This window comes from Cupriavidus oxalaticus (assembly GCF_004768545.1).
In the GTDB taxonomy this organism is placed as follows: domain Bacteria; phylum Pseudomonadota; class Gammaproteobacteria; order Burkholderiales; family Burkholderiaceae; genus Cupriavidus; species Cupriavidus oxalaticus_A.
This window is the reverse complement of record NZ_CP038634.1, coordinates 400,798-512,833: the sequence shown is the minus strand read 5'-3', so window position 1 is coordinate 512,833 and position 112,036 is coordinate 400,798. Positions and strand designations below refer to the sequence as shown.

The following is a 112,036-nucleotide window of genomic DNA, read 5'->3' as shown; positions in this document are numbered from 1 at the left end:
GATCGCCAGCAGGCCCGCCAGCGACAGCAGCAGCGCCTCGCGCAGGTAGCCGGCGTAGAGGCGGTCGGACTCGCCCTTGAGGTCAACGAACAGCGTATCGGGCACGTCGGCGCGGGCAACGGCGGCGCGCACCGCGGCACTGTCGACGCCGTCGCCGCTACCCTTGGCGGCATTTGCCATGGCCGGGGCGCGCAGCGGCAGCGTCGCGCTCCAGCGCCCGTCGCGATGCGTCAGCAGCGCATCGACCGCCAGCGCCATCGACGTGCCGCGCAGGTCTTCGCGCCGCAGCAGCGGGCCCGCGCGCGCTTGCTCGGCTTCGGCCAGGAACGGTGCGAACAGGTCGGCGCGCACCGGCTGGCCGGCGACGGCCGCGCGCAGCCGCTGCGCCAGCTCGGCGGGCGGCGGCAGGCTGGCCTGGCGCGCGCGCTGGGTCGCGTCGCTGGGCAGGTAGCGCGCGGGGCTTTCATAGCCGCCGATGAAGTTCTGCGCCACCAGCGGGTCGAGTTCGTGGGCCACGCGCTCCGCGCCCTGCAGCACGCTTTCCTGGTCGGGCCCGGACAGCACCACCAGGAAGCGCACGTCGGGCGCGCCCAGGTCGGCGCGCAGCGAGGCGTCGAGGGCCTGTTCGCTCGCGGGCACCGGGCTCAGCCCGGCCAGCTCGCGGCCCCACAGCGTGCCGCGATGCATCGCCAGCACGGTGCTTGCCGCGACCACCAGTACGAGCACCAGCCAGCGCAGCCGGTGGGCACGCTCGGCCAGCCATGCCAGGCGGCGTCCCAGCGGCGTCACGTCGCGCAGGTGCAGCGTGGCGGGCACCAGCTGCGGCAGCACGAAGCGCGTCACCAGCGCCGCCGTCGCGAGCCCTGCGATCGAATACAGCCCAAGCTGCGCCAGTCCCGGAAAGCCCGACAGCAGCAGCGAGGCAAAACCGCACACCGAGGTCAGCACGCCCAGCCGCACCGTGGGCCAGAACCCGCCCAGCCAGGCGCGGTTGTCGCGCTGGCCGTTGCGCGTGTATTGCGCCGACTGCACGAACAGGTAGATCGAATAGTCGACCGCCTCGCCGATCAGCGTGGTGCCGAAGCCCAGCGTCAGCCCGTGCACGGTGCCGCCAAAACCCAGGCTCACCGCCGCGATGCCGGCCAGCGCGCCGCTCAGTACCGGCACCAGCCCCAGCACCAGCAGCGGCACCGAACGGTAGACCGCCAGCAGCAGCGTGACGATGATGGCCACGCCGATGGTCGACAGGCGCTCGACGTCGTGCCGGATGGTGTCGCGCGACTTGACGGAGAAGACTCCGGGGCCGGTCATCGCGAGCTGATAGGGGCCGTTTGCCGCGGCCTTGGCAAAGGCATCGCGGATTGCGTCGATGGCCTGCGCCTGCGCGTCCGTATCCGAACCCGAGGCCGCGCTCTGCGCCAGCAGCACCGCGCGCTTGCCGTCGCGCGAGGTCCAGGCGCCGGCATGCAGCTGGGGGCGCTGGCCGGCGTCGAGCTGAGTCAGCAGCGCGGCGACCTCGCCGGTGGGGTCGCGGGGCAGCAGTGCCTTGGTGAAGAGGCCGGCCGACGAGGCCAGCAGCTCGAACGAATCGTTCACGGCATGCGCCAGGCCGTGCTCGCTGAAACGCTCCGGCGTGACTGTCGGGCTGAGCAGGTAGCGGTGTTCGTAGACGTATTTGCGGTCGGCGTCCTGGTTCAACGGCTCGCCGTTCTGGATCGCGGTGAAGCGCGGATCGCGCCGCAACTGCGCCGCCATCGCGCGCGAGACCGCCGCGCGGCCATCGGCGTCGCCGCCTTCGATGCCGACCAGGATCAGCCGCGAGACCAGCCCGTCGCGCAACTGGCTGACCAGCAACTGCTGCTCGGCGCTCGGCAGCCGCGGCAGGAAGGCGGACAGGTCGGCGGTGAAGCTGGTGCGGCTGACCACCGCCGCGCACGCCAGCAGCGCGACCAGCCACAGCGCCAGCGCCAGGCGCGCGCCGGGCAGCGTGAAGCGCCGCGGGGCCGAGGGGCGCGTGGGTGGCGTGGGGGACGAGGGGGGCATGCCGGAGGCTGCGCTCATGGGCGGCCGGCGGGCCGGATCGTCATGACGGAGCGGTCGCCGTCGGCCTGGCGGATCTCGACACGGTCCAGTGCGTCCTGGCTGCCGTCGATGCGCACCTGGCTGACGACTGCCGCCATGCGCGAGTCCGCCGGCGTCAGCGTCAGCGTCCAGCGGCTGGCGCGGCCTTCCAGGCCGAGCTTGTAGTAGCGTTCCAGCGTGTGGCGGTTGCCGGCGAGCGTGCCGCGGATGCTTTCGATAAAGGCCGCCAGCTCGGGGTAGTTCTGCAGCGGCATGGTAAAGCGCTTGCCGTCGCGCTCCACCGTCAGCATGTCGCCGTCGAGCACCATGTTTTCTGCCTTGGGCGATACGGTGCGCTTCTCCAGGTGGTCGGGCGCGGTGAAAAGCAGTTCGCCGGAAGACTGCACCGGCTTGGCCAGCATCGCCAGGTACTTGGTCTCGGTGAAGCGGACCCGGCCTGACTTGCGCTGCGCCAGCGTGGACATCAGCTGGTCGACGCCGAAGGCGGGCGCGGCCTGTGCTGCGGCAGGCGCGGGCGGTGCGGCTGCGCTGCCTGGCACCGCGATGCCGAACGCAACGCCTGCCAGCAGCAGCGGCAGCAACCGGCGGACAACGCGCCTGGCGGAACAGATCGGATCAGTGTCGAAGGCTTTCACAACGCTCGGGAGGTCATGGCTCATGGCTCGTTGCCCGGTGGCGGCTGCTCGGAGAGCGGCGGGCCGGCGTGCCAGAAGTCATAGAAGTTGAACCAGTTGTACGGCGCCTTGCGGCTGAATTTCTCCAGCAGCCGCACATAACCGTCCAGTGCCGACTGCACCGCGGCTTCGCGCTGGCCGCGCGCGGTCTGCGAGAAGTCCGCCAGCGGCACGAAATGGACATCGTAGCGGTTGCCGCCGCGATACAGCCCGGTGATGAAGAACACCGGCCGGCGCAGCATGGCGGCCATGCGCAACGGCCCGGTCGGGAACCCGGTGGGCGCGCCGAGGAAATCGCATTGCTGCACCGGATCGGTGGCACGCTGCGACAGGGTGCGGTCGGCCAGCATGCCGATCATGTAGCCGCGGTCGAGGTAGTCGCGCACGCGCAGCATGGTATCGAAGCGGCCCAGTGCGATCACGTCCTGGCGCATGGCGGGGTTGATCGACTGCAGCACGTCGTTGAGCTTGTGCGCGTTTTCCTCGTACATGGTGATGGCCACTTCCATGTCCGGATGCTGGCGGCCGAGCGCGCGCACGACCTCGAAGCTGCCCAGGTGCGCGCCCAGCAGGATCGCGCCGCGGCCGCGCGCCATGGCGGCTTCGAGCAGGTCTTCGCCGTGGAGGCGGATGTCGAACAGGTCGAAGCGGCCGTTGAGCAGGTAGATGCGGTCGTGGATGGTCGAGGCAAAGGTCAGCACATGCCGGTAGCCGTCGATCCAGTTGGCCTCGCGGCCCAGCGCGCGGTCCAGGTAGGCGCGCGAGGCATGGCGCGCCGCCGGCGAGAACAGCGTGAAATAGGCCGCGATCAGGCGCAGCACCACGCGCCCGGCCGGACGTCCCAGCGCCAGCGAGATCCACGTCATGACGCGCAGCAGCGGGATGTTGCTGCGCTCTTTGTGCCGGGACCAGTCGGCGGCCTCCACCGGCGCTTGCCGCTTCCACAGCCAGGTCAGCATGGCCCGCCCTCCGAAGTAGCGGCGCGCAGTTGCAGCGTGCCGCTGGCCACTTCGCGTCCCGCGCTGCGCAGCGTGATGCGCAAGCGTTCGCTGCCGTCCGTGGCCGGCTCGGCGTCGTGTTCGATTTCGACCCGTTCTCCGGGGCGCACGGGGCTGAGGAATTTGATCGTCCCGGCCTGCGTGGGCACCAGCGGCCGCTCAAGTGCGGACCCGAGCGCGAGCAAGGCGTGGTCGAGCAGCACTACGCCGGGCACGATCGGATTGCCGGGGAAATGGCCGGCCATGGCGGGGTGGCCGGCGTCGATGACAAAGGCGGACAGGGCCGCTGCGACATCCCGCGCGCGGGACAACTGCGCCACCAGCGCCGCCAGCGTGTCGCGCGGCAGCTTGCCGGCGGCATTGCGCGGCAGGCGTTCGGCGAACAGCAGCGGGCGCGGCAGGAAGGCGGGGTCGATGCGCTCGCGCAGCGCCTGCAGGATCGCCGCCGGGGTCACGCCCGGCGCCACGACGACTGCCACCAGCCGCACCACGTGTCCCTGTGCATCGCCTTCGTGGCTGTCGCCGGGCATGAAGAAGGCGCCGTCCTGCACGCCGTCGATGGCATTGAGCTGGTGGTCAAGGTAGGCCAGCGAGGTGCGCTTGCCGGCGATATTGAGCAGGTCGCCCTTGCGGCCGTGCAGCAGGAAGTGCCCCGCATCCAGCGGTTCGATGGCATCGCCGAGCGCCACCGGTTGCTCGATATGCCCGCCCTCGGCCCAGGTCATGGTGTCTGCTGCGCCGTCCGCCGTACGCGGCTGCAGCCGGACGCCGGGCACCAGCGTCCAGATGTCTTCCTGCGCGGTGCGGCGGGTGGCAAGCTGGCCGGTCTCGGTGCTGCCGTAGATTTCACGCAACGGGCCGTGGAACAGCGCTTCCGCAGCGGCAGCCAGATCGCGGCCGAGCGGGGCAGTGGCGCACAACAGCAGGTCGGCGGCGGGCATGGCCATGTCCGCGTGCACCAGCGTGCGCAGGTGTACCGGCGAGCTGACCAGCGCGCGCGGCGCGGGCACTCCGGCCAGTGCGTCGCGGACGTCGGCCGGGTAGAACGCCGGTGCCGACGCCAGAGCGGCGCCGCCCTGCAGTGCCAGCATGACGGTGGCCTCCAGGCCGAACATATGCTGCGGCGGCACCGTGCCGACCAGCGTCCATGCGCGCCCGTCGCACAGGCCCAGCCGTTGCGCGGCGGCGCGCGCTCCCCGGGCCATCGCGCCCCAGGTCTTGCGGTGTGGCACCGGGGTGCCGGTCGAACCGGAGGTGAAGACGTAGGCCAGCACGCGGTCGGCAGGAAACGACGGCACGTCGGTGAATTCGGCCGCATCCGGGGCCGCAGCGACGCCCTGGTGGTAGTCGAACACCGGCATTGCCATCGGCGCGGCCGGCTGGTCCTGCAGGCAGAAGGCATCGGGTGCGAATGCGCACAGCTGGCGCACCGTCTCGGGGGTTTGCGACGACGGCAGAAGTGTAGCCTTGCCCCGCAGCAGCGCCGCGCACAGCCCGACGGTGAAGCGATAGCGGTCGGTACAGGCGTTGAAGACATGGCCGCCGGCCGGCAGCGCGGCGGCAAGCTGCGCCACGTCGGCCAGGAACCTGCCTACGGTGACCGGCCGGCCCTGCACCCACGCGAGGGTGGCGGCAGGGGAGGCGTGCGCGACGAGCGGGATCGCAGTCATGGCGGATGCGATGCGGCGCGCGTCAGCGCGGCATGGCGGTGGCGGCCGGCGTCACTGCGCGCGCGGCCCGGGCTGCCCGGGCAGCCATCACGGCGCGGTAACCGTGCACCGCATCGAGCAGGCCTCCGTGGCGCATGCCAGGGAAGGCGATGCGGCGGCATGCCGCTTCGGCAGCGAACATCGCGGCGATCAGCAAAGGGGTGGCGAGGTTGGCGAAGTTCGACCACGCCGCCACTGGAGCCAGCACGAACAGCAGCGTGGAGGCGCCGGCCACGGCCGCGAAGAACAGGGTCCAGGCCTGCGTCACGCGCCGCGCATAGCGGGCGTGCGCCGGCGTCAGCTCGCCATGGAGGGCCGTGGCGATCTGTGCGCACAGCGGGGTGTGGCCGTCGCGCAAGGTCAGGCCGAACATCACGCCAAGCGCCACGTTGACGCCGGCGTGCTGCAACAGGTATGTCCAGCCAAAATGGTGCGACAGCGGCACTCGCCAGAGCCAGAGCGCCACGCATGCCGCGACCAGTGCGAACAGTGCCGGCTTGCGTCCGGCGGTGCGCAGCACGGCCAGGAAACCGAGCGCCAGGAACGGGAGGATCCCCAGGAGCAATGCGACGACTTCTGCTCCCGGCCGATGCGCGGCATAATGCAGCGCGCATTCATAGATCACGAACCCGGCGACCCCGACGAGCCATCCACGGCCGCCGCCGATGGCCGAGGCGTGCGGCGTACTCGCGGATTCGACCCGTGCGTCCTGGACGGGCCGGGCACGGGCGGGGAGGGAAGACGATTGGCTCGAGGACATCATTTGTGTCGTTATCATGTGTAGCAAGCGGCGCTTCAGGCTGAGGCCGAAAACCGGCGAAATCCAAAGTCCGCGAGTGTGCGCCAGACTGCGAAGCGAACGCTTTATACCTTAAAAGACCCCCTACGCGGTGCCAGGATTCCCCAAAGCCCTGTTGATGTTGTTACCAAACTTCTCTCGGCTAGCCCGCCATCGGGGCCTTTGGTAGCATCGGCTGGCCCCCACGGCGCGCCGGGACGATCCGGACCGGCTGCGTGCCGCGGCGGCCCCCTCTGCTTCAACATGACCGAACTTGAAACCGAACTCGCCCGCCTGATCATCGACGAACTCGACATCGCAGACCTGCGACTGGAAGAGGTCACCGCCGACACGCCGCTGTACGGCGAAGGCTTCGGGCTGGACTCCATCGACATCCTGGAGATTGCCCTGCTGGTGTCGCGCAAGTACGGGGTCGAACTGCGTTCGGACAACCCCGACAACAAGACCATTTTCGCGTCGCTCGGCAGCCTTGCCGGCTACGTCGCGGCGCAGCGCGCCAGCTAACCCCGCCACCCGGGAACCGGAGCGCGACATGCCCCAGCATGCCACGCCACTCCCTGCGCCCGCGCCGGGCGCCGACGCAGCGCACCGTTCCCACCTGGTGCTGATCCCCAGCTACAACCCCGGCACCCGCCTGCACGGCACGCTGCAGGCGGCGCGCGCGGCGTGGGCGCCGGTATGGGTCGTGGTCGACGGCAGTACCGATGGCAGCGAACGCTGGCTGCGGGCCGAAGCCGCCACCGACCCGGCGCTGCGCGTGCTGACGCTGCCCACCAACCAGGGCAAGGGCGCTGCTGTGCTGCACGGCATCGAAGCCGCGGCGGCCGAGGGCTTCACCCATGTGCTGGTCATGGATTCGGACGGCCAGCATCCGGCCCACCTGATTGCGGAGTTCATGGCCCTGTCGCAGCGCGAGCCGGACGCGATGGTGCTGGGCCGGCCGGTTTTCGACGCCAGCGCGCCCCGCGAACGGGTCTACTGGCGGCGCATGTCCAATTTCTGGGCCGATGTCGAGACCCTCTGGGCCGGGATCGGCGATTCCCTCTATGGCTTCCGCGTCTACCCGATCGCGCCGCTGCGCGCGGTGATGCGCGAGACGCGCTGGATGCGGCGCTTCGATTTCGATCCCGAAGCGGCGGTCCGCCTGTGCTGGCGCGGTGTGCGCCCTATCAATGTGGCGGCACCGGTGCGCTACTTTGCACGGGGCGAAGGCGGTGTCTCGCACTTCCGCTACCTGCGTGACAACCTGCTGCTGACCGGGATGCACCTGCGGCTGCTGGCGGGTTGCGCGGTGCGGCTGCCGGTGCTGCTGTGGCGGCGCTTGCGCCTTGCCGGCAAGGCGGCGCCCCGGCATCTGCGCTGAGCACGGCCGCCGGCCAATGGCCAAAGCAAAGAAGGCCGCGCAATGCGGCCTTCCTGCATTTCCGTTCCTGCGCGTGTCCGATCATCGATCCGCGCGAAACTGGCGACTATTACTTGCCCAGTTACTTGCCCAGTTCGTGCCCGATCACGCCGCCAACCACGGCACCGCCGATGGTACCGGCCGTGCTGCCGTCGGTCAGTTCATGGCCGGCCACGCCGCCGGCCACTGCGCCCGCTGCGGTACAACCAGCCAGCGCCATGCTTGCGCCTATCAGGAGTGCGCCTGCGAGTTTCCACATGATGGGTCTCCTGCATCATTGCCGGGCTGGCCCGGGTGGACCGGCCCATGCGTCCAGCTTAGGCACGGTCCGGCCGGCGGCCTTTCAGGCACGCGCCGAAATCGCTGTAGGAATCGGACGACGGCAGGTAGTGCTGGCGCTACCTCAGGCGTCCTTCGCGTGCTGGCGCAGGCGCTTGATCAGCGACGAGGTGTCGGCGCGGCCGCATCCCATCTGCTGCAGGTCGGCATAGAACTGGTCGACCAGCGCCGTCACCGGCAGCGCGGCGCCGTTGCGGCGCGACTCGTCCAGGCACAGGCCCAGGTCCTTGCGCATCCAGTCCACCGCGAAGCCGAAATCGAACTTGTTGTCGATCATGGTGGGGCCGCGGTTTTCCAGCTGCCAGGAGCCGGCGGCGCCCTTGCTGATGACATCCAGCACCAGCCGCATGTCCAGCCCGGCGCGCTCGCCGAAGGCGATGGCCTCCGACAGGCCCTGGATCAGGCCGGCAATGCTGATCTGGTTGACCATCTTGGCCAGTTGCCCGGCGCCGGCCTCGCCGATGCGGGTCACCGCGCGGGCATAGGCGGCGATGACCGGCTCGGCGCGCGCGTAGACGTCGGCATCGCCGCCGCACATGATGGTCAGGATGCCTTTTTCCGCGCCGACTTCGCCGCCCGAGACCGGGCCGTCGACAAAGTGCAGGCCGCGCTCGCCGGCCGCGGCATAGAGCTCGCGCGCGACATTGGCGCTGGCCGTGGTGTGGTCGACGAAAATGCAGCCGCTCGGCGCGCCGAAGAAGGCGCCATCGGGGCCGGTCAGCACCGCGCGCAGGTCGTCGTCATTGCCGACGCAGGAGCACACCACCTGTGCGTCGCGCACCGCCAGTGCCGGCGTCGCTGCCGCCTTGCCGCCGAACTTCCCGACCCAGGCCTGCGCCCTGGCGGCGGTGCGGTTGTAGACCGTGACCTCGTGCCCTTTGGCGGCGAGGTGGCCGGCCATGTGGAAACCCATGACGCCCAGGCCGAGAAATGCGACACGCATGCTGCTGCTCCGTTGCTTGATCTGTTTGTGGAATCGGTGAGGCGCGGGCTAGGGCCGCGCCCGGCCCCCAGAGTATACGGGCGGGAGCAGGCGGGGCACAGATACAGCAGGGCGGAATGCGGGGCATAACAGAGTGACGAGGGAGGCATTCATACCCATGTCACTGCTAACCCGGAAAAACCCATGTCCTGGGTATTCGGACTGCATCCAATGACTACTCCGGCTTCACCCCCGCCTCCCGGATCACCGTATTCCACTTGCCGACCTCGGCCTTGATCCGCGCACTCGCCTGCGCCGGCGTCGTCCACGTGGCAATCGCCCCTTGCTTGAGCAGCGTGGCCTGGACTTCCGGCTCTGCCAGGATCTTCTTCAGGTCGCCGCTGAGCCGGTCGATCACCGGCGCCGGCGTGCCCGCCGGAGCGACGATGCCGAACATCGAGCTGACTTCGAAGTCTTTCAGTCCGGCTTCGGTGGCGGTCGGCACGTCGGGCAGCGCACTGACGCGCTCGGACGAGGCCACCGCCAGGGCGCGGATCTTGCCGGTCTTGACGTAGGCCTGGGCCGCGGGAACGGTCTCGACCATGCTCAGCACCTGACCGCCGATCAGGTCGGTCATGGCCGGGCCGCTGCCCTTGTATGGCACGTGCAGCATCTCCACGCCGGCCATGCGCTTGAACATCTCGCCGGCCAGGTGCTGCGGAGAACCGTTGCCGGCCGAGGCGAAGGTGATGGCGCCGGGCCTGGATTTTGCCAGCGAGACCAGTTGCGGCAGGCTGCTGGCGCTGACCGACGGATTGACCACGAACACCAGCGGCACGGTGCCGACGATCGACACCGGCGCGAAGCTCTTCTCCAGGTCGTAAGGCACGCGGCTCTTGTACAGCGCGGCGTTGATGGCGTGGCTGGTGAGCGCGCCCAGCAGCAGGGTATAGCCGTCGGCGGGCGACTTGGCGACCAGCTCGGCGCCGATATTGCCCGCGGCGCCGGCGCGGTTGTCGACCACCACCTGCTGGCCGAGCGTGGTGGACAGGCGCTGGGCCAGCGTGCGGCCGATCACGTCGGTGGCGCCGCCGGGCGGGTAGGGCACGACCAGCCGGATCGGCTTGGCGGGATAGGCGTCCGCGGCCATGCCCCAAGCCGGGGCGAGCAGCATGCCGGCAAATGCGAGAGAAGCGACCAGGATGGAGCGGCGAGGGGTGCGGCGCGCCGCTGTGGTGGCGCGGGCGGCCGTGGGCGAAATGCCAGGCATGTGGGTCTCCTGTGCCGGGAAATCGTTGGAATGGGAATGGATCGGCGGGCGGCGGGTGGCCGCCGGCGGATGACGCCCGGCTCGTTATCGGGGCCAAGTGTAGGCCGGGCCGCTTGATTGATGAATCCGTATTTTTCTATCGACTGATCTCTGGATTGAATCAATTAATGCGGTGCGATGCCGGGCTTGCGCTACGCCAGCATTGGCCGCTAAGCTTCCGGCCATCGATTATCAATAATTTCATTGGAGATAGCCCTCATGTCCGCCAACGACCCCAGCAAGCCCGACGCCACCCGACCGCAAGGCCTGGCCAAGGGCCTGACCAACTACGGCGACACCGGCTTCTCGCTGTTCCTGCGCAAGGCCTTTATCAAGGGCGCCGGCTATACCGACGACGCGCTGTCGCGGCCGGTGATCGGCATCGTCAACACCGGCAGCAGCTACAACCCCTGCCACGGCAACGCGCCGCAGCTGATCGACGCGGTCCGGCGCGGCGTGATGCTGGCCGGCGGCCTGCCGGTGGATTTCCCGACCATCTCGGTGCACGAGAGCTTTTCCGCGCCGACCAGCATGTACCTGCGCAACCTGATGTCGATGGACACCGAGGAAATGATCCGCGCGCAGCCCATGGACGCGGTAGTGCTGATCGGCGGCTGCGACAAGACCGTGCCGGCGCAGTTGATGGGCGCGGCCTCGGCCGGGGTGCCGGCGATCCAGCTGGTAACCGGTTCGATGCTCACCGGCGCGCATCGTGGCGAGCGCGTGGGCGCCTGCACTGACTGCCGCCGCTACTGGGGCCGCTATCGTGCCGAAGAGATCGATGCCGCCGAGATCGCCGACGTCAACAACCAGCTGGTGGCCAGCGTCGGCAGCTGTTCGGTGATGGGCACGGCCAGCACCATGGCGTGCGTGACCGAGGCGCTTGGCATGATGGTGGCCGGCGGTGCCTCGGCGCCCGCGGTGACGGCCGACCGCATCCGCGTGGCCGAGCGCACCGGCACCACGGCGGTGGCGATGGCCAAGGCGCGCCTGACGCCGGACCGCATCCTGACCGGCAAGGCTTTCGAGAACGCACTGCGCGTGCTGCTGGCGATCGGCGGCTCGACCAACGGCATCGTGCACCTGACCGCCATTGCCGGCCGCCTCGGCATCGATATCGACCTGGCGGGCCTGGACCGCATGAGCCGCGAGACGCCGGTGCTGGTCGACCTCAAGCCCTCCGGCCAGCACTACATGGAGGACTTCCACAAGGCCGGCGGCATGACCATGCTGCTGCGCGAGCTGCGTCCGCTGCTGCACCTGGACACGCTGACCGTGTCCGGCCGCACGCTTGGCGAAGAGCTTGACGCCGCGCCGCCGCCGTTCGAGCAGGACGTGATCCGCAGAGCGGCCGACCCGATCTACCCGGCCGGCGGCCTGGCCGTGCTGCGCGGCAACCTGGCGCCGGGCGGCGCCATCATCAAGCAGTCCGCGGCCGATCCGGTGCTGATGGAGCACGAGGGCCGCGCCGTGGTATTCGAGAACGCCGAGGACATGGCGCTGCGCATCGACGACGAAGCGCTCGACGTCAAGGCCGACGATATCCTGGTGCTCAAGCGCATCGGACCCACCGGCGCGCCCGGCATGCCCGAAGCGGGCTACATGCCGATCCCGCGCAAGCTGGCGCGCGCCGGGGTCAAGGACATGGTGCGCATCTCGGACGGCCGCATGAGCGGCACCGCGGCAGGCACCATCGTGCTGCACGTGACGCCCGAAGCGGCCATCGGCGGTCCGCTGGCGCTGGTGCGCAGCGGCGACCGCATCCGCCTGTCGGTGCGCGAGCGCGACCTGACGCTGCTGGTCGACGACGCCGAACTGGCCCGCCGCGCCGCGGCGCAGCCGGTGGAGCGCCCGCGCGCCGAGCGCGGCTACCGCAAGCTGTTCCTCGAGACCGTGACGCAGGCCGACCAGGGCGTCGACTTCGACTTCCTGCGCGCGACGCAGACCGTCGATACCGTGCCGCACCAGCGCTGAGCCATGCCGGACATCACCCCACAGTCCGAAGCCGGCGCCATGCAGCAGGCCGTCGATACGCTGGAGGAGGACATCGTCTTCGGCCGCCTGCATCCGCGCGAGCGGCTGACCGAGGACGACCTGATGGCGCGCTTCGCCCTCAAGCGGCATGTGGTGCGGCAGGTGCTGGCGGGGCTGGAGGCGATCGGCGTGGTCGAGCGCAAGCGCAATGTCGGCGCGGTGGTGCGCGCGTTCTCCGCGCGCGAGGTGCTGGAACTGTACGCACTGCGCGAAGTGCTGGAATGCCATGCCGCCGGGCAGATCGACCTGCCGGTGCCGCCGGCGCGGCTGGCGCCGCTGGCCGCGGTGCAGAAGCAGCATGACGCCGCCGTGGCCGCTGGCGATGCGCGCGCGGTGTTCCGCATCAACCAGGCCTTTCACCGCGAGCTGTTCGCGCTGACCGGCAATGCCGTGCTGCAGCAGGCCATCGGCGACTATGCGCGCCGCACCCACCCGATCCGGTTCGGCACGCTGGCGGCCGCGGCCTATCGCGAGCGCGCTCGGCAGGAGCACTGGGCCATGATCGAGGCGCTGCAGCAGGGCAACCGCGAGGCGCTGGTGGAACTGTGCCGCCGCCACCTGCTGCCGTCGCGCGATGCCTATCTCGCCGCGGCGCAGGCCCGGGGCGCTGCCTGAACCCTGCGGACAGCCCCGGCGGGCCGCATTGCGGCCACCGCCCTGTGGCAGCGGCATCACAGCGAAGTCAGAACCCGCCTACGCCGCCGTCCGCCATCGTCCTATCCCTTGCGCGCGTGACGCTGCCTACATTGGAAGCAGCGTCACCACCGCAAGGAGCCGATTCATGTCATTCGCGCTATACATCATTGGCTTGCTGGTCCTGGTCGGCGGCATCGCCTGGGCGATGTCAACGGCCGGCCTCGCGACCGTTTATATCGGCATCGCCTGCCTGATCGTGCTCGGCGTCGGCATCATGATGGCCGTCTCGCGCACGCGTACCAAAGACCCTTCCTAAAGCCTGCGGGCCCGGCTCCGTGCCGGGCCTGTCCTGACGGCGGCGGCGGATCGGCAGCCCGAAGCGATCGGCCAGCGCGCGCCAGCGGCCGGTCGCGAGCCCGGCTCGATGCCGTGCGGGTAATGGTGCGCGGCATCGCGAGCTCCCACATCATGCGCAGGTGGCGCCAGTTCGGCGGGTTCAGGCGCGTCGGCCCGAGCGCGCTGGCCATAAGGCCGGCGCAGACCACCGCGACCACTGCACCACCGCGACGATGGCCGGCAGCGCGCCGGCCAGGATCAGGATATCGACGATGATGCTCATGCGCTGGCCTCCATGGCGCCGGCGCCGGCAGCGGCGGGATGCGCCAGCTGCGCGCGCACCGCCGCGGCAAGTTCGGCGGCGGCGGGGGACAGCGAGCGGTTGCGCGAGGTCACCAGCCCGATCGAGCGCTCGGTCACTGGCGCGGTCAGTAACCGCTCGACGATGCCGGCCTGGCGCACCGTGCCGGCCGCAATCTCTGGCAGCGCCGCCACGCCGAAGCCGCATTCGACCATGGCCGCGATGGTGGCCAGGTGCTCGGCCTCGAACACCGGCTGGAAGCGGATCTTGTTCTGCAGGAAGGCCCATTCGGCGTACTGGCGCACGCTGCTGGGATGCGTCATCGATACGTGCGGCGCGGTGGCGGTATCGGCCCAGCGCAACGGGCCGCTGCTGCGCGCCAGCGGGTGCGCCGAGGGGATCAGCAGCACGAAGCGGTCGGACAGCAGCGGCTCGTAATGCAGGTCGGCCTGCTGCGGATCGGCCGCCGTCAGCGCAAAGTCCACCTCGCCCGCGCGCACCAGGTCGAAGGCCGGGCCGGACAGCGTGTCGATCACCTTCAGCGCCACTTCCGGGCGCGCCCGGTGATAGGCCATCAGCACGCGCGGCAGCATGCGCGCCGCCAGCGACGGCAGCGCCGCCACGGCCACCTGGCCGCGCTCGGCGCTGGCAATGCCGGTAACGGCGTCGATGGCGCCGCGGAAGGCGGCCTGCAGCAGCGCGGCCTGCTGCATAAAGACCTGGCCCGCGGCGGTCAGGCGCACGGTGCGGGTGGTGCGATCGAACAGGCGCACGCCGAGCGATTCCTCGATGCGCAGGATCTGCGTGGACAGGGCGGACTGGGACAGGTGCAGCTGGGTGGCGGCCTGGCGGTAATTGAGCGTGCGGCCGAGCACCAGCGTGGTCTCGATGTCCCGCATCGACAGGTTGATTTTCATGGTCAGGCAGTGGCGGGCGCGGTGTGCGCCGCGGAAGACATGAGCGGCACGAGCGGTCGGATCGTGCGATTGATCTGATTTGTGGATCATTTTATCCAGAGAATCGACTTCATCAATCAAAGCGAGTTCTCTACACTGCCGGGATTCCGTTGCCCGGCGCGCCACTGCGGCCCCCGGGGCGGCACCAATCCCGCAGGACTTCCCCGGAGAACCTATGCCGAACCCGACCGAAGCGGTCACTGCCAGCCCACTGGGCCGTCCCGGCGCCGCCCATGCGGTGGTGGTGGGCGGCGGCACCATGGGCGCCGACGTCGCCGTGGTGCTGACTCGCGCCCTGTGCCGCACCACCGTGATCGAGCCTGACGCCACGCGCGGCGCCGCGCTGCCCGGGCGGGTGCGCGACAACCTGGCCGCCATCGGCCGCGCCGACGGCGCCGCATGCCTGTCCGTGGCCGCCACGCTGGACCAGGTGGAATGGGCCACCGTCGACCTGGTGATCGAATGCATCCCCGAGCGCCTGGAACTCAAGCAGCAATTGTTTGCCGACCTGGTCCGCCGCGCGCGGGCGGACACGGTGCTCGCCAGCAACAGCTCCAGCTTCCCGATCAGCGCGATCGGCGGCGGGCTGGAGTCGCGCGAGCGCATGCTGGGCCTGCATTTCTTCATGCCGGCGCACCTGGTGCCGCTGGTCGAAGTGGTGATGGGCGAAGACAGCGACGAAGGCAGCGCCGACGCGCTGATCGCGTTCATGCGCCGCTGCGCGATGGTGCCGGTGAAAGTGCGCAAGGACCTGCCCGGCTTCCTTGCGAACCGGCTGCAGCACGCGCTGTCGCGCGAGGCCTTCAACCTGATCGACCGCGGCATTGCCTCGCCCGAGGACGTGGATGCGGCGGTGCGCTTCGGCTTCGGCTTCCGCTTTCTGGCGGCTGGCCCGGTGCTGCAGCGCGACCATGCCGGCATCGACGTGCACGCCGCCGCCGGCGCCACCATGTACCCGAGCTTCTGCAACGACGACCATCCCGCGCGCTGCCTGGCCGAGCGCGCCGCCGACGGCCGCCACGGCATGAAGCGCGGCGAGGGCTTCTATGTCTGGAGCCCCGCAGCCATTGCCGCCGAGCGCGCGCGCTACGACCGCCTGCTGCGCGCCGGCCTCGACCTGATCGCTCCTGAATTGCCCGAGATCCAGCCATGACCCAAGCCAATCCGTCTGCCTCGACACAAGCCGCCGCGGCCCGCGCGGCGCTTGCCGATTCCCCGCTGATCGTCACGGTCGCGCCCAACGGCGCCTACAAGCAGGCTGCCGACCACCCCGCGGTGCCGCTGACCGCCGCGGCGCTGGCACAGGAAGCGCGCGCCTGCCTCGATGCCGGCGCCGCCATGATGCATATGCACGTGCGCGATGCGCAGGGCCGCCATTCGCTCGACGCGCAGGCCTACCGCGACGCGCTGGCCGCCGTGAAGCAGGCCGTCGGCGATTCGCTGCTGGTGCAGGTGACCAGCGAAGCCGCCGGCGTGTACAAGGCCCCCGCGCAGATGGCGATGGTGCGCGAGCTGCGGCCCGAAGCCGTGTCGGTGGGTTTGCGCGAGGTGGCCGTGCCGGAGATCCCGGAAAGCGAGCTGGCCGCGTTCTTCGCCTGGCTGGCGCGCGAACGCGTGATGACGCAGGTCATCCTGTACGACGCGGCCGACGTGCGCCGCTGGCATGCGCTGCGCGCGCGCGGACTGGTGCCGGCGGGTGCGTGGTCGCTGCTGTATGTGCTGGGGCGCTATTCGGCGGGGCAGGTCTCGTCGCCGCACGACCTGCTGCCGTTCCTGCAGGTGGCCGCGGAAAGCGACGATGCGCTGCCGTGGGCGATCTGCGCCTTTGGCCGCGAAGAGAATGCCTGCGTGACCGCGGCCGCCGCGTTCGGCGGCCATGTGCGGGTGGGCTTCGAGAACAACCTGCTGCTGCGCGACGGCAGCCGCGCGCCCGGCAACGCCGCGCTGGTGGCGCAGGCCGTGCAGGGCGGACTCACGCTGGGCCGGCCGATCGCCGACGCCGCGGATGCGCGCCGGATCTACGGCGCGGTGCGCTGATGCGGTCCCGCGTGCGCGCCGTGGTGGGCACAATGGTGGCCGCGCGGCGGGCGGCCGAGGTCAGGCGCCGTCGCTGAAGCTGTCGCGCGGACCGTTCGGGTTGTGTGCGCCGTCGGTGAAGGTGCTGCGGGTGCCGGTGGCGGTGTGTGCGCCATCGGTAAAGCTGCTGCGGGTACCGGTGGCCGTATGCGCGCCGTCGGTGAACGAGCTGCGCGTGCCGGTGACGCTGCGCGCGCCGTCGCTGAACGGATCGACGCTGCGCGGTGCTGCCTGCGCGGTGCCGACCGCGGCCGCAACCAGTGCGGTGGCGACAAAGACTTGCCTGAGTGCTTGCATGGATGCTTCTCCGTAAGAGTGCCAGCCCGGTACGGGTGGCGGTAGAGAGAAGTCTAGGCACTGGCCATCCACGCCAGCATGACGCCGACATGACATTGCCGTCATGCAGCATTTGCCCTGCGCGGCAAGCGCACGGCAAATGCAGGGAAATGCAAGGAAATGCGCCGCGCCGTCGCGCGCAAACGCCGGCAGCACCGGCAAAGGCTGTAGAATCATGGCTATCCGACCGGCCTGCGGTTCCATCGCCGGTCCTCATTGCCCGCGGAAATGCAGCGGGCCTCTCACGATAGTCATGTCCGAGTCTGATTCAGCCAAACTCGCTGCGGTGGCGTGGATCCACGAGCAAATGGACCGTCATGCGCTGACGCTTGACGACCTGGTCGCCGCGGGATGCTTCGACAAGGTCCCGGCGCGCGCTGTGGAACCCTCACGCAAGGCCGCGCCCGAGGCCGGCGCCGATGTTGCCAGCGCCAAATCCAATGGCGCACCGCGTCCGCTCTACCGCAATGCCCTGGGGCAAAGCTGGGACGGCGAGGGCGAATACCCCGACTGGCTGCAGCGCGCGGTCAATGCGGGGCAATCGATCGAGTTCTTCCGCGTCGAATAAGCCGCACGCGCAGCGCCAGCGGCTTGCGGCAATAAGCGGGTAGCAGTCAGGAACGCCGCCAGGCGCGGCGTTGCGCTTCAGCAGCGCGAGGCAAAAGGCAGCAGGTCGGGCAGCAGGTCGTTGAATACCGCCGGTGTCGCCATCGGGGCCGCATGCGCCCAGTGGGCCATCACCTCGGGCGGCAGTTCCGGCAGTTCGCCCGCGGCGGCGGCAGGTTGGCCCGGCAGCGTTGCGGTGTCGTCGTCCGACGGCTGCGGCGACCCGTCCTGCAGTTGCAGCGGCACGCCTTGTCCGCCGGGTTCCACCATGACCTGCACCGCGGCGCCGCGGCAGCTGCCTTCGCTGCCGCCACCCAGTGCGGCTTCGGCTTCCATCTTGGCCGCTGCGTGCCGTTCCGGCAGCGACAGCCCCGCGGCCTGCACCGCGCTGCATACGGTCGTCACGGCCGCCAGGGCACCGGATACCGGCGCGAGCAGTGCAAGCGACAGCAGCAGGGAGTTCGACAGGCGCGGCAGGCGTTTCATCAAGGCGGGCGAAGGCTAAGCGGACAGGTAATCGAAATCGCGCGGAGCGCGGGGGGAACCATCGGCCGGGCCGGCGGTCACCGCGCATTTTACTGGCATTTCCCCGCAGAAAGCCGTCTTTGCCATGACATTTCTGAAATCTTTGCCCATTTCCCGCCATCCTCGGCTAGCGTTACGCCATGGCGGCACTGGTGCCGCCGGAAAGTGACTGACACATGCGTATCCTGATTGTCGAGGACGAACCCAAGGCGGGCGACTACCTGCTCAAGGGCCTCACCGAATCCGGCTTCGTGGTGGACCTGGCGCGCGACGGTGTCGACGGCCTGGCCCACGCGCGCGAGCACCCCTACGACCTGATCGTGCTGGACGTGATGCTGCCCAACCTTGACGGCTGGCAGGTGCTGCGCGAGCTGCGCCGCGAGCGCGACACGCCCGTGCTGTTCCTGACCGCGCGTGACGAGCTGTCGGACCGCCTCAAGGGCCTGGAGCTTGGCGCCGACGACTACATGGTCAAGCCGTTCGCCTTCGCGGAGCTGGTGCTGCGCATCCGCACCATCCTGCGCCGCGGGCCGCTGCGCGAGAGCGAATTCATCGAAGTGGCCGACCTGCAGATCGATGCCATCCGCCGTCGCGTGGTGCGCGCCGGCCAGAAGATCGACCTGACCTCCAAGGAGTTTGCGCTGCTGTACCTGCTGGCGCGCCGCCGCGGCGAGGTGCTGTCGCGCTCGCTGATCGCGTCGCAGGTGTGGGACGTCAACTTCGACAGCAACACCAATGTGGTCGACGTATCGATCCGGCGCCTGCGCGCCAAGGTCGACGACCCGTTTGCGCGCAAGCTGATCCATACCCGGCGCGGCATGGGCTATGTGCTGGATGACGGCGAAGACAGCGATGGCTTCGGGCCCGGCGCGGCATGATGCGGCTGCCGTCGTCCCTGACCACGCGGCTGGCGCTGGCGTACGGGCTGGCCACGGCCGCGATCCTGGTCAGCGTGGCAGCCTACCTGTCCAGCGCGCTGTCGGCGCAGCTGCAGGGCCGCGACGAGAGCGAACTGGTCGGCGAAGTGCTGCTGGTGCGCCACCTGCTGCGCGAAGTGCGCAGCGAGGCTGAGATCCGCGCCGATACGCACCGGTTCGCCGATATCGCCATGGGCCATGAGGGGCTGATCCTGGTGGTGCGCTCGCGCCAGGGCGAGCCGCTGGTCACGCTCAATCCGCGCAACGAGTCCGTGCCGCCGCTGCGCGTGCTGCCGGCCGGCATGCAGCCGGAGAAAGACATGCTGCAGACCTGGTATCCGCGCAACGGCGTGCCTTCGCGCGGCATTGCCGCGCTCGGCCAGCTCGGGGATTCCGACAAGGCCGTCGAGATCGTGGTGCTGCGCGATGCCGGCTACCGCGTGGCGCTGATCCGCGAATACCGCTACCGGTTGCTGTGGGCGACGCTGTGCGGCGCGGCCGCGGCGGCCGGGCTCGGTTTCGTGCTGGCGCGGCGCGGTCTGCAGCCGCTGCGGCGCATGGCAACCGACGCGGCCGCGGTGACCACCAGCCGGCTTGCCACGCGGCTCGATGTGGGCAGTGCGCCCGCCGAGCTGCGCGAACTGGCGGCCGCGCTCAACGACATGCTGGCGCGGCTGCAGGACAGCTTCTCGCGGCTGTCCGAGTTCTCGGCCGACCTGGCGCACGATTTCCGCACCCCGATCAGCAACCTGATCGGCCAGACCCAGGTAACGCTGGCGCAAAGCCGCGGCGCGGCGGAATACGAGGCGCTGCTCGAATCGAACCTGGAAGAATACGAACGGCTGGCGCGCATGATCGAGAACATGCTGTTCCTCGCGCGCGCCGACCATGCGCAGGTGGCGCTGGGCGTGCGCACGCTGGATGCGCGTGAAGAGCTCGACAAGATGGCCGAGTATTTCGAGGCGGTCGCGGCCGACCGCGACGTCACGCTGGCGGTTGGCGGACACGCGCTGGTGCAGGCCGACCAGGCGCTGCTGCGGCGCGCGGTCACCAACCTGCTCGACAACGCGCTGCGCCACGCGCCCGAGGGAACCACGGTGCGGCTGGATGCCACGCGCGTTCCCGCGCCGGGTGGGGCGGCCAACACCTGCATCCGCGTCAGCAACGCGGGACCGGCGATCCCGCCGGACACCCTGCCGCATATCTTCGGCCGCTTCTACCGCGCGGACCCGTCGCGCCGCAATTCGGCCACTTCGACCGGCCTCGGGCTGGCAATCGTCGACACCATCATGCGGCTGCACGGCGGCAGCGTGACCGTGCGCAGCGCCGACGGCGAAACGGTGTTCTCGCTGCAATTCCCGGCCGAAACCTCGGCCGCGGCGACGCAGGCTCCCGCCACGGTGGCCTGAAGCGATCGGCAGCGGACCGCTGCGCTTGCATGTGCCCGGCACGCGCGCATAATGGCGCGCGTGCCGGCAAGGCAACTCCGGCCGGCGCATCCACACGCAACCAGGATCACAACCCACAAGGAGAGTGACATGCAGGTGCAACCCTATCTGGATTTTGGCGGCCGCTTCGACGAAGCCGTGGCGTTCTACGGCAAGGTGCTGGGCGCGCAGGTGACATTCGCGATGCGCTACAAGGAGGCGCCGCCGGACCAGGGCATGCAGATCCCGGAAGACTGGAAGGACAAGGTGATGCACGCCAATATCCAGTTCGGCGAGACCCAGCTGATGGCGTCCGATGGCCGCCCGGGCGAGCGGCCGGCCTTCAGCGGCTTCAGCCTGTCGGTCGGCGCGGTCGGCAAGGAAGAGGGTGAGCGCATTTTCAACGGACTGGCCGAAGGCGGGCAGGTGGTGGTGCCGTACCAGAAGACGTTCTGGGCCGAAGGCTTCGGCATGCTGGTGGATCGCTTCGGCATGTCGTGGATGGTCAATTGCGAGCACTAAGGGTCCGCTTGAAGCCTGCTTGACTCTGTAGCCGCTACAGGGTCTTCAATGTCATCAGGTCAAACCACGCGAACAACAAGAGATGGCTCGCACGTCACCTGAAGACGCACTGCCCCGGGACCATGCCGGCCCGGGGCACGATCACTCCGGACGCCGCCATGAACATGGCCACGATCACGTCCATGATCACGGTCCTGGCCATGCTCATGGCCACAATCACGGGCATGCACATTCGCAGGCCGCCCCGGACGCCACGGCGCCCTCTTGCTGTGGCGGTGGCTGCTCGTCAACGATTGCGCTGACGCCGGCCGCGCCCGTCGAGGTGCCGGCCGGAACCCGCACCGCCGCCTATCGCATCGACGCGATGGACTGCCCCACCGAGGAAACGCTGATCCGCAACAAGCTGGGCAATATGGCGGGCGTGGCGGCGCTGGAGTTCAACCTGATCCAGCGGGTGCTGACGCTCCACCATACGCTGCCGTCGCCGGAGCCGGTGGTCGCGGCCATCCGCAGCCTCGGCATGCAGGCGGTGCCGCTGGATGCCGAAGCCGCGCAGCAGGTCCTGCCCGAGACCACCGCACGCAAGCCGTGGTGGCCGCTGGTGCTGGCCGGCGTGGCCGCGGTCGGCGCGGAAGCGACCGAATGGCTGGCGCTCGGCCTGCCGTGGCTGCCGGCCGCGCTGGCGCTGGCGGCGGTGGCGCTGGGTGGCCTCACCACCTACCGCAAGGGCTGGATCGCGCTGCGCAACGGCAACCTGAATATCAATGCGTTGATGAGCATCGCCGTCACCGGCGCGCTGCTGCTGCGGCAATGGCCCGAAGCGGCGATGGTGATGGTGCTGTTCGCGCTGGCCGAGCGCATCGAGGCAGCGTCGCTCGACCGCGCCCGCAATGCCATCCGCGGGCTGATGGCGATGGCGCCGGAGCAGGCGACGGTGCGCCGCGACGACGGCAGCTGGGAAGCCGTGTCCGCGGCCAGCGTCGCCGTCGGCGCGCTGGTGCGGCTGCGCCCCGGCGAGCGCGTGGCGCTGGACGGCAAGGTCGTGCGCGGCCAGTCGGCGCTGGACCAGGCACCGATCACCGGTGAAAGCGTGCCGGTCGACAAGGCCGAAGGCGATCCGCTTTTCGCCGGCTCGATCAACCAGTCGGGCGAGATGGAATACACCGTGACCGCGCCCGCCGGCGACTCCACGCTGGCGCGCATCATCCACGCGGTGGAAGCCGCGCAGGGCAGCCGCGCGCCGACGCAACGCTTCGTCGACCAGTTCGCGCGCATCTACACTCCCACCGTGTTCGCCATTGCCGTGGCGGTGGCGGTGGTGCCGCCGCTGCTGGCTGGCGGTGGCTGGGCCGACTGGATCTACAAGGCGCTGGTGCTGCTGGTGATCGCCTGCCCGTGCGCGCTGGTGATTTCCACGCCGGTGACCATCGTCAGCGGCCTGGCCGCGGCCGCGCGCCGGGGCATCCTGGTCAAGGGCGGGGTCTACCTGGAGCAGGGCCGGCACCTGGCCTGGGTGGCGCTGGACAAGACCGGCACGATCACGCACGGCAAGCCGGTGCAAACCGACCATGCGCTGCTGGCCGACGCGCCGCCGCAGGTGCGCGCCATTGCCGCCAGCCTGGCCGCTCGCTCGGACCACCCGGTGTCGCGCGCGGTGGCCGCCGCCGCGGCGGGCGAAGGCATTGCGACGCTGCCGGTGGACGATTTCGAGGCGCTCGCGGGGAGCGGCACGCGTGGCACGGTGCAGGGCGTGGAATACCGGCTTGGCAATCACCGGCTGGTGCATGACCTGGGCGCCTGCTCGCCGGCGCTGGAGGCACGCCTGGAAGCGATCGAGCGCGAAGGCAAGACCGTGGTGCTGCTGGTGCGCGTCGAAGGCAACGGCGCCGCGACCGCGCTGGCGCTCTTTGCGGTGGCCGACACGGTACGCCAGACCAGCCGGCAGGCGATTGCCGGACTGCATGCGCTGGGCGTGAAGACGCTGATGCTGTCGGGCGACAACCCGCATACCGTGCAGGCCATCGCGGCCGAGGTCGGCATCGACGAGGCGCGTGGCAACCAGTTGCCGCAGGACAAGGCTGACGGCATCGCAGCGCTGGCCGACGCCGCGCATGCGCGCGGCGGCCGCATCGGCATGGTCGGCGATGGCATCAACGATGCGCCGGCGCTGGCGCGCGCCGATATCGGCTTCGCCATGGGCGCGGCCGGCACTGACGCCGCCATCGAAACCGCCGACGTGGCGCTGATGGACGACGACCTGCGCAAGATTCCGGAGTTCGTCCGGCTGTCGCGCCGCACCTCGCGCATCCTGGTGCAGAACATCACGCTGGCGCTGGGCATCAAGGCGGTGTTCCTGGCGCTGACTGTGATGGGGATGGGGACGATGTGGATGGCGGTGTTCGCCGATATGGGGGCGAGCCTGCTGGTGGTGTTTAATGGGCTGCGCGTGGGGGCAGCCAGCCGCAGGGACTGAGTATTGCCACGGGTTTGCTCCCCTCCCGCTTGCGGGAGAGGGGAGCCTGGTTCAGACGGCGTTGGCTGCGGCTCAGCGCGATAACACTTCGGGCTGCACAATCAATTCCCCGCTCCGCCCGGGAATCTCCCCCCACGTCACCGGCAACTGTGGCAGCCCGCTGCGCTCCAGCCCGCGATACCACGCCGCCATCGACACCAGCTCGTGCCCCTGCGCGCGCCATCCCGCCAGCAGCCGCTCGAACACCGGCGCCAGCTTGCCGCCTTCCAGTTCGGTATGCAGCGTAAAGACATGGTCCCCCGCGCCTTCGGTCAGCTTCAGCACCGCAGTATGGACATTGTCTTCGGTCAGCCCGCCGGTGCCGATCAGCTCGTCCAGCGTCGGCAGCGTGGTCGGCATCTGCACGTGCCGGCACGGCACGCCGTCGATGGTGGGGATATAGGGCGCCGTGCCGCGCCCGTCCGACGCATAGGCCATGCCCCAGTCGTCGATCTGGCGGAACGCATCCTCGTTCATCTGCCAGCCCGCTGCGCCATGCGTCGCCGGCGGTTCGCCGAAGACCTCGGTGTAGCGCGCAAACGCCTGCTGCATCTGGCGCCGGGTCCAGGCCGCATCGCGCTCGCGCACGTTGTCCTGCCAGTAGACGTGGTCCCAGGTGTGGATGCCGCACTCGTGGCCGGCGGCGCGGGCCGCGCGCATTTCCGCCGCGCCCTTGCGCCCGATATCCGGGCCCGGCAGCAGCACGCCGTACATCAGCGTGCGCAAGCCATAGTTGGATACCACCGAGGTGCGCGACACCTTCTTCAGGAAGCCCGGCCGGAAGACGCGCCGCAGCGCCCAGCCGGTATGGTCAGGCCCGAGGCTGAACAGGAAGGTGGCCTGTGCCTGCGCGGCGTCCAGCATCGACAGCAGCTTCGGCACGCCTTCGCGCGTGCCGCGCAGCGTGTCGACGTCGACCTTCAGGGCAATGCGTGCCATCTGCGGTGCGCGCTCAGTTGGCCGAGTCGACCAGCGTGCGGGCCTCGACCACCTTGCAGCGATACGCCTCGAAGATGCGGCGCAGCGACTGCTCCATCGTGACCTCGGGCTTCCAGCCCAGCTCTTCGACGGTGTTGTCGATCTTCGGCACGCGGTGCTGCACGTCCTGGTAGCCCTTGCCGTAGAAGTCGCCCGACGAGGTTTCGACGATCTGCGTCTTGCGCGCCTCCTCGGCGTATTCGGGGTAGTCCGCGGCCATCTTCAGCATCATCTCGGCCAGCTCGCGCACCGAATGGATGTTGGCCGGATTGCCGATATTGAAGATCTTGCCGCTGGCGATGCCGCTCGGGTTCTCGATGATGCGCATCAGCGCGCCGATGCCGTCCGAGATATCGGCAAACGCGCGCTTCTGCGCGCCGCCGTCGACCAGCCTGATCGGCTCGCCGCGCACGATATGGCCGAGGAACTGCGTCACCACGCGCGACGAGCCTTCCTTCGACTCGAAGATCGAGTCCAGGCCCGCGCCGATCCAGTTAAAGGGGCGGAACAGCGTGTAGTTCAGCCCTTGCTCCATGCCGTAGGCGTGGATCACGCGGTCCATCAGTTGCTTGGAGCAGGCATAGATCCAGCGCGGCTTGTTGATCGGGCCGTAGACCAGCGGCGAGGCTTCCGGGTCGAACTCCTCGTCGCTGCACATGCCGTAGACCTCCGAGGTCGACGGGAACACCAGGTGCTTGCCGTACTTGACCGCGGCGCGCACGATCGGCAGGTTGGCCTCGAAATCCAGCTCGAACACGCGCAGCGGCTGGCGCACGTAGGTGGCCGGCGTGGCGATGGCGACCAGCGGCAGCACCACGTCGCACTTGCGGATGTTGTACTCGATCCACTCCTTGTTGATGGTGATGTCACCTTCGAAGAAGTGCATGCGCGGGTGATCGACGAGGTCGCCCAGGCGGTCCGTGTTCATGTCCATGCCGTAGACCTCCCACGGCGTGGTTTCCAGGATGCGGCGCGTCAGGTGATGGCCGATGAAGCCGTTGACGCCGAGAATCAGGACCTTTTTCATCGGTTTTCCTCGTTGGTTTGTTTTCTGAGAATCTGGGAAAAGGTATCGGGCGTGACCAGCGCCCCGTCATGCGCCAGCAATTCGGTCACGAGCACCGCACCGCCATCGCCGCACAGGCCAAGCAGCCTGCCGGCCTGCACGTGCAGGCCGGGCGGCAAGCCGGCGGGTGCGCTGCCGGCCTGGAGGCGGCGCGCCCGCGCCACGATAAAGCGCTGTCCGGCCACCTCGGTGAATGCGCCGGGGTAGGGCGGCGCGACCGCGCGGATGAGGTTGTAGACGCTCGCAGCCGGCTGGCTCCAGTCGATGCGGCCGTCTTCCGGCCTGCGCCCGGAGAAATAGCTGCCTTCCGCAAGCCGGTTGGGCCGCTGCGGCGTCTGCCCGGCGATCATCGCCGGCAACGCGCGCCACAGGGTCTGTTCGGCGGCCACCGTGACCTTTTCGAAGACTTCGCCGGCGGTGTCGTCCGGCAGGATCGGCACGGCGGTCTGGTCGACGATATAGCCCGCATCCGGCCTCGCTTCCATTGCATGCAGCGTTGCGCCGGTTTCGGTCTCGCCGTGCAGCACCGCCCAGTTCACCGGCACGCGGCCGCGGTACTTCGGCAGCAGCGAGCCGTGCATGTTGAAGGCGCCGCCAGGAGCCAGCGCCAGCACTGCCGCCGGAATCATCGCGCGGTAGTAGAAGGAAAAGATCACGTCCGGGCGCGCGTCGCGCACTGCCTGCGCGATCGCGGGATCGGCAGGATCCTCGCCGTAGATAAAGGGAAGGCCTAGCTCCGCGGCGGTGTCCGCGACACGGCGGAACCAGATGTTCTCGTCGGGACGGTCGCGGTGCGTGATGACCAGCGCCACTTCCACGCCGCGCGCATGCAGCACGCGCAGGCAGCGGTCGCCGACATTGTGGTAGCCGAAGACGACAGCGCGCATCATGGCTCCCGGCCCTTGCGGCCCAGTGCGGCGTGCGCCGGGTCGGCCTTTTCCAGCACCGCCTGGATGCGGTAGCGCGGGCGGCCGCGCACTTCCTGGTAGATGCGGCCGACGTACTCGCCCAGCAGGCCCACGCCGAACAGCAGGATGCCGATCAGGAAGAAGTTCATGGCGAACAGCGTGAACACCCCCTGCACTTCCGAGCCGAGTACAAAGCGGCGCACCAGCAGCATCACGAACAGCACGCCGGAGAACAGCGACAGGATCGTGCCGATCGCCGAGAACCACTGCAGCGGCACGATCGAGAAGCCGGTCACCAGGTCGAAATTCAGGCGGATCAGCTGGTACAGCGAATATTTCGATTCACCCGCATGGCGCTGCTCGTGGCCGACCTCGATCTCGATGGGATTCGACGCGAAGGTGTAGGCCAGCGCGGGGATGAAGGTGTTGACCTCGCGGCACGCGTTGATGGTGTCGATCACGTTGCGGTCATAGGCGCGCAGCATGCAGCCCTGGTCCGTCATGCGGATCTTGGTGATGCGCTCGCGCAGCCGGTTCATCGCGCGCGACGCGTAGCGGCGGAATGCGGTGTCGTTGCGCTGGCGGCGGATGGTGCCGACGTAGTCATGGCCGGCGCGCATCGCTTCGACCAGGCGCGGGATTTCTTCCGGCGGGTTCTGCAGGTCGGCGTCGAGGGTGATCACGATCCTGCCGCGGGTATGCTCGAAGCCCGCCAGGATCGCCATATGCTGGCCGAAGTTGCCGTTGAACAGCACCACCCGGGTCACGTCCGGGCGCTTGTGGAACTGCGTGGCCAGCAGCGCCGCAGAGCGGTCGGTGCTGCCGTCGTTGATGAAGATGATCTCGTAAGAGTCGCCGAGGCCATCCAGCGCCGGATAGAGGCGGTCGAACAGGGCTTGCAGCCCGTCTTCTTCGTTGTAGACCGGAATGACTACCGAGACTTCGACCGGGCTCATGTGGAGAGACGTTTGCATGTTTCGCTGAGGGTTGCGCAGACCCGCTCGACGTCGGCGGCTTGCATCGCGGGGAACAGCGGCAGCGTGACGATGCCGCGCCCGATGCGTTCGGCATGCGGCAGCATGCCCTCGCGCCAGCCGAGCGAGCGGTAGTAGGTAAAAAGATGGATGGGCGGGTAGTGCACGCCGGTGCCGATGCCACGCTCGCGCAGGGCTTCCATGACCTGCCGGCGCGCCTGCGCCGGACCGCCCTGCAGGCGTTCGGTCGGCAGCACCACCTGGAACATGTGCCAGTTGGTGGTGGCGGCCTGGGCATCGAGCGGCTGCGGCAGCTCGATGCCCAGGTCGGCGAGGCCATGGTCGGCGGCGCAGCGGAAGTAGGCCTCGGCCAGTTCGGCGCGGCGTGCGGTAATGGTGTCGAGCTTTTCGAGCTGGGCCAGGCCGACGGCGGCATTGACGTCGGTCAGGTTGAACTTGCCGCCGGGTTCTTCCACGTCCATGCCGTCCATGCCGGTGCGGATCACGCCCTGCAGCCGCAGGCGCTCGGCGCGCACCGCTTCTTCCGGCGTGTTCATCACCAGGCAGCCGCCCTCGATGGTGGTGATGTTCTTGTTGGCCTGGAAGCTGAAGCTGACCAGGTCGCCGAACGCGCCGATGCGCTGGCCCCGCCAGCGCGAGTCGATCGCCTGGGCGGCGTCTTCGATCACGCGCAGGCCATGCTTCGATGCGATGGCGTAGAGGCGGTCCATGTCGACCGGCAGGCCCGACAGGTACACCGGCATGATCGCGCGCGTGCGCGGCGTGATGGCCGCCTCGACCGCGTCCAGGTCCAGGTTGCGCGTGCGCGGGTCGATGTCGACGAACACCGGGCGCGCGCCGACCGCGATCACCACGTTGGCGGTGGCGACCCAGGTGATCGGGGTAGTGATGACTTCATCGCCAGGGCCGATATCCGCAATGCGCAGCGCGATTTCCATCGTCGCCGAGCCGTTGGCGAAGGTGCGCACCGGGCGTCCGCCGAACAGGTCAGACAGCGCGGCCTCGAAGGCCTGCATCTTCGGCCCGGAGGTGATCCAGCCGGACGCCAGCACCCTGCCGACATCGGCAATGGCGGCGGCATCGATTTCAGGCCGGACAAAGGGCAGGAACTCGGAAGCGGGAGCAGTCATGGGCTAAAAAACGAAAAATCCGCGAAGAATCGGTTCCGGTCGGCAAGTCAGGCAGGCAAGTCCGGCCAGGCAAGCCAGGCCAGGCAAGCCAGGACAGCCCGGTCACGAACGGGCGATCAGGAAGACGCCAGCCAGTATCAGCAGGATGCCGGCCACGCGCAAGGGACCGATCATCTCGCCGAACAGCCACCAGGCGGCGAGCGCGTTGACCACGTAGCCGAGCGATAGCATCGGGTAGGCGACCGACACGTCCACGCGCGACAGCCCCACGATCCACACGCCGACGCTGACCACGTACAGCGTCAGGCCGGCCAGCACCGGCCATTGGGTCAGCACGCGCAGTGCCGTGACGAGCAGCGTGCCGCGATCCAGCGTGATCGCGCCGATGGTGTTGACGCCGGCCTTGAGCAGCAGTTGGGCGGCTGCGTTGAGCAGCACGCCGGTAACGATAAACAGGAAAGTCGAGAGCGTCATGGCGCCGGGTGGTGCAAAGTTACTGTCCTTGGGATGGCGCGTGCGGGCCTTCGCCCGGCAGGGCGAAGTTGGCGACCGCCACGCGCCGGCGATCGCCGCCGATCCGGTGCATCGGCACGCCGCGCGCCGCCAGCATCTTGTAGGTCTCGGGCATCATGATCGCCACGGCGCGCTGGCCGTCCTGCCAGCGCGAGATAAAGCCGTCGATGGTGGGGATCCACTTCTGCGGCTCCTGGCCGATGCCGAATTCCAGTTCGTCCTGATGCGCGACCATGATGGCAGTGCGGCGCAGGTAAAACGGCAGCGTATGGTCCAGCATGCCGACGCTGTACAGCGGCATCTGCGGCGTCAGCACTGCATTGATCGCCGGCGCCAGGTCCGCGCCGGAGCCGGGCCGCCCCATCGCCTCGTGGCCACGCAGCGCCACCGTGCAGCAGGCGAACATCGCCAGCGCGTACACCACAATGCTGGGAAATACGCCGCGCGTGCGCAGCAGCCGCCGCGCAGCGATGGCCCCGGCCAGCATGATGGCAAAGGCAATGGCGATCCACAGGGTGAATTCGCGGTACACGGCATTGGGCGTGCTTGGCTTGTCCAGCATGGCGACGAAGGGGCACGCCAGCAGCCCGATGACCGCCAGCGCAATCACGGCATTGACCTGCCAGCGCCACGCGCGTTCCGTGACCGTGTCCAGCGCCACGCCCGCCAGCAGCGCCAGCGCCGGGAAGATCGGCACGATATAGCCCGGCAGCTTGGAGCCGGACAGGCTGAAGAACACGAAGATCGCCGCGGCCCACAGCGCCGCCAGCAGCGCGGGCTGGAACGGCCGCGGCGTAGTGCCGCGCGCGACGCCGGCGCGCTCGCGCACCGCCTGCCACATCTGTGGCGCCAGCCCCAGCCAGGGCAGGAATCCGGCCAGCAGCAGCGGCACGAAGAACCAGATCTTGCCTTCGCGCTGGTGAACGTTCGAGGTGTAGCGCTGCCAGTGCTCGTGGATAAAGAAGAAATGCGGGAATTCAGGGTTGCGCACCGACACCAGCCAGAACCACGGCACGGTGACCGCGAGCAGCACCGCCATGCCGGCCAGCACATGGAGCCTGCGCCACAGGCCAAAATCGCGCGTGGCGACGGTATAGACCACCAGCACCAGGCCGGGCAGCGCCAGCCCGACCAGCCCCTTGACCAGCACCGCCACGCCCATGGCGGCCCAGCAAGCCAGCATCCAGTTGCGGCGCGCGGCGGGCGTGGCGTGCGGGTGCTGCGCAATCAGCATGCAGGCCAGCACGCACGCCATCGCTCCCGCCAGGGTCATGTCCAGCGAATTGAAATGCCCGGCGACATTCCACATCGGCGCCGCCACCAGCGCCAGCCCGGCCAGCAGCGCCACGCGCTGCCCATACCACCGCGCCGCGGCCAGCATGGTTGCGCCCAGGCCAAGCAGGCCGGACAACGCCACGCACAGGCGCGCCTGCCAGTCGCCGACGCCGAACAGCGTATAGGCCAGCGTGGTCACCCACAGGTGGAAGGGCGGCTTCTCGAAGTACTTGAGCTCGTGGTAGCGGATCGTCACCCAGTCGCCGGTGACAAACATTTCGCGCGCGATTTCGGCGTAGCGGCCCTCGTCCGAGCGCAGCAGGTGGCGCATGTCGAGCGTGCCGAACCAGACCAGCAGGATGGCGAGGCTGACCAGCACGACGGCACTGGTGGTGGTGGCACCTACTGACAGCCCGGCATACCGCGAGGTCGATGAACTACGCATGGAGCTCCTGGAAAAACGACGGATTGGGATGGTCTTGCGTGGGTGCACGACGACGGCAAGCCATCACAACGCATTGCGCGGTCCGTTGGTGGACAGGCGCTGGCGGCTTTTTCAGAACCAGCCGCAAGTCATGCGGGATGGCCGCGCCGATGCGGCTGCCAGGCGCATGGGAGGCCAAAGCCGCCGCGTGGGCACGCGCGGCGGGCAATGGTAGCACGGTGTCGGGGTGACCCGTCAGTCGCAAAGCCAGCGGCGGGCGGGCCGGTGGGCCCGCCGGATGGCGTTCAGGCCGCCTGGATGCCTGCCGCGGCAGGACGCGCGCGGCGCAGGCGGAACGCGACGCCGAGCAGCAGGACGCCGCACACGATGGCCCAGGCGCCGATCATCCACAGCACCGCCAGCGCCCCCGCCAGCGGCTGCCACAGCACCAGGAAGGCAAAGGCGATGCTGACCAGCCCGGTCAGGATCAGCCACCATTCGTTGGGAATCTCCTTGCGCAGCCGGATCGCCGCGACGATCTGCAGCACGCCGGTGGCCAGCGACCATACCGCGATATAGACCAGCAGCGACAGCGCGGTGATGGCCGGGCTGAACCACGTCAGCGCGCCCACGCCGAGACCGAGCAGGCCCTGCAGCGCAAGGATCCAGCGGTCGCTGGTCTCGCGGTCCTTGCCGGAGATGGCCATGACCAGCGCCATCAGCCCGTCGGCCGCGGCAAACGCGCCGAACACGATCACCAGCGCGGCCAGCGTGGCGATCGGCGCGAAGAACGCGCAGACGCCGAATACCAGCGCAAACAGGCCGCGCAGGGCGACCACCCACCATAGTTTCGCGTAGTACTGAAGCATGGAACCTCCTATGGGCCCGCGCGCGGGGGGCCGGTGCACGGAAACAGCCCGGCGATCGCGGACGGTGGTGCGGGCCGCCGATAAGTTATCAGCGAGATAGCCACTTGCACGAAAAACACGAATAATCTGAGTGACCAGGCGGTCGTCTGGCAGGCCGGGCGCTATCGGGGGCGCCAAGACATTCTAGACAGGGATTCATGTGAAGACAAAGGCGCAGCAATACCGGCTTGCAAATCTTGCCGCGCTGGCAGGCCTGTGTCTGGCCATGCCGGCGGCGGCACAGCCGGCCGCGCCCGCCGGCGCTGCCGCCGCGACCGCGGTCAGCGCCGCGGCGCAGGTGGCCGCCACGCAGATGGCCGCGTCGGCAGCGGCGGTGCTCTGCAACGCGCCCTGGTTCCGTTCCGGCTCGCATGTGCAGATGGAGGGCGACGGCGCCCTGCCGATGTCGATCCGCATGACGCTGCGCGACGTCGGCCGCAGCGCATCCGGATGCCGCGCGCAGCTGACGGTCAGCTCCAAGTCCGCGATGTCGGCGCTGATGGGGCCGCCGGTGATCATGGAGCAGGTGCATGAGGTCGTGATCGACCGGCGCACGCCGAATGACGAGACCAGCATCGAAAGCCAGCATGCCATCATCAACGCCCGGGCCCGCTATGCGCGCATGTACGGCGAAGCCTCGTTCCGGGGCAAGGGCGTCTTCAACTACGCCGGCCTGGAGTTGCGCGAAGGCAGCACGCTCGACGGCGAGACGTTCCAGTCCAGCGTATCGCTCAAGGTCTACCCGCTCGGCTCCGGCGAAGTGGTCAGCACCATGCGCGCGCTGCATGCGTCGATCCACATCGGCTCGCGCCAGGTTGGCCGCCGCCAGATGATCGAGACCGTCATGGGGCGCAAGGAGTGCCTGCCGATCACCTATGAGAAGCGCACGTCGCTGGGGCCTGTGCTGGTGGGCGAGGAAGTGGTGCAGGTCGAGCCTTCGGTGATGCATGTGACCGACTGGTACTGCCCGTCCGATGCCTTCGTGCTGCGCACCGAGGTGAGGCAGGATGGCAAGGTGCAGCGCATCGACGTCACCGCGCTGGAGCGCGACACGCAGATGCCTTGAACGGGCTTCGGAACGGCTTTGAGCAGGCTTTGGCCTGCGCAGGGCGCAAAAAAACCCGCCTCGGCGGGTTTTTTCGTCGGAGCCGTTGCGGTTCAGCTGGCAGCCTGCGCCGGAGCGGCCTTCTTCTTGGACGACTTCTTGGACGACTTCTTGGCCGGCTTCTGCTCGGTGGCCGGTGCGGCGGGGTTCAGGTCGCTGCGCGTGCTCTTGTTCGCGCCCTGGCTGTACGGGTCGAACTTGTCGCCGGACTTGGCACCCTGGGAGTACGGGTCGAACTTCTCGCCCGACTTGGCACCCTGGGAATACGGATCGAACTGCTTCTTGCCGGTACCCTGCGCGTGGACAGCCAGCGAGGCAGCGCCGAGGCAGAGCGCGATCGCGGTCGCGACAAACTTGTTCATGATTTCTCCTGAGAAATGCCGCCGTCGGGCGGTCGTGTATGTGGCCTGTCCCACACGGGGACGGCTCGGGCCAGTGTCGCCAACATCGTTCGTCGCTGTCAACTTGGGGCTTGCCCGGCGCGGCACTCTCATGGAAATCCTGAATTGCGGCCCCGGACCGGTTCCGGTTCCGGCTCTCCCGGTGTGAACCGGAGTTACTCGGTGACGGCGTCCGACGGGTGCTTCCACGCGGCGCGCACCTCGCCCGACGGCGCCAGCGCCAGGTTGATGCCGCGGCTGCCGATGGGCTGCTGGAACCAGCGTTTCTGCAGCGCGATCACGTCCTGGCCGGTGAAGGCCACGCCCAGGGTCTGGTCGACCAGGCGCTTCCATTCCGGGTCGGCCTTGGACAACATCAGCGCATTTTGCTCGATCGACAGGGACGGGCCCACGATCACGTACTGCGACGGATCCTTGGCGCGCGCGCGCAGGCCGGCCAGCAGCACGTCATCCATCACGAAGGCCTGGGCGCGGCCGGATTCCAGCAGCAGGAACGACTCGCCATGGTCCTTGGCGTAGACGTCGTGGTAGCCATACTGGCCCTTCAGCCGGCGCACGTGGCGGTCGCCGGTCGAGCCCGCGCTGGTGACCACGGTCTTGCCGCGCAGGTCGCCGAACGTGCGGATGCCAGAGTCGGCGCGGACCAGCATGCGCACGGTCGAGACATAGTGCGAGACGCTGAAGGCCACCTGCTTCTGACGTTCGAGCGAGTTGGTGTTGGGGGCGCAATCGAGGTCGACCAGGCCGTTGACCACCGCGGGGATGCGGTTTTGCGGCGTCAGCGGCATCCAGCGCACCTTCAGGTCTTTCAGGCCCAGCTTCTGGCGCGCGGCTTCGGCAGCGCGCAGGCACAGGTCGACCGCATAGCCGGCCGGCTGGCCCTTGTCGTCGGCAAAGGAAAAGGGCAGTGCCGATTCGCGATAGCCCAGCACGATGGTGCCGGAATCGCGGATCTTGTCGAGCACGGGGGTTTGCGGCTGGGCATGGGCCGCAGCCGGTGCTAGCGCGGTGACCATGACGCCGAAGACGAGCGCCGCCAGGGGGCGACGCGCATTAGACAAGCGGGCGAGCAGGGAAGACAGGGCAGGGACGGACATTCGAGCAAACCGGAGAGCTAACCGCAGGCGCGGCAAAAACGCTAGGGTATACCCGGGTCTTTGCTCGGCGAAGGATAAAGTCGTCATAAGCAAATGCTTCTCTGGTGAGACATGAATGGCGCGGCAAGCAATCGGAAACAATCGCTGCCAGTGTGTAACCAATCCGCAATTTGTGGACATGACGCCACATGTCAATCAGGGCAAACAGGTAGAATCCCGCCTTTCGTGCGCTTTGTCAGATTCCAAAGAACAATGAGCCCCCGTCCGTCACGCCTGCCCTGCATCGACGCGCTCAAGGCGGTCAGCTCTCAGCTGATCGTGCTGCACCATCTCGCTTTCTACGGCCCGATGTCCGACACCGCATACCGTCTCGCGCCGGGGCTGGTGGACTGGCTGTATGACTATGCCCGCATCGCGGTCCAGGTGTTCCTGGTGATCAGCGGCTTCCTCGCGGCGCGCAGCCTGGCGCCGCACGGCCGGCTGGAAATCCGCGAACACCCGCTGGCGATGCTGTGGCGCCGTTACCTGAAGCTGGTGGTGCCCTTCGCCGCGGCGCTGCTGCTGAGCATTGCCGGCGCCGCGCTGGCGCGGCAGTGGATGATCCATGAATCGATCCCGGCGCCAGCGCACCTGACGCAGTTCCTGGCGCACCTTACGCTGCTGCATAACGTGCTGGATGTCGAGGCCCTCTCGGCCGGAGTCTGGTACGTCGCGATCGACCTCCAGCTGTTCGGCCTGCTGCTGGTGGCGCTGTGGGCCGCGCGCGCCTTTGCGCCGCGCCAGGCGCAGGCGGGCGCCGCGGCCGGCATCGGCGTGGTGGCGCTGCTGGCGGTCGCGTCGCTGTTCTGGTTCAACCGCGATGCCGCCTGGGATATCTGGGCGGTGTACTTCTTCGGCGCCTATGGCATGGGCACGCTGGCATGGTGGGCCTCGAACCCGGGCCGATCGGCGATGCCGCTGCTGGTGCTCTGCGCGGTGGCGCTGGCGGCGCTGATCGTCGATTTCCGCCTGCGTATCGCCATAGCGCTGGCCACCGCGCTGCTGCTGGCGGTGGCCCGCCGCGGCGGCTGGATGGAGCGCTGGCCGCGCGGCCATGTGGTGGGTTTCTTTGGCCGCATTTCCTATTCGGTTTTCCTGGTGCACTTCCCGGTGTGCCTGCTGGTCAATGTGCTGGTGTCGAACCTTGCGCCGGGGCAGCCGGTGCTGAACGCGCTGGGTATGGCGGCTGCGTGGGCGCTGAGCAACGTTGCGGGCGCGCTGTTCCATCGCTACGTGGAAAGCGCAAGCCCCCTGGCAGCGCTGCGCGCGGCGAGGGCATGGCTGTCTGACTCGCGCGGCTCGGCGAGCCGTCCTACCGTGTAAGGCTTGCAACCCCTGCGCGTGCGGCAGGCTGCCTCCTGCTGGTGCGCGTGCACCGGCGGTGTCATGCTGCCGGCACTCCCTGCGTGCATGCCTGCGCTGCGCTTGCGTACGGCGCCATACAGAGCGCGGCAAAACTCGCGTAAACCGGCATTGGGCGATGGCATGAACGTTGCCTAGTATGGAATCGTAAACCTGACCATTTGGTCAGGATTCCATCGGGAACCGAGGGTGCCATGTCCGACCATATCGTCCTCACTTCGCACGCGCGCCGCGACAAGCCGGCCGAGCCGATCCACTGGGGTGCGCCCACCGCGGCCGAACGCGGACCGGTGATCGCCAGCCTGGCGAATCCCGCGCAGCGCAACGTGATCGGCACCCACGCCGGCGCCTATGCCATATACCGCGCGCTGGCGGTGGCCTCGGGGTCGCTGCAGCGCGACCATCGGCCAGACCTGACCGACACCGCCCCCGCGGAGTCGATCGGCCCGCACCCGCAATGGGCCGATCCGGAAAAGATCGTCTCGCTCGATCCCTGGGGCCACCTTGTTTCCTCCGTCTTCGCCGACCGCATCGCGGCGGGAGTGGACATCCGCCCGACCATTGCCATCACGCGCGCCCATATCAACATGCCCGAGCTGATCTCGGCGATTGCTGCCGGCCGGCTGACGCCCGACGGCAGCATCCTCTATGCCAATGGCGACGTGCGCGTGACCAAGGCGGCGGTCGATCCGGTCTGGTACCTGCCGGGGCTGGCGGCGCGCTTCGGCATCAAGGAAAGCGCGTTGCGGCGCGGCCTGTTCGAGCAGACCGGCGGCATGTTCCCGGAGCTGGTCACGCGGCCCGACCTGAAAGTGTTCCTGCCGCCTATCGGCGGCATGACGCTGTACTTTTTCGGCGACGTCAGTCAACTCGGCAAGCCAGAAACAAGAGTCGCCTGCCGCGTGCACGATGAATGCAACGGATCCGACGTGTTCGGGTCAGACATCTGTACCTGCCGGCCCTACCTGGCGCATGGCATCGAGGTGTGCATCGAGATGGCGCAGCAGGGCGGTGTCGGGCTGGTGGTTTACAACCGCAAGGAAGGCCGCGCGCTGGGCGAGGTGACCAAGTTTCTGGTCTATAACGCTCGCAAGCGGCAGGCGGGCGGCGACCGGGCCGAGACTTACTTTGCCCGCACCGAATGCGTGGCAGGCGTGCAGGACATGCGTTTCCAGGAGCTGATGCCGGATGTGTTCCACTGGCTGGGCATCCGCCGCATCGACCGCTGGGCGTCGATGAGCAACATGAAGCATGGCGCGCTGGTGGCGCAGGGCATCGAGGTGGTCGAGCAGGTGGCGATCCCCGAAGCCCTGATCCCGGCCGATGCCCGTGTCGAGATCGACGCCAAGGTGGCGGCGGGCTACTTTACGCACTACACGCCGCCGGATGCCGATGAACTGGCCCTGGCAAAGGGCAGGGGGTTGAACGAATGACAATGTATCCCGAAGAGGATCGTGGCGGCATGGAACGTCGGGGAGCAGGCGAGGAAATGCGTCCGGGCGCGGGCTGGCTCAGCCCGGTGCCGGAAGGGCACCCCGCTTCCGGGCTGCTGTGCGCGGAGGCGGTGCGCACGCATTGCGCGGCGGTCACCGAGCACGTGGCCGGCGGCGCGTCCGAGCTGTTCACCTGGCATCCCGACCGTGTCCACGCGATCGCCGATTACGTGGCCAGCACGATCCGGCAGCGCTATCCGGACCTGCAGGTGCCTTACCACAGCCGCTGGCGCCACTTCGAGAGCGGCGGCGTCGACCAGCGCGCGGACCGCTGGCAGGTGCTGTGCGAGCGCGCCGGCCTGAGCGGGCCCGAGCACCGCGAAGAGCGCGCGCGCATCGGTATCGACCTGGTGATCCCGAGCGTACTGCTCGACGCCGGCGCTGGCCCCGACTGGCGTTACCGCGATCCGGCCAGCGACCTGGTGCTGACACGTTCAGAGGGACTGGGCGTGGCCAGCTTCGACCTGTTCGCACGCGGCGGCTTCTCCGCGGCGCCCGGCGATCCGCTGCGCGCGGATGCCGAGCGGCTGCAGCGCATCGATGCCGACAGCATCGCCCACGCCTTCCAGGTGGCGCAGCACAACCCGCTGGTGGGGCTCGAAGGCCGCGCCGGGCTGCTGCGCCGGCTGGGCGAGGTGATGGAAGCGACGCCGGCGCTGTTCGGGCGGCCGGCGCGGCTGGGCAACCTGTTCGACTACCTGAAGGCGCATGCGGTCAACGACCGGCTCGATGCCAGCTTCCTGCTGCGTACGCTGCTGGTGGGGCTGGGGCCGGTGTGGCCGGGGCGGATCGTGATCGAGGGTGTGTCGCTGGGCGATTGCTGGCGCCATCCGGCCGCGCCCGGCGGGCTGGTGCCGTTCCACAAGCTCACGCAGTGGCTGACCTATTCGCTGCTGGAGCCGCTGGAGGACGCGGGCCTGACGGTCACCGGGCTGGATGCGCTGACCGGGCTGCCCGAATACCGCAATGGCGGCCTGCTGTTCGACTTCGAACTGATGGTGCCGCGCGATGCGTCCTTTGCCGCCGAGCCGCATGCGGTGGACGAGCCCGTGATCGTCGAATGGCGCGCGCTGACCGTGACTGGCCTGGACCTGGTGGCCGATGGCGTGCGCCAGGCGCTGGGGCTGGCGGAAGCCGGCTTCCCGCTGGCGCGCGTGCTGGAGGGCGGCACCTGGGCCGCGGGCCGGCGCATTGCCGCCAAGCGGCGCCCGGGCGGTGCACCGCCGTTCAGCATCATCAGCGACGGCACCGTGTTCTGAGCATGGCGGGCGCCCCGCGCGCCCGCCACCATTGCTTGCGCAATCGGCAAGGTTTGCGTTGGATAACGTGGCATCAAACATGGCATCAGGAGCGTCCCCATGAACGACATGTCCGCTGTACCAGCCGCTGTTCCCACCGCTGTTCCCACTGCAGCCACCCGCGACGACGACGCTGCCGGCGTGCCCGGCGTGCTGGTCGTCGACCACCCGCTCGTGCAGCACAAGGTCACGCTGGTGCGCAGCGAGGAAACCACCACCGACAATTTCCGGCGCCTGGTGCGCGAGATCAGCCAGTTGCTGACCTACGAGGCCACACGCGACCTGGCGATGGAGACCATCGCCATCCGCACCCCGATCGCGCCGACGCAGTCGCGCATACTGTCGGGCAAGAAGCTGTGCCTGGTGTCGATCCTGCGTGCCGGCAATGGCTTCATCGACGGCATGCTGGAGCTGCTGCCGGCGGCGCGCGTCGGCCATATCGGGCTATACCGCGACCCCGAGACGCTTGAGCCGATCGAGTACTACTTCAAGATGCCGGAAGATATACACGAGCGCATGGTCATCGTGGTCGATCCGATGCTGGCCACCGGCAACTCGGCCATAGCCGCGCTGAACCGGCTGAAGGAAGCGGGCGTCACCACCATGAAATACGTGTGCCTGATCGCCTCGCGTCCGGGTCTGCGCGCGCTGCGTGCCGCGCACCCCGAGGTCGGCATCGTCACCGCCGCGATCGACGACACGCTCAACGAGCACGGCTATATCGTGCCCGGCCTGGGCGATGCCGGCGACCGCCTCTACGGCACACGCTGATGGACCCGCGCGCCAGCGCTCCATCGCGCCGGCCGCTGTCGATGCGCGGCGCGCAGCTTGCGCACGAAAGTCCCGCCGGCCGCATCCGGCAGGAGAACCAGGCCATGATCATGCGCGCGGCCGAGCACGTGTTCGCGCGCGCGGGGTTTGCCGGCGCCACCATGGCCGAGATCGCGGCGCGCGCCGGCGTGCCCAAGTCGAACCTGCACTACTACTTCCGCACCAAGCAGGCGCTGTACCGCGCGGTGCTGGCCCACACGCTGCAGCTGTGGCTGTCGGAGACCGACATCATCCGCGCCGACCTTCCGCCGCAGGTGGCGCTGGAGCAGTACATTCGCGCCAAGATGCGGTTGTCCGCCAGCCATCCCGATGCCTCGCGCGTGTTTGCCAACGAGCTGCTGCACGGCGCGCCGGAGATCGGCGAGATCCTGCGCCATGCGCTGCGCGAACTGGTGGCGCGCAAGGCCGCGGTGGTGCAGCAATGGATCGACAGCGGCCAGATGGCGCCGGTGGACCCGCAGCACCTGTTCTTCACCATCTGGGCCGCAACGCAGACCTATGCCGATTTCGAGTCGCAGGTCTGCGCAGTGCTCGGCGTGAGCCGGCTGGGGCGGCAGGACTATGCGCAGGCGACCGAGCATCTGGTGGCGCTGCTGCTGCGCGGTTGCGGCCTCGCGCCCGAGGCCATGACCATGCAGGTGCTGGCTGACGGGCAGGGGTGAGCGCATCGTCCGTACCGTTCGCACGCGCTACCTGCGCCCCGCGGGGCCATGCGATCATGCGGCTGTGCTTTTTGTCCTAACCTTTCCCGTCAAGACACGCCATGCTCGACCTGATCCTGCGGCACTGCAACCTGCCCGACGGGCGCACCGGCATCGATATCGGCATTGCCGATGGCCGCATCGCCGCGGTGGAGCCCGCGCTGGCCGCGCGCGCTGCCGAGGAAATCGATGCCGCCGGCCAATTGGTGACGCCGCCATTCGTCGACGCGCATTTCCATATGGACTCGACGCTGTCGTACGGGCTGCCGCGCGTGAACCAGTCCGGCACGCTGCTAGAAGGGATTTCGCTGTGGGGCGAACTCAAGCCGATGCTGACGCAGGAGGCGCTGGTCGAACGCGCGCTGGCCTACTGCGACTGGGCCGTGGCGCGCGGGCTGCTGGCGATCCGCTCGCATGTCGACGTTTGCGATCCGCGGCTGCTCGCGGTGGAAGCGCTGCTGCACGTGCGCGAGCGCGTGCGTCCCTACCTCGACCTGCAACTGGTGGCGTTTCCGCAGGACGGCGTGCTGCGCGCCCCCGGCGCGATGCAGAACCTGACGCGCGCGCTCGACATGGGCGTCGACGTGGTCGGCGGCATCCCGCATTTCGAGCGCACCATGACGCAGGGCGCGGAGTCGGTGCGGCTGCTGTGCGAGCTTGCGGCCGAGCGCGGGCTGCGCGTCGACATGCATTGCGATGAAAGCGACGACCCGCTGTCGCGCCATATCGAGACGCTGGCGAGCGAGACGGTGCGCCTCGGCCTGCATGGCCGCGTGGCCGGCTCGCACCTGACCTCGATGCACTCGATGGACAACTACTACGTGTCCAAGCTGATCCCGCTGATGCGCGAGGCCGGCGTCGCGGCGATCGCCAACCCGCTGATCAACATCACGCTGCAGGGCCGGCACGACAGCTACCCCAGGCGCCGCGGCATGACGCGCGTGCCCGAATTGCTGGCGGCGGGCGTGCCGGTTGCCTTCGGCCACGACTGCGTGATGGACCCGTGGTACGGCCTGGGCTCGGGCGACATGCTCGAAGTCGCGCACATGGGCCTGCATGTGGCGCAGATGACCGGGCAGGAGGCGATGCGGGCCTGCTTTGCCGCGGTGACCGCGACGCCGGCGCAAATCGTTGGCCTGGACGGCTACGGCATCGCGCCAGGCTGCCGGGCCGACCTGGTGCTGCTGCAGGCGCGCGACCCGGTCGAGGCGATCCGGCTGCGCGCCACGCGGCTGCGCGTGCTGCGTGCCGGCAAGACCATCGCCTGCACGCCGCCGGCGACGGCGGCCCTGCAATTGCCCGGGCGGCCGGCGCAGGTGGATTTCATGCGGAGGGGTGGCGCACAATAGGTTTAGGCCGGGCTCATGCCGGCAGCATGCCTGCGAAGATTTTTGCTTGAAGCTGTTGACAGCGTCAGGTACGCGCGGCATAATTTCGTTCTTCGCATCGCAGCAGCAATGCAGCGAAACGAAGCCCAGATGGCGGAATTGGTAGACGCACTAGGTTCAGGTCCTAGCGGTGGCAACACTGTGGAGGTTCGAGTCCTCTTCTGGGCACCAATATTCGGAAAGGCTCGCGCAAGCGAGCCTTTCGTCGTTTACGGGTCCCTTACGGATCTCGACCCGCGTCTCGATCGCAGGTCCCGCCGATCGAATTCCCGCCGGCAAGCTCAGGCCGCCGGTACCCCTTCCTCGCTCTGCGCTTCGCGCACGCAATTGCGCCCCTCCGCCTTGGCCCGGTACATCGCCGCATCGGCCGCGGCGAACAGTTGCTGCCAGTGACGTGCCCCGCCGTGCCCGATCGCGACGCCGAAACTGGCCGTCACGTGCAGCGACTTGCCGCCGACGCAGGCCAGCACGCTGTCCGGCGGCACCAGCGCACGCATCAGCGTCGCCACCTCGCGCAATACTTCGTCGCCGGCCGCGTGGCCATGGGGTCGTTGATCTGCTTGAAGCGATCGACGTCGATCAGCACCAGGCCGGCACTGACCCGCTGAGCAGCCGCTCCAGCGGCTCCAGCGTGCGCATGTAGCGATTGGTCAGTTCCTCGGGTGTCATCGAGTAATGGCCCGACACGCGTCCTTGCGCGACCAAGCTGTCGATCAACGCCATCCCCTGTCCGAAAAACTGGTGATTCGTGTCGGCGCAGGAGTGCGATCAGCTGGCCGCGCACCCACTTGCAGAACGCGACATGGACGCGATCCGCCAGGCGATCGAAAGACCGCGGCGATTTGATCCGCGCTATCCGTGTCCAGGTGCGGCGTTGCCTGTCCGGCCGCGGTCGTCGTCCGGAACGCGGTCATTGCCACCGCGCGGACGCCAACATTCCCCGCTAACGCAAGCAGGCGGATTGACCTATGCTCAAGCTCATCGGGCAGGCTGATATAACGTCCGAAGGTGGTTGCCATGACTATGGTCTTGTCATCATCGAGAGAGAGGGAGGCGGGGATTTGCCCCGGTTGGCACCCGTGTGCCACGCATCCGGGTCCGATCCTGCACCACCTGCAATGCTGCAGCATCCTGGCCGTGCTGTTGTGTGCGCTGGCCCACGCGGATGATGCGGTTCCGGAAAGGGTAGCCGACAGCCAGGGCGTCTCCGGCTGGGACCAGCCGCTGCAGGCGCAGGCTGCGCCAGCGCCGGTCGCCCAGGCACCCGACACGCCGGTGGCCGGTGCCGACATGCCGGCCGGCGCGCCCGCATTCTTCAGTAGTGTCCCCGAACCAATCGCCATCGAGTACGCGACTCGGGCACCGGAGCCTTCGCCATCATTGCCGCCTGCGATGGGAGTGGGGCCGGACGACGACGCGCCGGGGCTGGCCGCCGTGGATCGCGATCTCGTCGCCGTGGTCGAGCGCCCGCGCCGCTTGACGCTGCACATGGACGATGTCACCAGCGCTGGCGGCTTTGTCGACAGCCACGTGCGCACCATGGCGCTGGCGGTCGATGCCGTGGTGCCGCGCGCCGGCGGACTGACGATCCAGCCGCGGCTGCAGCTGGCCTACCAGCCCGGCATGTCGCCGGTCAGCGGCGTGCAGGCGCAGGGCATGCCCGGCGATTCCAGTGCCACCGGCATCGGCGTACGGCTCTATGGCGCGCAGCCGACACGCCTGGCCGGCATCTATCCGTTCGTTGAAGCCGACTGGTGGCAGGACAGCCGCAAGCAAAGCATCAACATCAATGGCACGAAGATCGATGCCGACCTGCTGCGCGGGCTGTTCTCGTTCAATATCGGCGCGCACGGCAACACGGCAACCGGCGTGAAGCTGTGGTTCAAGGTGAGGGCGGGGCGCAATCCGGGCGGTACGGTCGGTGCGAGGTACCGCTGGTAGTTTCAGAGTGCCGGCGAGCGCTTGCGCACAGGGTCGGGCGCAACCTCGCCGCCATGAAAAAAGGGCTTCCGTTTCCGGAAGCCCTTTTCCCTTCTGCATAGGTGGCGCGGCTGGCAGGATTCGAACCCACGACCCCTTGGTTCGTAGCCAAGTACTCTATCCAACTGAGCTACAGCCGCACACGAGAGGCCGAATTGTAGCGGAATTTCGGGATTGCGCAAGGGGTCCGAGAAAAAAACTTTTGCGGTTGCCCATGCTGGCACCTCGCTCCGATCTTTACGCCGCCACCTCCGACCAGTTCCCGTCCGCTTCGCGCGCCTTGCCTTCATCCCGCAGCTTGAGCAAATGCGCCAGCAGCGAGCGCTGCGCGACCGGGTGCATGCGCGGCGGCACGTCGTCATAGACGCGCAGCACCAGCGCTTCGATTGGCGCGGGGCCCAGTCCGCGCAGCGCGGCCGCGACCTTGGCTTCACGCTGCAGCCGGTGGCGCACCAGCAGGCGGATCGCGTCCTGCGGCCGTGCGATCAGGAAGCCGTGCCCGGGGGCGAGCCATTCCAGGTCTTCTTCCTGCAAGGCGGCCAGCGAATCGAGGTAGGCGCGCATGTCTCCGTCAGGCGGTCCGATCACGACCGTCGAGCCCTGCATCACGTGGTCGCCGGTGAACAGCGTCTTTTCCTCTTCGAGCAGGTAGCACAGGTGGTTCGATGCGTGGCCCGGCGTATGGCAGACGCGCAGCGTGCAGCCGTCGCCGATGGCGATGCGCTCGCCGTGCGCGAGTTCGCGCTGCGGCGCGAAGCCCGCGTCCTGCCACTGGCCGGCGGGCGCGGCACGGCCCAGCACCGTTGCGCCGGTCGCAGCCTGCAGCGCGGCGGCCGCCGGCGAATGGTCGAGGTGCGTGTGCGTGGCGAAGATCCAGCGGACCGGGCCAGGCGCCGCGGCCAGGATGGCGCGCACGTGTTCGTCGTCATCGGGGCCGGGATCGATGACGGCCCATTCGTTGCGCGCGCCGCCGCCGACCAGGTAGGTGTTGGTGCCGGGGCCGGTCATCACGCTGCCGTTGTTCGCGGTCACGCGCCAGACGCGCTCGGATAGCTGCACCGGCAAGCCGGGCGACAGCTCGTAACGGCCATGCTGCCGGCCTTCGGGATCGATGCGGCCGATCTCGGCGTAGCACGCCTCGTTGGGCATCACCGGCCGCACGCCCGCGGCGCCGGTGGCCAGGCGCGGCATGATGCAGGCGATGCCGCGCAACTGCGCCGCATACGCGAAGCAGGCCTCGGCGTTCTCGAATTGCGCGATCGCCGCCAGCGTGCGGCGCGTGACGTGCATCATCGGCAGGCCGCTGGCGGGATCGGCGGCTTCGGCAGGGCGGATCCAGCGGTGTTCGACGATCTCGTTGCCATCGGCGATTACCTCCTGGCCTTCCGGCGCGATGGCGACGAAGAAGCGCGTATCGAAGCGCTTGGGCAGCCCCGGCGGCGTGAGCCAGTAGCTGTGGTAGGCCAGCCGGTCGGCTGCCAGCCGCAGCCCGAGCTGCTCGCATGCATGCGCCAGGCCCGGGCCGCCGCGCTGCACGGCGGCGCGCAACAGCGCCTGTTGTGCGGCGTCGAGGGCAGCGGGAGGCAGCAGGCGTCCGTCGCTGCCGCAGGCGAACAGCAGGCCGGCTTCTTCGAAGCATTCGCGTAGCGCGGCAACATAGAAGTCCAGGCCGCCAGCCGGCAGCCCCAGGCGCTCGCTCGCGGCGATATCGTCGAGCCCGTGGGCATGCGCATGCAGCGCCCTGTCTTGCACCGCGTCGAGCGTGCCGCCGGGGAACACGTAGGCGCCGCTGCTGCGGTCGTTGGCGCGCTCGACGCGGCGGACCAGCAGGACTTCCATGCCGGCGGGCGCGTCGCGCACGACCAGCAGGCTGGCGGCATTGCGCAGCAATGGCGTGGGAATGGCGGTGGTGGCAGGGCGTGCGCCGCTTGTCTCTGTGGTTGTCATTGTGTCGGCATGGTGGTGTCATGCGGCGCCGCGTGCTGCGCGCCGACGCCGGGAGCCGTTAGTGTAGCCGCGTTGAAAGATTCGCAATCCGGGGCAAATCCGGAGGCGGCAGGGGGGGTAGGGCGGCCCGGCTTTGGCTTTTCCGCCCGAAGGCAGTAATCTGATAGCTCCGCTTCACTTTTTGGAGGGGCGCCAGGTGCGCGCTTCCGCTGGGAGGAGGTCCGCGTGATCCGAGCTTCAATCCTGTGCCTGCCGCTGGCGTGCCTGCTGGCGGCCTGCGAGACGCCGCCGCAAATCGCGCCGCGCCCGGTCCCGCCCGCCACCACGCGCATCACGGTCGATGCCCAGACCGTGTCCAGGGCGGCTTCTGTCGCCTGCGAGCCGGCCGTCGCCGAGGCGCTCAAGCGCCGCTATCCGCAGCCGGGCAGCGTCATGCTGATGGCCGATCGCGAGCAGTACTACCAGCGCGCCAACGCGCAGACGTCGGTCAACGGTGAAGGCGTGTTCGAGCCCGACGACAGCTCGTCGGCGATCGGTTTTCACTATGCCTGCCTGTACAACGCGCGCACGGGCAAGGTCGACGATGTACAGATGCGGTATTGAGCAGTCGGTGTTGAGGGTTTGGTATCGAGGGGGATTCCGGTTTCCGATCGGGTGATTCCCTCGCGCTGTAGAGGTGCTTTATCATCCATGTTCCGCCGCCAGCCACCACCTTAAGTGTGATCGCCCTCGCTCCCTGCCTGCGAGGAATTGACACGGCGCAAGGGCAGGCACAATATGCGCAAACACATGCGCCTCCGGGACGACATGCCGGCAGTCATAGCCGCAATCCCAGGACAGGTCGCAAGAAAATTGGGAACGGGGTCATGAAGCCTTCACTTCGTCTTATGGCGAGCGCGGTCACGCTCGCCGTCATGCTGTCCGGCTGCGCCAGCGCGCCGGATTCAGCCACAGTCCAGGCCGCCATCGCGGAACAGCCGCCGTCCGACCAGGCCATGAAGGCCCTGTCGGCCGAGGTCTTCACCTATGCCTATCCGCTGGTGCTGATGGACGTGACGCGCGAGCTGATGACGCTGCGCACGCCGGTCAACTCCTTCAGCCACAAGCGCTCGTTCCCGGACGCCAGCTTCACCGACGTGGTCAGTCCCAATGCCGATACGCTGTATTCGTCGGCGTGGCTGGACCTGTCGCGCGAGCCGGTGATCCTGTCCGTGCCCGACACGCAAGGCCGCTATTACCTGATGCCGCTGATGGATGCGTGGACTAATGTCTTTGCATCGCCGGGCAAGCGCACCACCGGTACCCGCCGCGGCAATTTCGCCATCACCGGACCCGACTGGCGCGGCACGCTGCCCAAGGGCGTGCAGGAAATCCGCTCGCCGACGTCGATGGTCTGGCTGATCGGCCGTACCCAGGTCAACGGCAAGAAGGACCTCCCGGCCGTGCACCGGCTGCAGGACCAGTACCGGCTGACGCCGCTGTCCGCGTGGGGCGGCGGCCGCCGCGTGCCTGACCGGCCCGCGCCGCGCGCCGCCGCGGTCGACACGCAGAGTTCGCCGGTGGAGCAGGTCGCGGCGATGGACGCGCAGGCCTTCTTCACGCGCTTCGCCGCGCTGCTGCCGGCCAATCCGCCGGCAGCGGCCGACAGCGCCATGGTGGAGAAACTGCGCCGCATGGGCATCAGCCCCGGCGTGCCGTTCAAGACCACGGTGATGGAACCGTCGACCGCGCGCGCGGTGCAGGAGGGCGCGACCGCGGCGCTGGCGGCGATCGCGCAGGGCGCGCGCAAGGGAAATGCCGATGCGGGCAACGGCTGGGTCATGCACCGCGACCTCGGCAACTATGGCACCAACTACGCCCGCCGCGCGGTGACCGCGTGGGTGGGGCTGGGCGCCAACCTGCCGGAGGATGCGATCTACGCGTCGACACGCACCGATGCCAACGGCACGCCGCTGCAGGGCGGCGCGCGCTACGTGCTGCATTTCGACAAGGACCAGCTGCCGCCGGCGCGGGCGTTCTGGTCGCTGACGCTTTACAACGACCGGCAGGCGTTTATCCCCAACCCGATCCAGCGCTACGCCATCGGCAGCCGCGACCGGCTGCGCTACAACCGCGACGGCTCGCTCGACATCTATATCCAGCACGAACGCCCGGCGGGAGCCCGGGCCGCCAACTGGCTGCCGGCCCCGCCCGATGCACTGAACATGATGTTGCGCGCGTACTGGCCGGAGCAGGCGCTGCTCGACGGCAGCTGGATGCCGCCCGCGGTGACGCGGGTGAACTGACGCAGCGCTGCTTTGGCAAGGAACAAAGGCCGCATGCCTGGTGGGCATGCGGCCTTTAGGTTTTGGTTGCGCGGGTTGCGCGAGTTGCTCAGTGCGCGTGCGTCGCACACGCGGTGCAAGCGCTGCCGTCCGCAGGCGCCGCGGCGACATGGCCGGCCGGCTTGCCGACACGCTTCCACGCCATCGCGCCGCGGACGGACCAGCGCTCGCGCAGCGCGCGCGCCGCACTGACCATGTTGGACAGCGCTGCCTCGGTTTCTTCCCAGCCGCGCGTCTTCAGGCCGCAGTCAGGATTGACCCACAGTCGCTGCGGCGGCACCACCTCGCAGGCACGGTCGAGCAGCCGCTCCATCGCCTGCACCGACGGCACGCGCGGCGAGTGGATGTCGTAGACGCCGGGCCCGATCTCGTTCGGGTAGTCGAAGTCACCAAAGCCTTCCAGCAGTTCCATCGCCGAGCGCGAGGTCTCGATGGTGATCACGTCGGCATCCAGCGCTGCGATCGACGGCAGGATGTCGTTGAACTCGGCGTAGCACATATGCGTGTGGATCTGGGTCTGGTCCCTGACGCCGCTGGCCGACAGGCGGAAAGCCGTGACCGCCCAGTCCAGGTACGCGTCCCAGTCGCCGCGGCGCAGCGGCAGGCCTTCGCGCAGCGCCGGTTCGTCGATCTGGATCACGCGGATGCCGGCCTGTTCGAGGTCGCACACCTCGTCGCGGATGGCCAGCGCGAGCTGGCGTGCAGTGGTGGCGCGCGGCTGGTCGTCGCGCACGAACGACCATTGCAGCATGGTGATCGGACCGGTCAGCATGCCCTTCATCGGCCGCTCGGTCAGCGACTGCGCGTAGCGGGTGGTGTCTACCGTCATCGGCTCCGGACGGTACACGTCGCCGTAGATCACCGGCGGCTTGACGCAGCGCGAGCCATAGCTCTGCACCCAACCGTTCTCGGTAAAGCCATAGCCGCACAGCTGTTCGCCGAAATACTCGACCATGTCGTTGCGCTCGGCCTCGCCGTGGACCAGCACGTCCAGGCCCAGCTCTTCCTGCTTGCGCACGGCCAGCGCGATTTCGGTGCGGATGCGCTCCAGGTATTCAAGCGCGCCGATGTCGCCGCGCTTGAAGGCCGCACGGGTCTGGCGGATGGCCGCGGTCTGCGGGAACGAACCGATCGTGGTGGTGGGCAGCAACGGCAGCTGCAGCGCCTCGCGCTGGCGCTCGATGCGCTGTGCGAACGGGCTGGCGCGGTGGGCCATGCCGGCAGTCACGCCGGCCAGGCGTTGCTGCACGCGCGGGTTGACCACGCGGCGCGATTGCCGGCGCGAGGCCTGCACGGCGTCGGACGCGGCCAGCTGCGCGGCGACCGCGGCATCGCCTTCGTTGAGCGCGCGTGCCAGCAGCTGCAGTTCGCCGAGCTTCTCGGTGGCGAAGGCCAGCCATGACTTCAGCTCGGCATCGAGGCGCACTTCATGCGCCAGCGACACCGGCACATGCAGCAGCGAGCACGACGGCGCCAGCCACAGGCGGTCGCCGAGCGCCGCCTGCACGGGGCGCAGCGTGTCGAGCGCGCGGCGCAGGTCGGTGCGCCAGATATTGCGGCCGTCGATGACGCCGGCGGACAGCACGGCATGCGCCGGCAGCGCGGCCTGCCATGCGGCCAACTGGCCCGGTGCGCGCACCAGGTCGATATGGAAGCCGTCGACCGGCAGCGCGGCGGCGCGCGCGGCGTGGTCGGCGGCGGTGTCGAAGTACGTCGCCAGCAGCAGCTTCGGGCCCGCGTCGCGCAGGCCGTCGTAGGCGCTGTCGAAGGCGTCGAGCCAAGCGGGTTCCAGGTCCAGGCACAGCGCGGGCTCGTCGATCTGCACCCACTCGATGCCGCGCGCCTTCAGCTGGCCGAGGATGCGGCGGTAGGCCTGCACCAGCTTCGGCAGCAGCGAGAGGCGGTCGAAGCCGGCCACGTGGCTCTTGGACAGCCACAGGTAGGTGACCGGGCCCACCAGCACCGGGCGCGCGCGCAGGCCCTGCGCCAGCGCTTCGTCGGCTTCCTCGAAGAACCACGCCGGGCCGCCGTCGAAGGTGGTGTCGGCGTCCAGCTCGGGGACCAGGTAGTGGTAGTTGGTGTCGAACCACTTGGTCATTTCCATTGCCGGCTGTTCGCGGTTGCCGCGCGCCAGCTCGAAATACTGCGTCAGCGTCAGCTGCGCCGGGTCGAAGCCGAAGCGGCGCGGCAAGGCGCCCAGCAGCGCGGTCAGGCTGAGCATCTGGTCGTACCAGGCGAAGTCGCCGGTGGCGACGGTGTCCAGGCCGCGCTCGGCCTGCAGTTGCCAGTGGCGGCGGCGCAGTTGCGCGGCCACTTCATGCAGCGCGGCTTCGCTGCTTTCACCGCGCCAGAAGGCCTCCTGCGCGAATTTCAGTTCGCGGCGTTCGCCGATGCGGGGAAAGCCGAGGATATGGGTGCGTGCCATGGGGAACTTGCTCCGGAAGATGATGACTGGCGCACAGTGTCGGTTTCCCCATAAAATGAATCAAGCGACAAGTTTTAAACAACATATGAATAGATTTCATACGACATCTCATACGACAACGGGGCGGGCCCGCGCGCCGGACTGCGCATGATCGAGGTCCGCCATTTCCGCTCGCTGGTTGCCATTGCCGAATCCGGCAAGCTCGCCACCGCGGCCGAGCGCGTGCATGTCAGCCAGTCGGCGCTGTCACACCAGATCAAGGCGATCGAGGCGCACTACGGCCTGCCGCTGTTCGACCGGACCCGCCAGGGGCTGCGCTTCACGCCGGCGGGCGAACGCCTGCTGGCTCTGGCGCGCGAGGTGCTGGCCGCGGTCAGCGCGGCCGACCGCGATATCGAACGGCTCAAGGGCGACACTCGCGGCGAATTGCGCGTGGTGCTGGAGTGCCATACCTGCTTCGACTGGCTGATGCCGGTGATGGATGAATTCCGCCGCCGCTGGCCCGAGGTGGAGGTGGACCTGGTGGCGGGCTTCCATGCCGACCCGATCTCGCTGCTCAGCGAGGGCCGCGCCGACATGGTGATCGGCTCGCAGCCTGCGGTGCGGCGCGGGCTCGACGTGGCGCCGCTGTTCCGCTTCGAGATCCTTGCGGTCATCGCCAACGAGCACCGGCTGCGCAACAAGCGCCGCATCGAAGCCGCCGACCTGGCGGGCGAGACGCTGATCACCTATCCGGTGCCGGACCAGCGCATCGACCTGATCCGCGAGGTGCTGGAACCCGCCGGTATCCGGCTGCAGCGCCGCACCGCGGAGCTGACGGTGGCCGTGCTGCAACTGGTGGCGAGCCGGCGCGGCGTGGCGGCATTGCCCAACTGGGGCGTGAAGAACTACGTCGACCACGACTACGTGCTGGCCAAGCGGATCGGTGCCAAAGGGCTGTGGAGCGAGCTCTATGCCACGGTGCCGGCGCCGCTGGCGCGCCGGCCTTATGTGGCGGACTTTGTCGCGATCGTGCGGGATACGTGCGCGGCGCAGCTCGATGGGATCGAGCTGCTGCCGGCATAGCGTGGGTGGCTAGGCCGGAAGCGCCAATCCTGCGTCACTGCGGGCCTGCGGGGCAACGGCGCGCGGAGCGGGAGCCGGCTCGCCTTGCGCCTCGCTGTCCGGATCGTCGACGTCAGCGCCCAGCACGGCCATGTCGATGCCACTTTCCAGACGGCGCAGGAACAGCCACAGCAGGCTGGCATCGGCGGCGGTCAAGGTCGCGTGGAGCACTGGCTGACTAACGGATTCGAAGCGGGTCGAGTCGAAGCGCAACTGCTCAGGCGCCAGGCCGGTGCGGCGGGCGCTGGCAAACACCCACTCCATCGCACCGAACGGGTCGGTTCCGTCGAGTTGCAGGGAAAGGCGCAGGGTGGGAAGGACGGTGGCTGGCATGTGGTGTTTCCGGCAGGTCTTCTGATGTAGTCAATGTACCAGCCGGGATGCAAAATGAGCTTCTTAATTTTCTCCAAGATTAGTGGAATTGAAAAAGAAGCATCTTCTTATGGCAAAATTTTCAGAAGTTTCTTCCAAAGATTTCAGGGGCCATGGTGCAACCTCCCAAGCTCGATGACACCGACCGCCGCATCCTGCGCGAACTCCGCCGCGACGGCCGCCTGTCCAATGCCAAGCTGGCCGAGCAGGTCGGCCTGTCCGCCACACCCTGCTGGAACCGGGTGCGCGCACTCGAGGAAAGTGGCGTCATCGAAGGCTACGCCGCGCTGCTGAACCAGAAGGCGCTGGGCTTGCCGGATACGGTCCTGATCGAGGTCACGCTCGAGCGTCACGACGACGACATGCTGTACCGCTTCGGCCAGGCGCTGGCCGAGTTGCCGGAAGTGATGGAGGCCTATCTGCTCACCGGCGACTACGACTACCTGATCAAGGTCGCGGTGGCCGGCACACAGGGCTATGAGGAGTTCCTGCGGCACAAGTTGTACAAGCTGCCCGGACTGCGCCACAGCCGCTCGACCTTTGTGCTGCGCACGCTGAAGCGCGAGCCCTCCGTCGAACCCTGAGCCGCCGGCCGGCGCAGCCAGAGTATCATGCCTTGTACATCACTTCGGTGGTGGTGTCAGTAAACCAGCCGGCGCCTTGCGGGAGGAATATGCCGGCGACCCGCAACGGTGCGTTCCATTGCCGAATCAAGCGCGAACGCGCAATTCCGCTCATAATGTCGCCGGTGCCGGGCCGCCCCGCGCCCATTGAAAAGAATTCCGGTATGAACGACACAGAAATTGAGCTGATCGATTCGGCACGCCTGCCGACGCGATTTGGCGACTTCACGGCACACGCCTTCAAGGGCGCCCACTCGGGTATTGAGCATCTGGCCCTGAGCGTGGGCGAAGTGGCAGGCGAGGACGTGCTGATCCGCATGCATTCCGAATGCCTGACCGGGGATGTCTTCGGTTCCTGCCGCTGCGATTGCGGCCCGCAGCTCGAGCTGGCGATGGAAAAGATCGCTGCCGAAGGCCGCGGCATCCTGCTGTACCTGCGCGGCCACGAAGGCCGCGGCATCGGCCTGGCGGAGAAGATCCGCGCCTACCGCCTGCAGGATGGCGGGCTCGATACCGTCGACGCCAACCTGGCGCTGGGCCAGGCCATCGACGCGCGCAACTACGCCTTTGCGGCCGACCTGCTGCACCAATGGGGCGTCACGTCGGTGCGGCTGATGAGCAATAACCCGCTCAAGGCCGCCGCGCTGGAAAAGGCCGGCATCAAGGTCAACGAGCAACTGCGGCACATCGTGCCGTCCAACGCCGAGAACGAGAAATACCTGGCGACCAAGCGCACGCGCATGGGGCACCTGCTCGACTGACGGCGGCTGGCTGGGTGGCCTGCCGGGTAACTGCCCGGCCACCCACGGGCTCGTCATGACCAGGTGCGCGGGCTTGTTCCTCACATGATCCAGGATTGATCCGCAAGCGGGCAGCGCGCAGGAGATGTTGCGCCTGATTGGTTGCTAATGGCAACTATTGCCATTAGAATCTATCGGCCGTCCGCAAGTTTTTTGTCCTGATGCCCGACTCCGCCGCCAACACCACCGGTTCGATCCTGGAATACCTGACATTCCGGCTGAACCGTCTTTGCGAAATGACCAGGGAGTCTGCCTCCGGCTTCTATGAGCGGGAATTCGGCATCGGCCTGAGGGAATTGCGCGTATTGCGTTTTGCCGGACTGGAGCCCGGCCTGACGCTGACGCGCCTGATCGAACTGGTGCTGCTTGAGAAGACGGTGACGTCCAAGCTCGTCACCGCGCTGGCGAAGCGGGGCTTGCTGCGCCGCGAGGTAGGCGCGGCCGATGCCCGGCAACTGAACCTGTTCCTGACCCAGGCCGGCGCGGCACTGGTCGCGCAGACCTACCAGCGCGGCGATGTCCTGGAAAAGATGTTCCTGTCGGTCCTGTCCGAAGCCGAAGTCCAGACGCTGGACCGGTGCATCGGCAAGCTGACCGCGGCGCTCGAGGCGCATCAGCTCGGTATCGAGCCGCCGGCAGGGTAGCAGGGCGCTGAGCGCAAAACGGCACGACCACATAACAACGAGGAGACGACATGCCAGCCAACCACACCCGGACGCGCCGCCAATGGCGCGCCATTGCATGCGGCGCCCTGTGCGCCGCCACCTTGCCGGCCTGGAGCCAGGACGCGGGCCGCGCCATCGCACCCACTGCGCCCGCGGCGCCGGCGCTGGTCGCCGCGCTGGAAAGCGACCCGATCCGGCTCGGCTGGATGCAAGGCTTTCCGCCGCCGCCCGAGAAGCAGATCACCCACGTGCCGGGCGCCGAGAAATTCCCGCGCAATCGCTGGCTGTTCTCGCATATCCGCGAACTGGTGCCGACCGCGTCGGTCTGGCGCGGCAACGGCCCGCCCAGCCCGCTGCCGCGCGCGGAGCGCGATATCGGCTCGGTGCCCTTCAGCGATGCGGACGGCACCCGCCGGACCTTCGAAGAGATGCTGGCGCTGACCTATACCGACGGCATCCTGGTCATGCACAAGGGCAAGGTCGTCTATGAGCGCTACTTTGGCGTACTGGACGGCCATACGCCCCATATCGCCATGTCGGTGACGAAGTCGTTCGTTGGCACGCTGGCGGCAATGCTGGCGGCCGACGGCAAGCTCGATCCGGCGGCGCCCGTGACGCGCTACCTGCCGGAGATGGCCGGCACCGCCTACGGCGATGCCACGGTGCGCCAGGTCATGGACATGACCGTCGGCGTCCGCTATTCGGAGGACTATGCCAATCCCAAGGCCGAGGTCTGGGACTATGCGCGCGCCGGCGGCATGCTCGCCCGGCCTGCCGCCTACAACGGGCCGGCAACCTTCTACGACTTCCTGAAGACGCTGCAGAAGGAAGGCGGACACGATGATGTCTTTGCCTACAAGACGGTAAATGCCGAGGTGCTCGCGTGGATCGTGCGCCGCGCTTCTGGCCAGTCGCTGGCCAGGCTGCTGTCGGAACGGATCTGGCAGCCGATGGGCGCCGAGCAGGATGCCTACTTCACGGTCGACAGCATCGGCACGGAATCGGGCGGCGGCGGCCTGAACACCACGCTGCGCGACCTCGCGCGCTTCGGCGAGACCATCCGCGGCAACGGGCGCTTCAACGGCAAGCAGATCATCCCGGCATCGGTCGTGGCCGATATCCGCCGCGGCGGCGACCGCGGGCAGTTTGCGCGCTCGGGCAGCGGCCCCGTGCTGCCGGGCTGGAGCTATCGCGACATGTGGTGGGTGTCCCACGACAGCCACGGCATGTTCCAGGCTGCAGGTATCCATGGGCAGCGCATCTACATCGACCCCAAGGCCGAGCTGACGATCGTCCGCTATGCGTCGCACCCGGTCGCGGGGAACGCTGCCAACAACCCGATCACGTTCCGCGCGTTCCGGGCGCTGGCCGAGACGTTGTCGCGGTAATGGCGTGCCGGGGGTGGCAGGCTGCGCCGCCCCCGGCATTCTGCTTTCCTAGTTTTCCGGAATTTCCTGGCCGGCGCCCTCGCGCGGCACCACTTCCGCCGCGATGCGCTCGCCCAGATCCCGCTGCGCGACCTTCAGGTCGTAGGTCACCTGCATATTCATCCACGAACGCGCATCGCCACCGAAATAGCGCGCCAGGCGCAACGCGGTGTCTGGCGTGACGCCGCGCTGCTCGCGCACGATCTCGTTGATGCGGGCCGGCGTCACGCGCAACGCCAGCGCCAGGGCATTGGCGCTCATGCCCAGCGGCACCAGGTATTCCTCGCGCAGGATTTCGCCCGGATGGATCGGGCGCATGCGGTTTTCAAAGCGTGCCATGTTGCTGTCCTCAGTGGTAGTCGATGATCTCGACAGCCGCGGGGCCGTCATGGGTCCAGATGAAGCAGACTCTCCACTGGCCGTTGATGCGGAGGCTGTGGCGGCGATCACCGCCTAGTTTTTCCAGGCGGTTGCCCGGCGGAAAGCGCAGCGCACCCAACGTGGCGGCGTCATCAAGCATCTCCAGCTTGCGCTGGGCAACGAACTCGATGCTCGCAAAGCGGGCGACGTAATGGCCGTCGAACAGTGCAGCGGTGTCGGAACATCTGAAGGATTGGATCATATCGTATATCGATAATCGATAAATGGCAAATCGACGAATTTGAGCAGAGGGGGCGGCTTCATGAAACCGCCGCCGCCATAGCGCCGCACCGTCAATCCTCTGAAAGCGAGCGACGAAAGCGAGCGACGCAATCGATACGAATCCTTTTCCAAACTGTTACACTGTATGGATGTACAGTGTATGGACTACACCTTCTCGGGACCTGCCCAGGCCCTGTGCTATGGTGGTTTTGCTCCAGGCCTGCCTGGCCCCTGGGCACCCCTCGTTCACGCCTGTCCCTCCTTTAACGCATTGATCCGAAAGAAAAAATCGTGTCGAGCAAGCAGCTGATTCGCATTCGCGGCGCCCGCCAGCACAACCTCAAGGATGTCGATCTCGACCTGCGCCCCGGCGAGATGACCGTGGTCACCGGACCGTCGGGATCGGGCAAGTCCAGCCTGGTGTTCGACACGCTCTATGCCGAGGGCCAGCGCCGCTACGTCGAGACCTTCAGCGCCTACGCGCGCCAGTTCCTGGACCGGATGGACCGCCCGCAGGTGGAGCGCGTCGACGGCGTGCCGCCGGCGATCGCCATCGACCAGACCAACCCGGTGCGCAGCTCGCGCTCGACGGTCGGCACGATGACGGAGCTGAACGACCACCTGAAGCTGCTGTACGCGCGCGCGGCGGAGCTGTTCGACAAGCAGACCGCGCAGCCGGTGCGCCATGACACGCCGGAGACGATCTACGCCGAGCTGCTGGCGCGCACGGCGCAAGGGCAGCCGCACCACGATGCGCGGCTGGTGGTGACGTTCCCGGTGGAGCTGCCGGAATCGACCACCGACGAAGAGGTCCAGCAGTGGCTCTCCGTCAGCGGCTACACGCGCGTGCAGGCGCAGCGTGTGGTGCAGTCTCCCACCGGTGCGCGCAAGCTGCTCGACGTGGTGGCTGACCGCTTCCGCATCGGCAATGCCGAAAAAGTGCGCGTGGTGGAGGCGATCGAAGCCTCGCTCAAGCGCGGCGGCGGACGCGTCAACATCTATGTGCTGGCCGATGGGACCGATGGCCGCGACGGCCCCGTGTGGCGCTTCTCCACCGGCCTGCATAGCCCGGACAGCGACCTGCGCTATGCCGACCCGCAACCCGCGCTGTTCTCGTTCAACTCCGCCTACGGTGCCTGCGAAACCTGCCGGGGCTTCGGCCGCGTGATCGGGGTCGACCTAGGGCTGGTCATCCCCGATGCGCGCAAGTCGCTGCGCGAAGGCGCGATCAAGCCGATGCAGACCCCTGCCTGGAAAGAATGCCAGGACGACCTGATGCGCTACGCCGGCAAGGCCGGCATCCCGCGCGACACGCCCTGGGCCGACATGACCGAGGCCGAGCGCCACTGGGTTGTCCATGGCTCGCCCGACTGGAACGGCCAGTGGAACAAGCAGTGGTACGGCGTGATGCGGTTCTTCAGCTACCTGGAGTCGAAGGCGTACAAGATGCACATCCGGGTGCTGCTCTCCAAGTACCGCAGCTACACCCCGTGCGAAACCTGCGGCGGCGCGCGCCTGAAAACCGAGTCGCTGCTGTGGCGCCTGGGCTCGAAGGACAATGCCGACGCCGTGCTGGCGGCCGGACGCCGCTTCTTGCCGCGCGGCGTGGACTGGGACCGAACGCAGCTCGAAGCGCTGCCTGGCCTGACCGTGCACGACCTGATGCTGCTGCCGATCGAGTGCATCCGCCGCTTCTTCGACGAGCTGACGCTGCCCAGCGCGATGCTGGACGACGCGCTCAAGCTGCTGCTGGCCGAGGTGCGCACGCGGCTGAAGTACCTGTGCGACGTCGGCCTTGGCTACCTGACGCTGGACCGCCAGAGCCGCACGCTGTCCGGCGGCGAAGTGCAGCGCATCAACCTGACCACCGCACTCGGCACCTCGCTGGTCAACACGCTGTTCGTGCTGGACGAGCCCAGCATCGGCCTGCACCCGCGCGACCTGAACCGCATCGTCGAGGCCATGCACCGGCTGCGCGACGCGGGCAACACGCTGGTGGTGGTGGAGCACGATCCGTCGGTGATGCTCGCCGCGGACCGCCTGATCGACATGGGCCCCGGCCCGGGCGAGCGCGGCGGCAATATCATTTTCGACGGCACGCCGTCCGATATCCGCAATGCCGACACGCTGACCGGTGCCTATCTCGGCGGGCGCCGCCGCGTGGCCGATGCCTCGCACTGGCAACGCCGCCCCGTCGACCACGCGCTGCCGCGCATCGTGCTGGAAGGCGCGACCGAGCACAACCTGCAGGACGTCACCGTCGAGATCCCGCTGCAGCGGCTGGTGTGCGTGACCGGCGTGTCCGGCTCGGGCAAGTCCACGCTGCTGCAGGACGTGCTGCATCCGGCGATGGCTCGGCATTTCGGCAAGGCGACGGAAGCGCCGGGGGCGTACCGCAAGCTGAGCGGCGCGGACCTGGTCGATGACGTGGTCTTCGTCGACCAGTCGCCGATCGGCAAGACCGCGCGCTCCAACCCGGCCAGCTATGTCGGCGCGTTCGACGAGATCCGCAAGATCTTCGCCAGGGCGCCGATGGCGCTGCAGCGCAGCTATACCGCGGGCACCTTCAGCTTCAACTCCGGCGACGGGCGCTGCCCGACCTGCGGCGGCTCGGGCTTCGAGCACGTCGAGATGCAGTTCCTCAGCGACGTCTACCTGCGCTGCCCGGACTGCGACGGCACCCGCTATCGCCCCGAAGTGCTGGAGGTGAAGATCGAGCGCGCCATCGCCGGGCAGCCGCCGCGCGCGCTCAGCATCGCCGACGTGCTGGAGCTGACCGTCAGCGAAGCTGCGTCCTACTTTGCCGGCGATGCCGCGGTGCTGCGCGTGCTGCAGCCCATTGTCGATGTCGGGCTCGAATACATGAAGCTGGGCCAGCCCGTGCCGACGCTGTCGGGCGGCGAGGCGCAGCGCCTGAAGCTGGCCGGCTTCCTGGCCGAAGCCGCGCAGGCCACGCCGTCGCGCACGCGCGGCAACACGCTGCCGCGCCGGCTGTTCATGTTCGACGAGCCGACCACGGGTTTGCACTTCGACGATATCGCCAAGCTGATGCTGGCCTTCGGCAAGCTGCTCGACAGCGGCCATTCGCTGATCGTGATCGAGCACAACCTCGACGTGATCCGCGCCGCCGACTGGCTGGTCGACCTGGGCCCCGAAGGCGGCGATGCCGGCGGCCGGGTAGTCTGCACCGGCACGCCGGAAGACGTGAAAGGCTGCGCCGAGTCGCATACCGGCCAGGCGCTGATCCACTATGACGCCGCGCTCGGCGAAGCCGGCATGCTGGCCGCGGAACGTGCCGCCGGCACCGAGTCCGAAGGCGTGCCGCTGCAGGCGGTCTTGCAGGCCCGCCGCGCGCGCCGCGAGATCGAGGGCGAGGACGTGGTGCGCATCGTCAACGCGCACGAGCACAACCTGAAGTCGCTCAACGTCGATATCCCGCACGGCAAGTTCAACGTCGTCACCGGCGTGTCCGGGTCGGGCAAGTCGACGCTGGCGTTCGACATCCTGTTCCACGAAGGCCAGCGCCGCTACCTGGAATCGCTCAACGCCTATGCGCGCTCGATCGTGCAGCCGGCGGGCCGGCCGGAGGTCGATGCGGTCTATGGCATCCCGCCCACCGTCGCGATCGAGCAGCGCCTGTCGCGCGGCGGCCGCAAGAGCACGGTGGCGACCACGTCGGAAGTCTGGCACTTCCTGCGCCTGCTGTACGTAAAGCTGGGCATCCAGCACTGCGTGCATGACGGCGCGCCGGTGACGTCGCAGAGCCCGGAATCGATCGCCGCGCAGTTGCTGCGCGACCATCGCGGCGAGCACGTTGGTTTCCTCGCGCCGCTGGTGGTCAACCGCAAGGGCGTCTATACCGACCTGGCGAAATGGGCCAAGGCGCGCGGCAATACGCACCTGCGCGTCGATGGCGAGTTCCTGCCGGTCGATCCGTGGCCGCGCCTGGACCGTTTCCGCGAGCACACCATCGAGCTGCCGGTCGGCGACCTGGTCATCACGCCGGAGCACGAGCCGCAACTGCGCGCACTGCTGGCGCAGGCCCTGGAAGCGGGCAAGGGCGTGATGCACCTGCTGGCGCCGCTCGACGGGCTGGGCCACGCCATGACCAACGGCGGCACCGCGCACGTGGGCGAGGTCAAGGTGTTCTCGACCAAGCGCGCCTGCCCCGAGTGCGGCACCAGCTATCCGGAACTCGACCCGCGCATGTTCTCGTACAACAGCAAGCACGGCTGGTGCGGCAGCTGCGTGGGCACCGGCCTGGCGCTGACGCGCGAGCAGCGCGCGGCGTTCGACGATACCGTGCTGGCCGACGACAACCGCGGCCGCGAGCAGAGCCTGCCATCGGAGGAGCTGGAACCGGAAGGCGTAGGCGAAGCGCCGTGCCCCGACTGCCATGGCACGCGCCTGAACCCGGTGGCGCGCGCGGTCACGTTCGACACGCAGGCCATCGTCGACGTGGCGCAATGGACCGTGTCCGATACGCGCCGCTGGGTCGACGGCCTGCGCCTGGCCGGCCGCGACGCCGAGATCGCGCGCGACGTGGTCAGCGAGATCGGCAGCCGCCTGCAGTTCCTGGAGGAAGTGGGCCTGGGCTACCTGAGCCTGGACCGCGCCGCGCCCAGCCTGTCCGGCGGCGAGGCGCAGCGCATCCGGCTCGCGGCGCAGCTCGGCAGCAACCTGCAGGGCGTGTGCTACGTGCTGGACGAGCCCACCATCGGCCTGCACCCGCGCGACAACCAGATCCTGCTCGATGCGCTGCGCAAGCTGGGCGACAAGGGCAATACGCTGGTGGTGGTCGAGCATGACGAAGACACCATCCGCCGCGCCGACCACATCATCGACATCGGCCCCGGCGCGGGCAAGCGCGGCGGCACGCTGGTGGCGCAGGGCGGCGTGGCGGAGCTTGCCGCGGCGCCGGCTTCCACCACCGGCCAGTTCCTGGCACAGCCGATCATCCACCCGCTGCAGGCGCGCCGCCCGGTGCAGCCGGGCGCGGCCGGCAAGCCGGCCGACCCGGCCGAATGGCTGACAGTGCACGGCGCTTCGCTGCACAACCTGCGCAACGTGAACGCGCGCATCCCGCTGTCGCGGCTGGTGGCGATCACCGGCGTGTCAGGCTCGGGCAAGTCGACGCTGGCGCGCGACGTGCTGATGACGAACCTGCTCGATGCGGTGGGCCGCTCGGTGCTGTCGTCGCCGGCCACGCGCCGCGCGCGCAATGCGGCCAGGGAAGAGGCCAGGACGAGCAAGTCGACGGCAAGGAAGCCGCTCAAGGTCGACCACGACTGGTATGGCTGCGAGGCCATCACCGGCTGGGAATCGATCGACCGCGTGCTCGAAGTCGACCAGACCCCGATCGGCAAGACCCCGCGTTCCTGCCCGGCGACGTACATCGGCGTATGGGACACGATCCGACGGCTGTTCGCCGATACGCTCGAGGCGCGTGCGCGCGGCTATACCGCGTCGCGCTTCTCTTTCAACACCGGCGATGGCCGCTGTCCCGCGTGCGAAGGGCAGGGCGTGCGCACCATCGGCATGAGCTTCCTGCCGGACGTGAAAGTGCCATGCGACGTCTGCCACGGACAGCGCTTCAATCCCGAGACGCTCGCCGTCACCTGGCGCGGCAAGAACATCGGCGACGTGCTGACCATGGAGATCGATGAGGCAGTGGAATTTTTTGCATCGATGTCCAATATTGCGCACCCGCTGCAGCTGATGAAGGACGTGGGGCTGGGCTACCTGACACTGGGCCAGCCATCGCCGACGCTGTCCGGCGGCGAGGCGCAGCGCATCAAGCTGGTCACCGAACTGAGCAAGGTGCGCGACGACATCACCCGCCGCGGCCAGAAGGCGCCGCACACGCTGTACGTGCTGGACGAGCCTACCGTCGGCCTGCACATGGCCGACGTGGCGCGCCTGATCCGCGTGCTGCATCGCCTCACCGACGGCGGCCACAGCGTGGTGGTGATCGAGCATGACCTCGACGTGATCGCCGAGGCCGACTGGATCATCGACCTGGGACCGGAAGGCGGCGCGGGCGGCGGCACCATCGTCGGCGCGGCCGATCCGGAGTCGCTGGCGCGGATCCAGGCCAGCCATACCGGCGCGGCGCTGGTGCCGGTGCTGGCGCGCGGCAAGGCGGAGACGGAGCAGGCCGGCGCGCCAGGCAAGGTCAGCATGGCCTGAGCTCCTTGCCGCAGGCGAGCGGCGTAGCCAGGGCCACACGGCACAGGCACGCCTTTCGCTTGCTCATGGTTGCTGGCGCGCACATCGCGCCCTGAACGGAGGTAACCATGAAGCATATCCGACCCAGCCGGCTCCTCGCCGCCATCGCGCTCGCCGCCGCTGCGATTCCCGCCATGGCGCAGATGACGCCTGGCACGCCGCGCGGCACCTATGATCCTTATTCGCAGGGCGCACGCAGCACCGACAAGTTCGATCCATACACGCAGGGCGCCAACGCTCCCACGCGCCAGGACCTCGCGCCCGCGCCCGAGGCCCAGCCTTCTACCGTGCCGGCGCAACCTGGCATGACCACCGCGCCTGTGCAGCGCACGGCTGATCCGTACATGGAAGGGACGCGCTGGGTCAGCCCGGAACTGGGCCGCCGCCTTGGCCCGCGCAGCCAGTTCCTGGACGGTGCCTGATGTTGATCGCCTGACTGCGATTTTCGCAACGGCCGCTTGCCAGGTGCGCGGCATCATGCCGCGCCGGCAGCGGCCTTTCCAGCCTTTCCAGCGGGGAAGGCGCGCGGCAAAATGCGAATGCAACCGGACTTACCGCCTCTTGTAATTCCTGCGCAAGCGCACGGACTCCACAGCGCGCGAGCGGCCAACGACCAGTTCAGCGTGCCGTATGCCAGCCAGGCGCTGAACTGCGGACCCATTCGGTCCGCCGGGCTCGCGCGCATGACGGTGGTCAGCTACAACATCCATCGCGCCGTCGGTACCGACCGCCGTTACCGGCCCGACCGGATCGCCGCGGTGCTGGAAGAACTGGGCGCCGATATCGTCGCGCTGCAGGAAGTCGAGTCGGGCAGCAGCAACGACCACACGCTCGAATACCTGGCCGGGCACACCGGCATGCACGTGGTGTCGGGCTTTACCCGCGTGCGCGGCAATGCGGATTTCGGCAATGCGCTGCTGACGCGCTTTGCGCCGCAGGCGGTCAACCAGATCGACCTCACGGTGAAGGGCTGCGAGGCGCGCGGCGCGATCGACGTCACGCTTGCCTGTACCGCATCGGGGCACGCCAGCGCGCTGCGCGTCATTGCCACGCACCTGGGCCTGCGCCCCGGCGAACGGCGCCACCAGGTGCAGCAATTGCTGAACTACGTGGCCGCGGCGCCGCCGTTGCCCACCATCCTGCTGGGCGACGTCAACGAGTGGTTCTTGTGGGGGCGCCCGCTGCGCTGGCTGCACGCGTATTTCGAACATACCCCGCACACGGCGACGTTTCCTTCGCGCATGCCGATATTCGCGCTGGACCGGATCTGGGTCTCGCCGCGCGCGCACCTGGTCTCGGTGGCCAGCCACCGCTCGCCGCTGGCGCGCGTTGCCTCGGACCACCTGCCGTTGCTGGCCTGCTTCGAAGTGCCGTTGGCAGAAGCACCTTCGGCCGCCGCGGGCCCGGAGATCCGTGCCGAAGCATAGGCAAACAGAGGCCAAACATCCGGCAAACATAGGAGCACGACGATGAGACAGAGCGACGACAACTACCTGCGCAGGCGCCCCGACAAGCAATATGGCGGCAACGAACAGGGCTACAGCGGCATTCCGGCCGAGTCGCGCAACCGGCGCCAGCGAGAACTCAGCGGCGGCCGCTATGGCAATGCCGCGGAGCGTCTTCCCCGCGACCAGACCCAGGACGTAACGCCAGGCGACGAAGAGTGGTATGGACTGTACGTCGAGGAATGGCGCTGGCCGGCCGAGCGTACTTATGCCAGCCGTGGCGGCGACGACGCCCGCTACGAGGACGAATGGTCGCGGCGTAGTCCGGCGGGCGCGGGCCGAGGCCGCTACCAGCGCAATGAGCGCGATGGCGGCTATGGCGAGCCAGAGCGCTATGGCTACCGGCGCTGGCAGGACGAGCGCTATGAGCGCGAGGCGCGCGGCTATGGCGACCTTGGCGACCTTGGCGACGAGTGGGACGCCCCCACGCAGCGCCGTCCCGCCGGCCCACGCAACTACCGGCGCGACGACGACCGCATCCACGACGATGTCTGCAACCGGCTGGCGCGCGATGACGAACTCGATGTCAGCGATGTCGAAGTCCGCGTGCAGGAGGGCGTGGTGACGCTGGAAGGCAAGGTCAACGACCGCCGCACCAAGTACGATATCGAGGACATTGCGGAGCGCGTGTTCGGCGTGCAGGACGTGATCAACCACATCCGCGTGCAGCGCTACGGGTTGCTGGCTTCCGAGTAGGGGCGGGGGAGAGCTCGGGAGAATGGCAAGGGCGGCAAGGCCGCCCTTTTTCCTGCCCTGCGCTTCAGTCCTTGTTGACCCGGGGCGGGTTCGGCGGGTGCTCTTCGCGGTCGTCGGTACGGTCGGCCTTGTCGACCGGCACCTCGGCCGGCAGGCCTTCGGCCGCGCGCACCACTTCGTCGGCAATCTCTTCTTCCGGGATTTCGTCTTCCGGCGGCATGTGCGCGTCTTCGTCGCGCTGCTCGATCTCGCTCTCGATGTCGCTGGGCTCTTGCTCGAGATCAGGGTCCAGCGTGCTCGGGATATTGCCGGCCTGCGCCCGCGCGGCGCCCGTCGCGGTCTTGTCGCGCGGGCGGCCGCCGCCGGCGGAAGCTTGCGCGCCGTCGCGCCGCGTGCCGCTGGTGCTGCCGACACGGTCCCTGTGGCGGGCGCCGGTACGTACGGTCTTGCTCATGCTTTCTCCTTTAGTCTCTCCTGTGCGGTCCGGTGTGGCTTCCCGGCAGCCGTCAGGTGTTCTCCACCGGGGGTTCGCTTTCCTCCGGATTGCCGCTGCGGCGCCTGACCGAAGGCGGCACGCCGTTCTCGTCGGGAATGTCGTGCTCGCGCTCGACGTCGTGGCGGCGGTCGCGTCCCGGCTTGCCGCGCTCATGCTCGGTGTCGGGCCCGCCCTTGTGCGGGTCCGGCCGCGGCTCGCTGCGGCGCCGGGTGGTGTCATGGTCGGGTTGGCGATGGGTGCTCATGGTGTCTCCAGGGGCAATTTCACGTATCTGCGTCGTCAGTCCGTACCGGCACGCAGTTCGTCGGATACCGCGGTCACGCCGCGCACCGAGCGCGCCAGTTCCATGGCCATGACGCGCTGCTTGTCGTCCCGCACCGAGCCTTCAAGCTTGACGACGCCGTCCATGGTGGACACGCGGATCTTCGCCGGGTCCAGCGTGCGGGCGTTCGCCAGGCGCGCACGGACTTCCGAGGTAATGGCACGGTCGCTGGCGATTTCGGTGTCGCGCGGCGCGGCGGTGCGGCCCGTCGAGGATGGAGCCGCTGGCGCATCGGCGGGTGCGGCTGGCGCCGCCGGCGCAACTGCCATAATCAGTACCGCCAGCGGCAGCGCCAGGCGGCGAATGCGGGAGCGAGTACGTAATTTCATGGCGATCCTCCTGTACGGCGCACCGTACTGCATGAGCGGCGGGCTGCGCAACGTTGCCCGCACCTGCCCCCAAAGACCTGCAAGCTCCGTTCCCGCCGGCCGTAAGGGCTGGTTGTGCACGTTGCGCCGCAGCGTGGCAGACCATGCGGCGGCATTTCGCCGACGGCGCGCGCCGTACTTTTTACAGTAGCTGCAGAAAGTGCATGCGTCCCACTGGCGGGCGTAAATGGTGCCGTCGGGGTGGTGCCGTCGGGGCCGCCCGCGGCGGAGGCACCGCGACAGGTGGCGCGCCGCTTGCGTGGTGCCGTGTGCTTGCGTGCGGACCTGTCTATAGTGAAAGCAATGCTGGCCAGAACTGGCGTACGGCATGTGCCGCCGAGCACAACCCGCCACGCCGGCCCCACGCCGCGGCAGTCCTCGTTTGCCGCATGCCGACGGGCCCATCAGCGCAGCCGGCCGGGGGGAGCGGCACATCCTGTTGCGAGGGTAGAAATGAATTTCGCCAGCATCCTGTCCACCGTCGTCCTGGCCTCTTCGGTGTCGGTCTCCTCGGCGCCGGTCGAACGCCAGCTGCTCGCGATCACTCCGCTGGACTTCGCCCAGCGCTTCAATACAGTCGCGCAGGATACGGGCTCGGGGTTGACGCTCCCCAGTTTCAAGATCAAGCCTGGCTGGCACCGCGCCGCGCCCAGTTCCGGCGTCTCGGTGCTGGTGCGTGCCAGCCATTCCGGCTATGCGCTGGATGAAGTGGTGGTGGTCTGCCGCGAAGTCGAGCGCTGCTTCCTGACCATCTGCACTGCGGCACTTGCGATCGACGACAGCGTCAACCCGATGCTGCTGCAGCGCTTTATCGTGGCGCGCATTGCCACCGAACTGGGCGAAGTGGGGCTGGTCATGTCCGGCCTTGCCTATATCGTGGTGACGCCGAAGGAAGACGACTACGTCGCCGTCGTGATCCGGCCCTACCTGCCGCAGGACCGCAGTGCCTCGCCCAGCCAGGCCCAGCGCGATCCGCCCGCCGGGGCCGAGCCCTTCCATCATGGCCAGGCGGTCCCGCATGAGCCGCACGGGCTGCAGGGTCCGCATGGACCGAAGGAACTGCCAGGACCCTATGCTGCGCCGGGCGCCCCGCGCCCGCCGCTGACCCCGCTCGCTTCGCGAGCCCCGATTCCGCAATTGCCGCGCTTGTGACGCGCGCGTCAGGGCTCGCGCAGCAGCAGTGCTACCGGCAGCCCGCCCAGCACGTCGCGCAGGCGCAGGCGCCCGGCGGGCGCATCGAGCCGGTGACCCGTCAGTGCGTCGATCCAGCGGCCGGGCTGCGGCGCGCCAAGGTTCAGCGTGGTGTCGCCCCAGCACGCCGGCGGAATGCGCGGCACGGCCGGGTCGACCCGCGCCGCCGACAGCCGCGTGACCACGGTGATGGCCTGGCGCGAGTCGATGCTGCGCGCAAACGCCAGCACCTGCTGCGCCAGCGCGCCCTGCGCGGCCAGCATGCTGTACTGGCCGTCGGTAAACAGCGCGGGGTCGGCGGCGCGTGCCGCGAGCACATGGCGCACCAGCTGCTGCTTGAGCCTGCCGTCGTGCCAGTGTGCCAGCCAGTGCGCCCAGCCCGCGCCGCACGCCAGCCGTGCCTGCAGCCGGACGTAGTCCGGCGCGCGGCGGTTGTCCGGATCGACCAGGCTCAGGTCCCAGCCTTCGGTGCCCTGGTAGCGGTCGGGAATGCCGGGGGCGGTCAGCTGCACCAGCACCTGCGCCAGGCTGTTCACGGCGCCGGCGGTGGCAATGCGCCCGGCGAAGCGGCCGATCTGCGCCAGCACGCCCTGCGGCCACGCCGCCGCGATCCCGCGCAGGAAGGCCTCGCATGCCGCTTCGTATTCGGCATCGGGGCAGGTCCAGTTGCCGTGGCGCTTGGCTTCGCGGATGGCCTTGACCTGCCAAGCGGAAATCCGTGCGAGCAACGCTTCGGGTACCGGCGCCCCGTCGCCGGAATGGTCTATCGGATCCATCGGCCATGCCCCGACCAGCGCCTGGTACAGCATCAGCCGGTCGGCCGCGTCGGGCGCGCGCGGCAGCGTGGCCACCAGTGACGCGCAGTCGCGCTCCCACGCGGCAACCGCGTCGGCGAAAGTGCCCGGCAGCTCGCTGAGCACGGCCAGCCGCATGCGCGCGTCCTCGCCGCGCTTGTGGTCATGCGTCGCTGTGGCCAGCATCGCATGCGGGCCGGCCAGCCGGCGCGCCGCCATGCGGGCGTGGAACTGCGCCGGCGGCATGGCCAGTTGCGCCGGGTCGCTGCCCACCTCGTTGCGCGACAGCAGCCGGCCATAACGGTAGAACGCGGTGTCCTCGCCCGCCTTGGCCGCCAGCGCCGGCATCAGCTGCTGCAGGCGGCGGCGCAGCACGCCGGTGTCGCTGTCCGGTGCCGCCTGCGTGCGCAGGCAGCCGGCGATGAATGCCAGCGCCACCACCTCGTCCGGCGCCAGGCTGCCGCGCGCGGACTGCAGGGCCTGATCGACCATGGCGTCATCGGCATGCGCGGCGGCGGCGTCGCGCGCCGACGGCTGCGCGTCGTAGTAGCTGCGGTAGACCTGCACGGCCGCCATCAGCGCCATCAGCGCATGCCGCAGGGCCGCCAGCGTGAGGTCGCGCGTGCCCGGCTCGCGCTGTGCGCTGGCGTGCAGGCGCGCGGTCACGCCCGCGCATTCGGTGACGAGGTGCCGCCGCAGCACCAGGCAACGGGCCTCGCGTACGTGCGCGGCGTACGGGCGCGCGTCGCCGCTGGTCATCGCCCACAGCGCGGTCAGCGCGGCTTCGCCTGCCTCGTCGTGCAGCACCGCGGCCACGTCGTCCATGAAGTCGTAGCCCGTGGTGCCATCCACCTGCCAGTCCGGCGGCAGCCGCTCGCCGCTGCCAAGGATCTTCTCGACCACGAGCCACGGGCGCTGCAGCGCCAGCAATGGCGGCCGTGCCGCGGCGTGCCGGTCGAGCTCCGCGCGCAGCCGGCGGCAGTAGCCGGCGGGATCGGCCAGTCCGTCGACGTGATCCACGCGCACGCCGTCGATCCAGCCTTCGCGCAGCAGGCGGAAGACCAGTGCATGGACCGCGTCAAAGACCTGCGGGTCTTCCTCGCGCACGCCCACCAGGTCGCTGATCTCGAAAAAGCGGCGCCAGTTCAGCGAGGCGGCCGCGGTGCGCCACCAGGCCAGCCGGTAGTGCTGGCGTTCCAGCAGCGCGTGCAGCCGGGTGCGTCCGGCGGGCTGGGTGGTGTCGTACCAGTTGGCGTTGGCGGTGCCTTCCGCGTCAAGGCTGTCCGGCGCCAGCGGCAGCACATGGTCGAAGTAGCGTACGTGTGCCGGCCGTTCGCCGCTGGCCGGCACCCACCGCAGTTCGCCGGCGACGACCGTGTCCCAGTACGACTGCCCCAGGATCGGCAGCAGGACCTTGCCATGCAGCGCCGGGTCGCACGGCGTCCAGTCGATATCGAAGCAGCCGGCATGTGGGCTGGCGCGTCCGTGCGCCAGCACGTCGCGCCACCAGCCGTTGTGGGTGCAGTCCGCCGCCATGTGGTTGGGCACGATATCGGCGATAAGGCCGAGGCCGGCACTGCGCGCGCGCGCCGCCAGCGCCTTCAGGCCCGCCTCGCCGCCCAGTTCCGCGCGCACGCGGGTGAAGTCGGTGACGTCGTAGCCGTGCGTGGAGCCGGGCCTGGCCTCGCAGACCGGCGACAAGTACAGGTGGCTGACCCCAAGCGCGGCGTAGTAGTCGACCACGCCGGCGGCATCGGCGAAGGTGAAGCCAGGATGCAGCTGCAGCCGGGCGGTGGCGCGCGGCAGGCCGCGCGCGGGTGCCGGCGCGGTGGCTGCCGCGTCAGGCATTACCTTGGGCGCGCCGCGGCGGGCTCGCACAGGGTGGCGACGCAGGCCAGCGGCGGCAGCATGCCGGCGGACAGTTCCGCGGCGGCGCCCGGTGCGCTCTCGTGCAGCGCCGTGCGCTGGTCGCGGCAGGAGTGGGTGGCGGGCACCGCTTCGTCGCCCAGGTTCAGCCACAGGCTCAGCTCCATGCCGTCCACCAGCCGCCAGCGCGCGCACAGCGCCGCGGGGCCGAGGATATCGACGCCGGCAGACTGGCAGCCCGGCAGCCGGTGCAGCAGTTCGCGCCGCCGGATCGACAGCAGTTCGCGGTAGTAGGGGGCCCAGTCGGCGTCGTCCTCCAGTGACGGCCGCGACGCTTCAAATGTGGCCGGGTCGTTGGGGTCGGGGATGGCGGCGGCACGCGCCTCGTCGCCGAAGGCCGCGCTGGCGGCGAATTCGCGGCGGCGGCCCTCGCGCACGGCCCTGGCCAACTCCGGCGGATGGCTGGTGAAGTAGAAGAATGGCTGCCGCGCGCCGGTCTCTTCGCCCATGAACACCAACGGCACCTGCGGGCAAAGCAGCTGCAGCGCCACCGCGGCGCGCAGCGCAAGCGGGTCGGCCAGGCTGGTCAGCCGTTCGCCGAAGGCGCGGTTGCCGGCCTGGTCGTGGTTCTGCAGAAAGCTGACGAAAGCGGTAGGCGGCAAATGCGCGCTGGGCTGGCCGCGGCACACGGCGGCGCTGGCGACGGCGGCGGTGTCGCCGCCGGAACGGTGCTGCGACGGCTCGCCCTGGTAGGCGAAGCCTTCGGCCAGCACGCGTGCGAGGTGGCGCAGCGCGGGTTGGCCATGCTCGCGTGCATCGACCGCAGCGACAGTGCCGGCGGGCATGGCGTAGTCGCGATAGTAGCCGTCGTCCTCGCTGGTCAGCAGCACATGCAGCGCATGGTGGGCGTCATCGTTCCATTGCGCGTCGAAGCCCTGCGCCAGCAGCGCGGCGTCGTTGTCGTCGTTCTCCAGCACCAGGTGCAGGTGGCGGTCGCCGCCGGCGCCATCGGTCAGCATGCTGCGCACTTCGCCAGGCAGCGCCGCGAGCCAGCCTTCGTCCTCGATGGCGTGGACCGCATCGAGCCGCAGTCCGTCAAAGCGGAACTGTTCCAGCCAGTAGCGCGCATTCTCGGTGAAGAAGCGCCGTACCTGCGGGCGCCGGAAATCGATGGCGGGGCCCCACGGGGTCCGCCGGTCGGCGCGGAAGAAGGCGCTGGCATAGCGGTGCAGGTAGTTGCCCTCAGGCCCGAAGTGGTTGTAGACCACGTCCAGCAGCACCATCAGGCCGAGCGCGTGCGCCCGGTCGACCAGCGCGCGCAGCTCGTCCGGCGTGCCATAGCCGGACTCCGGCGCGAACGGCAGCACGCCGTCATAGCCCCAGTTGCGTCCGCCGGGAAACTCGGCCACCGGCATCAGCTCGATGGCGGTGAAGCCCAGCGCGGCCAGGCGCGGCAATTGCTGCGCGGCGCCCGCAAAGCCGCCGCACAGGCCAACGTGCATTTCGTAGATGATGGCTTCATGCCACGGCCGGCCGCGCCAGTCGGGGCAGGTCCAGGCGTACGAGGCACCGGCGTCGCGCGCCGGCACGATGCTCGGGCCGTGCACGTCGTCTGCCTGCCAGCGCGAGGCCGGGTCGGGCACCGTGGTGCCGTCGTCGAGCCGGAACCAGTAACGCGCGCCCTCGCAGCACGGCACGATCGCCTCGAACCAGCCGTTGGGCCCCGCCGCCATATGGACCGGTCCCAGGCCCGCGATCTCCAGCCGCACGGGATGGCCTTGCTCGGCCGCGTCGGGCGCCCACAGGCGGAAGCGCACGCGTCCGTCGGGCAGCCAGGCCGGTCCGAACAGGTAGTCCTGCGCATGTTCGTCGTTGGAGGAGAAGGCCCGTGAAGAAGGCGCGGCAAAGCAGTCGAGCGGGGCCAGGCTGGGCAGGGCGGACCTGGCACCCGGGGCCAGCGGAAACGGGTTCGCGTTCAAATTCGGCTCCTGCCATCGATTGGCTTCTGGGTGTGCGGACTGGAAGTTGCCTTGCGGCGGCCCTAGCGCAATGCGAACTCCATGCCAGCAGAACGGCGCTTTTGCGGTGCGGCGCGCGGGCAGGCGGGCGGCCGGGCCGAAAGCTTTGTTACAAGGGCGATTGTAGAAAGTACTGCCCGGCATGCGGCGCCCCGCGCATGCGATACCGCACACTGCGCGCGCGTCTTGCGCCTGCATGGCTATGCCGCGCGCGGCCCCTGGGCACCCGGATCAACCTGCCACGGCGCGCCGCTGGCACGGTGCAGCAGCCGCACCGGTACCGGCTCGACGTTCCAGATGCGCTCGCAGTATTCGCGGATGGCACGGTCCGACGAAAAACGGCCCGAACGCGCGCACGACAGTACCGACATGCGTTGCCAGCGATCCGGGTCGGCGTAGGCGTCGGAGACGATCTGCTGGCATTCGACATAGGAAGCGAAGTCCGCCAGCAGCAGGTAGGGATCGTGCCCCGCCTGCGGATCGAACAGCGGGCGGAACAGCGCCGGATCGCCGCGCGAGAAGAATCCCTGCTGCACCAGGTCGATCACCGCGCGCAGTTGCGGGTCGCCGTGATAGTAGGCGGCCGGGTCGTAGCCGCTCGCGCGCAGCGCATAGACGTCGGGCGCGGTCAGGCCGAACGGGAAAAAGTTGTCGTTGCCGACGGCCTCGCGCAGTTCGATATTGGCGCCATCCATGGTGCCGATGTTGAGCGCGCCGTTCATCGCGAACTTCATGTTGCCGGTGCCGGAGGCTTCCTTGCCCGCCAGCGAGATCTGCTCGGACAGGTCCGCAGCCGGGTAGATGCGCTGGCCGAAGGTGACGTTGAAGTTGGGCAGGAACACCACCTTGAGCCGGTCGCGCACCTGCGGGTCGCGGTTGATCACGTCGGCGACCGAGGTGATGAAGCGGATCATCAGCTTGGCGTATTCGTAGCCCGGCGCGGCCTTGCCGCCGAACAGGAAGGTGCGCGGCTGGATCTCGGCGTGCGCGTCGGACTTGATGCGGTGGTACAGCGCGATCACGTGCAGCACCGCCAGGTGCTGGCGCTTGTATTCGTGGATGCGCTTGACCATCACATCGAACATCGACGATGGGTCCACCACCACGCCGGTGGTGTCGCGGATCAGCTGCGCCAGGTCTTCCTTGTTGGCGCGGCGCATCGCCTGCCATTGCCGGCGGAAGCCGGCGTCGTCGGCATAGGGCTCGAGCACGCGGATGCGTTCGAGGTGGGAGATCCAGCCATCGCCGATCGCATCCGTGACCAGCCGCGTCAGCCTCGGGTTGGACAGCGCAAGCCAGCGCCGCGGCGTGACGCCGTTGGTGATGCTGGTGAATTTCTCCGGCCACATCGCGTAGAAATCCTTGAGCACGTCCTCGCGCATCAGCCGCGAGTGCAGCTCGGCCACGCCGTTGATGGCATGGCTGCCGACGCACGCCAGGTTGGCCATGCGCACATTGCGCTCGCCGTGCTCGTCGATCAGCGACAGCCGCGACAGCCGCGATTCGTCGCCGTAGAAGCGGATGCGCACCTCGTCCAGGAAGCGCGCGTTGATCTCCAGGATGATTTCCAGGTGGCGCGGCAGCACGCGTTGGAACAGCGGCAGCGGCCAGCGCTCCAGCGCCTCGGGCAGCAGCGTGTGGTTGGTGTAGGCGAAGGCACGCTGGGTGATGTCCCACGCCTGGTTCCAGGGCAGGTCGTTCTCGTCGACCAGCAGCCGCATCAGTTCCGCGATGCCTACCGCCGGGTGCGTGTCGTTCAGCTGCACCGCGAACTTCTCGTGGAAGCGCGTCACCGGGATGCCGTCGACAGCCAGCAGCCGCAGCATGTCCTGCAGCGAGCAGGCGACAAAGAAGTACTGCTGCTCCAGCCGCAACTCCTTGCCCTGCGCGGTTTCGTCGTTGGGGTAGAGCACCTTGGTCAGGTTCTCCGACGTCACCTTCTTGCTCACCGCGCCGAGGTAGTCGCCGCGGTTGAAGGTATGGAAGTCGAAGGCCTCGGTGGCATCGGCGCGCCACAGCCGCAGCGTGTTCACGGTATTGACGCGGTAGCCCAGGATCGGCGAATCGAAGGGCACGCCGGCCACGGTCTTGGCCGGCACCCAGCGCACGCGGTAGTGGCCGCGGTCGTCGGTGTAGTGCTCGGTGTGGCCGCCCAGGCGCACCTGCACCGCCCATTCGGAGCGCTGGATCTCCCACGGGTTGCCGTTGCGCAGCCAGGTATCGGTCTTCTCCACCTGCATGCCGTCCATGATGGTTTGCTGGAAAATGCCGTATTCGTAACGGATGCCGTAGCCCAGCGCCGGGATCTCCAGCGTCGCCAGCGAATCCATGAAGCACGCCGCCAGACGGCCCAGGCCGCCGTTGCCCAGGCCCGGCTCGACTTCCTGCTCCAGGATGCGGTCGAGGTCGAGCCCGGCCGCCGCCATGGCCTCGTGCACTTCGTCGAAGATGCCGAGGTTGATCAGGTTGTTGCCCAGGTGCGGGCCCATCAGGAACTCGGCCGACAGGTAGGCCACAGTGCGCGAAGGCTGGCCCAGGTAGGCTTCGGCGGTGCTGATCCAGCGCTGCACCAGGCGGTCGCGCACGGTATGCGCCGCGGCCTGGTAGAGGTCGTTCTGGCTGGCGTGGCCGGGCAGCTTGCCCTGGGTATGGAACACGTGGTCCAGGAACGCGCGGCGCAGGCTGGCGCCGGACAGCGCGGTACGGGTGTCGTCGGCGTGCTCGGGCCGGATCACTTCCTTCATGGCGGAACCTCCTGCGCATGCTGGTGGGTCAAGCTTAGCGGATGGGGGGAACGGTGCGCGCCCGGATCGCGGCGCGGGTGGGGTCGGCGCCACCTCCATGGTGGCTAGCCGCGCGGCGGCGGATGCAGGGTGCCGTGGCGGCCACTGCGAACCGCTTGCCGGATCGATTGCGCCCGGGCGCGCAGCGCCGGCATGTCGGCCAGCGCGCGTACGTCGGGGTCGAGCCGGCGCTGCCAGTTGGGATGGACGCTGGTGGTGCCGGGCAGGTTGGGCTGCTCGGCCTCGCCCAGCAGATCTTCCAGCGGCACCACGCGCAGCGCCGTGCGCGCGGTACCCAGCCAGGCCAGCACGGCATCCAGCGGTGCGTGCGCCGGACCGGGCTCCGGGCCGTGGCACAACCCGGCGTCGCTCAGCGCCCGCCACAGCGCGCTGCGCTCGCGGGCGCGGCCTGCCTGGGCCTGCGCCAGGGATTCGCCGGGCGCGAGCAGCTTCAGCCGGTCGCGCCAGTCGAGGTCGCGTCCGGCCCACCAGCCGGCGACGGTGGGCAGGTCGTGCGTGGACGTGGTGGCGATGGCTTCGGGCGGCCACTGCGCGGGCGGCTGGAACGGCGCGGGGTCTGCTTCGGTGGCCGGATCGGCCGCGGCCTCTGCCGCCTTCACTTCCTCGCGCTGGAACCACAGCACGTCGATGCCGAGCACGCCGCGCGCGGCCAGCGCCGCGTTCAGTTCGGGCGGGACCGTGCCGAGGTTCTCGCCGATGATGATGGCGCGGTGCCGCCAGGATTCCAGCGCCACCAGCCGCAGCAGGTCTTCGAGCGGGTAGCGCAGGTAGGCGCCGTCACTGGCGGATGCGCCCGCGGGCACCAGCCACATCCGCGCCAGGCCCAGCACGTGGTCGATGCGCAGCCCGCCGCAATGGGAAAGGTTGGCGCGCAGCATTTCCAGGAAGGCGGCGTAGCCGTTCTGGCGCAGGCCGCGCGGCGTGAACACCGCCACGCCCCAGTCCTGGCCGAGCGGGTTGTACAGGTCCGGCGGCGCGCCGGCATGGAAGCCGGCCAGTATTTCCTGTTGGCGGGTCCAGGCCTGGCTGCCGCCCGGGTCGGCGCCGACCGCCAGGTCGCAGACCACGCCAACCGCCATGCCGGCGTCGCGCGCGGCGCGCTGCGCACGCGCCATGCCATCGGCGGCGAGCCATTGCAGGAAGGCGTGGTAGCCCACGTCGTCGGCGTGGTCGCGGGCAAAGGCCGCCACCGCGGCGTCGGCGGGCGAGCGCAGCGTGACCGGCCAGCAGCGCCAGTCCGGCGCCGATGCGTGGTTCATGCCATTGCTGGCCGTGGCCAGCCGCTGCGCCTGGATCGCTTCATAGCAGGCATGCGCATGCAGTGCCGTGCCGCCGCGGGCGCGGAAGGCGGCGCAGTCGTCCAGCGCCGCGCGTGGCAGCAGGGTCTCGCGCCGCTGCCAGAGCCAGTGCAGCACGGCATAGCGCAGCGGCGCCAGCACGATCCAGTCGATTTCCGTGAGCGCTTCCAGTGCCGCCAGCCGCTCGCCGATGCCGAGCGCCGCGATGGCCGCGTCCAGCGCTTGCTGGCCGAACACCGCGGCGGGATCGGCGTAGAGCGGGTTCAGGAACAGCCGGCTGGAGGGCGCATACGGGCTGTACCGCTGCGGCAGCGCGGCAAAGCCGGCGTGCAGCGGATTGATCGCGACCGCGTCGGCGTGCAGGGCGGCGGCGCTGGCGCAGCACCGGGCCAGCGCGGTCAGGTCGCCCATGCCGCAGTCGGCGCCGCGGCGCAGGCTGTAGAGCTGCACCGCCAGCCCCCAGGGGCGTGCGCCGGCGCCCGTGGCTGCACGGTTGGCGTGCCGTAGTGCGTCCGCCACGCCGTAGCAGCGCGCCGGTGCCACTGCCAGCACCGTTTGCGCATCGCCCAGTTCGAGCCGGTGGTAGCCGCAGACGTCGATCGGCGGCAGCAGCATGGTGCCGGCCGGATTGCCGTCTGCGTGCGCGCGCACGGCGGTGCCGCTCACGATGGCGCCGTCTTCCAGCGTCAGCCGGTATGCGCGCTGCGGCAGCGTGTGCGGCCACGGCACCGCCACCGGCTGGCCGCGCTCGGCCGTGACCAGCGGCGGCAGCGTGTGGGCGGCGTCATCGGCCGCGAGCCAGGCGCGCGAGGCCTCGCACTGGCCGGGGGTGGCGCAGGGCAGGCCAAGGCCGTCCAGCACGCGCCGCAGCGCGTCGTCGGACACGATCCGGGGCTGGCTCCAGGCATCCGTCCAGTGCGGCTGCAGGTCGGCGCGCAGCGCCAGCTTCTGTAGTAGCGTTGGCGGCGGTGTTGCGCTGCGGTGCATGCGTCGGGTCATTCCTGTGTTTCCTGCGGCGCGCCCAGCGGCGGGCTTTCCTGGTGCGGGCTCTCGCGGCTGCGGGCCGGGGCAGCCAGCAGCACCAGCGAATGCCCCGGCACCACCTGGCTTTCGTCCACCGGATCGCCGGCAAGCTCGGACTCGGTGGCTTCCGGCCGGCTGCTGTCGAAGAGCAGGGTCCAGGCCAGCCTGGGCGCGGGCAGCGAAAACGACGCGTCGGCCTCACCGGCGTTGAGCAGCATCAGCGTCACCTGCACGGTGCGCGCATCGTCCTCGTCTCCCTCCTCTTCCGGCAGCGAGCCCAGTTGCGGGCGCTCGGGCTGCGGCGGCGCGGCGGCGCGGCGCAGCGCCAGCGTGCGGATTTCCGGGTCGGCCCATTCCTCGGGGGTGGGCGGATTGCCGTCGATATCGAACCAGGCAATGTCGGCGATGCCGCGCGCCGGTTCCTGGCGTCCGTGGGCGAAGCGGTCGCCGGTGAACGCGTGCAGCCGCCGGCGCAGCGCGAGCAGGCGTCGCACCATGTGCTGCAGCGGCTGCGCACCAGGCGTCTGGGCCTGCTTCCAGTCCAGCCACGAGATCTCGTTGTCCTGGCAGTAGGCGTTGTTGTTGCCGTGCTGGGTGCGGCCCCATTCGTCGCCGGCGGTCAGCATCGGCGTGCCTTGCGCGAGCAGCAGCGTGGCCATCAGGGCCTGCGCCACGCGGCTGCGGCGCTCCAGGATTTCGGGGTCGTCGGTCGGGCCTTCGACGCTGCCGTCCGGGCTCCAGTTGCCGCTGGCGTTGTCGTCGGTGCCGTCGCGGTTGTCTTCGCCGTTGGCCTCGTTGTGCTTGGCGCTGTAGCTGACCAGGTCGGCCAGCGTAAAGCCGTCGTGCGCGGTGATGAAGTTGACGCTGGCCCACGGGCGCCGGTGGCGCCAGTCGAACAGGTCGGCCGAGCCTGCCAGCCGCGCCGCCAGTTCGCCGCGCTTGCCGGCGTCGCCGCGCCAGAAGCGGCGCACCGCGTCGCGGAACTTGTCGTTCCACTCGGCAAAGCCGGGCGGGTGGTTGCCGAGCTGGTAGCCGCCGGGGCCCAGGTCCCACGGTTCCGAGATCAGCTTGACTCGGCTCAGCACCGGGTCCTGCATCAGCGCATCGAAGAAGCCCGAGCCCTGGTCGAAGCCGTTGCCTTCGCGCCCGAGCGTGCTGCCCAGGTCGAAACGGAAGCCGTCCACGTGGTAGCACTCCACCCAGTAGCGCAGCGAGTCCATCACCATCTGCAGCACGCGCGGGTGCGACAGGTTGAGCGTGTTGCCGCAGCCGGTGTCGTTGATGTAGTGGCGCCCGTCGCCCGGCATCAGGCGGTAGTAGCTGGCGTTGTCCAGGCCGCGCCACGATACCGTGGGTCCCAGCTCGTTGCCTTCGCACGTGTGGTTGTAGACCACGTCCAGGATCACTTCGATGCCGGCTGCATGCAGGCGCCGCATTGCCACCTTGCATTCCTGCAGCTGCCCGGTGCCCAGGTAGGCCGGTTCCGGCGCGAAGTACGCCATGGTGTTGTAGCCCCAGTAGTTGCGCAGCCCGCGCTCCAGCAGGAAGCGGTCCTGCAGGATCGCTTGCACCGGCAGCAGCTCCACGGTGGTGATGCCCATCTGCACCAGGTGGTCGATAAAGCGCGGGTCGCACAGCGAGGCGAAGGAGCCGCGCAGGTTGGGCAACAGGTCGTCGCGCAGCATCGACAGGCCGCGCAGGTGGGCTTCATAGATGACGGTGGCGGGCCACGGCACGGCGGGCGGGCGGTCGTCGCCCCAATGGAAGCTTTCGTCGATCACCACCGCCTTGGGCATGCTCTGGGCGCTGTCGCGGCGGTCCGGCGTCAGGTCGCCGCGCGCGCTCTGCAGGCGGTAGCCGAACAGCACGTCGGCCCAGCGCACCGGCCCGCTCAGCTGGCGCGCGTACGGGTCCAGCAGCAGCTTGTGCGGATTGAAGCGGTGCCCGTGCGCGGGATCGTAGGGGCCGTGCGCGCGGTAGCCATACAGCGTGCCGAGCGCGGCGTTGGGCAGGTAGCCGTGCCAGATCTCGTCGGTGCATTCCGGCAGCGGCAGGCGCGCCAGTTCCTTGCGGCCGTTCTCGGAGAACAGGCACAGGTCGATGCGCGAAGCATGCGCCGAGAACACCGCGAAGTTAACCCCCAGCCCGTCCCAGTGGGCGCCCAGCGGGTACGGCTTGCCGGGCAGCAGCCGGTTCGCGAACGGTCGGGTCATGTCGTGGCGCCTGGCGCACCCGCAGTCGGCTCGAGCCGCAGCACGAGCGTGGCCAGCGGCGGCAGCGTCAGCGCCAGCGAGGCGGGCTGGCCGTGCGAGGGCACGTCCACGGCTGTCGCCGTGCCGCCGTTGCCGACATTGCTGCCGCCATAGCACCCGGCGTCGGTGTTCAGGCATTCGTGCCAGGTACCGGCAAAGGGTACGCCGACCCGGTAGCCCTGGCGCGGCACCGGCGTCATGTTGACCACCACCAGCACCACCTCGCGGCTGCCCGGCGCGGCGCGGCGCAGCCACGCGAACACGCTGTTGTGGTTGTCGTCGCCGACCACCCACTGGAAGCCCTCGGGGCTGTGGTCGAGCGCGTGCAGCGCCGGCAGCTCGCGGTAGAGCCGGTTCAGGTCGCGCACCAGCGTATGCATGCCGCGGTGCATGGGGTGGTCCAGCAGCGCCCAGTCGAGTTCGGCGTCGTGATTCCACTCCTGCCACTGCGCCAGCTCGCTGCCCATGAACAGCAGCTTCTTGCCGGGATGGGTCCACATGAAGCCGTAGTAGGCGCGCAGGCCGGCAAAGCGCTGCCAGTGGTCGCCGGGCACCTTGCCCAGCATCGAGCCCTTGCCGTGCACGACCTCGTCGTGCGAGAGCGGCAGCACAAAGGCCTCGGACCACGCATAGACCAGCCCGAAGGTCATGTCCTGGTGATGCCAGGCGCGGTGTACCGGCTCATGCCCGAGGTAGCGCAGCGTGTCGTGCATCCAGCCCATGTTCCACTTGAAGTCGAAGCCCAGCCCGCCGCTGGCCACGCTGGCGGTGACGCCGGGCCACGCGGTCGATTCCTCCGCGATGGTCAGCGCACCGGGGCAGCGTTCATGGACCACGCTGTTGAGTTCGCGCAGGAACGCGACTGCCTCCAGGTTCTCGCGGCCGCCGTAGCGGTTCGGCACCCATTGCCCCGGCTCGCGGCTGTAGTCGCGGTAGAGCATGGAAGCGACCGCGTCGACGCGCAGCCCGTCGGCGTGGAAGTGCTCCAGCCAGTGCAGCGCGCCGGCCAGCAGGAAGCCGCGCACCTCGTTGCGGCCGAGGTTGTAGATCAGCGTGTTCCAGTCCTGGTGGAAGCCTTCGCGCGGATCCATGTGTTCGTAGAGCGCGGTGCCGTCGAAGCGCGCAAGCCCGTGCGGGTCGGTCGGGAAGTGCGCCGGCACCCAGTCCAGGATCACACCGATGCCGGCCTGGTGGCAGCGGTCGACAAAGGCGGCGAAGGCCTGCGGCGGTCCCAGCCGCGCGGTCGGCGCATACAGCGACAGCGGCTGGTAGCCCCACGAGCCGCCGAAGGGGTGTTCGGTGATGGGCAGCAGTTCGATATGCGTGAAGCCGAGCTCCTGCACGTACGGCACCAGCCTGTCGGCCAGGATGTCCCAGCCATGGCGGTTGTCGTTGGCGGCAAGCAGCCACGAGCCGGCATGGACTTCGTAGACCGACATCGGCAGGGCGTAGGGATCGGCGGCCTCGCGGCGCGCCATCCAGTCGCCGTCATGCCATTCGAACGGCGGCGCGCCCTTGCCCGGCGCGGTCACGACCGAGGCGGTCTGCGGCGGCGCTTCGGTGGCGAGCGCGAGCGGGTCGGCCTTGTCGGGCAGCTCGGTGCCGTGCGGGTCGAGCAGGTCGTACTTGTAGCGGCTGCCCGGCCCGGCGCCCAGCGCGGCCGGCACGAACAGCTCCCAGATGCCGCTGGGATGGCGCAGCCGCATCGGATGGCGCGCCTGGTGCCAGCCGTTGAATTCGCCGATCACGGACACGCGCCGCGCGTTCGGCGCCCACACCGCGAAGCGCACGCCATCGATGCCGTCCACCCGCTGCCATTGCGCGCCCAGGCACTCGCCCAGCTCGAAATGGCGGCCCTCGGCGATCAGGTGCAGGTCCAGTTCGCCCAGCAGCAGGTCGAAGGCATAGGGGTCGGCGCTGCACTGCTCGGTGCCGTCCGGCCAGGTCACGCGGATGCGGTAGTCCGGCGCGGCGGCACGATGCGCGTTGCCGGGCAGGCGCGCGGCAAAAATGCCGCCGGGATGCAGCCGCTCCATCTCGGCGAGCGTGGCGCCGTCGGCGCCGGCAAGCTGCGCCGCCACGGCGCCGGGCAGGCAGGCGCGCACCAGCAGCCCGTCGCCGTCATGGTGGGGGCCCAGCACCGCGAACGGGTCATGGTGGCGCGCGCCCAGCAGCGCATCGAGTTCGTGTCCCGGCAGCATGCCGGTGCGCGAAGCGCCGCGGGTTGTTGTTGTCGGGGCGGTCATGGCTGGGCTCCCGGCTGCCCCAGCAGCTTGCGCAGCAGGCGCGCCAGCCCGCTGACCGGCAGGTCGATCCACGCCACCCGGTTGGCGGCTTCGTAGTCGACCTCGTAGGCGGCGCGTTCGAGCAGGAACAGGTCCAGCAGCGGCTGCAGCTGAGCCGGGTCGACCCACGGTGCGGGCGAAGCTTCCATATGCTGGCGGTAGCATTGCAGGAAGGCCTCGTTGGCGGTGCTGCGGAAGCGCTCCAGCAGCAGCGCGCGGCGTTCGGCCAGCTGCGGCGGCAGCTCGGTATGGGTGCGTTCCTGGCGATCGGTGCCGACCGTGGCGGCAGCATAGTCGAGCGAGCGCAGCAGGCCGGCCACGTCGCGCAGCGGCGAGGTCTTGCGCCGGCGCCAGTCCAGCGTCCTGCCCGGCTCGCCCTCGAAATCGACCAGGTAGGTGTCGCTCTGCGCGATCAGCACCTGGCCCAGGTGGAAGTCGCCGTGGAAGCGCGTCTGCAGGCTGCCGGGCGCCGCCCTGGCCAGTTGCTCGACCAGCGCGGGCAGCTCGCCGCGCGCGGCCATCAGGGTCTGCACATCGGCGTCGAACGTCTGCGGCACCGAGCCCTGTACGCTGTCGGCGCGCTGGTCGACCGTCGCCAGCGCGCGCTCCAGCGCCTGCAGCGCCTGCGCGGCCCAGTCGCGCGCGTCGGATTCCGTTGCGGGCACCGGCGCGAAAGCCTCGTCGTCGGTCGGGCGCGAAAGCACCGCATGCAGCTCGGCCAGCCGCCGCCCCAGCGTGCCCGCCATCGCGGCGTAGCCGTTCATGGCCTCGGCGAACTCGTCCTCGCTTTCCTTGGCCGGCAGCGCATCGTCGATGGCGCGGCCCAGGTAGTCCAGGGTCCAGTCCCAGCCGTTGCCCTGGTTCAGGATATAGCCCTGCAGCAGCATCAGCGTATGCGGCACGCCGTCGGCGCCGGTTCGCACCACTTCGCCCAGCAGCGGCGCCGCATGCGCATAGCCCTGCGCGGTCAGGTAGCGCGTCATCTCGGCCTCGGGATGGATGCCGCCGGACAGCCGCCGCACCAGCTTGAGCACCGCGGTGCTGTTGTACGACAGCGAACTGTTCGACTGCTCGGCCGACATCCACTCGATCGGGTCGCGCTCCAGTTCCAGCGCCGCCAGGCCCGGTTCGGCGCGAAAGCGGATCCGGTCCGGCCCCGCCTGCAGCTCCACGCCTTTGCGCAGCGCCTGCACCACTTCGCGCGCGAACGGCTCGACCACGAAGCCGTCGGTGGCCAGCCCCACGCGGCTGCCCTGGCGCACGCGCGCCATCGACAGCCCGTGCGCCAGCTGCGACATGCCGTCGGGGCTCTCGCGGTCCCACAGGATGCCGACCGGCAGCTGGTAGCGCTCGGTGCGTCCGGGCAGTGCCACCTCGACTTCGCCGAGGTAGACATCCTCGCCGTTGCTGCCGCGCGTGAACGGCAGCAGGTACGCCATGCCGACGCGCTCGATGCGCTCGTGCTTGCCGCCGAACCAGCGGCGCCGGCTGATGTAGTGGGGCAGCACCTCGGTGGCCAGGGCGCGGCGCGACGCGTCGGTCAGTTCGGGGCGGCCGATGTTCTGCATCACAAGGGTGATCTGGTCCGGCATCTGCTCAGGCGCCTCCACATGCCATGACGGCGGCTGCGCCTCGTCGCTCAGTACGAACCAGTAGAAGCCATACGGCGGCAGCGTCAGCAGGTACGTCAGCGTGCCGATTGCCGGGAAGGGCGTGGCGCCCATCATCTCGACCGGCACGCGCCCGTTGAAGGTAGACAGGTCGAGCTCCACCGCCTGCGGCGCGCGCGACAGGTTGGCGACGCACAGGATGTGCTCGCCCTCGTACTCGCGCAGGTAGGCGAGGATCTTGCGGTTGCCGGGAAAGAGGAAGCGCAGCGTGCCGCGGCCAAACGCGCGATGCTTGCGCCGCAGCGCCAGCATGCGGCGCATCCAGTTGAGCAGCGAGTGCGGGTCCCGCGCCTGCGCCTCCACGTTGACGGCCTCGTAGCCGTACAGCGGCCCCTGCAGCGGCGGCAGCACCAGCCGCTCGGGGTCGGCATGCGAGAAGCCGCCGTTGCGGTCGGGCGACCACTGCATTGGCGTGCGCACGCCGTCGCGGTCGCCCAGGTGGATGTTGTCGCCCATGCCGATCTCGTCGCCGTAATAGATCACCGGCGTGCCCGGCATCGAGAACAGCAGGCTGTTCATCAGCTCGATGCGGCGCCGGTCGCGCTCCATCAGCGGCGCCAGCCGGCGGCGGATGCCCAGGTTGATGCGCGCGCGCCGGTCGGTGGCGTAGACCTCCCACAGGTAGTCGCGCTCGCTGCTGGTCACCATCTCGAGCGTCAGCTCGTCGTGGTTGCGCAGGAAGATCGCCCACTGGCAATTGGGCGGCACCTCCGGCGTCTGCCGCATGATGTCGGTGATCGGGAAGCGGTCTTCGCGCGCGATGGCCATGTACATGCGCGGCATCAGCGGGAAGTGGAAGCACATGTGGCATTCGTCGCCTTCCGGTTCGGGGCCGGTCAGGCCAAAGTACTGCTGCGCGTCTTCCGGCCACATATTGGCCTCCGCCAGCAGCATGCGGCCGCGAAAGTGCTCATCGAGATGCGCGCGGATGCTGCGGATGACGGCGTGGGTCTCGGGCAGGTTCTCGTTGCTGGTGCCCTCGCGCTCGACCAGGTATGGCACCGCATCGAGCCGCAGCCCGTCGATGCCCATGTCGAGCCAGAAGCGCATCACCGACAGCACTTCGTTGAGCACCTGCGGATTGTCGAAGTTCAGGTCCGGCTGGTGCGAATAGAAACGGTGCCAGAAGTACGCGCCGGCGACGGGGTCCCAGCTCCAGTTGGACTTCTCGGTGTCGCAGAAGATGATGCGCGTGCCGGCGTAGGACTGGTCATGGTCGGACCAGACGTAGTACCTGCGCGCGGCCGAGCCGGGCTTGGCCTTGCGCGCGCGCTGGAACCACGGGTGCTGGTCGGAGGTGTGGTTGATGACCAGCTCCGTGATCACGCGCAGCCCGCGCGCATGGGCCGCGGTGACAAAGCGGCGCGCCTCGGCCAGCGTGCCGTAGTCGGGATGGACGTTGCGGTAGTCGGCGATGTCGTAGCCGTCGTCGCGGCGCGGCGACGGGTAGAACGGCAGCAGCCAGATGGTGTCGACGCCCAGGTTGACCAGGTAGTCGAGCTTGGCCAGCAATCCGGCGAAATCGCCCACGCCGTCGCCGTTGGCATCGAAGAACGACTTGATGTGCAGCTGGTAGATAACCGCGTCCTTGTACCAGAGCGGATCGGCATTGAGCAGCGCGGCGCTGGCGGTTTCGGTGAGGCGTTTCATCGTGTCTCCACGTATGCCGGTCAGGCGCCATGCGGATCATGCGATGCCGGCGCGGCGGCGGGGCGCGGCGCCGGCCGGTCCAGCGGGCGCACGTGCCATACCGCGAACGGCAGTTGCGCGGGGTCGAGGCGGATGCGCTGGTGCTTGCCCTGCAGCTCGAAGCGCTGGCCGCGCATCAGCTCGTGCACGGCCACGCGCGCATGGTCGGGCAGGCCCCACTCCCACAGCGGCAGCTCGATATCGGTGTCGTGCGCGTTGCGCGGGTCCAGGTTGACCGCTGCCAGCAGCACGTCGTCGCCGAACAGGTACTCGGTACCCGGAACGAAGCGCGCGAACCACAGCACGGCATCGCTGCCGGCATGGTAGAAGCGCAGCCCCAGGTGGCTTTGCAGCGCGGGATGGCCGGCGCGGATCTCGTTCAGGCGCGAGATCTCGGCGACGATGTTGCCGCGCTGGTGCCAGTCACGGGCGCGCAGCTGGTATTTCTCGGAGTCGAGGTATTCCTCGCGCACCTTGCCGTCGAGCACGAACGGCGCGCTCTCGCACAGCTCGAAGCCGTTGTACATGCCCCATAGCCCCGACAGCAACGTGGCCAGCGCCGCGCGGATCAGGAACGCGGGGCGGCCGCCGTGGTGCAGGAAATAGGGATTGATGTCCGGCGTATTGACGAAGAAGTGCGGGCGGAAGAATTCGCGCAGCGGGCTCTGCGTCAGCTCGGTCAGGTACTCGGTCAGCTCCCACTTGGTATTGCGCCAGGTGAAGTAGGTGTACGACTGGCTGAAGCCCAGCTTGGCCAGCCGTGCCATCATCTTCGGCCGCGTGAAGGCCTCGGCCAGGAAGATGGTGTCGGGGTGGTGCGCGCGCACGTCGGCGATCATCCATTCCCAGAATGGCAGCGGCTTGGTGTGCGGGTTGTCGACGCGGAAGATGCGCACGCCGTGGTCGGCCCAGAACATCACCACGTCGCGCAGCGCCTGCCACAGCGCGGCGCCGGCGGGCGGCGCGGCGTAGAAGTCGACGTTGACGATGTCCTCGTACTTCTTGGGCGGGTTCTCGGCGTAGCGCAGCGAGCCGTCGGGGCGGTGCGCGAACCATTCGGGATGGTCTTTCAGCCACGGGTGGTCGGGCGAGCACTGGATCGCGAAATCGAGCGCGATCTCCAGGCCGTTCGCCGCGGCGGCGTTGCACAGGCGGCGGAAGTCTTCGAACGTGCCCAGCTCGGGATGCAAGGCATCATGCCCGCCTTCCTCGCCGCCGATTGCATAGGGGCTGCCCGGTTCGCCGGGCTCGGCGCGCAGGCTGTTGTTGCGGCCCTTGCGGTGGGTGCGGCCGATGGGGTGGATCGGCGTGAAGTAGAGCACATCGAAGCCCATCGCGCGGATTGCGGGCAGCCGCGCGATGACATCGTCGAAGGTGCCGTGGCGCTGCGCATCATTGCTTTGCGAGCGCGGGAACAGCTCGTACCAGCTGGCGTAGCGGGCGGCGAGGCGGTCGGCTTCCACCGGCAGCGCCACCGGGTGGCGCGAGGCGAACTGCCTGCCTGCCGGCGTGGCCATGTGGGCCTGCATGGCGGCAGCGGTGCGTGCGGACAGAAGGAGTTCCAGGCGTCGCTCGTCATCGCCCGCGGCGGCGGTCAGTTCGTCGACGATGGCGGACAGTTCGCTGTCCGGGGGAGGGGCCTCGCCATTCTTCCGGCCATTGCCTTTGCTTCGTTTGTTGCCGTTCTTGCCCTTCTTGCCTTCAGGCGGCAGCAGCGCGTCGGCAATCAGCCGGGCGCCTTCCTCGGTCTCCAGGCTGACGTTGAGGCCGGCCGCGCGCTTCTTGCCGATTTCATCGAGCCAGCTGGCATAGGGATCGCGCCAGGCTTCGACCGTGAACTCATGCCGGCCCAGCGCCACCAGCGGGAAGCTGCCTTGCCAGCGGTCGTTGACCACATGCCGCATGGGCGCTTCGTGCCAGTCGGTCTCGCCAGGCGCACGCCACAGTACCGCGGCGGCGAGCTTGTCGTGACCGTCCATCCAGATATCGGCGCTGACTTCCACGCGCTCGCCCACCACGCGCCGCACGGCGAAGCGGCCGTCGTCGCACGCGGGTTCGATATGCTCGATGGCGATGCGCGGCGATTCCATGGCGGCGACCACGCTGCCCAGCCCGGTTGCGGTGAGGGTCTCGTGCCCGTGCGGCGCGCGCGCGTCGGCGCGCGGCATGCCGGGCCGGGTCAGCGGCACCGGCGGCGCTTCAAACAACCGGATGTCGGCGGGTGCAAGCGTGATCGACCCCAGCGCATCGAGCCGGTTGCTGGCATCGAGCGTGCCGCCGGGTCCGCCCGGTGTGGCTTCGAGGTGGGCGCTGGCATGCGGCAGCGCGCTCAGCACGCGGTCGGCGCCGAGCGTGCCGGGCTTCATCGGGTCGGGATTGAGGACCACCGTCAACGCCGCGGCGTCATCCGGCTCGGCGAAGCCATTGCCCGTGGCGGGGTCCGCGCACAGGCCGTTCGGCGCTGGCAGCCTTGCCAGCACTGTCAGCGGTGCTTCCGGGCCGCTCAGCAGCCGCACCGCCAGCGCCGGCGCGGGGTCGCGCGAGGCGAGCCAGGTGGTCGCTTCGAGCAGTTCATGCGTGATGTCGTAGGGTGCCCCGTCGTGGCTGGCGCCATCCGGAGCGAGCGGGTCGCGCGCCAGCGTTCCGCCGGTTTCGAAGCCGGCCGGCACCAGGATGCCGTCGCCGATGGCGGCGGCGGTCCACAGAGCGCGGCGTGCGCTGAGCGCATCCTGGCTCGCAGGGGTCAGCGCCGGAGCCGCCAGCACGCGGCCGAAGCGGCGCAGCCGCGCGATTTCCTCGGTCAGCCAGGCGCTGCGGAAGTCCCACCACGGCAGCGAGCAGAAGGCGCCATCGAAGCCGGCGGGGGCGAGGTCGTCCAGCTGGGCGGGGGTCAGGCCGGGCGTCCACGCCAGCAGCAGCGGCGTGCCGCGCGCTTCAGGCGGCGCGGCGTGGCTGCGCAGGGTGTCGGCCAGCGTTGCCCAATGCCTGCCGGGCACGCGCGCCGGCGCCCGGCAGCAGAAGCCGGCGGCGCCCGAGGCCCATGCCAGCCGCAGGCGCGCGGCCCACCATTGCACCAGGGCATCGGCCACTTGCGGGTCATGCCAGCGCAGGCGTGCGCCGGGAAGATGATTGTCGGTTTCGTGGGGGGCGAAGGCGGGGGCCGCGGTATCGATCCAGGCGGGATCGGGAGCGCCTTCCCCATCGGCGCTGTAGCGGTCCAGTGAGATGTCGAGCAGCGCCGCGAGCCCATGCCGGGCGCACGCCGCCAGCGTGTCAGTCCCCGACAGGTGCGGCCAGCCGCCGATCAGTACGTGGTCGAAGCCCAGCGCGGCCACGCGTTGCAAGGCGCGTTCGTCGGCATCAGGGGTTCCGGTCAGGTCGATCTGGCAGATCCGCACAAAATCCTCCCGGTTTCAGCTCCGGCGGAGCAACAATGACCCGCCCGGCGCCACACGGCCAGCCGGCGGGATGGCAAAGCCATGCGAAGTGCGTGCCAGCACGCCCGCTCGATAGAAGATATGCGGCGGGGCCCCGCCGCGCCAAAGATTTTCCGGCGTAAGGCTCATGTGCGTCTGACGCTACCGCTTGTAAAAAGTACCGGGTACGTCATGACCAATGGCAAGAAAGTGGCCGCGCCGGCCATGCGGCGCGGAGGCGCTTTGCCCGGTACGCTTCTTGCCCGGTGTCGTGACGGACAACCGGGGAAACATGCATGGACTGGTGGCTGGAGGCCGCGCAATGGCCGGCGATGGTGGTGACGGTGCTGGCCACCTGGCTGGTGGGTTCGCGCTCCCTTGGACGGCGTCGCGCGGGGTTCTGGGTGTTCCTGGCCAGCAACGTGCTTTGGATCGCGTGGGGATGGCACGGTGATGCGTATGCGCTGATCGTGCTGCAGCTGGCGCTCGTCGTGATGAACCTGCGCGGCATGCGCGAAACACGCAAGGCCTGGCAAGCGTCTTCGCGCCAGGCCTTTGGCGCGCCGCGCGACAGCACTGGCAGCGCAGGCGCAGAGCCACTATCCTTGTCCCGCACCGACATGCGCCATGTCCGGGGCGCCCGCCAGCAACCGCCGGCCTCCGCCGGCCCCGATCGATGACTTCACGGGTCCGGCCGCGGACCAGGCAGGTGTGCGATGGCAAAGAAAAAGATCCTGGTGCTCAACGCGCTGATCGCGATCTCGCGCGAGGGCGAGCACGATTGCCGGCGCGCCGCACACGCCGCCGCCAACCCGCATCTCAAGTCGCTGCTGACCAGCCGCGCCAATGCCTTCGCATTGGCTGCGCAGGAACTGCAGGCGTGCCTGCTGGAACTGGGGCAGGTGCCGGAGGCCATGCCGGCGGCAGCCTGTCGGGGCGGGAGCGGCAAGCACCGCTCGGACCGCGCCATCCTGCTCGCGGTCAGCAAGGGCGAGCAGGCGGTGCAACGGCGCTATGCGCGCGCACTGCGTGCACATGTGCTGGGCTCGCGCCTGCGGGCGGTAGTGCGGCGCCAGTATCGCGGCGTGCAGGTCAACCACGAGCTGTTCCGCGTGCTGCGCGAGCAATACCGGGCGCAGCCGGTGCGCGCGTAACCGGTCACCTGACCGGTCACCATCGGAACATCGTCGGGACACTCCTCCCACCATGCCCACTGCCGCCTCTGCCGACCTGCAAGCTTTCGAGCATGCCGTGCGCCTGGTGCTGATGTACGGCCTGGTGCCGCTGTGGCTGCTGGCCGGCGCAGGCGACTGGCTGTGCCATCGCCTCACGCACATCGAGCGCAACGCGGGCGTGCGCGAGTCCTTGCTGCACATGCTGATGCTGGCCGAGGTCGGCCTGCCGCTGCTGATGGTGCTGTTCCTGGAGGTCAATGCGCTGGTGATCGCCGTCGTCCTGGCGGCGCTCGTGATCCACGAAGCCACGGCGTGGTGGGACGTGCAGTACGCCAGCAAGCGCCGCCATATCGCGCCAGTCGAGCAGCATATGCACAGCCTGCTCGAAGTCCTGCCGATGGCTGCCGCCTCATACGTGGTGGTGATGTACTGGGGCCAATTCCTGGCGCTGTTCGGCGCCGGCAGCGAACCGGCGCGCCTGGCGCTGGCGTGGAAGCCCGTAGCGCTGCCGCCGGGCTATCTGGGCGGACTGTTCATCGCGGTCGTCTTGCTCGCCGGCCTGCCCTACCTGGAAGAACTGTGGCGCTGCCACCGCTGGCGCAAGCGCGAGCGTGACGCCGCGCTGGCGCAGGCGACCCGGGCGCTGCGCGGGGATAGCTGAGCAGCGCCCGTCGCGCGAGGGCCTGTCCGCTGAAGCCCCGCCACGATTGCGCCCAATGCATGCGCTCGATGCATGCGCAACGGCATGCGCTTACTGCTTGGTCGCCGGGTCCGGCGAATCGCCCTTCGGGCCGCTCGGCGCATCGGCGGTCGGTGCCGGCGGCGCGCCCTGTTCGCGTGGCTTCTTGCTGCGGGCGGTGTTGGCCTGCTTGCCGGATTTGGACTTGGACTTCTTGGCGGTGTCCTTGGTGGTGTCGGTCGGCGCCGTGGTCATGTCGGTGGCGGCCGGCTGGTTACGCGAGGCGCCGGCGCCTTCGATCGGTGGCGCACTCGGGTTCGGCGCGGTAGGCGAGGCCGGAGCCTGTTGGGCGAAGGCCGGCAGGCAGAGCGCAGTGCCGACGACCAGTGCCGTGGTAGCGAGGGTGCGTTTCATGATGGTCTCCATTGCAAGACTACGTCGGTCGGGCCCAGGGCCCTGGGTTATGCCGTTGCGCCCGCAGGCGTGTCCGGCAATTCATCGGGCGCCGCGGCGCGGTTGCCTTCACCGCGGCGCGCCAGTTCGTGGTAATGGCAGATCCGGGCCAGCGCCCAATCCGCCGCGGCTTCCCGCACGGCATTGCGTTCGCCGGGAAAGCGGCGGGTTTCCGTGAACACCGCCACGCCCGCGGGCGCGTCCTCAAGGGCGCGGCCGGCACGGCCGGCGTGACCAGGCCTGCGGAAGACCCATGCAAAGCATTGCGTGCCGGCCGGGGTGTCACCGTCGCCGCCGTCGTCGGCCACGCCGGTGTTCGCCAGCGCCAGGTCGACGCCGGTGAGCTGCATCGCGCCCAGCGCCATCGCGAGCGATACTTCTTCGCTTGTCAGTCCGTACCGGCGGATGGTTCCCGACGGCACGCGCAGCAACTGCTCCTTCGCCGATGGCGAATACGCGACGATGGCGCAATACAGGACATCGCCGCAGCCAGGCACTTCTGCGATGCGCGATGCAATCAGGCCCGCGGTACAGGATTCCGCGGTCACTACGTGGATGCCGTGGCGCCTGAGGTAACGGGCGATGCCGCGGTTATCGCCCGAGCCTGCGCCTGCGTTGCGTCGGGTCATTGACGCCGACTCCGCGACCGGACCGGCACGCCATTGCCGCGCGAGACGGCCGGCGCTGCCGGTGCGGCAGGATGGTTCTTCGCCGGCTCATCCTCCTTGGACCGGCGCACGAACGTTACCTTGCCGTCGCGCTCCAGCACGACGCGCGTCAGGTCGGCAAAGCTGTCGGTCTGCAGCGTAGCGCGCAGGTTGGCCTTCAGGTCTTCCTCGGTAAGCATGGCACGGCCGATCCGCTTGCGATCCAGCTGGCCCTGGTGCAGCAGGTCCAGCGCATACCCGCCTGTGGCGCGGTCGAACGCGGGATAGCGGCCCGAGAGCCAGCCCACTGCCCGGTGCAGCAGCACCAGCACGAGTGCGGCCGCGAATGCCACCGTGAGCGAGGTTGCGCCCACCACCGCGCGTGACAGCACGGCGCCCAGCAGCAGCACGATGCACAGGTCGAACGAACTCTTCTGCGCGAAGGCGCGGCGGCCCGCCAGCCGAAGCATGGCCCACGTGGCGATGAAGATCACCGCGGCGCGCACCGCGCCTTGCCACCACTGCAGCTCGTCGCCTTCGCCCACGGCGCGGCGCACCATATCGAGCACGATTTCCATGACGTCCATGACGGCATCCGGAATGGAATTGATGGCAGCGGCGGCACTTTCCGTGCCAGCGCCGCGGCACCGGCGAAGCGCCGCCCAGCGGTCGTCGCAATGCCGCGCCGGTGCCGCAAGCGAGGAAAAAAGTACATGCAGCGCCAGCAGCCGCCTGTAAAAGCTGCGTGGCCGCGCGCGCTGCACATGGCCGCGGATGGTGGCGGATGGTGGCGTCTATCTTGCATGTCCTGCACCAGCACACATTGCAGAGGCGCACGGAGACACCTATGCCAGACCCGACGCACAAGCCGAACCAGCCGGCGCCGGATGCACCGCGCAAGCAGCGCTATCCCGGCGATCCCGCCGATGTCCGCAAGGGCCAGGTGAGCGAGCCGCTGCCGCGCGAAACTTTCCGGCAGCGCTTCATGGCGCGCTTTACCGACCCCGCCTACCGTGACGAGGATGAAGCCCTGGCGCGGCTCGAGCGCATTGCCTGGGAGGCTTACCGCGAGGGTCGCAAGGCGCCGCTGAAGCACAAGGCCGGACCGGGCTATGCCGATCCGGAGTATGAGCTGTCGGACGAATGGCGCGCGGCCAGCGAGGCGGTCCGCGTGGCGCAGCAGCTGCAGGCCGACCCTGCCACGCCCTCGCGCGTGCTGCTGGTCTGTGCCGCCGCGCGCAACGACTACACCTGCCCCGGCGAGATGTCCAAGTCCTGGCGGCTGGCGCAGCGCGCGCGGGCAACGCTGGAAGCGCAGGGCATCGAGGTCGATGTGCTCGACCTGAGCCTGCTCGCTTCCGATGCCGACTTGCGCATCCATCCGTGCAAGGGCTGCGTCTCGACGTCGATGCCGCTGTGCCACTGGCCCTGCAGCTGCTACCCCAACCACGCGCTCGGCCAGGTCAACGACTGGATGAACGACATCTATCCGCGCTGGGCAGGCTGCCATGGCGTGCTGATCGTCACCCCGGTCTACTGGTACCAGGCCAGCAGCCCGCTGAAGCTGATGATGGACCGGCTGGTCTGCGCCGATGGCGGCAATCCGGATCCGACCAGCACGCAGGGCAAGGACGTGGTGCGCGCCAAGTCGATCGAACTGGCGGGGTGGGATTATCCCAAGCACCTGGCCGGCCGTACCTACGGGCTGGTGGTCCACGGCGACGTGGCCGGCATCGAAGGCGTGCGCCGCGCGCTGTCCGACTGGCTCGACTGGATGGGCCTGATCGACGCCGGTCCGCAGGCGCGGCTGGACCGGTTTATCGGCTACTACAAGCCATATGCCACCAGCCATGTGGAACTCGACGAGGATGACGGCGTGCTCGGCGAGGTGGACAACGTGGCGCGTGCGCTGGCGTGCGCGGTGCAGCAGTTGCGCGCCGGCAAGCTCAGCGAGCCCGACCGCGGCCTGGTGCCGCCGCGGCAGAAATAGCGGCGCTACAAATCCCGGCACGGCAAGCGGAGACGACAATGGACCGTAGAGACAACCGGCGCGGACCACCCTGGCACGAAAGCCCCGTGCCGGACACCGACATGCGCAGCCACTACGTGGGCGCCTATGGCGTCTACGACTATGACGAGCCGGTGGACCCCGGCGAGTTCGGCGGCACGCAACACTGGCAGCGCGGCGGCGCGCCAGATGCACGCGCCCGGCAAGCGCCGCGCGGGCGCGATCCCTACCGCCAGTTCACCGGCTACAACGAGCGCATGGACCTGTATCGCGGCGGAACGCGCCAGGCGCGCCCTGTGCGCCCAGTAGGTCCGCGCAACTACCGGCGCAGCGATGCGCGCATCCTCGAGGACCTGTGCGAGCAGCTCGCGCGCAGCGCCCGGCTGGAGGTGGAAGACGTCGAGGTGCGGGTGGAGCAGGGCGTGGTCACGCTGGAGGGCAGCGTGCCGCATCGCCAGCAGAAGTACCGGATCGAGGACATCGCGGACGAGATCTACGGCGTCACCGACGTGGTGAACCACCTGCGCGTGGCGCGGGGCGAGGCTACGGCCGCGCATCCGGGGCATGGCATGCGCATGTACTGACGCCGGAGGCTCACGCATGCAGGATCCTTCCAATACGCCGCCAGCCAATCCGCGCGGCACCGCTGTCACCGCCGCTGACGTCGAACTGCAGGCAGCGCTGTGCGCGCGCCTGTGGGACAGCGGCCTCGATGTCAGCGAGATCGCGCTGAACGTCGCGGAAGGTCGCGTCACCATCGAAGGCGCGGTCGGCACGCAGGCGGATCGCGCGGCGATCGAGGCGAGCATCCGCGAGTCCGGCGGCGTGCGCGAGGTCGTGAATCATGTCAGCGTGGCGCCGGACCGCACCGGCGGGTGAGCGGCGGTCGCGTGACACCGGCCGCGCCCGCCAGCCGCTATAGTCCGGACGGCCACGTCTCCGGTGCGCCAGGCGCCGGACTGGCCGGCAAGGCCGGGACCGCACGCGTGTGGTCGAACCACAGCAGCGCATCGAACTGCCGCGGCAGTGCCGCGCGCGCATAGTGGCTCTGCAATTCGGTTTCGGGCCGGTAGATGACCCCGATGAAGCGCTCCTGCCGCGGCGGCAGCAACGCGGTGCGGGCGTCTTCGAGCGGCCCGCTGCGCGCGCCGCGCAGGTCGAGCCAGCATTGGGCGTGGCCGGCCTGGTGGAACAGGTGCTCGTAGCTGTCGGGCCGTCCGGGGCGCACGGTCTTGATTTCCATCTGGCCATCCCACCACGTCGCGGCGGCTACCGTGCCGGCATAGGTGCTCAAGGCAACCAGCGCCGCATCATCGCCGAAGGTTTCCCGGCACAGCTGGCCGATATTGAGCTGGCCGTGCAGGGTTCCCATTTCGGTGTGCGAGGCATCGCCGATGTGTGAGTTGTGCGCCCATACCACGGCGCGCGAATCGGGTCCGTGCGCATGCAGCAGTTGCATGAGCGTCTCGAACATGTGCGTGTCGCGCAGGTTCCAGCTGTCGTCGCTGCCGTGGTACATCACGCGGTAGTAGCGCTCTGCCGATGCAACCAGCCGCGCATTCTGTGCGGCATCCAGGTAGTCTTCATGGCCGGCACGGGCATAGGCCAGGCGCTTGTCGAGCAGCTCCTGCAATTGCCCGATGACGGCTTCCTCGCAGTCTTCATGGGTGCCGTGCAGCACGGCGCGGCCATAGCGCGCCGGGTCCCGGCCCCAGGGTTCCAGGCAGGCGTAGCGCTCGCGTGCGGCGCGCGCGGCCTCAGGATCGACGCTGTCCAGGTAGGCCAGCACCGCCGCGATGGAGGCACGCAGGCTGTAGATGTCCAGCCCGAAGAAGCCGGCGCGCTGCACCGGGGGCAGGGGCGCGTTGTGCGCGTGCAGCCAGCGGATAAAGCGCGCGACTTCGAGATTGCGCCACATCCACACCGGGAAACGCGTGAACGCTTCGGCCGGCGCTTGCGCCGGCTGCGCGGGCCGGCCGCGGACATGGCGGTCGACCGCCGCGGCGTCGGGCCAGTCCGCTTCCACCGCGACGATGCGGAAACCGTGGCGCGCCACCAGCTGCGCCGTCAGCGCGGCGCGCGCGTGGTAAAACTCCGCGGTACCGTGCGTGCTTTCGCCAAGCAGCACCACCCGGTGCGCGGCCAGCGCTTCGGCCTGCACCGCGAGTGCATTGGAAAAGGGTCCGGAGAAGGGGTTCTGCGCGGGGTCGTCGACTTGCGGCAGCGGCACCGCCGCGGCTGCGATCGCGGCAGCCGCGTGCATTTCGTCCCAGTGCGGTGGCATGGATGCGCCTGCGCAGGATCGCGCGCCGGAAACGCTATCCGGCTAGGCCGGAATTAGCCCGGTATGGTGCGCGGATCGTGGCCGAAGCTGTTGCGCGAGCGGATCTGGCCATCGCGGCCATGGACCAGCAGTTCAACATGCTCGCGCTGCGCCTGCGCAGTCGCGGCGGCGATGGCTTCTTCCTGCGTGTCGTGGTGGGATTCTGCGTAGCGGGCCCCTTCATGGATGACATCCCAGCCATCCCGATGCGGCACGACGTGTATGCTGGTGCCCATTTTGCTGTCTCCTACGGCTGTCTATGCTTTCATTGTGGGCGATGTACGGCGGCTGTCTATCCGGCGGCGTCTGACAGGCCGGCCGCAACCCGGCCGCACACCCGGACGCAACCCGGACGCTGGGTGGAGGGCAGCAAGCCCGACTTTTTCATGGAAATTTCTGGTTATTTGGCGCCCCTCTTGTAAGCTGGACTTGGATCGCATTAGAGGAGCGGACCATGCGTGCAAGATTTGCCAGGGGACTGACGCAGTCGCCGGTGACCGTGGTGGCCCGGGCGTTCGACGGAGAAGCGGTGCAGGCCCCCCAGATTGGCGACCTGGTGACCGTGTACAGCCAGGACCAGGACACCGAATTCAATATCCGCCTGTGCGAGGCCGTCGAGCCCGGCCGCTGGCGCGGCGTGGTCTACGCGATCGGCCGCGGACAGGACGTGCTGGTGACGGCCGAAGGGCTGGAGATCGATGATGTGGTCGAGGTGATGCGCGAGGAGATCGCGCAGGTCATTCCCTGCGGCCGGTCCCACTGAACGCCGCACCCGCGCGGGTGCGGACATTCCGGTTTGACGAAACCCGTTGCAGGCCCTTGCTGCAGGTTAATCCTGCCGGGCCTGGCGGGATCCTTGCGCGGGCTGGCGCGGCACGCCCAGCCACATCGCGAGCCCGCTGGCGAGCAGCAGTGCCGCCAGCAGCAACAGCGCATGGTCGAGGCTGCCGGTGCGGGTCTTGATTTGCCCGATCACCCACGGGCTGACGATGCCGCTGGTGATGCCGACGCTGCTGATCACGGCGATGCCGGCCGCGGCCCCCGCGCCCGGCAGGTAGCTGGGCGGCAGCGACCAGAACACCGGCAGAGCGGCAAAGATCAGCACGGCGGCAACCGACAGGATCGCCAGCATCATGGCCAGGCTGGAGGGGTGCAGCGTGAGCGCGGCCAGCGCCAGCGCGCCGCCGGCGGTGCACAGCAGGAAATGGCGGTGGCGCTCGCCGGTGCGGTCGGAATGGCGCGCGATCAGGATCAGCCCGACCGCACCGACGGCATTGGGCACCACCGAATACAGGCTGACCGACATCACATCGGTGATGCCGAAGTCGCGGATGATCAGCGGCATCCAGAAGCTCAGCGCAAGCGATCCGCACGTCAGCGAAAAATAGATAAGGGCGAACAGGTACACGCGCGGGTTGCGCAGCACCTGGCGCAGCGCCTGCAGCGAATGGCCGCCTTTCCCCGCGTCGGCCGCGCTGGCCGACCCGCCCGCCGCGGCGCGCGTCAGGTATGCGCGCTCATCGGGGCTGAGCCAGCGGGCCTGTTCCGGACCATCCACCAGGCAGCGCGCGGCAATCAGCCCCAGGAAAACCGCGGGCGCACCTTCGATCGCGAACATCCACTTCCAGCCTTGCAGGCCGAGCACGCCGGCCATGTCGCGCATGATCCAGCCCGAGACCAGGCCGCCGAGCACGCCCGCCACCGCCACGCCGGCAAAGAAGATCGCCATCACCGCGGCGCGGCGCCGTGCCGGGAACCAGTAGGTCAGGTAGAGCACGATGCCGGGGAAGAAGCCCGCCTCGAACACGCCCAGCAGGAAGCGCAGCGTGTAGAACTGCGCCGGCGTCGACACGGCCATCATGCCCACCGAGGCCAGGCCCCACAGCACCATGATGCGCGTGAAGGTGCGGCGCGCGCCGAAGCGCGCCAGCAGCATATTGCTCGGCACCTCGCACAGCACGTAGCCAACGTAGAAGATCGCGGCGCCCAGCCCGTACATGGCGTCGCTGAAGCCCAGGTCATGCTTCATCTGCAGCTGGGCGAAGCCGATGTTGATGCGGTCCAGGAACGAGACCACGTAACAGACGAACAGGAACGGGATGATGCGCAGCCACACCTTGCGGTAGAGCGCGTCTTCCTCGCGCGCCGCCAGCGTGGGCGGGGCAGTGATGTTGGCGGGCGTCAGATGCAGGGACGCAAGATCCCCTGAGACCGGATGGCTCATGCTGTTGTCTCCGTATTTTCGGTAGCTGCGGTGGTGGCTGCGCGTGTCGCGCCTGGGTGGTTGCAGCCAGGGAATGGCGCCGCCGGGCGCGTCTGTTGCGCGCTGGCTGGCGGACCCGGGTCAGGCCGGGGAAAGAGCGGAGCGGGGCGCGGCGTGGCCGCGCCCGTGGCGTGTCAGGCGGCCGGCGCCGCAGTGCCCGGCATGTCGGCCACGCCTTCGCGCGCGGCCTGCAGCGCGGCCAGCAGCACGTCGTGGTCGCCGATATGGTTGGCCAGCAGCAGGATCAGCTGCGCGTTGGCGGCCTGGCTCTGGGCGTCGTCGAGATCGCGGTGCATCTCGATCAGCGCTTCGTAGAAATCGTCGGGCCGGGCAAGGTTGGGTTGCGTATTGAGGGTGGCGGGCATGTTGTGGTCTCCTGTTCTCGAGCGGTCCGGCGTGCCTCAGGCGGCGATCCGGCCAGGGGCCGCGGCCAGGCCGGCACCGGTGGCACGCGCCAGCGCGGCGCGGATCGCGGCGGGGTCGGCGCGCCGCCAGCGCGCGCACACATGCTGGTCGGGCCGCACCAGGTAGCAGGTGCCGGGCGCGGCGCCGTAGCGGGCCGCGGCGAGGCCCTGGTCGTCGCGCAGCACGGTGGCGTTGGAACAGGTCATCGCCGGCTGCGCCGCGTCCGTGACGTAGACCAGCCGCAGCGGCACGTTGCCCTGGCTGAGCGCGGACAGGTCGGCCAGCGTGGCGGCGTCGATGGCATCGGGATTGCCGAACAGCAGCACGGTGAAGTCCTGTCCCAGGTGCGACAGCAGCCAGCCGGCACCCTGCGGCCCGGATACCGGCGCGTCGGCGCAGACCGCGCCGGGCACCATGCCGCCGGCATACCCCTCATCGGCATCGCCGGTGTTCAGCGGCGAGCCGTGCAGCACCGCCGGCACCGACAGGCGGCCGCTGTTGACCAGGCCGCGGGCAAAGGCGTGCCGCTTCGACAGCGTCAGCACCGCATCGCGGAAGACGCGGCTGACGGGGCTCTTGGGCGTGATGAAGTCGGTGGCGCGGGTCGAGTTCAGGAGGTTCTCGTCGGCGGCGTATTCGCGCTCGCTGGCGTAGGTATCGAGCAGGCTGTCGGCAGCGTGGCCCTGCAGCACGTAGGCCAGCTTCCACGCCAGGTTCTCGGCGTCCTGCACACCGCTGTTGGCACCGCGCGCCCCGAACGGCGAAACGCCGTGCGCCGAGTCGCCGGCAAACAGGATATTGCCGTGGCGGAAGCTGTCCATGCGCAGGCACGAGAAGGTGTACACGCTGACCCATTCCAGCTCGAACTTGACGTCCTTGCCGAGCAGTGCCTGCACGCGCGGGATCACGCGCTCGGGCGATTTCTCCAGCACCGGGTCGGCGTCCCAGCCGAGCTGGAAGTCGATGCGCCAGACATTGTCCGGCTGGCGGTGCAGCAGCACCGACTGGTTGGGGTGGAAGGGCGGGTCGAACCAGAACCAGCGCTCGCTGGGGAAGTCGGCTTCCATCTTCACGTCGGCGATCAGGAAGCGGTCGCGGAAGGTGCGGCCCTTGCTGTCCAGCCCGAGCAGCTTGCGCATCGGGCTGCGCGAACCGTCGGCCGCCACCACGTAGCGCGCGGCCAGCGGGTAGCTGCCTTCAGGCGTCTCGACGGTCAGCACGGCGCCATCCGCGCGCTGCTCCAGCCCGACCACCTTGTTGTGCCAGCGGATCTCGATATTGGGCAGCGCCTGCGCGCGCTCCAGCAGGAAGCCTTCGACGTAGTACTGCTGCAGGTTGATAAAGGCCGGGCGGCGATGCCCGCTTTCCGGCAGCAGGTCGAAGCTGTAGACCTGCTGGTCGCGCAGGAATACCTTGCCAACGTTCCAGCTCACGCCCTTGTCCACCATGCGCTCGCCGCAGCCCAGCCGGTCGAAGATGTCCAGCGTGCGCTTGGCGAAGCAGATGGCGCGCGAACCGGTGGACAGCGTGCAGTCGTCGTCGACCAGCACCACGCGCACGCCGCGCTGGGCCAGGTCGATGGCGGTGGCCAGCCCGATCGGACCGGCACCCACCACCACGACAGGATGGACCGGGCCATCCGCCTGCCCGGCACGCTGTTCCGCGCAGGGTTGGTACTCAAATGACAACCGCTGGTAGTCGATGCTGCTCATGCCTGTCTCTCCATCCAACTCTGTGTTGCTTCGTTGCCCGACTTGTTATGGGTCTTCGGCCGCTCAGTCCTGCAGCGCGGCCCACATTTCCTTGTCGCGCTGCGCGGTCCAGATGCGCGGGTGGCGGATGCCGCTGGCCTCGTCATAGGCGCGCGAGACGTCGAATGGCAGGCAGTGTTCGTAGATGAAGACATGGCCGAACTTCGGGTCCATGGCCTGGCGCGTATGCGCCATCGCGGCCTTCAGGTCGAGCTTCTCGGCCACCGCTTCCTTGCCCGACTGGAACAGCGTGGTGACGAAGTCCTTGGTGTAGGCGAGGCCCTTCCTGACCTCTTCCGGCGTGGTCAGCGCGGGGCCGCGGCCGGGAACCAGCTTCTCGGGGTTGAGCGCCTGCAGCGCGTCGAGCGTGGCGGGCCATTCTTCGAGCTGGGCGTCGCCGCAATAGCAGGCGGCGTCGTACTCGACCAGGTCGCCGGAGAACAGCACCTTCTGCTGCGGCAGCCAGACCACGGTGTCGCCCTTGGTGTGGCCCGAGCCCAGGTGGGCGATGCGCACTTCCAGCTTGCCGAGGAACAGCGTGATTTCCTTCTCGAACACCAGCGTCGGCCAGGTCAGGCCGGGCACGGTCTCGACGCCGGCAAACAGGCGCGGGAAGCGCTCGATCTCGGACCTCATGTCCGCCTCGCCGCGCTCGACGATCATTTCCCAGGTGCCGCGGCTGGCGATGACCTGCTGCGCGCCTTCGGCGAAGTAGGCAGATGCGCCCAGCACGCGCACCGCGTGGTAGTGCGACAGCACTACGTACTTGATGGGCTTGTCGGTAATGGTGCGGATGCGCGCGATCAGGTCCTGCGCCATCGCCGGCGTGGCGGTGGTATCGACGATCAGAACGCCGTCGTCGCCGATCACGACGCCGGAATTGGGGTCGCCCTCGGCGGTGTAGGCCCAGGCGTTCTCGGACAGCTGGGTGAAGGTGACTTGCTTGGCTTCGAGGTCGGCCTGGGATGCGAATGCCTTGGACATGGCGTCTTCCTTTGTGTGTGGGGGAGGCAAGACGGCACGTGCGCGCGGCGGGTGTACCGCAGTTCGGGGCTGGCGGCACGGGCTGTCTCGCCCCCGTTTCTATGGGTCTTCCACGCGGCGGTGCCGGCGTGTTTCGACGGGGTAGTGCAATCTTAGGAAAGACCGTTTAATTAATCAATAGCTAATTCGTTCGTCTATAGCAAATAATGGTGCGACACGAGACCAGCGGATCGCGTACCGCGCGATCGCGGGTTTACCCCGATTCGAAGGCGCGTGGATGGCGTTCGATTAATATCCGGGTTTTCCGATCACACAAGGTGGCGATGGCCAGGGGCAAGGCAACCGGCGCGGCCGGCAACGCTGACAAGGAAGGAAAGCCGGAAAAGGCTGACAAGGCCCAGCGCGGCATCCAGAGCGTGGAAGTCGGCGGCCGGCTGCTGGCCGCGCTGGCGGCGGCGCGCGTACCGATGCCGCTGGCCGCGCTGGCCGAGGCCGCGCAGCTGGCGCCGGCGCAGGCGCACGCCTACCTGGTCAGCCTGACGCGCCTGGGCCTGCTCAAGCGCGACCATGTCTCCGGCCGCTACGAGCCCGGCCCGCTATCGCTGCAGCTGGGCATGCTGCGCCTGGAGCAGGATCCGGCCTACCGCGCCGCGGTGCCGCGCGTCGACGCGCTGGCGCGGTCGTCGGGCTTCAGCGTGGCCATCAGCATCGCCGGGCCGCAGGGGCCGACCATCGTGCGCTACGTGCCTGCCAGCGCGCCGCTGCACGTGAACCTGCACGTGGGCACGGTGATGGCGCTGGCGGCCACCGCCACCGGCCGCGTCTACTGCGCGTTCCGGCCGCCGGCGCAGTGGCAGCCGCTGTGGCGCACGCAGCAGCCGGACGCCACGGAGGCGCAGTTGGCTGACTTCGGCGCAGTGCTGCAGGGAATCCGCGAACGCGGCATCGAGCGCAGCATCGACACGCCCAGCCCCGCGGTCAGCAGCCTCAGCGTGCCGGTGCTGGACGCTGCCGGGACGCTGCGGCTGGTGCTGACGCTGGTTGGCTCGACCGGCGCCATCGACGTCGACTGGAATGGCACGGCCGCACGGGCGCTGATGGCAGCAGCGGCCGATATCGCAGCGTTGCTGCGTGCGGAAGGCGCGGAGGAGGCAAGCGCGGCATGACCCCGACCCGCATACCCGACCCGGACGGCATCGCCGGCCCGGATGCCGAAGCCGAAGGCGGCAAGCCGCAGCGCGGCATCCAGTCTCTCGACAGCACCGGCCAGTTGCTGGGCGCGCTGGTCGCGGCGGGCCGTCCGCTGGCCTTGCGCGACCTCGCGCTGGCTGCCGGCATGCCCCCCGCCAAGGCGTTCCCGCACCTGGTCAGCCTGCAGAAGACCGGACTGCTCGCGCGCGATGCCGCCGGCAACTACCTGTGCGGCCCGCTGGGGCTGGAGCTCGGACTGGTCGCGCTGCAGCGGCTGTCGCCGACGCGCGAGGCCGAGCCCGAAGTGATCGAACTGGCCGGCACCACCGGCCTGAGCGTGGCCATGGCCGTGCTGGGCCCGATGGGTCCGACCGTGGTCAGGCTGGAGGAATCGGCGCGGCCCCAGCATGTCAGCCTGCGCGTCGGCACGGTGCTGTCGCTGGTCCATACCGCGATCGGCCGTACCGTGGCCGCGCACCTGCCGGGCAACGTGCTTGCCGGGCTGCTGCAGACCGACTACCTGCGCATGGCCGGCGCTGCCGTCGGGCAGGTGCTGGGGGAAGACGGAAAGCCTGCGCCCGACTACGCCGCCCGCCTGGCCAAGGTGCGCGAGGCGCAGATCGACAACGCGCTGAGCCACCCGGTGCCGGGCATCGATACGCTGGCGGCGCCGGTGTTCGATCACACCGGCAGCCTGGCGCTGGTGATCGCGGTGATGGGATCGAGCGGCAGCTTCGACAGCGGCACCGAAGGCGCGCCCGCCGCGCTGGTGCGGCAGGCGGCGCGGCGGTTGTCGTGGCGCTTCGGCGCGTTGCGCGGCGCGGCCGGCTGAGCCGGCTGCTTACTGGTCCAGCCGGATGTTGGCAGACTTGATCAGCCCATCCCACTTTTCGTATTGCGCGCGGATATAGCTGCCGAACTGCGCGGGCGTGGCCGGGAACGGCACCGTGCCCTGGCTCGCGAGCTTCGCCGACAACTCCGGCTGCTTCAGCGCGGCAACGATCTCGCCGTTGAGCCGGTCGATCACTGCCTTGGGCGTGCCGGCCGGTGCGGCCACGCCGAACCATGCCGTCAGCTCATAGTTGGGCACGCCCGCCGCGGCCAGCGTAGGCACGTCCGGCAGCTGTTCCGAGGGCTTTTGCGTGGTCACCGCCAGCGCGCGCACGCGGTTGTCGCGGATATACGGCAGCGCGGTGGATACGCTGTCGAACATCATCGTGATGCGGCCGCCGATCAGGTCGGTCATGGAGGCGGCGCTGCCCTTGTACGGAATGTGCGCGATATTGACACCGGCGAGATGGGTAAACAATTCACCAGCCAGGTGCGACGACGAGCCGTTGCCGAACGAGCCGTAGGTCAGCCTGCCCGGCTCCTTGCGCGCCAGCGCCAGCAGTTCCTGCACGTTGCGCGCCGGCACCGACGGATGTACCACCAGCACGTTGGGCAGGTAGGCCACGGATGCGACCGGGGCGAAATCCTTGAGCGGGTCGTAGCCCGGCTTGGCATACAGGCTCTTGTTGACCGCAAGCGAGCCGAAGGTGCCGAACAGCAGCGTGTAGCCGTCGGCCGGCGCGCGCGCCACGGCGATGGCAGCCAGGTTGCCGCCGGCGCCGGGCCGGTTGTCTATCACCACCGGCTGCTGCAGCCGCGCCGACAGGGCATTGCCGATCTCGCGCGCCAGCAGGTCGGTCGCGCCGCCGGGCGGGAAGGGCACCACCAGCCGGACCGGCTTGTCCGGGTAGTCCGCCAGTGCCGTGCCTGCCGCCGTGGCGGCGAATGCGAACAGCAGCCCGCTGGCTGCACGCCTGATCCAACCCTGCATCGCTGTCTCCTCCATGTGTTTTCTGGCGATGGAACGGGCCTCAGTGTGTCGCAGCGCGCGCAAGCGCGGGTTTGGCTTTGGCGAAGGCGGCCTTCCGCCGCCTGCACAGCGTGCAGCGGGCGGCCGCGGGCAACTTATTCGGGCCGCTGCAGGCGCGCGATGGTGCCGAACAGCGTCTCCAGCTCCACCGGCTTGACCAGGTGCGCGTCGAACCCCGCGCGCTCGCTCTGCTGCCGGTCGGCAGGCTGGCCGAAGCCGGTCAGCGCGACGTAGCGGGTCTGGTCGGTGCCGGCCACGCCGCGCAGGGCGCGCACCACCTCGAAGCCGTCCATGCCCGGCATGGCGAGGTCGATCAGCGCGATATGCGGACGGCAGCGCGGCGCCACGTGCAGCGCCTCGGCGCCGTCGTAGGCAATGGTCACGTCGTGGCCGCACATTTCCAGCAGCATCGCCAGGCTGTCGGCGGCATCGCGGTTGTCGTCGACCAGCAGGATGCGCTGTGCCTGCAGCACGACGTTGGCACGGCCGCCGGCCGCGGCGCGCCCCGGTGGCTGCATCGTGGCGGCTTCCTGTGCCACCGGCAGCGGCAGCCGCAAGGTGAAGGTGCTGCCCATGCCGGGCCCGGCGCTGGCTGCGGCAATGGTGCCGCCATGCAGTTCCACCAGCGCGCGGCACAGCGACAGGCCGATGCCCAGACCGCCATGCGCATCGGTGCCGGGGCGGCTTTCCTGCACGAACATGGTGAAGATGTCGTCCAGCGATTGCGGCGCGATGCCGCGGCCCTGGTCGATCACCTGTACCAGAAGGGTACGTTTTTGTACGGCGGTGACGATGCTGATGGTCGTCTGCGCCGGCGAGAACTTCGACGCATTCAGGATCAGGTTCTGCATCACCTGCACCAGCCGGGTCTTGTCGGCGTGCATCGGGATCGACGCGGCGTGGGCCTGCACCGCGACGTGCTGCGACTTGGCCTCGAGCGACGGCCGTGCCGCCTCGGTGGCGAGCGCGATCACTTCGTTGAACTCGAGCGGCCCGGTGCGCAGCTCGATGCGCCCGGAGTTGATGCGGCCGATGTCGAGCAGGTCGTCGACCAGCCGGCTCAGGTGCGTGACCTGGCGCTCGATCAGGCTCAGGCTCCTGTCGGCCAGTGCCGCGTCGCCGGGCGCGAGCCGCATTGCCGCCAGCGCGCTGTGCACCGGCGCCAGCGGATTGCGCAGCTCATGCGACAGCGTGGCCAGGAATTCGCTCATGCGCTGGCTGGAGCGCTCCAGCTCTATGTGGCGGCGGCGCTCGCTCATGTCGCGGGTGACCTTGGCGAAGCCCCGCAGCGCGCGCGATTCGTCGTAGACGGCGGTCAGCGTGACGTTGGCCCAGAACAGCGAACCGTCCTTGCGCACGCGCCAGCCTTCGTCCTCGACGCGGCCGGCGCGGCGGGCCTTCTCGAGCAGCCGCGCGGGCTTGCCGGCGGCAATGTCGTCGGGCGGGTAGAACACCGAGAAATGCCGGCCCAGGATCTCGTCGCGGCGATAGCCCTTGATGTATGAGGCGCCGGCATTCCAGCTGACGATATTGCCGGCGGGATCGAGCATGAAGACCGCGTAGTCCTTCACGCCCTCCACCAGCAGCCGCAGCGTTTCCTCGCTCTGGCGCAGTGCTTCGGCGGTGCGGCGCTGGGCGGTCATGTCGCGCGTGACCTTGCCGAAGCCGATCAGCTTGCCGTCCGGATCCTTGAGGGCCGTGATCACCACATTGGCCCAGAAGCGGCTGCCATCCTTGCGCACGCGCCAGCCTTCATCCTCGAAGCGCCCGAACTCGGCGGCGGCCTTGAGCTCGGCATCCGGCCAGCGCCGTGCCACGGCGTCGGGCGTGTAGAAGGTCGAGAAGTGCTTGCCCAGGATTTCTTCGCGGGTATAGCCCTTGATGCGCGCGGCGCCCTTGTTCCAGCTCGACACATGCCCGGTCACGTCGAGCGTGAAGATGGCGTAGTCCTGCACGGACTCGACCAGGGTCCGGTAGGGGGCGTCGGCAGCCACGTCGCCGGGCGCGTTGCCTTGCGACTCGCGGAGTGACGCGTGTGCGGCCGGGCCGTCGGCGCCGGCGGGGTCTTTCTTCATGGCGAAATCTGGGTTCGCTGCTGCCGGCTTGCCGGCGATGTCTGGAAGCGAGCGCCGCCGCGCGGCGCTGCGCATGACATAGCATACGCGCCTCGCGCCGAAGCAGGCGGCCGCGGCGCCTGGGTGGTCCGAAGGTTCGCGACGATGATTCGGAATATACAGATTGTTACGCGGTGCACGATCCATAGAATCGGTCACATGTTTTAAACGCCGTCAATCTTTGTCACGAAACAATGCAATTGCCACCGACCAGCGGCCGGTCCGCGTCGCCCGATGCGCTGCCTTGCTGCGACAGCTGCCCCCACGCGCAGGGCTGCCAGGGGGCCGGCCTGGTACGGCATGCGCATCCCGCGGCCGGTCCGCAGCCGCAGCGCGGCGTCCGGCTGCGCAAGGGGCAGCCGCTGTACCTGATCGGCGATCCGGTCACCGCGCTCTATGCGATCCGAGTCGGCACGCTCAAGACGCATGTCACCACCGAAGACGGCCGCACGCAGGTGGTTGGCTTCCATTTTCCGGGTGAACTGGTCGGGCTCGACAGCCTCGTGCGCACTCGCTACGCGTCGTATGCCACGGCGCTGGAAGACACCAAGCTGTGCATGATCGCGGTCGACCTGGGCAGTGCCGCCATGGCCGCAGCGCCTGCGCTGGCCATCCAGCTGTTCCTGGCGCTCGACTGCATGACCCAGCGCGCGCGGGCCATGCAGACCATGCTGGCGCTGATGACTGCCGAGGAGCGGCTGGTAACGTTCCTGCTGTGGATGGCCGACGGCTTCGCGGCGCGCGGCTTTTCCTCGTCGGCGTTCATCCTGCGCATGAGCCGCGAGGAAATCGGCAGCTATGTCGGCCTGACGCTGGAGACGGTCAGCCGCCAGTTCTCGCGGATGGCAGGGATCGGGCTGATCCGCGTGCGGAACCGTTGCGTCGAGTTGCTGGACAAGCCCGCGCTGCGCGCCATCGCAGAACGCCCGAAGATCTCGGCGCGCACCGCCCCGGACACCGTCGCCGGCTCCGCAGGTACCGCCATTGGCACCACGGCATTTATCCAATGAAGCGCAAACCGGAGCACGCCGACACGAGCGCAGGCACGACGCGCGGCGCGGCGGACCTCGGCGCTGCCGGGGCTGATATCCTGCGCGACATCCAGCAGCTGAACCTCTCCTACCTGATGCTGGCGCAGCGCCTCCTGCGCGAGCACGAAGCCGAGGCGCTGTTCCGGCTTGGCATGCGGCAGGAGCTGGGGCGCGCGCTGGCCGCGCTGGCCCCGGCGCAGATGGTGGCCCTGGCGCAATCGAACCTGCTGCTGTGCCGCTTCAGGCTGGAAGACAGCAAGGTGCTGGCATCGTTGACGGCGCCCGAGGCGCGCCACCCGCTGCAGGGCATGCATGCGGCGATCGTGATGGCCTCGCAGCCTGCCGGCGGGACGCGCTGATGCCAGCCCTGGCACTTGCGCGCCCCGCCACCGCCCGCATGGGCATAGCAACCAACCATGGAGTTATTGATGACGGGTACCGCCTCGAGCTACGTCGAGACCAGCCTGAGACTGTCCGGCAACGCGGGCCAGCCGGGCACATTGCCGACCCGCACTGAAATCACCGGCATGCCGCACGCGCACGCGCTGCTCCGAGCGCTGCCGGGCGACGCCATCGCGCAGCGCTGCATCGAAGCCGCACTGCGCGTGCTGGTGCAGGCGGGACACCAGCCGGTGCGCACGGTGGTGTACAGCGGGCAGGGCCGGCAGGCGTCGCTGGACTTCTACGTCGAGGCCGGCTTGGTGGCGTGCTGCGAGCTCGATGGCGCGCTGCAGCGCCAGCTGGCCAGCCTGTGCACGAGCGTGCTGCCACCGGGGCTGGCGCTGTCGGTGCGGCCGATCGGCACGTATGTGCCCGACGGCCCGACGGCGGGCCAGCGCGGCGCGGCGGAGCGCTTGCGCAAGTGCGCCGGCGATTTGCTGTGCCGCGGCGGCGAGATGAACCAGCGGCTGTCGTCGGTTTGCGCCTACCTGGCGGCGCTCCACGATGCGCAGGCCACTGCCGACCGGCTTGGCCACCTCGACCAGAGCCTGTTCGGCAAGGGCCAGGAATCGCTGTCGTGGCGCCTGCGCCGGCATCACAGCGTGGAAGGGCGGGCGCTGGCACAGGCGCTCGAAGCGCTGTCGCGGGCCGCCGACTGCGCGCTGCATGAGCTGGGCAAGCCGTACGGCGCCGACCATGCGCGCTACCAGTTCGAGCAGATGCAGCGCTTCTGTGAGCAGATCGAGCGGATTCGCTAGGGCGCGCGGGTCAGATCCCGGCCATGCAGGTGTACTTGATGACCAGGTAATCCTCGATACCGTAGTGCGAACCCTCGCGGCCCACGCCCGACTGCTTGACGCCGCCGAAGGGCGCCACCTCGTTCGAGATCAGCCCGGTATTGACGCCCACCATGCCGTACTCCAGCCGCTCGGACACGCGCCAGACGCGGCCCAGGTCGCGCGCATAGAAGTAGCTGGCCAGGCCGAACTCGGTATCGTTGGCCATGGCCACGACCTCGTCCTCGGTGTCGAAGCGGAACAGCGGCGCCAGCGGCCCGAAGGTTTCCTCGCGCGCGACCAGCATGCCGGGCGCGACATCGGCCAGCACGGTCGGCTGGAAGAACGAATGGCCGAGCGCGTGGCGCTGGCCGCCATGCAGCACGCGCGCCCCCTTGCCGACGGCGTCGGCAATATGCTCTTCGACCTTGGCCACGGCCTTGTCGTCGATCAGCGGCCCGATGCGCACGCCGTCATCCATGCCGTTGCCGACCTTGAGCGCGGCCACCGCCGCCACCAGCTTCTTCGCAAAGGCCTCGTACACGCCCGCCTGCACATAGATGCGGTTGGCGCAAACGCAGGTCTGGCCGGCGTTGCGGTATTTCGACACGATCGCCCCTTCCACCGCGGCATCGAGGTCGGCATCGTCGAACACGATGAAGGGCGCGTTGCCGCCCAGCTCCATCGAAACCTTCTTGATGGTCGACGCGGTCTGCGCCATCAGCACGCGGCCCACCTGGGTCGAGCCCGTAAAGGTCAGCTTGCGCACCAGCGGGTTGCCGCTCATCTCGCCGCCGATCGCGCTCGCCGAGCCCGTCACCACCGACAGCACGCCGGCCGGAATGCCGGCACGCTCGGCCAGCGCCACCAGCGCCAGCGCGGTCAGCGGCGTCTGCGACGCGGGCTTGAGCACCATGGTGCAGCCGACTGCCAGCGCAGGGCCGGCCTTGCGCGTGATCATCGCCGCCGGGAAGTTCCACGGCGTGATCGCCGCGCACACGCCGACAGGCTCCTTGGTGACGACGATGCGCTGGTTGGTGGCCGGCGCGGGAATGGTGTCGCCATAGACCCGCTTGCCTTCTTCGGCGAACCATTCGATGAATGAGGCCGCATAGGCAATTTCGCCGCGTGCCTCGGCGATCGGCTTGCCCTGCTCTGCGGTCATGATGCGCGCCAGGTCTTCCTGGTTGGCCAGGATCAGCTCGAACCACTTGCGCAGCTGCACCGAACGTTCCTTGGCCGTGCGCGCGCGCCAGGCGGGCAGGGCGCGGTTGGCGGCTTCGATGGCCTGGCGGGTTTCCTCGGCGCCCAGCTGCGGCACCTGGCCGACGCGTTCGCCGGTGGCGGGGTTGGTGACGTCGATGCGGCGCTCGCCATCTGTCCAGCGGCCGTCGATATAGCATTGCTGCCGCAGCAGCGAAGAATCCTGGAGGTTGAGCATGATGGTTCCGGCGGAAGGCTTTGGGGGCGGTAGGCGGAAGGGCTGGATAGCCTGAGGGCGATTGTAATCCGGCCCGCGTCGAGGTTCTTGCCGCCGCCGCGTGAAAGCGTGAAAGCCGTGCGGGGCCTGCCGCGCGTGCCGGTCATCGCGCGATGCCTGGGAAGGAGCCGGCATGCACCGGGCGTCCCGCGAGAAGCAGGACGGCTGGGTGAAGGTGCGGTGATGCGGGCCCGGTCAGGCCGGAGCGGGTCCGCGCGCGGGAGCGTCCGGAGCCTCGATGCCCCAGTCGCCGTAGTCGAGCCAGTCGTCGCCGAGCAGTTCGATGGGATGCTGCGTCCGGCTGGAGCCGTTGCCGCATCCCATGGCGTCGGTCGGGCAGTATTTGTCGCAACCCCAGCAGACGCGCTCGGGATGGCTTGGGTGCAGGGGAAATTTCTTGGCCATGGCGTGGTTGGCGGGCGGAAAGCGCCCGCTTGAGCCAGATTATCCGGCCCCCCAACAATGCAGATTTGCCCAAGATCAAGGCGGGCCGAAGCCCAGCGCGGACCTGCCGATTGCGCCGGCTCCGGCTTCAGCGCCAGCCATCGGCGTCCAGCCATGTCCAGCGGTCCGGCGCCTCGCCATCCGACGAGGCCAGCAGCAGGCTTTCGCCGCAATCGCCGCAGCGGTACACGAAAGCGTTCTGGCCGCTGGTGGTGCTTAGCGTGGCCGACTTCAGCAGGCGCGCATGTGGCGGGAAATGCCCCGGCCGGTCCAGTTGCGACAGGCAAAGGTCGCACAAAGGCATGTTGGTTCCTCCAGCACGAATTCCGCAGCAGGAAAAATGCTGTGGTGCAGCATCCGTGGATTGAGTATAGATGCATTGGGGATGCGCGGGTCCGCGCCGGTCTTGCGCCGGCGCGTGGGAAAGCGAACAGACTATTCGCCAAGGAACTCCGCCACCACTTCCAGCCCTTCGATGTGATCGGCCACGACCTTGGCAATGGTGATCAGCGGGATCGCGAGCAGCATGCCCCACACGCCCCACAGCCACGTGAACAGCAGCAGCGCCACGAACACCGCGACGGCATTCATCCTGGCCATGCGACCCGTCATCCAGGTGGTGACGAGCGAGCCGATCAGCGTGGCGATCAACAATGAGCCGCCCGCGGCTGCCGCGGCCATGCCGAGCGTGCCGAACTGCATGAACGTCACCATGCCCAGGCACAACGCGATCGCCATTGCGCCAAAGTAAGGCACCAGGTGCAGCGCGCCCGCCGCGATCGACCAGCTGCCCGCGTTATTGACGCCAAGCCATTTCAGCAGCAGCCAGGTACAGACCCCCAGCGCCGCATTGGTCACCAGCAGCATGCCCATGTAACGCTGGATCGAGCGGTTGACCTCGTCCAGCATGTGCACGCTGATTTTCTTTTCGGAGATGGTATTGCCGACCATCTTGATGAACTTGCGCTTGAAGGTGTCGCCCGCCAGCAGCAGGAAATAGAGCAGGAACACCACCACCACCGCCTGGCCGGCCATGGTGAAGATGCTCACCGAGCCGGCCAGCAGCATGGTGTTGATCTGGTCCCCCGAGTGGTCCACCACCACGTGCGGCACGCGCACCGGCGGCGGCTGCCCGGCGCCGCTGAGCACGGTGGCGGCGCGCCGGACCTTTTGCCACATCGAATCGTCGCCGCTCAGCAGGGCGCCGACCGAACGCGACAGCTTGCTGGCGACATCGGGCAGACTGTTGACGATGGACTCCACCTGGCCTTGCACCAGGTAGGCGCCGCTGAGCAGCGCGCACAGCAGCGCCAGCAGCACCACCGTGCTGGCCGCCACGCGCGGCATGCCCAGCCGCTGCAGCGCGCGCACCGGCGGGTCGAGCAGGTAGGCGAGCACGATCGCGATCACCACCGGCACCAGGAAATCGCGGGCGAGATGCACGGCATAGAGCGAGAACAGCACTGCCAGCACGACCAGCGCCGTGCTGGCGCGCTGCAGGGCCGCGGACACCGTGGCAGGCGCGATCGCCACCGTCGGGGCGTCGGCCTGCTCTGCCGGATCTGCTTCCACAGGAGCAGGCGGCTCGGCATGCGGTATCGGGGACGGAGCGGGGTCGGGAACGGTCGACATAGCCGGCGCTTCGGCAAAAAAGGGCTGTCTTTGAAATGTAGCTGCCTGGCGACGCGCGGCTGTCGGACGCCGCCGACTGCTGGTGTCAGACAAGGGCGGCTGGTCGGCGTGTGGCATGCGCGGCATTTGCGCCTGCAAGTTGCCACGGCAATTTTGAACGGTCGGGACAGGTGGCGCGGGCATCCCCCATACAGCGGGCGCTGTCCGAACTGGTGAGGGAGGCCCTGCTGTACCGGCGCGCCGGGTTCGGTACCTTTGGCAACAAGGCGGAAAAGCCCGGCCGGCAGCTCAAGCGCTGCCGGGCCGGGCCTCTCATGGCCGGGCTCGTGTTGCGAGGCGCCCATTGCGGGGCGCCTGCGGCCGGGCCATTACGGCGGTCAGCCGGTGACGGTCTTGGTTTCGAGATACTCGGCGATGCCTTCCGGACCGAACTCGCGACCGTTGCCCGAGGCCTTGTAGCCGCCGAACGGCACCGAGATGTCCATCGACGCGCCATTGATGCGCACGCTGCCGGCCCGCAGGCGCGCGGCCAGCTTGCGGGTGCGCTCGGGGTTGGACGACGCGATGTACGCCGCCAGGCCGAACTCCGTATCGTTGGCGATGGCCACGGCGTCGTCCTCGGTGTCGTAAGGCAGTATGCACAAGACCGGCCCGAAGATCTCCTCGCGCGCAATGGTCATGTCATTGCGCACGTCGGCAAAGACGGTCGGGCGGGCATAGAACCCTTGCGCCAGCCCCTCGGGACGGCCCGGGCCGCCGGCGGCCACGCGCGCGCCTTCCTCGATGCCGACGCCGATCAGCCGCTGCACCTTCTCGTA

The 112,036-nt window shown here is 69.0% G+C and carries 99 protein-coding genes, 2 tRNA genes and 1 pseudogene (2 of these 102 running past the window's edge); 45 read left to right on the top strand and 57 right to left on the bottom strand.

Annotation, left to right across the window (positions count from 1 at the left end):
* The 5 genes in view from E0W60_RS02255 to E0W60_RS02235 are tightly spaced (at most 22 nt apart) and all read right to left on the bottom strand, a layout consistent with a single transcriptional unit that may run on beyond the window.
* Window positions 1-2,043, bottom strand: partial view of an MMPL family transporter gene (locus tag E0W60_RS02255; protein WP_135702879.1) — the 5' portion only. 438 nt of this gene lie to the left of the window's left edge; the window shows 2,043 of its 2,481 coding nt (coding positions 1-2,043); it begins with the start codon at window positions 2,041-2,043; the stop codon falls past the left edge of the window.
* 14 nt (window positions 2,044-2,057) lie between these two features.
* Window positions 2,058-2,741 (bottom strand): LolA-related protein, encoded by a 684-nt coding sequence (locus E0W60_RS02250; protein ID WP_371703881.1) that lies wholly within the window; start codon window positions 2,739-2,741, stop codon window positions 2,058-2,060.
* Window positions 2,738-3,715 (bottom strand): acyl-CoA synthetase, encoded by a 978-nt coding sequence (locus E0W60_RS02245; RefSeq protein WP_133094441.1) that lies wholly within the window; start codon window positions 3,713-3,715, stop codon window positions 2,738-2,740. The genes E0W60_RS02250 and E0W60_RS02245 overlap by 4 nt, the downstream gene beginning before the upstream one ends.
* A complete protein-coding gene (locus E0W60_RS02240; protein ID WP_135702878.1) occupies window positions 3,709-5,424 on the bottom strand; it encodes an AMP-binding protein in 1,716 nt (571 codons plus the stop codon). Before E0W60_RS02240 ends, E0W60_RS02245 begins: the two co-directional genes overlap by 7 nt.
* Before the next feature lie 22 nt (window positions 5,425-5,446).
* The gene (locus E0W60_RS02235; protein ID WP_240745817.1) at window positions 5,447-6,226 is read right to left on the bottom strand and encodes an acyl carrier protein; all 780 of its coding nucleotides are present in this window, start codon (window positions 6,224-6,226) and stop codon (window positions 5,447-5,449) included.
* A 279-nt stretch (window positions 6,227-6,505) separates the two neighbouring features.
* Here E0W60_RS02235 and E0W60_RS02230 point away from each other — a divergent pair, with 279 nt between their 5' ends.
* Window positions 6,506-6,766, top strand: a complete 261-nt coding sequence (locus E0W60_RS02230; RefSeq protein WP_133094443.1) for a phosphopantetheine-binding protein — start codon at window positions 6,506-6,508, stop codon at window positions 6,764-6,766.
* A gap of 28 nt (window positions 6,767-6,794) precedes the next feature.
* Window positions 6,795-7,625: a glycosyltransferase family 2 protein gene (locus E0W60_RS02225; RefSeq protein WP_135702877.1), complete on the top strand. Its 831-nt coding sequence runs from the start codon at window positions 6,795-6,797 to the stop codon at window positions 7,623-7,625.
* Between the two features lie 121 nt (window positions 7,626-7,746).
* Here the strand turns inward: E0W60_RS02225 and E0W60_RS02220 are convergent, their stop codons facing one another.
* The 3 genes from E0W60_RS02220 to E0W60_RS02210 form a co-directional block, all read right to left on the bottom strand.
* The gene (locus tag E0W60_RS02220; RefSeq protein ID WP_029046952.1) at window positions 7,747-7,923 is read right to left on the bottom strand and encodes a glycine zipper 2TM domain-containing protein; all 177 of its coding nucleotides are present in this window, start codon (window positions 7,921-7,923) and stop codon (window positions 7,747-7,749) included.
* A 144-nt stretch (window positions 7,924-8,067) separates the two neighbouring features.
* Window positions 8,068-8,946, bottom strand: coding sequence for an NAD(P)-dependent oxidoreductase (locus tag E0W60_RS02215; RefSeq protein WP_135702876.1), 879 nt, complete (start codon window positions 8,944-8,946; stop codon window positions 8,068-8,070).
* A gap of 214 nt (window positions 8,947-9,160) precedes the next feature.
* Window positions 9,161-10,195: a Bug family tripartite tricarboxylate transporter substrate binding protein gene (locus tag E0W60_RS02210; RefSeq protein ID WP_133094446.1), complete on the bottom strand. Its 1,035-nt coding sequence runs from the start codon at window positions 10,193-10,195 to the stop codon at window positions 9,161-9,163.
* A gap of 258 nt (window positions 10,196-10,453) precedes the next feature.
* Between E0W60_RS02210 and E0W60_RS02205 the strand changes: the two genes are divergently transcribed.
* From E0W60_RS02205 to E0W60_RS36925, 3 genes are all read left to right on the top strand, one after another.
* Complete coding sequence (locus E0W60_RS02205; RefSeq protein WP_135702875.1) at window positions 10,454-12,208, top strand: IlvD/Edd family dehydratase; 1,755 nt, start codon at window positions 10,454-10,456, stop codon at window positions 12,206-12,208.
* 3 nt (window positions 12,209-12,211) lie between these two features.
* Window positions 12,212-12,883, top strand: a complete 672-nt coding sequence (locus E0W60_RS02200) for a GntR family transcriptional regulator (protein ID WP_135702874.1) — start codon at window positions 12,212-12,214, stop codon at window positions 12,881-12,883.
* A 166-nt stretch (window positions 12,884-13,049) separates the two neighbouring features.
* Window positions 13,050-13,220, top strand: a complete 171-nt coding sequence (locus tag E0W60_RS36925) for a hypothetical protein (RefSeq protein WP_165971468.1) — start codon at window positions 13,050-13,052, stop codon at window positions 13,218-13,220.
* Window positions 13,221-13,400: 180 nt separating this feature from the next.
* On the opposite strand, the gene E0W60_RS38025 is transcribed toward E0W60_RS36925, so the two are convergent.
* On the bottom strand, window positions 13,401-13,523 hold the full coding sequence (locus E0W60_RS38025; RefSeq protein WP_255519723.1) for a hypothetical protein: 123 nt from the start codon (window positions 13,521-13,523) through the stop codon (window positions 13,401-13,403).
* A complete protein-coding gene (locus tag E0W60_RS02195; protein ID WP_133094449.1) occupies window positions 13,520-14,458 on the bottom strand; it encodes a LysR family transcriptional regulator in 939 nt (312 codons plus the stop codon). Before E0W60_RS02195 ends, E0W60_RS38025 begins: the two co-directional genes overlap by 4 nt.
* 214 nt (window positions 14,459-14,672) lie before the next feature.
* On the opposite strand from E0W60_RS02195, the gene E0W60_RS02190 reads away from it, so the two are divergent.
* Both E0W60_RS02190 and E0W60_RS02185 read left to right on the top strand, forming a co-directional pair.
* Window positions 14,673-15,650 carry a 3-hydroxyacyl-CoA dehydrogenase family protein gene (locus tag E0W60_RS02190; protein ID WP_135702873.1) on the top strand — a complete coding sequence of 326 codons (978 nt, stop codon included), beginning with the start codon at window positions 14,673-14,675 and terminating at the stop codon, window positions 15,648-15,650.
* Window positions 15,647-16,534, top strand: a complete 888-nt coding sequence (locus E0W60_RS02185; RefSeq protein ID WP_135702872.1) for a 3-keto-5-aminohexanoate cleavage protein — start codon at window positions 15,647-15,649, stop codon at window positions 16,532-16,534. The genes E0W60_RS02190 and E0W60_RS02185 overlap by 4 nt, the downstream gene beginning before the upstream one ends.
* 60 nt (window positions 16,535-16,594) lie before the next feature.
* Here the strand turns inward: E0W60_RS02185 and E0W60_RS02180 are convergent, their stop codons facing one another.
* Window positions 16,595-16,870 carry a hydroxyquinol 1,2-dioxygenase gene (locus E0W60_RS02180; RefSeq protein WP_133094452.1) on the bottom strand — a complete coding sequence of 92 codons (276 nt, stop codon included), beginning with the start codon at window positions 16,868-16,870 and terminating at the stop codon, window positions 16,595-16,597.
* Window positions 16,871-17,162: 292 nt separating this feature from the next.
* Here E0W60_RS02180 and E0W60_RS02175 point away from each other — a divergent pair, with 292 nt between their 5' ends.
* The gene (locus tag E0W60_RS02175; protein ID WP_135702871.1) at window positions 17,163-17,477 is read left to right on the top strand and encodes an H-NS family nucleoid-associated regulatory protein; all 315 of its coding nucleotides are present in this window, start codon (window positions 17,163-17,165) and stop codon (window positions 17,475-17,477) included.
* A gap of 77 nt (window positions 17,478-17,554) precedes the next feature.
* Here E0W60_RS02175 and E0W60_RS02170 read toward each other — a convergent pair whose 3' ends face one another.
* Window positions 17,555-18,001 (bottom strand): hypothetical protein, encoded by a 447-nt coding sequence (locus E0W60_RS02170; protein WP_133094454.1) that lies wholly within the window; start codon window positions 17,999-18,001, stop codon window positions 17,555-17,557.
* A gap of 215 nt (window positions 18,002-18,216) precedes the next feature.
* Between E0W60_RS02170 and E0W60_RS02165 the strand changes: the two genes are divergently transcribed.
* The 4 genes from E0W60_RS02165 (at window position 18,217) to E0W60_RS02150 (ending at window position 23,379) form a co-directional block, all read left to right on the top strand.
* On the top strand, window positions 18,217-18,918 hold the full coding sequence (locus E0W60_RS02165) for a heavy metal response regulator transcription factor (RefSeq protein WP_133094455.1): 702 nt from the start codon (window positions 18,217-18,219) through the stop codon (window positions 18,916-18,918).
* A complete protein-coding gene (locus tag E0W60_RS02160) occupies window positions 18,915-20,366 on the top strand; it encodes a heavy metal sensor histidine kinase (protein ID WP_135702870.1) in 1,452 nt (483 codons plus the stop codon). The genes E0W60_RS02165 and E0W60_RS02160 overlap by 4 nt, the downstream gene beginning before the upstream one ends.
* A 129-nt stretch (window positions 20,367-20,495) precedes the next feature.
* Window positions 20,496-20,906: a VOC family protein gene (locus E0W60_RS02155; protein WP_135702869.1), complete on the top strand. Its 411-nt coding sequence runs from the start codon at window positions 20,496-20,498 to the stop codon at window positions 20,904-20,906.
* An 82-nt stretch (window positions 20,907-20,988) separates the two neighbouring features.
* Window positions 20,989-23,379: a heavy metal translocating P-type ATPase gene (locus tag E0W60_RS02150; protein WP_135702868.1), complete on the top strand. Its 2,391-nt coding sequence runs from the start codon at window positions 20,989-20,991 to the stop codon at window positions 23,377-23,379.
* A 72-nt stretch (window positions 23,380-23,451) separates the two neighbouring features.
* On the opposite strand, the gene E0W60_RS02145 is transcribed toward E0W60_RS02150, so the two are convergent.
* The 8 genes from E0W60_RS02145 to E0W60_RS02110 form a co-directional block, all read right to left on the bottom strand.
* Window positions 23,452-24,357, bottom strand: coding sequence for a polysaccharide deacetylase family protein (locus tag E0W60_RS02145; RefSeq protein WP_135702867.1), 906 nt, complete (start codon window positions 24,355-24,357; stop codon window positions 23,452-23,454).
* A gap of 13 nt (window positions 24,358-24,370) precedes the next feature.
* Window positions 24,371-25,423: a bifunctional UDP-4-keto-pentose/UDP-xylose synthase gene (locus tag E0W60_RS02140; RefSeq protein WP_133094460.1), complete on the bottom strand. Its 1,053-nt coding sequence runs from the start codon at window positions 25,421-25,423 to the stop codon at window positions 24,371-24,373.
* On the bottom strand, window positions 25,420-26,349 hold the full coding sequence (locus E0W60_RS02135; RefSeq protein WP_135703952.1) for a formyltransferase: 930 nt from the start codon (window positions 26,347-26,349) through the stop codon (window positions 25,420-25,422). Before E0W60_RS02135 ends, E0W60_RS02140 begins: the two co-directional genes overlap by 4 nt.
* Window positions 26,349-27,344, bottom strand: coding sequence for a glycosyltransferase (locus E0W60_RS02130; protein ID WP_133094461.1), 996 nt, complete (start codon window positions 27,342-27,344; stop codon window positions 26,349-26,351). Before E0W60_RS02130 ends, E0W60_RS02135 begins: the two co-directional genes overlap by 1 nt.
* Window positions 27,323-28,495: a DegT/DnrJ/EryC1/StrS family aminotransferase gene (locus E0W60_RS02125; protein ID WP_135702866.1), complete on the bottom strand. Its 1,173-nt coding sequence runs from the start codon at window positions 28,493-28,495 to the stop codon at window positions 27,323-27,325. The genes E0W60_RS02130 and E0W60_RS02125 overlap by 22 nt, the downstream gene beginning before the upstream one ends.
* Before the next feature lie 102 nt (window positions 28,496-28,597).
* On the bottom strand, window positions 28,598-28,969 hold the full coding sequence (locus tag E0W60_RS02120) for an EamA family transporter (protein ID WP_133094463.1): 372 nt from the start codon (window positions 28,967-28,969) through the stop codon (window positions 28,598-28,600).
* A 19-nt stretch (window positions 28,970-28,988) separates the two neighbouring features.
* The gene (locus E0W60_RS02115) at window positions 28,989-30,728 is read right to left on the bottom strand and encodes a glycosyltransferase family 39 protein (RefSeq protein ID WP_135702865.1); all 1,740 of its coding nucleotides are present in this window, start codon (window positions 30,726-30,728) and stop codon (window positions 28,989-28,991) included.
* A 284-nt stretch (window positions 30,729-31,012) separates the two neighbouring features.
* The gene (locus E0W60_RS02110; protein ID WP_135702864.1) at window positions 31,013-31,576 is read right to left on the bottom strand and encodes an HdeD family acid-resistance protein; all 564 of its coding nucleotides are present in this window, start codon (window positions 31,574-31,576) and stop codon (window positions 31,013-31,015) included.
* Window positions 31,577-31,775: 199 nt separating this feature from the next.
* Between E0W60_RS02110 and E0W60_RS02105 the strand changes: the two genes are divergently transcribed.
* Window positions 31,776-32,681 (top strand): hypothetical protein, encoded by a 906-nt coding sequence (locus tag E0W60_RS02105; protein WP_135702863.1) that lies wholly within the window; start codon window positions 31,776-31,778, stop codon window positions 32,679-32,681.
* 92 nt (window positions 32,682-32,773) lie between these two features.
* On the opposite strand, the gene E0W60_RS02100 is transcribed toward E0W60_RS02105, so the two are convergent.
* The gene (locus E0W60_RS02100; RefSeq protein WP_133094468.1) at window positions 32,774-33,082 is read right to left on the bottom strand and encodes an amino acid ABC transporter permease; all 309 of its coding nucleotides are present in this window, start codon (window positions 33,080-33,082) and stop codon (window positions 32,774-32,776) included.
* 194 nt (window positions 33,083-33,276) lie between these two features.
* Complete coding sequence (locus E0W60_RS02095) at window positions 33,277-34,137, bottom strand: amino acid ABC transporter substrate-binding protein (protein ID WP_431189875.1); 861 nt, start codon at window positions 34,135-34,137, stop codon at window positions 33,277-33,279.
* Window positions 34,138-34,470: 333 nt separating this feature from the next.
* On the opposite strand from E0W60_RS02095, the gene E0W60_RS02090 reads away from it, so the two are divergent.
* The 7 genes from E0W60_RS02090 to E0W60_RS02060 all read left to right on the top strand — a co-directional run bounded on the left by E0W60_RS02090 (window position 34,471) and on the right by E0W60_RS02060 (window position 41,501).
* Window positions 34,471-35,580, top strand: coding sequence for an acyltransferase family protein (locus E0W60_RS02090; RefSeq protein ID WP_135702861.1), 1,110 nt, complete (start codon window positions 34,471-34,473; stop codon window positions 35,578-35,580).
* Window positions 35,581-35,813: 233 nt separating this feature from the next.
* Entirely contained in the window at window positions 35,814-37,052 is a 1,239-nt protein-coding gene (locus E0W60_RS02085; protein ID WP_135702860.1) for a GTP cyclohydrolase II, read from the top strand.
* 29 nt (window positions 37,053-37,081) lie between these two features.
* A complete protein-coding gene (locus tag E0W60_RS02080) occupies window positions 37,082-38,371 on the top strand; it encodes a URC4/urg3 family protein (protein ID WP_240745815.1) in 1,290 nt (429 codons plus the stop codon).
* Window positions 38,372-38,470: 99 nt separating this feature from the next.
* Complete coding sequence (gene upp / locus E0W60_RS02075; protein ID WP_135702858.1) at window positions 38,471-39,181, top strand: uracil phosphoribosyltransferase; 711 nt, start codon at window positions 38,471-38,473, stop codon at window positions 39,179-39,181.
* Window positions 39,181-39,903, top strand: a complete 723-nt coding sequence (locus tag E0W60_RS02070) for a TetR/AcrR family transcriptional regulator (protein ID WP_240745814.1) — start codon at window positions 39,181-39,183, stop codon at window positions 39,901-39,903. The genes upp and E0W60_RS02070 overlap by 1 nt, the downstream gene beginning before the upstream one ends.
* A 101-nt stretch (window positions 39,904-40,004) precedes the next feature.
* Entirely contained in the window at window positions 40,005-41,291 is a 1,287-nt protein-coding gene (locus tag E0W60_RS02065; RefSeq protein ID WP_135702857.1) for an amidohydrolase family protein, read from the top strand.
* Window positions 41,292-41,414: 123 nt separating this feature from the next.
* A tRNA-Leu gene (locus tag E0W60_RS02060) sits at window positions 41,415-41,501 on the top strand.
* Window positions 41,502-41,611: 110 nt separating this feature from the next.
* Here the strand turns inward: E0W60_RS02060 and E0W60_RS37425 are convergent.
* Together E0W60_RS37425 and E0W60_RS37420 are read right to left on the bottom strand one after the other, a co-directional pair.
* Window positions 41,612-41,839 (bottom strand): diguanylate cyclase domain-containing protein, encoded by a 228-nt coding sequence (locus E0W60_RS37425; RefSeq protein ID WP_240745855.1) that lies wholly within the window; start codon window positions 41,837-41,839, stop codon window positions 41,612-41,614.
* A 70-nt stretch (window positions 41,840-41,909) separates the two neighbouring features.
* On the bottom strand, window positions 41,910-42,047 hold the full coding sequence (locus tag E0W60_RS37420; protein WP_240745813.1) for a hypothetical protein: 138 nt from the start codon (window positions 42,045-42,047) through the stop codon (window positions 41,910-41,912).
* A 300-nt stretch (window positions 42,048-42,347) separates the two neighbouring features.
* On the opposite strand from E0W60_RS37420, the gene E0W60_RS02050 reads away from it, so the two are divergent.
* Window positions 42,348-43,271 carry a hydrolase gene (locus E0W60_RS02050; protein ID WP_135702856.1) on the top strand — a complete coding sequence of 308 codons (924 nt, stop codon included), beginning with the start codon at window positions 42,348-42,350 and terminating at the stop codon, window positions 43,269-43,271.
* A gap of 102 nt (window positions 43,272-43,373) precedes the next feature.
* Here the strand turns inward: E0W60_RS02050 and E0W60_RS02045 are convergent.
* Both E0W60_RS02045 and E0W60_RS02040 read right to left on the bottom strand, forming a co-directional pair.
* Window positions 43,374-43,450: transfer RNA gene (locus E0W60_RS02045), tRNA-Arg, on the bottom strand.
* Between the two features lie 97 nt (window positions 43,451-43,547).
* Complete coding sequence (locus tag E0W60_RS02040) at window positions 43,548-45,257, bottom strand: MBL fold metallo-hydrolase (RefSeq protein WP_133094476.1); 1,710 nt, start codon at window positions 45,255-45,257, stop codon at window positions 43,548-43,550.
* Window positions 45,258-45,482: 225 nt separating this feature from the next.
* On the opposite strand from E0W60_RS02040, the gene E0W60_RS02035 reads away from it, so the two are divergent.
* Together E0W60_RS02035 and E0W60_RS02030 are read left to right on the top strand one after the other, a co-directional pair.
* On the top strand, window positions 45,483-45,860 hold the full coding sequence (locus E0W60_RS02035; protein ID WP_135702855.1) for a short-chain fatty acid transporter: 378 nt from the start codon (window positions 45,483-45,485) through the stop codon (window positions 45,858-45,860).
* A 263-nt stretch (window positions 45,861-46,123) separates the two neighbouring features.
* Window positions 46,124-47,542, top strand: coding sequence for a DUF1254 domain-containing protein (locus E0W60_RS02030; RefSeq protein ID WP_135702854.1), 1,419 nt, complete (start codon window positions 46,124-46,126; stop codon window positions 47,540-47,542).
* Between the two features lie 88 nt (window positions 47,543-47,630).
* On the opposite strand, the gene metE is transcribed toward E0W60_RS02030, so the two are convergent.
* Window positions 47,631-50,006 carry a 5-methyltetrahydropteroyltriglutamate--homocysteine S-methyltransferase gene (gene metE / locus E0W60_RS02025; protein WP_135702853.1) on the bottom strand — a complete coding sequence of 792 codons (2,376 nt, stop codon included), beginning with the start codon at window positions 50,004-50,006 and terminating at the stop codon, window positions 47,631-47,633.
* Window positions 50,007-50,153: 147 nt separating this feature from the next.
* Between metE and E0W60_RS02020 the strand changes: the two genes are divergently transcribed.
* Window positions 50,154-51,071, top strand: a complete 918-nt coding sequence (locus tag E0W60_RS02020; protein ID WP_135702852.1) for a LysR family transcriptional regulator — start codon at window positions 50,154-50,156, stop codon at window positions 51,069-51,071.
* 9 nt (window positions 51,072-51,080) lie between these two features.
* Here E0W60_RS02020 and E0W60_RS02015 read toward each other — a convergent pair whose 3' ends face one another.
* Complete coding sequence (locus E0W60_RS02015) at window positions 51,081-51,443, bottom strand: AsnC family transcriptional regulator (protein WP_133094481.1); 363 nt, start codon at window positions 51,441-51,443, stop codon at window positions 51,081-51,083.
* A 152-nt stretch (window positions 51,444-51,595) separates the two neighbouring features.
* Between E0W60_RS02015 and E0W60_RS02010 the strand changes: the two genes are divergently transcribed.
* From E0W60_RS02010 to E0W60_RS01995, 4 genes are all read left to right on the top strand, one after another.
* Window positions 51,596-52,066: an Lrp/AsnC family transcriptional regulator gene (locus E0W60_RS02010; protein ID WP_133094482.1), complete on the top strand. Its 471-nt coding sequence runs from the start codon at window positions 51,596-51,598 to the stop codon at window positions 52,064-52,066.
* A 203-nt stretch (window positions 52,067-52,269) separates the two neighbouring features.
* Window positions 52,270-52,866 carry a GTP cyclohydrolase II gene (ribA, locus tag E0W60_RS02005; protein ID WP_133094483.1) on the top strand — a complete coding sequence of 199 codons (597 nt, stop codon included), beginning with the start codon at window positions 52,270-52,272 and terminating at the stop codon, window positions 52,864-52,866.
* A 200-nt stretch (window positions 52,867-53,066) separates the two neighbouring features.
* Window positions 53,067-53,549, top strand: a complete 483-nt coding sequence (locus E0W60_RS02000; protein WP_133094484.1) for a MarR family winged helix-turn-helix transcriptional regulator — start codon at window positions 53,067-53,069, stop codon at window positions 53,547-53,549.
* A gap of 50 nt (window positions 53,550-53,599) precedes the next feature.
* Window positions 53,600-54,958 (top strand): serine hydrolase domain-containing protein, encoded by a 1,359-nt coding sequence (locus E0W60_RS01995; protein ID WP_135702851.1) that lies wholly within the window; start codon window positions 53,600-53,602, stop codon window positions 54,956-54,958.
* Between the two features lie 48 nt (window positions 54,959-55,006).
* Here the strand turns inward: E0W60_RS01995 and E0W60_RS01990 are convergent, their stop codons facing one another.
* Together E0W60_RS01990 and E0W60_RS01985 are read right to left on the bottom strand one after the other, a co-directional pair.
* The gene (locus E0W60_RS01990) at window positions 55,007-55,336 is read right to left on the bottom strand and encodes a HigA family addiction module antitoxin (RefSeq protein ID WP_133094486.1); all 330 of its coding nucleotides are present in this window, start codon (window positions 55,334-55,336) and stop codon (window positions 55,007-55,009) included.
* Window positions 55,337-55,346: 10 nt separating this feature from the next.
* Window positions 55,347-55,619 carry a type II toxin-antitoxin system RelE/ParE family toxin gene (locus tag E0W60_RS01985; protein ID WP_135702850.1) on the bottom strand — a complete coding sequence of 91 codons (273 nt, stop codon included), beginning with the start codon at window positions 55,617-55,619 and terminating at the stop codon, window positions 55,347-55,349.
* Window positions 55,620-55,930: 311 nt separating this feature from the next.
* On the opposite strand from E0W60_RS01985, the gene uvrA reads away from it, so the two are divergent.
* The 4 genes from uvrA (at window position 55,931) to E0W60_RS01965 (ending at window position 64,068) form a co-directional block, all read left to right on the top strand.
* Entirely contained in the window at window positions 55,931-61,828 is a 5,898-nt protein-coding gene (uvrA, locus tag E0W60_RS01980) for an excinuclease ABC subunit UvrA (protein ID WP_135702849.1), read from the top strand.
* Between the two features lie 107 nt (window positions 61,829-61,935).
* Window positions 61,936-62,289, top strand: coding sequence for an endonuclease (locus E0W60_RS01975; protein WP_133094489.1), 354 nt, complete (start codon window positions 61,936-61,938; stop codon window positions 62,287-62,289).
* Window positions 62,290-62,400: 111 nt separating this feature from the next.
* Window positions 62,401-63,294 (top strand): endonuclease/exonuclease/phosphatase family protein, encoded by an 894-nt coding sequence (locus tag E0W60_RS01970; protein WP_135702848.1) that lies wholly within the window; start codon window positions 62,401-62,403, stop codon window positions 63,292-63,294.
* Between the two features lie 42 nt (window positions 63,295-63,336).
* A complete protein-coding gene (locus tag E0W60_RS01965; RefSeq protein ID WP_135702847.1) occupies window positions 63,337-64,068 on the top strand; it encodes a BON domain-containing protein in 732 nt (243 codons plus the stop codon).
* A 64-nt stretch (window positions 64,069-64,132) separates the two neighbouring features.
* Here the strand turns inward: E0W60_RS01965 and E0W60_RS01960 are convergent, their stop codons facing one another.
* The 3 genes from E0W60_RS01960 to E0W60_RS01950 are packed head-to-tail and all read right to left on the bottom strand — an operon-like array spanning window position 64,133 to window position 65,215.
* Window positions 64,133-64,522, bottom strand: a complete 390-nt coding sequence (locus tag E0W60_RS01960) for a hypothetical protein (RefSeq protein WP_133094492.1) — start codon at window positions 64,520-64,522, stop codon at window positions 64,133-64,135.
* A 52-nt stretch (window positions 64,523-64,574) separates the two neighbouring features.
* Window positions 64,575-64,808, bottom strand: a complete 234-nt coding sequence (locus E0W60_RS01955; RefSeq protein WP_133094493.1) for a hypothetical protein — start codon at window positions 64,806-64,808, stop codon at window positions 64,575-64,577.
* Between the two features lie 35 nt (window positions 64,809-64,843).
* On the bottom strand, window positions 64,844-65,215 hold the full coding sequence (locus tag E0W60_RS01950) for a BON domain-containing protein (protein ID WP_133094494.1): 372 nt from the start codon (window positions 65,213-65,215) through the stop codon (window positions 64,844-64,846).
* A gap of 492 nt (window positions 65,216-65,707) precedes the next feature.
* On the opposite strand from E0W60_RS01950, the pseudogene E0W60_RS01945 reads away from it, so the two are divergent.
* Window positions 65,708-66,232 (top strand): annotated as a pseudogene (locus E0W60_RS01945) (malto-oligosyltrehalose synthase); the annotation flags it as partial.
* Between the two features lie 182 nt (window positions 66,233-66,414).
* On the opposite strand, the gene treY reads toward E0W60_RS01945, so the two are convergent.
* From treY to E0W60_RS01905, 8 genes are all read right to left on the bottom strand, one after another.
* The gene (gene treY / locus E0W60_RS01940; RefSeq protein WP_135702846.1) at window positions 66,415-69,087 is read right to left on the bottom strand and encodes a malto-oligosyltrehalose synthase; all 2,673 of its coding nucleotides are present in this window, start codon (window positions 69,085-69,087) and stop codon (window positions 66,415-66,417) included.
* Window positions 69,087-71,084: a malto-oligosyltrehalose trehalohydrolase gene (gene treZ / locus E0W60_RS01935; RefSeq protein WP_135702845.1), complete on the bottom strand. Its 1,998-nt coding sequence runs from the start codon at window positions 71,082-71,084 to the stop codon at window positions 69,087-69,089. Before treZ ends, treY begins: the two co-directional genes overlap by 1 nt.
* Before the next feature lie 239 nt (window positions 71,085-71,323).
* Entirely contained in the window at window positions 71,324-73,867 is a 2,544-nt protein-coding gene (locus E0W60_RS01930) for a glycogen/starch/alpha-glucan phosphorylase (protein ID WP_135702844.1), read from the bottom strand.
* A gap of 104 nt (window positions 73,868-73,971) precedes the next feature.
* Window positions 73,972-76,224, bottom strand: a complete 2,253-nt coding sequence (gene malQ / locus E0W60_RS01925) for a 4-alpha-glucanotransferase (RefSeq protein WP_133094498.1) — start codon at window positions 76,222-76,224, stop codon at window positions 73,972-73,974.
* Complete coding sequence (glgX, locus tag E0W60_RS01920; RefSeq protein WP_135702843.1) at window positions 76,221-78,461, bottom strand: glycogen debranching protein GlgX; 2,241 nt, start codon at window positions 78,459-78,461, stop codon at window positions 76,221-76,223. The genes malQ and glgX overlap by 4 nt, the downstream gene beginning before the upstream one ends.
* On the bottom strand, window positions 78,458-80,746 hold the full coding sequence (gene glgB, locus E0W60_RS01915) for a 1,4-alpha-glucan branching protein GlgB (protein ID WP_135702842.1): 2,289 nt from the start codon (window positions 80,744-80,746) through the stop codon (window positions 78,458-78,460). The genes glgX and glgB overlap by 4 nt, the downstream gene beginning before the upstream one ends.
* Window positions 80,743-84,105: a maltose alpha-D-glucosyltransferase gene (gene treS / locus E0W60_RS01910; RefSeq protein ID WP_135702841.1), complete on the bottom strand. Its 3,363-nt coding sequence runs from the start codon at window positions 84,103-84,105 to the stop codon at window positions 80,743-80,745. Before treS ends, glgB begins: the two co-directional genes overlap by 4 nt.
* A gap of 20 nt (window positions 84,106-84,125) precedes the next feature.
* Window positions 84,126-87,542 carry an alpha-1,4-glucan--maltose-1-phosphate maltosyltransferase gene (locus tag E0W60_RS01905; RefSeq protein WP_135702840.1) on the bottom strand — a complete coding sequence of 1,139 codons (3,417 nt, stop codon included), beginning with the start codon at window positions 87,540-87,542 and terminating at the stop codon, window positions 84,126-84,128.
* A gap of 314 nt (window positions 87,543-87,856) precedes the next feature.
* Between E0W60_RS01905 and E0W60_RS01900 the strand changes: the two genes are divergently transcribed.
* The 3 genes from E0W60_RS01900 to E0W60_RS01890 are packed head-to-tail and all read left to right on the top strand — an operon-like array spanning window position 87,857 to window position 89,396.
* Window positions 87,857-88,240 (top strand): hypothetical protein, encoded by a 384-nt coding sequence (locus E0W60_RS01900; protein ID WP_133094503.1) that lies wholly within the window; start codon window positions 87,857-87,859, stop codon window positions 88,238-88,240.
* 36 nt (window positions 88,241-88,276) lie between these two features.
* Entirely contained in the window at window positions 88,277-88,714 is a 438-nt protein-coding gene (locus E0W60_RS01895) for a PA2169 family four-helix-bundle protein (RefSeq protein ID WP_133094504.1), read from the top strand.
* 52 nt (window positions 88,715-88,766) lie between these two features.
* The gene (locus E0W60_RS01890) at window positions 88,767-89,396 is read left to right on the top strand and encodes a diguanylate cyclase (RefSeq protein ID WP_135702839.1); all 630 of its coding nucleotides are present in this window, start codon (window positions 88,767-88,769) and stop codon (window positions 89,394-89,396) included.
* 90 nt (window positions 89,397-89,486) lie between these two features.
* Here the strand turns inward: E0W60_RS01890 and E0W60_RS01885 are convergent, their stop codons facing one another.
* The 3 genes from E0W60_RS01885 to E0W60_RS01875 are packed head-to-tail and all read right to left on the bottom strand — an operon-like array spanning window position 89,487 to window position 91,101.
* Complete coding sequence (locus E0W60_RS01885; RefSeq protein WP_133094506.1) at window positions 89,487-89,828, bottom strand: hypothetical protein; 342 nt, start codon at window positions 89,826-89,828, stop codon at window positions 89,487-89,489.
* A 47-nt stretch (window positions 89,829-89,875) separates the two neighbouring features.
* Window positions 89,876-90,496, bottom strand: a complete 621-nt coding sequence (locus tag E0W60_RS01880; protein ID WP_133094507.1) for a CinA family protein — start codon at window positions 90,494-90,496, stop codon at window positions 89,876-89,878.
* Window positions 90,493-91,101, bottom strand: coding sequence for a DUF421 domain-containing protein (locus E0W60_RS01875; protein WP_135702838.1), 609 nt, complete (start codon window positions 91,099-91,101; stop codon window positions 90,493-90,495). Before E0W60_RS01875 ends, E0W60_RS01880 begins: the two co-directional genes overlap by 4 nt.
* A gap of 260 nt (window positions 91,102-91,361) precedes the next feature.
* Here E0W60_RS01875 and E0W60_RS01870 point away from each other — a divergent pair, with 260 nt between their 5' ends.
* Genes E0W60_RS01870 through E0W60_RS01860 form a run of 3 tightly spaced genes read left to right on the top strand, consistent with a single transcriptional unit; the run spans window position 91,362 to window position 93,401 of the window.
* Window positions 91,362-92,504 (top strand): flavodoxin family protein, encoded by a 1,143-nt coding sequence (locus E0W60_RS01870; RefSeq protein WP_135702837.1) that lies wholly within the window; start codon window positions 91,362-91,364, stop codon window positions 92,502-92,504.
* A 38-nt stretch (window positions 92,505-92,542) separates the two neighbouring features.
* Entirely contained in the window at window positions 92,543-93,106 is a 564-nt protein-coding gene (locus E0W60_RS01865) for a BON domain-containing protein (protein ID WP_135702836.1), read from the top strand.
* Between the two features lie 16 nt (window positions 93,107-93,122).
* The gene (locus E0W60_RS01860; protein ID WP_135702835.1) at window positions 93,123-93,401 is read left to right on the top strand and encodes a BON domain-containing protein; all 279 of its coding nucleotides are present in this window, start codon (window positions 93,123-93,125) and stop codon (window positions 93,399-93,401) included.
* A gap of 37 nt (window positions 93,402-93,438) precedes the next feature.
* Here E0W60_RS01860 and E0W60_RS01855 read toward each other — a convergent pair whose 3' ends face one another.
* The gene (locus E0W60_RS01855) at window positions 93,439-94,806 is read right to left on the bottom strand and encodes an erythromycin esterase family protein (protein ID WP_135702834.1); all 1,368 of its coding nucleotides are present in this window, start codon (window positions 94,804-94,806) and stop codon (window positions 93,439-93,441) included.
* Between the two features lie 53 nt (window positions 94,807-94,859).
* A complete protein-coding gene (locus tag E0W60_RS01850) occupies window positions 94,860-95,081 on the bottom strand; it encodes a DUF2188 domain-containing protein (RefSeq protein WP_133094513.1) in 222 nt (73 codons plus the stop codon).
* A 218-nt stretch (window positions 95,082-95,299) separates the two neighbouring features.
* On the opposite strand from E0W60_RS01850, the gene E0W60_RS01845 reads away from it, so the two are divergent.
* The gene (locus E0W60_RS01845) at window positions 95,300-95,608 is read left to right on the top strand and encodes a hypothetical protein (protein ID WP_133094514.1); all 309 of its coding nucleotides are present in this window, start codon (window positions 95,300-95,302) and stop codon (window positions 95,606-95,608) included.
* A gap of 66 nt (window positions 95,609-95,674) precedes the next feature.
* On the opposite strand, the gene E0W60_RS01840 is transcribed toward E0W60_RS01845, so the two are convergent.
* The 4 genes from E0W60_RS01840 to E0W60_RS01825 all read right to left on the bottom strand — a co-directional run bounded on the left by E0W60_RS01840 (window position 95,675) and on the right by E0W60_RS01825 (window position 100,248).
* Complete coding sequence (locus E0W60_RS01840) at window positions 95,675-97,069, bottom strand: MFS transporter (RefSeq protein WP_135702833.1); 1,395 nt, start codon at window positions 97,067-97,069, stop codon at window positions 95,675-95,677.
* 173 nt (window positions 97,070-97,242) lie between these two features.
* Entirely contained in the window at window positions 97,243-97,473 is a 231-nt protein-coding gene (locus E0W60_RS01835; protein WP_133094516.1) for a DUF2783 domain-containing protein, read from the bottom strand.
* 36 nt (window positions 97,474-97,509) lie between these two features.
* Entirely contained in the window at window positions 97,510-99,225 is a 1,716-nt protein-coding gene (locus E0W60_RS01830) for an FAD-dependent oxidoreductase (RefSeq protein WP_135702832.1), read from the bottom strand.
* Window positions 99,226-99,288: 63 nt separating this feature from the next.
* A complete protein-coding gene (locus E0W60_RS01825; RefSeq protein WP_135702831.1) occupies window positions 99,289-100,248 on the bottom strand; it encodes an MBL fold metallo-hydrolase in 960 nt (319 codons plus the stop codon).
* A gap of 323 nt (window positions 100,249-100,571) precedes the next feature.
* Here E0W60_RS01825 and E0W60_RS01820 point away from each other — a divergent pair, with 323 nt between their 5' ends.
* On the top strand, window positions 100,572-101,414 hold the full coding sequence (locus E0W60_RS01820; protein WP_135702830.1) for an IclR family transcriptional regulator: 843 nt from the start codon (window positions 100,572-100,574) through the stop codon (window positions 101,412-101,414).
* Window positions 101,411-102,271, top strand: a complete 861-nt coding sequence (locus E0W60_RS01815) for an IclR family transcriptional regulator (RefSeq protein ID WP_133094520.1) — start codon at window positions 101,411-101,413, stop codon at window positions 102,269-102,271. Before E0W60_RS01820 ends, E0W60_RS01815 begins: the two co-directional genes overlap by 4 nt.
* Before the next feature lie 9 nt (window positions 102,272-102,280).
* Here the strand turns inward: E0W60_RS01815 and E0W60_RS01810 are convergent, their stop codons facing one another.
* Together E0W60_RS01810 and E0W60_RS01805 are read right to left on the bottom strand one after the other, a co-directional pair.
* Window positions 102,281-103,261, bottom strand: a complete 981-nt coding sequence (locus E0W60_RS01810) for a tripartite tricarboxylate transporter substrate binding protein (protein WP_133094521.1) — start codon at window positions 103,259-103,261, stop codon at window positions 102,281-102,283.
* A 134-nt stretch (window positions 103,262-103,395) separates the two neighbouring features.
* Entirely contained in the window at window positions 103,396-105,375 is a 1,980-nt protein-coding gene (locus E0W60_RS01805) for a PAS domain-containing hybrid sensor histidine kinase/response regulator (protein WP_135702829.1), read from the bottom strand.
* 239 nt (window positions 105,376-105,614) lie between these two features.
* Here E0W60_RS01805 and E0W60_RS01800 point away from each other — a divergent pair, with 239 nt between their 5' ends.
* The 3 genes from E0W60_RS01800 (at window position 105,615) to E0W60_RS01790 (ending at window position 107,644) form a co-directional block, all read left to right on the top strand.
* On the top strand, window positions 105,615-106,424 hold the full coding sequence (locus tag E0W60_RS01800; RefSeq protein ID WP_240745811.1) for a helix-turn-helix domain-containing protein: 810 nt from the start codon (window positions 105,615-105,617) through the stop codon (window positions 106,422-106,424).
* Window positions 106,421-106,804: a flagellar transcriptional regulator FlhD gene (gene flhD, locus E0W60_RS01795; RefSeq protein ID WP_133094524.1), complete on the top strand. Its 384-nt coding sequence runs from the start codon at window positions 106,421-106,423 to the stop codon at window positions 106,802-106,804. Before E0W60_RS01800 ends, flhD begins: the two co-directional genes overlap by 4 nt.
* A gap of 69 nt (window positions 106,805-106,873) precedes the next feature.
* Complete coding sequence (locus tag E0W60_RS01790) at window positions 106,874-107,644, top strand: hypothetical protein (protein WP_195427816.1); 771 nt, start codon at window positions 106,874-106,876, stop codon at window positions 107,642-107,644.
* 10 nt (window positions 107,645-107,654) lie between these two features.
* Here E0W60_RS01790 and gabD read toward each other — a convergent pair whose 3' ends face one another.
* From gabD to E0W60_RS01765, 5 genes are all read right to left on the bottom strand, one after another.
* Complete coding sequence (gabD, locus tag E0W60_RS01785) at window positions 107,655-109,103, bottom strand: NADP-dependent succinate-semialdehyde dehydrogenase (protein WP_135702828.1); 1,449 nt, start codon at window positions 109,101-109,103, stop codon at window positions 107,655-107,657.
* Window positions 109,104-109,337: 234 nt separating this feature from the next.
* Window positions 109,338-109,547 (bottom strand): DUF3079 domain-containing protein, encoded by a 210-nt coding sequence (locus tag E0W60_RS01780; RefSeq protein WP_133094526.1) that lies wholly within the window; start codon window positions 109,545-109,547, stop codon window positions 109,338-109,340.
* Window positions 109,548-109,674: 127 nt separating this feature from the next.
* Complete coding sequence (locus tag E0W60_RS01775) at window positions 109,675-109,890, bottom strand: hypothetical protein (RefSeq protein WP_135702827.1); 216 nt, start codon at window positions 109,888-109,890, stop codon at window positions 109,675-109,677.
* A gap of 131 nt (window positions 109,891-110,021) precedes the next feature.
* Window positions 110,022-111,218, bottom strand: coding sequence for an AI-2E family transporter (locus E0W60_RS01770; RefSeq protein WP_135702826.1), 1,197 nt, complete (start codon window positions 111,216-111,218; stop codon window positions 110,022-110,024).
* 377 nt (window positions 111,219-111,595) lie between these two features.
* A protein-coding gene (locus E0W60_RS01765) for an aldehyde dehydrogenase family protein (RefSeq protein ID WP_135702825.1) crosses the window boundary here: on the bottom strand, window positions 111,596-112,036 show its final stretch. It continues 981 nt past the right edge of the window; only the last 441 of its 1,422 coding nucleotides appear in the window; its start codon lies beyond the right edge, outside the window; it ends in the stop codon at window positions 111,596-111,598.

Excerpts from the sequence above, each read along its gene's own strand:
- E0W60_RS02250 (WP_371703881.1), bottom strand. The coding sequence starts at position 2,741 with ATGAGCCATGACCTCCCGAGCGTTGTGAAAGCCTTCGACACTGATCCG.
- E0W60_RS02245 (WP_133094441.1), bottom strand. The coding sequence starts at position 3,715 with ATGCTGACCTGGCTGTGGAAGCGGCAAGCGCCGGTGGAGGCCGCCGAC.
- E0W60_RS02240 (WP_135702878.1), bottom strand. The coding sequence starts at position 5,424 with ATGACTGCGATCCCGCTCGTCGCGCACGCCTCCCCTGCCGCCACCCTC.
- E0W60_RS02235 (WP_240745817.1), bottom strand. The coding sequence starts at position 6,226 with ATGATGTCCTCGAGCCAATCGTCTTCCCTCCCCGCCCGTGCCCGGCCC.
- E0W60_RS02230 (WP_133094443.1), top strand. The coding sequence starts at position 6,506 with ATGACCGAACTTGAAACCGAACTCGCCCGCCTGATCATCGACGAACTC.
- E0W60_RS02225 (WP_135702877.1), top strand. The coding sequence starts at position 6,795 with ATGCCCCAGCATGCCACGCCACTCCCTGCGCCCGCGCCGGGCGCCGAC.
- E0W60_RS02220 (WP_029046952.1), bottom strand. The coding sequence starts at position 7,923 with ATGTGGAAACTCGCAGGCGCACTCCTGATAGGCGCAAGCATGGCGCTG.
- E0W60_RS02215 (WP_135702876.1), bottom strand. The coding sequence starts at position 8,946 with ATGCGTGTCGCATTTCTCGGCCTGGGCGTCATGGGTTTCCACATGGCC.
- E0W60_RS02210 (WP_133094446.1), bottom strand. The coding sequence starts at position 10,195 with ATGCCTGGCATTTCGCCCACGGCCGCCCGCGCCACCACAGCGGCGCGC.
- E0W60_RS02205 (WP_135702875.1), top strand. The coding sequence starts at position 10,454 with ATGTCCGCCAACGACCCCAGCAAGCCCGACGCCACCCGACCGCAAGGC.
- E0W60_RS02200 (WP_135702874.1), top strand. The coding sequence starts at position 12,212 with ATGCCGGACATCACCCCACAGTCCGAAGCCGGCGCCATGCAGCAGGCC.
- E0W60_RS36925 (WP_165971468.1), top strand. The coding sequence starts at position 13,050 with ATGTCATTCGCGCTATACATCATTGGCTTGCTGGTCCTGGTCGGCGGC.
- E0W60_RS38025 (WP_255519723.1), bottom strand. The coding sequence starts at position 13,523 with ATGAGCATCATCGTCGATATCCTGATCCTGGCCGGCGCGCTGCCGGCC.
- E0W60_RS02195 (WP_133094449.1), bottom strand. The coding sequence starts at position 14,458 with ATGAAAATCAACCTGTCGATGCGGGACATCGAGACCACGCTGGTGCTC.
- E0W60_RS02190 (WP_135702873.1), top strand. The coding sequence starts at position 14,673 with ATGCCGAACCCGACCGAAGCGGTCACTGCCAGCCCACTGGGCCGTCCC.
- E0W60_RS02185 (WP_135702872.1), top strand. The coding sequence starts at position 15,647 with ATGACCCAAGCCAATCCGTCTGCCTCGACACAAGCCGCCGCGGCCCGC.
- E0W60_RS02180 (WP_133094452.1), bottom strand. The coding sequence starts at position 16,870 with ATGCAAGCACTCAGGCAAGTCTTTGTCGCCACCGCACTGGTTGCGGCC.
- E0W60_RS02175 (WP_135702871.1), top strand. The coding sequence starts at position 17,163 with ATGTCCGAGTCTGATTCAGCCAAACTCGCTGCGGTGGCGTGGATCCAC.
- E0W60_RS02170 (WP_133094454.1), bottom strand. The coding sequence starts at position 18,001 with ATGAAACGCCTGCCGCGCCTGTCGAACTCCCTGCTGCTGTCGCTTGCA.
- E0W60_RS02165 (WP_133094455.1), top strand. The coding sequence starts at position 18,217 with ATGCGTATCCTGATTGTCGAGGACGAACCCAAGGCGGGCGACTACCTG.
- E0W60_RS02160 (WP_135702870.1), top strand. The coding sequence starts at position 18,915 with ATGATGCGGCTGCCGTCGTCCCTGACCACGCGGCTGGCGCTGGCGTAC.
- E0W60_RS02155 (WP_135702869.1), top strand. The coding sequence starts at position 20,496 with ATGCAGGTGCAACCCTATCTGGATTTTGGCGGCCGCTTCGACGAAGCC.
- E0W60_RS02150 (WP_135702868.1), top strand. The coding sequence starts at position 20,989 with ATGGCTCGCACGTCACCTGAAGACGCACTGCCCCGGGACCATGCCGGC.
- E0W60_RS02145 (WP_135702867.1), bottom strand. The coding sequence starts at position 24,357 with ATGGCACGCATTGCCCTGAAGGTCGACGTCGACACGCTGCGCGGCACG.
- E0W60_RS02140 (WP_133094460.1), bottom strand. The coding sequence starts at position 25,423 with ATGAAAAAGGTCCTGATTCTCGGCGTCAACGGCTTCATCGGCCATCAC.
- E0W60_RS02135 (WP_135703952.1), bottom strand. The coding sequence starts at position 26,349 with ATGCGCGCTGTCGTCTTCGGCTACCACAATGTCGGCGACCGCTGCCTG.
- E0W60_RS02130 (WP_133094461.1), bottom strand. The coding sequence starts at position 27,344 with ATGCAAACGTCTCTCCACATGAGCCCGGTCGAAGTCTCGGTAGTCATT.
- E0W60_RS02125 (WP_135702866.1), bottom strand. The coding sequence starts at position 28,495 with ATGACTGCTCCCGCTTCCGAGTTCCTGCCCTTTGTCCGGCCTGAAATC.
- E0W60_RS02120 (WP_133094463.1), bottom strand. The coding sequence starts at position 28,969 with ATGACGCTCTCGACTTTCCTGTTTATCGTTACCGGCGTGCTGCTCAAC.
- E0W60_RS02115 (WP_135702865.1), bottom strand. The coding sequence starts at position 30,728 with ATGCGTAGTTCATCGACCTCGCGGTATGCCGGGCTGTCAGTAGGTGCC.
- E0W60_RS02110 (WP_135702864.1), bottom strand. The coding sequence starts at position 31,576 with ATGCTTCAGTACTACGCGAAACTATGGTGGGTGGTCGCCCTGCGCGGC.
- E0W60_RS02100 (WP_133094468.1), bottom strand. The coding sequence starts at position 33,082 with ATGAACAAGTTTGTCGCGACCGCGATCGCGCTCTGCCTCGGCGCTGCC.
- E0W60_RS02095 (WP_431189875.1), bottom strand. The coding sequence starts at position 34,137 with ATGGTCACCGCGCTAGCACCGGCTGCGGCCCATGCCCAGCCGCAAACC.
- E0W60_RS02090 (WP_135702861.1), top strand. The coding sequence starts at position 34,471 with ATGAGCCCCCGTCCGTCACGCCTGCCCTGCATCGACGCGCTCAAGGCG.
- E0W60_RS02085 (WP_135702860.1), top strand. The coding sequence starts at position 35,814 with ATGTCCGACCATATCGTCCTCACTTCGCACGCGCGCCGCGACAAGCCG.
- E0W60_RS02080 (WP_240745815.1), top strand. The coding sequence starts at position 37,082 with ATGGAACGTCGGGGAGCAGGCGAGGAAATGCGTCCGGGCGCGGGCTGG.
- upp (WP_135702858.1), top strand. The coding sequence starts at position 38,471 with ATGAACGACATGTCCGCTGTACCAGCCGCTGTTCCCACCGCTGTTCCC.
- E0W60_RS02070 (WP_240745814.1), top strand. The coding sequence starts at position 39,181 with ATGGACCCGCGCGCCAGCGCTCCATCGCGCCGGCCGCTGTCGATGCGC.
- E0W60_RS02065 (WP_135702857.1), top strand. The coding sequence starts at position 40,005 with ATGCTCGACCTGATCCTGCGGCACTGCAACCTGCCCGACGGGCGCACC.
- E0W60_RS02050 (WP_135702856.1), top strand. The coding sequence starts at position 42,348 with ATGACTATGGTCTTGTCATCATCGAGAGAGAGGGAGGCGGGGATTTGC.
- E0W60_RS02040 (WP_133094476.1), bottom strand. The coding sequence starts at position 45,257 with ATGACAACCACAGAGACAAGCGGCGCACGCCCTGCCACCACCGCCATT.
- E0W60_RS02030 (WP_135702854.1), top strand. The coding sequence starts at position 46,124 with ATGAAGCCTTCACTTCGTCTTATGGCGAGCGCGGTCACGCTCGCCGTC.
- metE (WP_135702853.1), bottom strand. The coding sequence starts at position 50,006 with ATGGCACGCACCCATATCCTCGGCTTTCCCCGCATCGGCGAACGCCGC.
- E0W60_RS02020 (WP_135702852.1), top strand. The coding sequence starts at position 50,154 with ATGATCGAGGTCCGCCATTTCCGCTCGCTGGTTGCCATTGCCGAATCC.
- E0W60_RS02015 (WP_133094481.1), bottom strand. The coding sequence starts at position 51,443 with ATGCCAGCCACCGTCCTTCCCACCCTGCGCCTTTCCCTGCAACTCGAC.
- E0W60_RS02010 (WP_133094482.1), top strand. The coding sequence starts at position 51,596 with ATGGTGCAACCTCCCAAGCTCGATGACACCGACCGCCGCATCCTGCGC.
- ribA (WP_133094483.1), top strand. The coding sequence starts at position 52,270 with ATGAACGACACAGAAATTGAGCTGATCGATTCGGCACGCCTGCCGACG.
- E0W60_RS02000 (WP_133094484.1), top strand. The coding sequence starts at position 53,067 with ATGCCCGACTCCGCCGCCAACACCACCGGTTCGATCCTGGAATACCTG.
- E0W60_RS01995 (WP_135702851.1), top strand. The coding sequence starts at position 53,600 with ATGCCAGCCAACCACACCCGGACGCGCCGCCAATGGCGCGCCATTGCA.
- E0W60_RS01990 (WP_133094486.1), bottom strand. The coding sequence starts at position 55,336 with ATGGCACGCTTTGAAAACCGCATGCGCCCGATCCATCCGGGCGAAATC.
- E0W60_RS01985 (WP_135702850.1), bottom strand. The coding sequence starts at position 55,619 with ATGATCCAATCCTTCAGATGTTCCGACACCGCTGCACTGTTCGACGGC.
- E0W60_RS01975 (WP_133094489.1), top strand. The coding sequence starts at position 61,936 with ATGAAGCATATCCGACCCAGCCGGCTCCTCGCCGCCATCGCGCTCGCC.
- E0W60_RS01970 (WP_135702848.1), top strand. The coding sequence starts at position 62,401 with ATGCGAATGCAACCGGACTTACCGCCTCTTGTAATTCCTGCGCAAGCG.
- E0W60_RS01965 (WP_135702847.1), top strand. The coding sequence starts at position 63,337 with ATGAGACAGAGCGACGACAACTACCTGCGCAGGCGCCCCGACAAGCAA.
- E0W60_RS01960 (WP_133094492.1), bottom strand. The coding sequence starts at position 64,522 with ATGAGCAAGACCGTACGTACCGGCGCCCGCCACAGGGACCGTGTCGGC.
- E0W60_RS01955 (WP_133094493.1), bottom strand. The coding sequence starts at position 64,808 with ATGAGCACCCATCGCCAACCCGACCATGACACCACCCGGCGCCGCAGC.
- E0W60_RS01950 (WP_133094494.1), bottom strand. The coding sequence starts at position 65,215 with ATGAAATTACGTACTCGCTCCCGCATTCGCCGCCTGGCGCTGCCGCTG.
- treY (WP_135702846.1), bottom strand. The coding sequence starts at position 69,087 with ATGCCTGACGCGGCAGCCACCGCGCCGGCACCCGCGCGCGGCCTGCCG.
- E0W60_RS01930 (WP_135702844.1), bottom strand. The coding sequence starts at position 73,867 with ATGAAGGAAGTGATCCGGCCCGAGCACGCCGACGACACCCGTACCGCG.
- malQ (WP_133094498.1), bottom strand. The coding sequence starts at position 76,224 with ATGACCCGACGCATGCACCGCAGCGCAACACCGCCGCCAACGCTACTA.
- glgX (WP_135702843.1), bottom strand. The coding sequence starts at position 78,461 with ATGACCCGACCGTTCGCGAACCGGCTGCTGCCCGGCAAGCCGTACCCG.
- glgB (WP_135702842.1), bottom strand. The coding sequence starts at position 80,746 with ATGACCGCCCCGACAACAACAACCCGCGGCGCTTCGCGCACCGGCATG.
- treS (WP_135702841.1), bottom strand. The coding sequence starts at position 84,105 with ATGAAACGCCTCACCGAAACCGCCAGCGCCGCGCTGCTCAATGCCGAT.
- E0W60_RS01900 (WP_133094503.1), top strand. The coding sequence starts at position 87,857 with ATGGACTGGTGGCTGGAGGCCGCGCAATGGCCGGCGATGGTGGTGACG.
- E0W60_RS01895 (WP_133094504.1), top strand. The coding sequence starts at position 88,277 with ATGGCAAAGAAAAAGATCCTGGTGCTCAACGCGCTGATCGCGATCTCG.
- E0W60_RS01890 (WP_135702839.1), top strand. The coding sequence starts at position 88,767 with ATGCCCACTGCCGCCTCTGCCGACCTGCAAGCTTTCGAGCATGCCGTG.
- E0W60_RS01885 (WP_133094506.1), bottom strand. The coding sequence starts at position 89,828 with ATGAAACGCACCCTCGCTACCACGGCACTGGTCGTCGGCACTGCGCTC.
- E0W60_RS01880 (WP_133094507.1), bottom strand. The coding sequence starts at position 90,496 with ATGACCCGACGCAACGCAGGCGCAGGCTCGGGCGATAACCGCGGCATC.
- E0W60_RS01875 (WP_135702838.1), bottom strand. The coding sequence starts at position 91,101 with ATGGACGTCATGGAAATCGTGCTCGATATGGTGCGCCGCGCCGTGGGC.
- E0W60_RS01870 (WP_135702837.1), top strand. The coding sequence starts at position 91,362 with ATGCCAGACCCGACGCACAAGCCGAACCAGCCGGCGCCGGATGCACCG.
- E0W60_RS01865 (WP_135702836.1), top strand. The coding sequence starts at position 92,543 with ATGGACCGTAGAGACAACCGGCGCGGACCACCCTGGCACGAAAGCCCC.
- E0W60_RS01860 (WP_135702835.1), top strand. The coding sequence starts at position 93,123 with ATGCAGGATCCTTCCAATACGCCGCCAGCCAATCCGCGCGGCACCGCT.
- E0W60_RS01855 (WP_135702834.1), bottom strand. The coding sequence starts at position 94,806 with ATGCCACCGCACTGGGACGAAATGCACGCGGCTGCCGCGATCGCAGCC.
- E0W60_RS01850 (WP_133094513.1), bottom strand. The coding sequence starts at position 95,081 with ATGGGCACCAGCATACACGTCGTGCCGCATCGGGATGGCTGGGATGTC.
- E0W60_RS01845 (WP_133094514.1), top strand. The coding sequence starts at position 95,300 with ATGCGTGCAAGATTTGCCAGGGGACTGACGCAGTCGCCGGTGACCGTG.
- E0W60_RS01840 (WP_135702833.1), bottom strand. The coding sequence starts at position 97,069 with ATGAGCCATCCGGTCTCAGGGGATCTTGCGTCCCTGCATCTGACGCCC.
- E0W60_RS01835 (WP_133094516.1), bottom strand. The coding sequence starts at position 97,473 with ATGCCCGCCACCCTCAATACGCAACCCAACCTTGCCCGGCCCGACGAT.
- E0W60_RS01830 (WP_135702832.1), bottom strand. The coding sequence starts at position 99,225 with ATGAGCAGCATCGACTACCAGCGGTTGTCATTTGAGTACCAACCCTGC.
- E0W60_RS01825 (WP_135702831.1), bottom strand. The coding sequence starts at position 100,248 with ATGTCCAAGGCATTCGCATCCCAGGCCGACCTCGAAGCCAAGCAAGTC.
- E0W60_RS01820 (WP_135702830.1), top strand. The coding sequence starts at position 100,572 with ATGGCCAGGGGCAAGGCAACCGGCGCGGCCGGCAACGCTGACAAGGAA.
- E0W60_RS01815 (WP_133094520.1), top strand. The coding sequence starts at position 101,411 with ATGACCCCGACCCGCATACCCGACCCGGACGGCATCGCCGGCCCGGAT.
- E0W60_RS01810 (WP_133094521.1), bottom strand. The coding sequence starts at position 103,261 with ATGCAGGGTTGGATCAGGCGTGCAGCCAGCGGGCTGCTGTTCGCATTC.
- E0W60_RS01805 (WP_135702829.1), bottom strand. The coding sequence starts at position 105,375 with ATGAAGAAAGACCCCGCCGGCGCCGACGGCCCGGCCGCACACGCGTCA.
- flhD (WP_133094524.1), top strand. The coding sequence starts at position 106,421 with ATGAAGCGCAAACCGGAGCACGCCGACACGAGCGCAGGCACGACGCGC.
- E0W60_RS01790 (WP_195427816.1), top strand. The coding sequence starts at position 106,874 with ATGACGGGTACCGCCTCGAGCTACGTCGAGACCAGCCTGAGACTGTCC.
- gabD (WP_135702828.1), bottom strand. The coding sequence starts at position 109,103 with ATGCTCAACCTCCAGGATTCTTCGCTGCTGCGGCAGCAATGCTATATC.
- E0W60_RS01780 (WP_133094526.1), bottom strand. The coding sequence starts at position 109,547 with ATGGCCAAGAAATTTCCCCTGCACCCAAGCCATCCCGAGCGCGTCTGC.
- E0W60_RS01775 (WP_135702827.1), bottom strand. The coding sequence starts at position 109,890 with ATGCCTTTGTGCGACCTTTGCCTGTCGCAACTGGACCGGCCGGGGCAT.
- E0W60_RS01770 (WP_135702826.1), bottom strand. The coding sequence starts at position 111,218 with ATGTCGACCGTTCCCGACCCCGCTCCGTCCCCGATACCGCATGCCGAG.